The sequence below is a fragment of the Flavobacterium urumqiense genome, from assembly GCF_900108015.1.
GTDB classification, from domain to species: domain Bacteria; phylum Bacteroidota; class Bacteroidia; order Flavobacteriales; family Flavobacteriaceae; genus Flavobacterium; species Flavobacterium urumqiense.
Window position 1 is genome coordinate 6162 of record NZ_FNVP01000003.1, and the last position, 115343, is coordinate 121504.

Below are 115343 nucleotides of genomic sequence, written 5' to 3' on the forward strand. Positions count from 1 at the left end.
AATTGTACCACTACTTCAATATCCTTGAGCGGTTCCTCTACAACAACAGGAGGTACATTCTCTTGGCTTGCAAGTAATGGCGGAAACATCGTTTCGGGTGCTACAACTTCTGCACCAACGGTGAACGCAGCGGGTACGTATACCTTAACTGTTACTAATCCAGTGAATGGATGTACTGCTACCGATATAGTTTTGGTAACTTTAAATAATACACCGCCGAATGTAAGTGCGGGGAATGATGCTCAGATATTATGCGGTACCGTCACAGTACTATTATCAGGATCATCCTCAACAGCAGGTGCAACTTTGTTTTGGGTCGCCAGTAATGGAGGAAACATTGTTTCCGGTGCCACTACAGCTACACCAACCGTAAATGCAGCCGGTACATATACATTAACTATTACTAATCCAATCAATGGATGTACCGCTTCTGATGTAGTTTTGGTGACAAATCAAATTTGTGCCTTTGAGGGCTGTACTTTAGGATATTGGAAAAATCATAGTGATAGATGGTGTTCAAGTTATAGTCCTTCCATGTTGTTTGGTGATGTTTTTGTAAATGCACCATCAAACCTTGCTAATCAAACTTTATTGGAGGCTTTAAATTTAGGTGGTGGAGGAATTTATAATTTAGCTCGTCAAGGAGTTGCCGCTTTATTGAATGCTTGTAGTGACGAAGTTGATTTCCCAGCACCTTATTCTGATAATACACAATCTGTAATAAATGCTATTAATGCGGCTTATTTAGCTGGCGGAACAGCACCTGGACAATTAGCAACTCAATTAGATATTCTTAATAATTCAGGTTGTCCTTTAGGAGGAACCAGAGCTACTAATAAAGGAAGTAATTTGGATGTTAAACCTGTGGGTTTTGATGCCTATCCAGTTCCTTTCAAAGATGTACTTACTATTAAATACAAATTTGATTATGTGTCCGATGTAAAAATTGAAGTATTTAATTCTCTTGGAACAGCTGTATTATCAAAAACAGATACTAATAGTTATTTAAACAAAGAAGTTGTCCTAAACCTTAAAATGAATCGAGGGCAAGAACAAGTTTATGTTGTGAAAGTAACTACTAATCAAAGAACATTTACTAAAAAAGTAATGTCTTCCAAATAATTAAAAAAATTAATTTTAACTTAAAAGCATCCGTTTTAAGCGGATGCTTTTTTATTGCTGTATTTTATCAATCGGTTATTTTATTTAATTTCAAAAACCCAATATGCAATTCATCTTCTTTTAAATCAATTTCAGATTTGGTAATTTTTACGCGATAATGTTCTTTAAATCCCGCAGGCAAGATATCAAATACCTTGTAAATATTGTCCACATCAATCCCGTATTTGTCGTCGATGTGTGAAGGGGTGCCCTGGAAACCATAATGTTTGTAGAAAGTGGATTTTTTGGATTTTTTGGAAGCCAATCCCATACTTTTAGCAACAGTTAGGATTTTATAATGGTATTCTTCAAACTCATTTTCTTTATAACCGCCTAAATTGATGAAAAATAAATGATCCGAAGTAGAATTTAGAGCGGAACTTTTTGCAATAATTTCAATCGAAAAATTTTCGACTGCGGCAACTTCTCTCCATGCATCAATATGAATACGTCCTTTGGCTTCGGGCCAAAATTCTTTGATCTGTGGGATCAAATTCTTCAAGGAATTACCAATTCCAAAAAAAATATCATGCTGTTCTGTAAATCGGCCTTTCGGGATACAGCCTAGCATGACCATGTATAATTTTAGATTCTCTTCCATATTTCAAAGCTACATTTTTTTTGAAAATAAACTTTGGCACAGTTCATGAATCTAATAAAAAAAACCATTAAAATATTTAAATCATGAAAAAGATAATTACCTTATTAGCCATTGCAGGATTACTTACTTTGCAATCTTGCACTACCTCCGGGAGTTTTGAAAATGATCTAATTCCAGTAGCTAAAAGCGAAGTATTTGAAGTAACTACTTCATTTAATTACACTAATAATTACAGTAGATTGATAACCTTAAATCCGCCAATATATTCTTCGGATATTGTTTTAGTATATCGATTGACTGGTATAACACCACAAGGAAGTGATATTTGGAAATTATTACCGGAAACGCATTATTTTGCAGATGGAACATTAGATTTTGGTTATGACTATGATTATTCTTCCACTGACGTAAGTGTTTTTATGGTGGGGAATAATTTACAAACGGTTTCTACGAATTATAGATTGAATCAGGTTTTGAGGATTGTAATTACTCCAGCTAGTTTTTCTAAAGCGATAGATAAAAATAATATAAACGCAGTAATGTCTGCTTTGAATGTTGATAAAAACCAAATTCAAAAAATTGATTTGTAGTTTATACTTTTAATAAAAAAAAGGGAATCTTTCGATTCCCTTTTTTTTGGTTTTTTAATTATTGGATTTTAAAAATTTTAGAATTCATCGCTTTCCTCAACAATTTCCTTTTTATTCATTTTCAAGGAGACTACGATTCCTGTTAATAGCGAAACCGCAATAAAAGCAAGCGAAACCCATTCTGGCAATTCGATAAAATCATGAAGTAACATTTTAAGACCTACAAAACTTAAAATAGCAATAAGGCTGTATTCTAAATAACTGAATCGTTCCAGCATGTTGGCTAAAAAGAAATACATGGAACGCAAACCTAGTATCGCAAAAATATTAGAGCTAAAAACTAAAAAAGGATCACTTGTTATTGCTAAAATTGCAGGAACACTATCGAGTGCAAAAACAACATCCATTACTTCAATAACGACTAGTGCTACAAAAAGAGGTGTTGCCGCAGTAATATGGCGTCTTTTTACAAAGAAATTTTCTTTGTCCATATGATTTGAAACAGCAACAATTTTCTTTAGACTTTTATAAACGAATGATTTTTTAGGTTCAAATTTTTCGTCCTCATTGTCAAATAGCATTCTAATTGCGGTGTAAATTAAAAATGCACCAAAAATATACGTGGTCCATGCAAATTTATTGATCAACAAAACACCAAAATAAATCATGGCACCTCTAAAAATGATGGCTCCCAATATCCCCCAAAACAAAACTCTATGTTGGTATTTTTTTGGTATTTTAAAAGCGGAGAATATAACGGCGATAACAAATATGTTGTCTACACTGAGTGATAATTCAATCAAATAGCCAGTAATAAATTTTATAGATGCCGTTGCCGGTTTTAATTGATCTGGATTTGCAATGAAATCCGTACCGTAAAGCCAGTAAATAACGCCAGAAAACATAAAAGATAGTGCTACCCATACGGCAGTCCATTTTCCGGCTTCCTTTGAACTGATGATATGTGGTGTTTTATTGAAAACGCCTAAATCGAGTGCAAGAAATAGCAAAATAGCAATTAAGAATAAAATCCAGACAATCATAAATTAAGTTATTTATTATAGGTTGAACAAAGATACTTTTTGATTTCTAAGTTCGAACCTTATTTGGAATAAAGTTGTGAATACAATATTATCTAGTTCTAAAAAAAAAGTGCCTTCATCACGAAGGCACTTTTAAAGTATAAACAAATCAATTGTATATAGAATTTTATGCTAAAACAGAATCTTCAATTAAAACTGAGTTTACAGTTTTTACAATTCTGGCAGCAATTTTGTATGGATCACCATTAGAAGCTGGTCTTCTGTCTTCTAACCATCCTTTCCATCCTTTTTGAACGGTAATTAATGGGATTCTGATTGAAGCTCCTCTGTCTGAAATACCGTAAGAGAAATCATGGATAGAAGCAGTTTCATGCTTACCAGTTAAACGTTGATCATTATAAGCTCCGTATACCGCAATGTGTTCTGCAGTTACAGGTCTGAATGCCTCGCATATTTTTTCGTAAATTTCTTGAGAACCACATGTTCTTAATACTTCGTTAGAAAAGTTAGCATGCATTCCAGATCCATTCCAATCAGTATCTCCTAATGGTTTTGGATGGTAATCAATATAATAACCATATTTTTCAGTCAAACGATCCAGTAAATATCTGGCAATCCATATTTCGTCACCTGCTTTTTTAGCGCCTTGTGCGAATAATTGAAATTCCCATTGTCCACAAGCAACTTCTTGGTTAATTCCTTCAAAGTTAATTCCTGCAGCAATACATAAATCGGCATGTTCTTCCACTAAACTTCTACCGTGTGTGTTTTTACCACCTACTGAACAGTAGTACATCCCTTGTGGAGCAGGGTAACCACCTATTGGAAATCCTAAAGGCAATAAAGTTTTAGTATCCATAATGAAATATTCTTGTTCAAAACCAAACCAGAAATCACCATCATCATCAATGGTAGCTCTTCCATTAGAAGCGTGTGCGGTACCGTCAGCATTCATAACTTCAGTCATGACTAGGTAGCCATTGATACGAGTTGGGTCAGGGTAAATAGCAACAGGGATCAAAAGACAATCAGACGAACCACCTTCTGCTTGTTTTGTTGAGGAACCGTCAAAAGACCAGTTACCTATTTCTTCTATTGTTCCTTTAAAATTTTCGTGTTCTTCAACTTTGGTTTTACTTCTTAAGTTTTGAGTTGGTTCATATCCGTCTAACCAAATGTACTCTAATTTTATTTTAGCCATAATAGTATAAATTATTTCGTTTTCCTTATTTGTTTGCAAATATAAAATAAATTAGTTAGTAGTAAAAATTAGGGGGTATTTTTCATTATAGTATGTGTTATTTTTCACATAAGTGTATTTTATCGGGGGTAAAAATTCAAAATGATAATTTTAAATAGCGATAAAAACTAATTTCACAATTACAATGGAGGGAATTTTCATTTAATATTGATTATATTTGTCTCTTATATTAAATCTATTATAATTAATTTAAAATTGTAAACATGTCAACATTACGTTTTCAAGCTTTGAGAGAAGCATCGAACAGAAAACCTGTTCATTTTGAAGAAACTGATAGAAAATCAACTCTTTTTGGTTCTAATGTTTTTAATGATAAAGCAATGAAGCAATTTCTAACTTCAGATGCTTTCAAAGGAGTGCAAGGTGCTGTTCAGTATGGAACTAAAATAGATAGAAAATTAGCAGATTATATCGCAATGGGGATGAAAGAGTGGGCCTTGTCTAAAGGTGTAACTCATTATACACACTGGTTTCAGCCACTTACAGGAACAACCGCTGAAAAACATGATGCTTTCTTTGAAACATCTTATGACGGTAGCGATCCGGTAGAAAAATTTGGTGGCGCGCAATTAGTTCAACAAGAACCAGATGCCTCTAGTTTTCCAAATGGTGGAATCAGAAATACATTTGAAGCAAGAGGGTATACCGCTTGGGATCCAACATCTCCGGCATTCATATATGGAACTACTTTATGTATTCCAACCGTTTTTATCTCGTATACAGGAGAAGCATTAGATAACAAAATTCCATTATTAAGAGCATTATCTGCAATGGATACCGCGGCAACTGAAGTGTGTAAATATTTTGACAAAAATGTTAAGAAAGTAACGGCAACTTTAGGATGGGAACAAGAATATTTCTTAATCGATAAATCATTAGCGGACTCTCGTCCTGATCTTACCATGACAGGAAGAACTTTGCTGGGACATACCTCTGCAAAAGGACAACAATTAGATGACCATTATTTTGGGTCTATTCCAACTCGTGCTTTAACATACATGAGAGATTTAGAGCAAGAATGCATGTTACTGGGAATTCCGGTAAAAACGCGTCATAATGAAGTAGCTCCAAATCAATTTGAGTTGGCACCTATTTTTGAAGAAACAAATTTAGCAGTAGATCACAACTGCTTATTGATGGACGTGATGCAAAAAGTGGGGGAACGTCATGATTTGAAAGTATTGTTCCATGAAAAACCTTTCAAAGGAGTAAATGGTTCAGGAAAGCACAACAACTGGTCATTGGCAACTGATACTGGAGTTAACTTGTTAAGTCCAAGCAAAACGCCAATGAGTAATTTGCAATTTTTAACTTTCTTTATTAATACTATTAAAGCGGTTAACGATTATGAAGCGTTGCTCAGAGGTGCAATTGCAACTGCAAGTAATGATCATAGATTAGGAGCTAACGAAGCGCCACCAGCAATTATCTCTGTGTTTATTGGAGAGCAATTGACTAAAGTATTGGCTGAATTAGAAGGTGTAACTGCGGGAAAATTATCTCCGGAAGAAAAAACCGATTTAAAATTAAACGTAGTCGGAAAAATTCCAGATGTTCTTTTAGATAATACAGATAGAAACAGAACTTCACCATTTGCTTTTACAGGAAATAAATTTGAATTCAGAGCGGTAGGTTCTTCTGCTAACTGTTCCAATTCAATGACTACGTTGAATACTATTGTTGCAAAACAATTGAAAGATTTCAAAATTGAAGTGGATGCATTAATTGAATCTAAAGACATGAAGAAAGATGATGCCATCTTCAATGTGCTGAGAGAATATATTAAAGTTTCTAAAAATATCCTTTTCGAAGGAGACGGTTACAGTGAAGCATGGGAAATTGAAGCAGGAAAAAGAGGATTAAGTAACTTCAAAACAACTCCTGAAGCATTAAAAGCCAGAGCTTCTAAACAAGCATTAGATTTGTTTTCTGAAATGGGTATCATGAACCACATTGAAGTTCAAGCACGTTACGAAATTGAATTGGAAGAGTATACTAAGAAAATTCAAATTGAAGGTAGAGTTTTAGGTGATATTTCTAAAAATCATGTTATTCCTACCGCTATTCGTTATCAAAATACTTTGATTGAAAACGTTAAAGGATTGAAAGATATTTTTGGTGCTGAATTTGAATCAATTGCAAAAGAGCAAATTTTTTTAATCAAAGAAATTTCCGGACATATTGCAGGAATCAATTCTAAAGTGGAAGAAATGACCAACGAAAGAAAGAAAGCAAACGTTCTTACTGATGCACAAGAAATGGCAGAAGCCTATTGTAATGCAGTAAAACCTTATTTTGAAGTAATACGTGAGCACTGCGATAAACTAGAATTATTAGTTGATAACGAACTTTGGACCTTAACTAAATACAGAGAATTGTTGTTTACAAAATAACAATAAAATAGCTAAAATTTTACACCCGATAGCTTTAGAAACTTATCGGGTTTTTTTTAAGTAAGACATTTTTTTTGCGTTGTTTCACAATAAATTATAGCTTTTGTGAAAAAATTTATTTTTTGTAATCTTAGCGATAGATTACTAGAAGAATCTGAACCTGAGATGTTAAAGTTGCTTTCTGTTTTGATAAAGAATAAAAGTTTAGTAATCAAAATTCAAGGTCATATTTATTTTACAATAGAGAAAGTTAAATATGATGTTTCTGCTGCTCTAGCTAAAAAAGGTTACAATATTTTAGTTCAAAATGGAATTGAAAAAGAACGGCTTTCTTATAAAGGATTGTGCAGCTTCAGGCCAATATATCCGTTACCCGAAAAAAATGAAGCAGAACGAATTGCAAACAGAAGAGTAGAGATTTTCATTGTCAAAAAATAGTGTAATAAATCCTAATTCCTAATTCTGAAATCCTAAATCAAATTAGTATCTTTGCCCCACAAACCCGTTGCTTAAAAGCAGCTTACACAACTAGAATACATGAGTTCAGATACTTCAAAAAGATATGCACAACGTGGTGTTTCGGCATCCAAAGAAGATGTTCATATCGCCATAAAAAATATTGATAAAGGATTGTTTCCTCAAGCATTTTGCAAAATTGTTCCTGATTATTTAACCCAAGACGAAGATTATTGTTTGATAATGCATGCCGATGGAGCAGGGACTAAATCCTCTCTGGCCTATATGTATTGGAAAGAAACAGGCGATATTTCAGTATGGAAAGGTATTGCTCAAGATGCTTTGATCATGAATATTGACGATTTATTATGTGTAGGAGCAACCGATAATATTATGCTTTCCTCCACCATTGGGAGAAATAAAAACCTGATTCCGGGCGAAGTTTTATCAGCTATCATCAATGGGACCGAAGAATTAATTAAAGAACTGGATTCTTTTGGCGTTACCATACATTCTACTGGCGGGGAAACTGCTGATGTGGGCGATATTGTGCGTACCATAATTGTAGATTCTACCGTTACGGCTCGTATGAAACGTTCTGATGTAATTGATAATGCTAATATAAAAGCTGGGGATGTAATTGTGGGAATGGCTTCTTTTGGTCAGGCTACTTACGAAAAAAGCTATAATGGCGGAATGGGAAGCAACGGATTAACATCAGCGCGTCATGATGTTTTCGGGAAATATTTGGCAACCAAATATCCAGAGAGTTTTGATGCAGCAGTTCCCGAAGAATTAATTTATTCCGGTCAGGTAAAATTGACTGATGCAGTTGAAAATTCACCAATCAACGCTGGACAATTAGTGCTTTCGCCAACCAGAACCTATGCGCCAATTATTAAGAAAATTGTAGATAAATATTCGTCTGATGAGATACACGGTATGGTGCATTGCAGCGGAGGTGCACAAACTAAGATTTTACATTTTGTAAAAAACTTACATATCATAAAAGATAATTTATTTCCTGTACCGCCACTTTTTCAATTGATACAAGAGCAGTCAAAAACAGATTGGAAAGAAATGTACCAGGTTTTCAATTGCGGACATCGTATGGAAGTTTATGTTCCGGAAGCTATCGCTCAAGATATTATTGCGATTTCAAAATCGTTTAATGTTGATGCCCAAATCGTGGGTAGAGTAGTAGCAGCCGATACTAAAAGACTGACTATTACTAGCGAATACGGAACTTTCGAATATTAAAAAGTAGTAATTGACACGAGTTTTTCAATCTTTTAATTTTTCAATCTTTTAATTTTTTTTAAAATGTACGAACTAGTTTTTTGGAGATATTTGGAAGGCTTTTATCTAAACCATCAAGAGGTTTATGAAGCCATTATAGAGCAACAAGAAGTGGCTGGTTTGGAGCAACTTCCTACTATTGTTATTCTCAATAGAATCAATTCAGTGTTTTCAAAATGGGACAAAGTAGACGAAAATAGTTGGAAAAACCCAAATGGTAAAGGCGCTTTTCAAGTAGAAGCTACACCGCAAAGCATCCAAATTGACTGCTACGGTACCGAAGGAAAAACCATGAATCTTCTCGTTGATACTCTGGCCGAATTCAAATGTCCGCTTTATGATCCGCAAGTTCCGGAGCGTTATGACGAAATGAGTGAGTAGTATTTTTAGGAGCTAATCCAGCTATACATTACAAGGCCACAGTATAAAAAAAATATTTTTCTAAGTCCTAAAAGGAGCTTCCGCTGGTCGCTCTTTTACAACAAGAAAAATTGTTTTTTTATACTGTGGGCTTTTCATTTCCATCTGGGCTAAAAAATCGGTGGAAATCAATAAAATGGGTGTCAATCTTGATCTATTTTTTATAAATTAGCTGCCAAAAAAACGATGGCTGCAATTTTAGATTTTCCTCAAAATACAATTCTTGAAAACGAATCTGTTTTGATGCGTCCTTTACAAGAAAGTGATGTTGAAAACCTATTGGAAATTTCTATCAATGAACCTGAAACTTGGGAATATTCTTTGGTAAAAGCCAACGGAAAAAAGAATTTAAAAAACTACATCCAAATTGCTTTAAAAGTAAAAGAAAATAAAACCGAATTCCCCTTTATCGTTTTTGATAAAAAATCAGGAAAATATGCCGGAAGTACCCGTTTTTATGATATTAGTTTGTCATTCAAAACCTTGCAGTTGGGCTATACATGGTACGGTAAAAATTTTAGAGGAACCGGACTCAACAAACACTGTAAGTTTTTGCTTTTGCAATTCGCCTTTGAAACTTTAGAGATGGAACGAGTAGAATTCCGCGCGGATAATAATAACCAGCGGAGCATTGCCGCTATGAAAAGCATAGGTTGCAAAGTAGAAGGTATACTGCGAAATCACATGCCAACTTTGGACAGCGATGTGCGCCGGGACAGTATTATTCTAAGTATCCTCAGAAACGAATGGTTTGAAAGTGTTAAAGAAAATCTAAAAGCCAAGTTATTATAAAGCTTTGAAGTCCTGATTTGAGATACTGGCATCATTATTTTGCTCATTCGAATAGTAATAATTAGAATTTTTATTGGTTGGATATCTAATTTCATCCATAATTACCAATACAGATACACCAATAAAAAAAGAAAAGAAGCTCCAAACAGAGACGATATAATTTTCATAATAAATCGTAGTGATACTATAAGAAATTATGGTTGTTATGCTCAATAACCAAACTTTTTTGATGTTTAAAAATAAGGGAGGAGCAACCGTTGCAATAATATAAAGTAAGTCGCAAATAATACTATATTTCATTGGATAGTTTTGTGAAAAGGAAATGGCATATCCAGTAATACTTGCTTCAACTGAATAGGTAATTAAACAATATCCCAAATAAAAAGCAGTGATAATACCAATGGCAAACAACGCTCGCTGAAAAATTATATTTTCGTATTCTTTTTCAAGCTTTAAGGCGGCATAAGGAATCCATAATGGCCATACAATCTGGCCGATAAATAGTAATAGGTACGTCGTAATTTGTTGCAGTGGGGCGAAAAAAGGTTTGGTTAATGCTAACCATAGAAAGCCTTCAACAAATTGTTGCGCACAAAAAATAATTGGAATGCAGGCGAAATAAATCTGAGATGGTTTTCGTACTTCCTTAATTGAAATAACGCTTACTACTGCAAGAATAACACCCGCCCCAAAACTGGCACTAGCTGAAAAACACATAAATTGTAGTTTAAGTGAATAAAAATTATTGTATTTAAAGTAGGTTGGTATGAATGGTTTATTGAAAATGTTTATGCCAAAAAAGATTAATTACGTGCTTGAAAAAGCATGTAACCATCATTTTTTTGACATTTCAATTAACCTAAAAGTTAGTACAGTTTTAAATACTTTCTAACTTGCAAATAATAAAAAGATATTGGGGATAGTGGGATTCTCTAAATTAGTCCTCCTCAGCTAAAGCTAATATATAAATAAATGTTGAAGATAGCAACTGAAAATCAGTATATTATAAAAAATTATCTTGTTATATTCCAGAAACTGATTTTTCTTCTGACGTTAAAACCCAGTTTTTCATATAATGCAATAGTGAATTCTATTCAATGGGGTTTTCAAAGCGCAATAATTTAATCACTTCAGCATCTTCCACCTGATTGAAGTCTTCATAAAATCCACCGACGCCCTTAAAATATTTTGAAGCAATCAAATAGATAATCTCATCTGTATTTTTTTTAAATATGCTTACAGCAACATAAGGTGTAAATGATATGGCGACAATAACGATCTGTCATTTTACGTAAAGAGGAGCCCGTTTACCCATGTAGATTTCGTATTTTTATTGCATCAATTTTCGGAGCCTCATAAATTTTTTTTTATATATTCTTACGGAATGTCGGGATGTTCATTAATAATCATGGAATCCATTTATATGGCCCTAGAGCAAATTCTTTATTGTAAGGATGTCCAATTTTCTTGGAACGTACATGATCCCGCGGAAGGTGCAAACTTTTGGCAATTATAGACGCCAAAGGTACCCCGCCTCCGGGAACAGCTAGAACAACGCTATAGTTATTCTGATATTTTTTTTAATTTTTCAGAAAACTTTAAACCTTCTTTAATCCTATCTTTTACCATCTCATTATACCTATTTGTTTTTTAAATAAATTCATAAAAAGTACATATATAGGTATTGATTTTCAGTTATTTTGATTTTTTTCTTTTTATATTGAAATTAAATGTTGAAATTTTTTTTCAATTGTACTTGTTTTGTTTGCCAATAAAAAAATGGATTATTTTTTCAGTTAGAATTTTATTTAAGTAGAAAATGCAACTTTTTTTTTAATGAGATTTTAACTAAGTTTACGATCAAATAATTATAAAAAAATCTTTTATTGAATACTGTAAATGCCAAAGCAAAAGCCGACAAGAATACGGGTTTTGGAACTAACGCCAGTAGTTATGGCGGACGTTTCGTTAATAAAAATGGGACGGCTAATGTAGAGAAACGAGGAATGCATCTTTTGCAACGGATTAGCTGGTATCACACTATGATTGATATGCCAGGATGGAAATTTATATTTATCATTCTCTCTTTTTACATGGCAATAAATTTTTTATTTGCCTCTATTTATTATGGAATAGGAATCGAGCATTTGAATGGGATATCAAATTCAGGCAACGAATGGGTCAAATTTGGACAGGCTTATTTTTTCAGTGCCCAAACCTTCACAACAGTAGGGTACGGACATATAAGTCCGTCTGGTTTTTTAACTAGTGCACTTTCGGCTGCCGAAGCACTAATAGGTTTACTTAGTTTTGCCATTGCCACAGGTTTATTTTTTGGTCGATTTAGTAAGCCTACTGCATTTTTGAAGTTTTCTCACAATGCAGTAATTGCCCCATATGGAGACATTACTGGTTTGATGATCAGAACTACGCCTTTTAAAAACACTAATTTTACGGATGCTGAAGCCAAAATGACACTAGGGATGAGCGTCGAGGAAAATGGCAAGAGAATCAATAAATTCTACTCCTTAGAACTAGAATTGGACAAGATAAATGCATTAACATTAAGCTGGACCTTAGTTCATCCTATTACTGAAGACAGTCCGCTTTATAAATTTACAAAGTTGGATTTTAAAAACACCAATGGAGAGATCCTCGTTTTTATTAAAACCTTCGACGACATGTTTAGTAATACTGTTGCCGCTCGCACCTCTTATACTTTTGATGAGGTGGTTTACGGTGCTAAATTTGAACCTATGTATACGCGAAGTCATGATAATTCACGAACAATTCTGAATTTGGATAAATTAAATGAATTTAATAGCTTCACTTTAGAATAAATTAATAGTTTTCAGATTATTTCAAATTTTCTGAAAAAAATATTTTACATTTGTTTATTAAATTTATATAAATGATAAACAATGTAAAAAGCGTTTTCAGTATAAAAGATCTTGAAAATCTTTCTGGAATAAAAGCGCATACCATCCGTATTTGGGAAAAAAGATATGACATACTTCAACCAATGCGCACGGATACTAACATTCGGTTATATGATTTGGCCAGTTTGCAAAAATTGTTGAATATTACGCTATTACATGATTACGGATACAAAATATCTAAAATTGCTACGTACCCACAAGACAAAATACCATCACTAGTTCGAGAAATAATTTCTAGTAAAACTGCCAAAAGTCATGCCATTAGTGCCTTTAAGATGGCAATGATGAATTTTGATCAAGAGCTTTTTTTTAACACCTATAATTGGTTAATTGCAGAGAAATCTTTTAAAGAAATATTTCATCAGGTTTTTATTCCTTTAATGAATGAGCTTGGATTGTTGTGGCAGTCTGATACGATTACTCCTGCACACGAACATTTTGTTAGCTATCTAATTAAACAAAAATTACTGGTAAATACTGAAAAACTGCAAGTTTTAAAACAAACTAAATTCGATAAAGTCTTTGTTCTTTCTCTTCCAATGAATGAAATACATGAGTTGGGTTTGATGTATTTGAATTATGAAATCCTTTTAAATGGATACAAAACCATTTATTTAGGAGAAAGTATGCCAATTGAAAATTTGAAAGATTTAAAGAAACATTTTGATTCCATAGTTTTCGTTTCTTATATGACGGTTCAGCCCGAAAGAGATTATGTGCATGAATACGTCACCAAAATGAGCGATGAATTGTTAGACGATACTACTGAGCTATGGTTTACCGGTCGACTGGTTGAATTTATTAAAAAAGAAGAACTTTCGGATAAAATATCCATTTTTAATTCTATTTCAGAATTAGTAGATAAAATTTAATAATTTTGTTTAATCTTTTTGTATATTTGCTAAACAAATGAAGAAAAAAATTACAATTATAGGTTCAGGATTTTCAGCTTTAGCTGCTTCTTGTTATTTGGCAAAAAGCGGACATCAAGTTGAGGTTTTTGAGAAAAATGCAACCATTGGCGGAAGAGCACGACAATTAAAAAGAGATGGATTCACTTTTGATATGGGGCCAAGCTGGTATTGGATGCCAGATGTGTTCGATCGTTTCTTTGCTGATTTTGGAAAAAAGACAACAGATTATTATGAGCTCATAAAATTATCGCCAGCTTACAGAGTCTATTATGGAGTGGATGATTTTATAACCATAGCAGATAATTTAGCGGATATTATATTTGCTTTTGAAGCTATAGAAAAAGGTAGTGGTAAAATATTAAATAAATTTATGGCTGAAGCCAAAAGTAATTATGATATTGCCATTAAGGATTTAGTATATCGTCCAGGAGTTTCACCTTTGGAATTAGTAACAGTTGAAACGGCCAAAAAAGTGGGTCAGTTTTTTAGCAATATCAGTAAAGATGTTCGCAAGAAATTCAAGAACGAACGTTTAATCCAAATTCTAGAATTTCCAGTATTATTTCTTGGGGCAAAACCATCTGATACACCCTCATTTTATAGTTTTATGAATTATGCCGATTTTGGTCTAGGAACCTGGCATCCAAAAACAGGAATGTTTGATGTAGTTCGTGGAATGGAAAGCCTTGCAAGAGAGTTGGGAGTTACTTTTTATACTAATTCAAATATTGAAAAGATAATTGTTGAGAACAAAATCGCAAAAGCTTTAGTCGTAAATGGGGAAACTATTCAATCCGATTTAATTTTAAGCGGAGCAGATTACCACCACACGGAAACATTGTTAGACCAAGAACATCGCGCCTATTCAGAAAAATATTGGGACAGTCGCGTTTTTGCGCCTTCATCATTATTGTTCTATGTAGGCTTCAATAAAAAAATAGAAAATATTTCGCATCACGCCTTGTTTTTTGATGTTGATTTCTATCAGCATGCAAAGGATATTTATGATGAACCACGGTGGCCAGCAGAGCCCTTGTTTTATGCAAATTTCCCATCTCTGACTGATAAAACAGCTGCCCCTGATGGAATGGAATCTGGCTTTTTCTTAGTGCCTTTGGCCCCGGGAATAAATGACACTGAAGAATTAAGAGAAGAATATTTCGAAAAAATTATCGACCGTTTTGAAACTTTAACACAGCAAAGTGTCAAAAATAATATTATATTTAAACAATCATTCTGTAAAAATGATTTTGTATCTGAATATAACTCCTATAAAGGGAATGCGTACGGAATGGCAAATACGTTATTGCAAACGGCGTTTTTGAGACCAAAGTTAAAAAGTAAAAAAGTGAAGAATTTATATTTCACCGGTCAATTGACTGTTCCGGGACCTGGAGTTCCACCAGCATTAATTTCTGGGAAATTAGTGTCTGATTTAATTAATAAGCAATTTTCAGAGCAATAACTATGAAGCAATTATTTGACGATGTATCTTTCAAGTGCAGTAAATTAGTAACAAAAAACTATAGTACTTCATTTTCATTGGCGGTCTATATGCTATCGCCAACAATCAGGGATGCAATATACAGCATTTATGGTTTTGTTCGTTTTGCCGATGAAATTGTGGATTCATTTCACGGTTTTGATAAGGATGAATTGATAAACGATTTCGAAAAAGAATATTATAAATCATATAATTCTGGAATAAGTCTTAATCCCATTTTGAATTGTTTTCAGCATACGGTTAAAAAATATAATATTACTGATGACATGATTCAGGCTTTTTTAAAAAGTATGAAACTAGATTTGGTAAAATCTGATTATAATAGTAAAGCGGAATATGAAGCATATATCTATGGCTCAGCAGATGTGGTTGGATTAATGTGTCTTAAAGTTTTTGTAGCCGGAAAAGACCACAGATATGAGCAGTTGAAAGACGAAGCGATGCGATTGGGTTCTGCTTTTCAAAAAGTTAATTTTCTGAGAGATTTAAAAGACGACAACCTGGTTTTGAACCGAAATTATTTTCCTGGTGTAGATTTGAATTCTTTTGATGAGAAAGCAAAGAAAATGATTATTAAGGAAATACAAGATGATTTTGATGTGGCCTATCAGGGAATTTTGAAATTGCCTATAGAAGCTAAATTTGGGGTATATACTGCATTTGTCTATTATAAAAAACTCTTGAAAAAATTAGAAAATACGCCTTGTCATGAAATAGGAAATGCAAGAATTCGGGTTTCTAATTATACCAAAGCCGGATTACTGGCACAATCTTTCGTAACGTATAAGTTGCGCTTAGTATAAAAATACTACTGATTTTTTAAATGAATATTCTAAATAAATAAAATAATGATTTCTTTTTTAATCTTTTTAGGCGTTTTCCTTTTTATGGAATGCGTGACTTGGATGACGCATAAATACATTATGCACGGTCTGATGTGGTATTTTCATGCAGATCATCACCAACCTAAATATGCCAATATTTTTGAACGAAATGATATATTCTTTGTGATTTTTGCCGTACCCAGCATCGTTCTTTTTTACTTTGGCGTGCAAGGCGGGATGAACTACCTGTTCTTCATTGGACTCGGAATCACATTCTACGGATTGTGTTATTTCACGATTCATGATGTCTTAATACATCAACGATTTAAGTGGTTCAAAAACACGAACAACAAGTATTTAATAGGTTTGCGTAAAGCACACAAAATTCATCACAAACACTTAGGCAAGCAACATGGCGAGTGCTTCGGAATGTTATTTGTGCCTTTCAAATACTATAATATGTAAAGTCTAATTGGTGCGTGACCCGCTGAAAAAGCGGGTCGGGCTATCCGTTCCCGCTTTTTTATACCTGGCAAAAGAGCCAGTTATAAAAAGAGCTCCACTTTTATCCCTCACGCGAATCTAGTGTTCCACGACGGTATTTATCCCTAAAAGACAACCATGAAAATATACAAACAAGAAACCGTTCAGCACGTCAATGCAACGGTAGAAGAATGCTGGAATTTTTTTTCAAATCCAAAAAATCTTCAGAAAATCACACCGGAAGGAATGGGTTTTCAAATCACTGATTTCGACCATAAATCCATGTATCCCGGGCAAATTATTCAATATAAAGTAACGCCACTTTTTGGGATTACTTTGTCGTGGATGACTGTAATAACCCAAGTAAAGGAAAATAGTTATTTTATAGACGAACAGCGTTTTGGTCCATACAGTTTCTGGCACCACAAACATTTCTTTGAAGCGACAGCAAACGGAACCAAGATGACGGATGTGGTACATTACGGATTGCCACTTGGTTTTTTGGGCCAAATCATGAATACTTTAGTTGTTAAAAATAAGTTGAAATCCATTTTTGCTTATCGTGTAACTAAAGTGGACGAAATGTTTAATGCAAAGTAATGAGTAAACAAGAAATTACTTTTTTTTGGTACAGACGCGATTTACGTCTGGAAGATAATGTTGGATTATTCCATGCTTTAAAATCCAAATATTCAGTCATTCCACTATTTATTTTTGATGATTCCATTTTAGACTGTTTGCCAAAAAACGATGCTAGAGTAAGTTTCATTCACGAATCACTTTCTAAAATAAATTCGCAACTGCAAGAAATAGGAAGTTCTCTTTTGGTTAAAAAAGGAAAAACCCTTGACGTTTGGAAGGCACTTTTGGAAGAATTCGATGTCAAAGAAGTTTTCTTCAACAAGGATTACGAACCCTACGCGATAGCAAGAGATACAGCCATTTGTGATGTACTGGAAGCAAACAAAACAATCTCCTACACGTTCAAAGATCAGGTTATTTTCGAAGAAAAAGAAATTACAAAAGCCGATGGATTGCCGTACACGGTTTATACCCCGTTTAAAAATAAATGGTTAGAAAAATACAAATTAATGTTTCCAGTTGCAGAATATGATGCCACGGATATGTTTTCTAATTTCTATAAATACAGTTTTACTTTTCCGTCTTTGGCACAAATAGGTTTTGAAGAAAGTACTATAAAAGTGAAGTCTCACAACCTGAAATTCATTGCAAATTATCAAGATATAAGGGATTTTCCAGCCTTGGACAAAACTTCTCATCTCTCACCACATTTGCGTTTTGGAACCTTAAGTATTCGGAAATTAGTCAATTGGGCATTCCTTAAAAATGATGTCTTTTTGAGTGAATTGATTTGGAGAGAATTCTTCATGCAAATCTTATTCAGTTTTCCAAAAGTCGTAACTCAAAACTTCAAATCGGCTTATGATGGAATTCAATGGCGCAATGACGAAGAGGATTTTAAGCGCTGGTGTACAGGAACAACGGGCTATCCTATGGTTGATGCCGGAATGCGTCAACTTAATGAAACCGGATATATGCACAATAGAGTTCGAATGGTCGTGGCAAGTTTTCTCTGCAAACATTTATTGATTCAATGGCAATGGGGAGAAGCCTATTTTGCCGAAAAATTATTGGATTACGATTTGTCAGCTAATGTAGGAAATTGGCAATGGGCTGCAGGAACTGGTTGCGATGCTGCACCTTATTTCCGTGTTTTCAATCCGGAAATTCAACAAAAAAAATTCGACGAAAAAGGTATTTATATCCGAAAATGGATAAAAGAATTCGATTTGGGATACGGAAAACCAATGGTAGAGCACGCTATGGCAAGGGATAGAGCAATCGCCACGTACAAAGCAGGAATTTTGAAATAAAAGAATTGTAATATATAAGTCAGATAAGTTTTTAAAACAGAACTTTAAAGATTATTTGACTTATATGTTAAAAAAAGATTATTTAATCAATTTGTTCAGCATTCCCTCGAAAATAAAACCATGAAATGGCAAAACAGAATACCAATATAGTTTCCCCCATATTCCCTCAGGTCTGAACGTTGCGGATTGGTATAAAGTGTTTCCTATAATTTTAAATTCCAGCCAAGCTTCACCTGGGAGTTTCATTTCGGCGAATAAAATTAATTTTCCTTCTTCTTTATTGGCATACAAAACGCGCCAAAAATCCAAAGCATCACCAGAATGAATATCATGTCGGTTCGTTCTCCCTCTTCGCGAACCTACACCGCCGTATAATTTGTCAATAAAGCCACGTAAATTCCATAACCAATCACCGTAATACCAACCTGTATCACCACCGATGGACCAAATTCTTCTGATGGTAAAATCTCGGTCTATGATTTCCATTTTACGTCTGTCGATGTAGCAATCCTTTTTTGGAACCTTTAAATATTCCGACATATTGCTGCTAAATCGTCCGCTGACTAAGGAATCTTTCCAGCTCGAAGCTACTTTGTCTTCATCTACTTTTATCAAAGCACGGGAAAGTGCTTGTTTGTATGACATAGGAGTAACATTCAATAAAGTATTGATCGTGGTATCGCTGCAAACGACCTCGACTTTCATGCTGCTAACAAGCGCTGAAGCAAGTCTATAGGATGTTGAGGTTACAAAATATAACCAATACGACGATAATTTTGGTGTCATTATTGGAACTGTAAATATCCATCGCTTCAGTTTTTTAGCCTCCGCAAAACCTAACAACATTTCTTTATATGTTAAAATATCCGGTCCGCCAATGTCAAAACTCTGGTTGTAGGTAAGCGGATTTAATAATGATTTGGATAAAAAATCAAGAACGTCCGGAATTCCAATTGGTTGGCATTTGGTATCAAGCCACTTTGGAGTAATCATGATAGGAAGTTTATTCACTAAATCCCGAATGATTTCAAAGGAAGCACTTCCGGAACCTACAATAATTCCAGCTCTTAAAGTGGTCGTAGCAAAAGTTCCAGTATTTAAAATTTCTTCTACTTTCTTTCTGGATGATAGATGCTTGGATAGTGATTTATCATTGACAATTCCACTCAGATAGATAACTTGTTTTGCTTTGCTTTCATTCAATCGTTGTGCAAAATTTAGCGCCGATAAGCTTTCTAATTTGTCAAAATTATCTGAAGAACTAGACATAGAGTGCATTAGGTAATAAGCCGCATCAATATCATTTGGAATTGATAGTAATGTTTCTTCCTTCAGAAAGTCAACTTCAACTACCGTGACATTTTTTTGAAATTCTACAGGACAATAAAACCTGTTTTTGTCTCTTACACAACAGATTATGTCGTGACCTTGTGCGGCCAAAATAGGTAAAAGTCGTTTCCCAATATAACCTGTTGCGCCTGTTAAGAGAATTTTCATGGTTCTATTTTTAAATAATTATACTTTTCCTAAATAATATTTATAATTTTTTTTCCACGAATTCAATTGATTAGTTCTAATTTTAAATTAATTAACCAAAAAATCTGTTTCAATGTGTTTAATTTATATTATAAGTGTTCAATTGTAACTGATAAGAAACATTTTGAACGAACATAAAAACAATTAAAATTAACTCAATTTGTTTGAAACTAAGCTGATAAACTCTTTTCTGGTTTTGTCTTTTTCGAAAGCCCCCGTAAAAGAAGAAGTCGTGGTAACTGAATTTTGTTTTTGAATGCCTCGCATTTGCATACACATGTGTTGTGCTTCAATTACTACCGCTACACCAAATGGATTCAAAGCTTCCTGAATACAATTTTTAATTTGGTCTGTCAATCGTTCCTGTACTTGCATTCTTCGGGCAAAAGCATCCACTACTCTTGGGATTTTGCTTAAACCTACAATTTTACCATTCGGAATATAAGCCACATGTGCTTTACCAAAAAACGGTAACATATGGTGCTCACACATTGAATACACTTCGATATCTTTTACCACAATCATTTGTTTATGATCTTCGGTAAACATAGCCGATTTTAGTATTTCTAAAGGATCTAGACCGTAACCGTGTGTTAAATATTGCATCGCTTTCGCTGCTCTTTCCGGAGTTTTTTGAAGACCTTCGCGAGTAACATCTTCTCCTAAATTTTCAATAATTACTTTATAATTATCCGCTAATGCTTCCGTTATTTCAGTATCGTATTGTTCAATTTTTTCGTAACTTTTTATTTCTTTTATCATTGTATTCTGTCTTTCAATTTATATTTGGATATTTTTTGTGATATTGAATATTTTCTAACGTACTTTTTTACAAAACCATTGCGTACTTAAGAAGAAGTAATCTCAGCACACTTAATTTCTTGATAATAAAATAAATTCAATTTTTATAATGTCGAAAATAACTGACTTAAATTTTAAATGTCACAATTCCGTAATCCATTTCAAATACTTGGCCTGAAATTGATTTCGCATTTTCGGAAATTAAGAAGTTAGCCATATTAGCTACTTCTTTTGGTTTTAGATATCCTTTCATCGGGTGGCGTTCCACCATATTTTCTTTCATACGGTCATTTCTTAAAATATTTGCCGAAAGTGATGTTTCGGTAATCGTGGGAGCAATGGCATTGATGCGTACTACCGATGCCAGTTCTGCTCCCAGCGATTTAACTAATCCTTCCACTCCAGCTTTTGCAGTAGCAATACTCGCATGAAAAGGCATTCCTAATTTTGCAGCTACTGTGCTAAACAAAACAATCGATGGATCAGTTCCCTTTTTTAAAACAGGTAAATATTTCTGGATTGTTTTCACAGCTCCAATGACATTGATTTCAAAATCGTTTCTAAAATCATCTATACTAAGACTTCCTATTGGTTTCAAATTGATGGAACCTGGACAATAAATCAAAGTGTCTATAGCTTCTATTTCCGGAAGTGTATCTTGTAAAACATCTAAGGAAAAATGTTTCAGGTTAGGGTGTGTGATTTCTGGTGCATTTCTGCTAATGTTATAAACCAGGTTTGTCTCTAATTGTTGCAATAAAATAGCACTGCCAATTCCTTTGCTACCACCAATGATTACTATGTTTTTCATATGTATTATTCAATCAGTTATTTAAAATTTGTTTTGGTTTTCTGTTGCTTTCTAAAATTTATCGCTTTGAAATTTTATTATTATTAATCTGTCTTTGCATTGTACATTTAAAACGGCCTTCACGAAAATCTCTTAATTTTTCATGTTTCGTTTTCCGACCCTGAACTCTTTCGCGCCACATTCTAAAACTCGATGGTTTCATTTCGGTCCGCATTAGGTCAATTACTTCTTGTTCTTTTAAACCAAATTGCATTAAAATTGAGTCAAAAGTGGTACGGTCTTCCCAAGCCATTTCAATAATTCGGTCTTTATCTATATCTGTAAGCTCTTTTTTTGTTGTCATCGTGTTCTTTTTTTAATGAAAATACGTGTTGTTAAATGAAGCTATGGAATTTCTATTCGCTATCTCCAATATCTGCCATAGTGTGTAATTTTAATATTCGTGAACTTTCTTCTTTTACCAATGGATTTTTTTTCATTTGCCATAAAAATTCACTTGCAAATTTTCGAGTTCTTTCCATATTGATGATTGGTTTTGGATAATGAACTCCCAACTCAAAATCATTAAACCGTTGGTCTAAATAGGTCATTTTGAATGGCTCGTGCACAAAAGCTCTGGGTAATTTACTTAGTTCGGGCACCCATTTTTTTATAAATTCACCTTCTGGATCGTGTTCGTGGCTATTCTTTATCGGATTGTATATACGTAACATATTGATTCCGGTTTCGCCCGCTTGCATTTGCAACTGGGGAAAATGTATGCCAGGCTCAAAATCTAAAAACATTTGTGATAAATGATGGGTTGCTTCTTGCCAAGGTTGCCATAAATTATGTGTAAAAAACGAGACTAACATGGCTCTCATCCTAAAATTTAAATAACCCGTTTCATTCAAACATCGCATAGAGGCGTCGATTAAAGGAAATCCGGTTTGTCCGATTTTCCATGCGTCTATGTATTGCTCATTTATTTTCTTCTTCAACGAATGGAATCCTTTATTGACACTTTCAAACTCCATTATTTCTTCCATTTCAAATTTTTGAATAAAATGAGCCTGCCAAGTCAGTCTGGAAACAAAAGAATCAATTTGTTTCTTATCTGTACAGCTCAGCCTGAAAGTAGCCGCTTTTTGTAAAACTTCTCTGGAAGAAATATTTCCCCAAGCAATATAAGGCGATAATCTACTGCAACTTTTTCTAGCTAATAAAGGTTTTGAAATATTGGAACTGTAGGTGTGGTAACGCTCTTCAAAAAATGTTTGTAGGTACTTACCCGCCATAGTCGTTCCGCCTTTTTGAAAAATGGTATCTGGAACAGTTTCTAAATTTGTTTTCTCTAATGTTTTTTCAAGTTCGAATATAGTCGCTGTATTTAGGTAATTCTTTGCTGCTGAATCAAAAGTAAATTGCGGTTCATTCATATATTCTTCCCATTTTGAAACCCAGTTCGTTCTGTTTCTCAATGCCCTGAAAATGCCATTATTAATATTTTCAACCCAATTAATCTGATTGTTTTTGCAAAATCTTTTGAATGTCTTATCTCTTTCGTAAGTGATTTTCAAACCAGTTTCCTGATGCGAAAAAACAGTGTCAATTTTGTATATCTCTTGGATGGTATTGAAAACGGGAAGTACTTCTGATGAGACAGTTAAGACATGAGTATCCGATTTTTCGAGCTGTTTATTGATATCTACAAGCGATTGTTTGATGAAATTCCAGTGTCTTGGGCTGTAATGCGAATCATTTACTAAAGATTTTTCGAACACATAAAGTAACAATGTGGGTATGTTAGTTTTTGTTGCATTAAAAATCGCTTCGTTATCCTGCAAACGAAGGTTTCTTTTGAGCCAAACTACATTGATAAGTTTTTTATTGGTATTCATGATTTTTTAAAATAATTTTTGTTGTAACCACAATTTTTGAAAATTTGATTCACCATCATAATTTTTTGCTTGTAACGGAATGTTGAATTTGCGATCTCTAGGATCATTGCCCACTCCTGAAACATACATCCAATTGCCGTAATTGCTGTGCACATCGTAATCAATAAGCATTGCTTCAAAATATGCAGCACCGATGCGCCAATCTAAATATAAATTTTTCGCAAAAAAGGAAGCGACATTTTGTCTCCCTCTATTACTCATCCATCCGGTCTGCTGTAATTCAATCATATTAGCATTTACAAAAGGCTCCACAGTAGTGCCGTTAATCCAATTTTTTATGCTTGATTGATTGGTTTTCCAATCGTAATTTTTTTCTAAAATCCCTCCAATTTTGAAAATCGAATTGCCATTTTTGATCGAAATATATTTAAAATAATCTCTCCAAATTAATTCGAAAATCAACCAATAGGTCGAGTCATTTTTCTCGACTTTTTGCTCATATTTAACAATCTCCCAATAAATAGTTTTTGCCGAAATAGAACCATTAGACAGCCAGGGTGAAAATTTTGAACTAAAGTCGGCTCCAATTAATCCGTTACGGGTCAATTTATAAACACTTAGTTTTTTGGTTTCCCAAAAATAATTTTGCAATCGCTTAACCGCTTCTTTTTCACCACCACGAAAAGGAAACGCCGTTCGGGAATCCATTTCAAAATCAGTAAATCCCATTGTTTGGATTGTGGGTATTATAGTTTCGTTTGCTATTAAATTTTCTTTAAACAATGGTTTAACTGTAAATTCCGGTCTGATTTTTGTTAATTTTTCACACTGGTTTCTGAATTTTGTGAAAACATTTGGAATCAATTGGATAACATATGGAATATCTTCAGGATGAAATAAGAACTGATTGTAAGAAGCTTTGAACAATACTGAATCTGGAACTTTTAATTTTATATTTTCTAAAACTTCCATTTCCTCACTCGTCCATTCTTCTTGAAAGTAAACTGAATTAATTCCATTTTGAGCAATAATTTCCGGAATAGAACCTTCTGGTTTTTGATGATATACCAAAAGTGTAATATTTAATTTTTCCAGATTTTCTTTCAAAGTGGTTACAGATTCAATTAGGAACTTAGCTCGAAATTTCTCTGTCTTTTTAAAACCAAATTTTGTTTCTTCAAAATGTCTTGGATCAAAACAATACACCGCAATTACGGTCTCATTTTCATCGATAGCATTTGTCAAAGATTCATTATCGTTGACTCTTAAATCATTTCTAAACCAAACTAACCCTTTTTGTTTCTTTTGCATTTTTCGCTACAGTATTTAACTTCGTCCCAAACTTTTTCCCATTTTTTCCGCCAGTTAAAAGGTCGGTTACAAACCAAGCACATTTTTGAAGGCAGATTTCCCTTTTTCACTAGTTGTATTTTTGATATGCATTGACAACGATTGTCGCTTTCAAATCAAACATTAAATTATACAATCCAAAAAAAGTTCTGTTCATATAAATGAAATGTTTAGATCCTCGATTACCGTTCATTTTACGTAAATTGGTATCTTTTGAAAATCGTTCTCCTAATTTTGCTATGCTGTCAAAAAACGTTTCATCTGAAAAATCGAACGTTTCCCCTTGAAAAGGTTTAGTAAACAAGGACAACAAATCATGGAACATTTCGGTAAAATAAACCACTTCTTCGTTTGAATCATCTTTTCGAAGAATTTCTAATTCAAATAATTTGGTATTAAATATTTTGGGTTTATTAATTACTTTTTTGTCAATCAATTCAAAATAAGGTGTGTAAAAATCATTTGGAATTTGCTTCATACAGCCAAAATCCAATGCTACCAATTCCTCTTTTTTATTGACCAAAAAATTGCCGGGATGTGGATCAGCATGTACTTTTTTCAAAATATGAATCTGATACATATAAAAATCCCATAACGCTTGACCAATTTTATTCGCTGTCTCTTGATTGGTATTGTTTTTTGTGAATTCTGAAAGATGAATCCCCGTCATCCAATCCATTGTGATAATCTTATCGGAGGAATACTCCGGATAATATTCTGGAAAAACTAAATTTTGTATTTTTTTGCAAGCTTGAACGACTTCTTGGCTTTGCTCCAATTCCAATAGATAATTGGTTTCCTCGATTAGTTTATCTTCTACTTCTTTGAAATATTTATCAGAATCTTTCCCTTGCAGATTAAACATTCTAATCGCGATAGGCTTTACCAAGGATAAATCAGAAGAAATACTATTGGCTACTCCGGGATACTGAATTTTTACAGCTAGCTTTTTACCATCTTTCACAGCCATATGAACTTGGCCAATGCTAGCCGCATTTACAGAATTAGCATTGAATTCATCAAAAATTTCATAAGGTGTTTTTCCAAAATTGGTTTTAAATGTTTTTAGAACTAATGGAGCAGAAAGGGGAGGAACTGAAAACTGTGATAATGAAAATTTATCTACATAAGCCTGAGGTAAAAAGCTTTTGTCCATACTGAGCATTTGGGCTACTTTTAGGGCACTTCCTTTTAGGCTTTTTAATCCGTCATAGATGTCTTCTGCATTATTTTCGTTGAGTTTATCTCTGGTCAAATCAGAATTAACTATTTTTTCGCTATAATATTTGAGGTAGTTAACACCAACTTTCGCACCTGTTTGTACTAGTTTTGTTGCTCTTTCAATTTTTGATGTTGGTATATAATCTATAGTTTTCATTACTTGTTGTATATTTTTTCTTTGAAAATAAATTTTCCAAAATCGATTAAACTTTCCAAGGGCGCTATATTCATTAATTCAAACGTTGCTTTCACAGATTTTTCGATGTAAATATCCGTTTTTTCAAAGGATGGGGAAGAATCGTCTAACCAAAATTTAAGAGTCAGTAAAAGTTGAATCCATGAAGTTTCCTGAATTGCTTTTTCCTGGAAATTTTGAAACTTTTCTAGTTGAACTCTGTAATCATCAGATATGATTTCACGGATATATTTTTTATAACTGCTTCTAAGGCCCGATAACTCCGTTAATTTCTTTAATTGATTGTTGTTTTGTTTCAAAATCATAACCACGTAGCTTCTGTTAGCGGTTAGTATTTCGAAAAAAGTAAAGTAAAAACTGAGCATTTTACTTTTCATATCGTAGTTCTCGTAATCAGGATTTTTATTTAGTAATTCTACCGTTTTGTCTAAAAACATTTTGAATATTTCTTTCTCTATACTTTCGATAGTTCCAAAAAAAGAATAAAATTCTGTTTCACTGAAGTTGTTTAATTTCGTGAAATTATAAACTGATTTTGGTTTTTCACTGTTTTCAAGTACATAATCCATGTACATAGAAACTATTTTGTCTTTTGTTACTATTGATTTTTTAGTAGCCATTTTTTTTGAATTTGTAATTAGAGTATAAAGATACAAAATGTTTAACTATATAATTATAATGTTAAACAAAATTTAATATATATTTTAGATTCCATATAAATGACTAGCTTTACAGTATGATAAAAAAAAATGTATTAATAAGCGGTGGTTCTGGGTTTATAGGTAAACATTTAACTGATTTACTTATTCAAAAGGGATATAGTGTTTCTATTTTAAGCAGAAGCGAAAAACAAAATACAGAAGAAATTTCTTATTACAAATGGGATGTTGCCAATCAATTTATAGAAGAGGATGCTGTTCTTAAAGCAGATTATATAGTACATCTGGCAGGGGAGAATATTGCGGAGAAAAGATGGACTAAAAAAAGGAAAAGTGAAATTATTGACAGTCGAGAACAATCTACACAACTCATCTATTCCGTTCTTAAGAAAAACAACAAAGTCCTCGAAGCTTTTGTATCTGCATCTGCGATTGGGATTTACGGAGCAATAAACGGAAAGGAAATTTGTACGGAAGAAACGCCCCATGCTAATGATTTTCTTGGTTTTACCTGTTATAAATGGGAAGAATCTATCGATTTTATTGAATACCTGCGCATCCGGACCGTAAAAATCCGTACTGGTTTAGTATTGGGTAAAGAGGATGGTTTTCTAAAAAAATTGTTACCTGTTTTTAAGTGTAGATTGGGCGCTGCTTTAGGCTCAGGACAGCAATATATGCCTTGGATACATGTGGATGACTTATGCAACATGTATTATCATGCTATTGTTACTCCAACTATGGTAGGACCTTATAATGCAGCTATCAATGATAATACGAATAATTTAATTTTCTCTAAAACCCTTGCAAAAGTTCTTGGATATTCGATTTGGTTACCTAATGTTCCTGCTTTTTTATTAAGATTAGCAATGGGAGAGATGGCAAAAATTGTTTTGACAGGAAAAAGAGTTTCATCGGATAAAATCGAAAATACAGGCTTTCACTTTAAATTCAAAAATTTGGAAGAAGCACTTAAGGATTGTTTAGCAAAATAGAATTATTGTAAAACACAAGCGATTTGAGTGTTCACATTTTTCGCTATTTTGCTGCGGACTATATAAGGAATTTTAATTCCGAAATCGTCTGTGTTTAATGGAAAATTAGAAATGAATTCAATTCCTTCGCCTAGTTTTTTGATGGTTCCGTAAATCATAATTTTTTTTGATTTACCATGAATGGTAATATTTCCTTTTATCAAATATTCTTTTTGGTTTGAATCAATATTTTTTAAGTCAAATTTTTCAATGATGCCTTTGAAAATAGCTTTAGGATAGCGATCACTTTCTAAATAATTTTTATTGAAGTGCTCTTGCATCAAACTTCTTTCGAATAGAAATTTTTTGATGTAAACCAAACAAGTAATTTCTCCTGTCTTTATAACCAAAACACAGATAGTTTTTTCATTTGTAGCTTTTACTTCTTCAAAAAATGGTACCGATGCTTCGAAATTTATAATTCCTTTGTCTGTGATCATTTTTTCTTGTGCAGACGTCGTATAGCTAACAAAAATCAGAAAAAGCAGTGTAATTTTTTTCATAATCCTATATGAATTAAACTACCTAAATTTACGAAAAAACGAATTAAAAAGGCGCCAAATTTATAGAAATTCTTGATTTTTTTTAAATAAAAGACGTTAGATTACCTCTATTAATTCTTTTTTAATTCCAACAAAACATTATATTTTTCTAAACTAGCCAAGCTTTTTTCAGAGCTATAATCAAATATTTCTTCATGGTAATCTTTTTCTTTTTTTAAAGCTATTTGCTTTAAGCAATTATGAAAACGGCGTACTTCATTTAAGTTAGAGAGGAGCAAACCGGGAACGGGAACAATTTTGCCGTCCTTGTCTTTGGCAACCATAGTAAAATAGGAGGAATTGCAATGTTTTATTTTTCCTGTTTGAATATTTTCGGCCTCGACCCGAATGCCTATAATCATAGAACTATTACCAACATAATTCACACAGGCTTTCAACGTAACCAGTTCGCCAACGTCGATTGGTTTAAGGAAATTTACTGTATCAACAGATGCTGTCACACAATAATTCCCTGAAAATTTTGAAGCACAAGCAAATGCAATTTGATCTAAAAGAGATAAAATATAACCACCATGAATCTTTCCGCTAAAATTGGTATGAGACGGAAGCATCAATTCTGAAATACTGATGTTTGACGAAGCGACAGTTTTAAAAGTAGTGTTCACGGAAATTATTTTTGGTTAAAAGGGGAAATTTCTTTTTGAACGGATGTAACAAAATATCTCGTTTCTCCCCACCAAGCAAATGTTCTGTATCTTTCTACGTAAGTTAATTTCACATAATTTCCTTGTAACCCATTCAAATCTTCAATCACTTTTTTATCACTGTCCAAAACAGAAAAACTGAAAATCTGAGCTCCAGAAATTCCCTGACTCAATTCGCCTTCCCATGTTTTTATGGCCATTCCTTTATGACTTAATTTTATAAGTTCACCGGAGCGAATCCCTTCACTGTAAGGAATGTAATAGAGAAATGCAAAATAGCAAATCAAGACCAGCGTGCCAATTCCTAAAATAATTCCTAAAATTCGTTTCATTCTATTTAGTTTAATAATTGATTTTCGTCTTTTTCAGCTCTGTTCAATATGCTTTCCGGAAGTGCTTTTTTCGCTTTAGCTCCCATTTTTTTCAATTTCTCGACACTCACGATTAAGTTTCCTTTTCCTTCCACCAGTTTGTTCATGGCGCCGCTATACTCAATTTTGCTTTCGTCTATCTTCTTTCCAATTTTGATTAAATCAGCTACAAAACCTTCAAATTTGTCATACAATGCACCAGCCTGACGTGCAATTTCGAGTGCATTTTCCTGTTGCTTTTGGTTGGTCCACATGCTGTCAATTGTTCGCAAAGTAGCTAGTAATGTGGCAGGTGTAACAATGACAATGTTTTTCTCGAATGCCTTATTATATAAACTGGTATCCTCGTTCAGCGCCATAGCAAAAGCAGGCTCTATTGGAATAAATAGCAATACGAAATCAGGGCTTTCTATTTGATATAAATCCTGATAATTTTTATTGCCTAATTGTTCTACGTGGCGTTTGATGGAGTTAACGTGTTCTTTTAAAAATCCAACTTTTACATCGTCATCTTCTTCATTGATGTATTTTTCATAAGCGGTCAAAGAAACTTTAGAATCGACAATCATCTTTTTGCCGTCAGGCAGATTTATCACAACGTCAGGGAAAACGCGATTTCCATCTTCAGTAACGAACGCTTGCTGCACTTCGTATTCGCGGCCTTTCTCTAATCCTGATTTTTCAAGAACGCGTTCCAAAACTAATTCGCCCCAATTTCCCTGCATTTTGCTGTCGCCTTTCAAAGCTTTCGTCAGGTTAAGGGTTTCCTTGCTCATTTGGATATTCATTTCTCTTAAGCCCAGAATTTGTTGGCGTAAAGCCGCATGATAATCAATGCTTTCTTTGTGGGTGTCTTCGACTTTCTTTTCGAACAAATGAATTTTATCCTGCAAAGGCGTCAAGATGTTTTTCATGTTCTGATTATTTTGTTCCGTAAATTTATTGGATTTTTCTTCTAATATTTTGTTAGCGAGATTCTCAAATTCCTTGGTGAATTTTTCTTGCAGTTTCTCGACTTCTTCTTTTTGCTCTTTGTTGCGTTCCCAAAGATTCTCAAAATCAACTTCTTTCTTAGAGAACTGAATCGCTAAACTGTCTTTTTCACTTCGAATGCTTTCTTTTTCAGCATTGGCGTTTTCTAATTGTTTTTCAAAAGTTGTTTTGTCAACAATAATCTGCTCTTTCAGTTGATTGAATTGCGAGGAAAATGCAATTAATTTTTCTTCTAAACTAATTTTTTCCGATTGGAATCGGGCGGAGAAAATGAGTTTACCAATGAAAATACCAGTGGCGAGAGCAATAATAAAAATCAATAAAAACGGAAACATATTTGACATAGACGTATTTTTGTTTGAAAGGTAAAAGTAAGCAAAAGTTTCCTTTTTTTGTTTCGGAAATAAAAATACTATATCAAGTTTTTGTATTTATAGATTTGGTCTTTTTAGGTAATTAAGTGCTTTTTTATTTTCTGCTTTGTTGGTTTAAGATTATGAAAAGCCAATAAGAATTTAAATCCTTATTGGCTTTTCATAAACAAAATAAATGCTTATTCATCCAGTTTTATGTTTCCTCTGTCTTCATGATTATCAGGGTGTGAATTTGGATAACGGTGTGCTGTAATATCAGAGTTATGATCTTCGTTTTCAATGGTTCTCATCACTTCTTTTTCAGTAGAAACACCTCGACTTAAACTCTCATTTTCGTTCCAACTTCTCTCTTCCTTGTCCGGGATAGAAGCAATAGATCCATCTACATTACGTGCTCTTTGAACAATTTTTTGATCTCCGTTAGCATCAGTTTCCACTTCTTCTTTAAGTATTGATGCTGCAGGATTATAATCTTCAGGTAAGTTTTCACCACTGAAGCCTTCATTCGTATTTTGTTTGTTATTTGTCTTTTTTGAACCTAAATCGTTGCTTTCCATAATCTTTAGTTTTAATGTTAATACTCTTAACTTATATAATGTTACGCTATTTATTTCTAGTAATTGAATCATTTAACATAGCTTTTGGTTTACACCAATAAATGTATGGCGTGACTATTTTAAATCTAGCGAAAACAAAACTATCTTTGCACGCACAACTAATACACTAAAATGTCTCATTCTCATTTCATCATTCATAAGCCTTACGGGTATCTGAGTCAGTTTATTTATGAATTAAAAAGAAAAAAGAAACTGCTGGGCGAATTGCACGATTTCCCCAAAGGAACGATGGCAATAGGACGTCTTGACGAAGATTCCGAAGGATTGCTGCTGTTGACTACGGATGGTATGATGAGCGAAATCATTCGAAGTAAAAAAGTGGACAAGGAATATTATGTACAAGTCGATGGCATTATGCATCAGGAAGCGATTGAACAATTGCAAAAAGGAGTTGAAATAGGTTTCAATGGGACTAAATACATCACTAAACGGTGTAAAGCTTTTTTAATTGATGAAATTCCTGCTTTTGGAACTAGAGGAAAAAAAATTCGTGATGAACGTCACGGTCCTACTTCTTGGGCTTCGATAACGGTGAATGAAGGGAAGTTTCGTCAAGTTCGTAAAATGACTGCCGCTGTTGGTTTTCCAACGTTACGATTAGTTCGTGTTCGAATAGGAAACCTACATCTCAATAATTTACAGGCAGGAGAGGTTTTGGAAGTAGTAGATTTTCAAATAGAAATTTAAAGAATTTGATCTGAATTTTCAACCTTTTAATTTTTTAATCTTTTAATAAAGTATAATATGTTAAACATCGTTTTAGTAGAACCTGAAATCCCAAATAATACCGGGAATATTGGCCGATTGTGCGTGGGTACCGAAAGCCGTTTGCACTTAATTCATCCTTTTGGATTTGTTATTAATGATAAAAACTTAAAACGTTCCGGCTTGGATTATTGGGTGCATCTTGATGTTACTGAATATCAAAATGTAGCCGAATGGAAAGCACAGATTCCTGATTTGTCCCGAGTTTTCCTGATGAGTTCCCATTCCGAAAAATCGTATTTAGAGAATGATTTTCAGAATGGTGACTGGTTGGTTTTTGGGAAAGAAAGTAAGGGTTTAAGCGAAACTGTTTTAAACGAATTCCCAAATCATTTGACAATTCCTATGTCACCATTAATCCGAAGTTTTAATATCGCAAATTCTGTTGCGTTTGTCATTGGTGAAGCAAAGCGGCAAATGGCTGTTAAATTGTAAATTACGAATTTATAATTGTAAAAAGCAAGGCAATTTTTTGGATGGAATTTCATCTATTTGAGTAGATTATTCTTGATTGAATTGTGTTTTTCCTTCTTTAACACGTACTTTTTATGATTGATAAAATTACTCTTAGAAGTACCATTTTCAAACATTTGGATGGTTTGGTTACCGCCCCGGTTGCGTATGTTTTGCATGAAAAAGGAGTATTATCCCATATTCTTGACAAAAAAGAAGTCACACTTACGGAACTTACAAAACATTTCAAAGCCAACGAAGGTTATCTCAATGTGGGTTTACGCGTTTTGTGTTCGCAAGGATTCTTGAATTACCATATTGATCACATTGCAGACCAAATCAAATTTAGCATAAACGATAAAAGCGCCATTGCATTTTCGATGTTCTATTTGTATGAAGATGTGGTGGATTTACTGCATTTCACGATGCAATTTCGCACGCGATTATCATATGATATTCCATTTGTCAGATTGGGTTTAATTTTCGATTTATATGCAACTAATTATGGAATTTCGTTTTCGAGTGATAAACTGACCAATGAAATTCAGCATCAGATTTTAACGCATATTGAAGGTTGTTTGGTGGGACCAATATTGGTGCAATTGGGTATGAATGGCATGTTCCATAAATATTTTATGGAGATTTCTTTTCGTCCCGAAGAATTTCATAAATCTCCGGAAAATTTCAAAATTCTACTGGATTTTTTTGTTGATTTAGGCTGGTTTACCCAAAATAAAGGCAATTACCAATTTACTGAAAAGGGGTTGTTTTTTGCCAAAAGGGCTTCTGCTTATGGAGTGACAGTCTCTTATTTACCCACTTTTAGTAAAATAGAGCAGTTGATTTTTGGGAATCCAAATATACTGCGAATGGTGGCCGAAGGGGAAGATGAAATTCATGTCGATAGAGAAATGAATGTTTGGGGAAGCGGAGGTGCACACGATACTTATTTTAAAGTCGTAGATGAGATTATCATTAAATTATTCAATTTACCAATATAAGACCAGCCGAAAGGAATTCTCGATATGGGTTGCGGTAATGGAGCATTTATTGAACATATTTATACTGTAATCGAAAGACAAACACTGCGCGGAAAAATGCTGGATGATTATCCTTTATTCCTTGTTGGTGCCGATTACAATCAGGCAGCATTGAAAGTGACCCGAGCCAATTTAATCAAAGCCGATATTTGGGCCAAAATAATTTGGGGCGATATTGGGCAGCCCGATTTGTTAGCCAATGACTTATTGGAAAATTATAACATTGATTTGAAAGATTTGCTGAATGTAAGAACCTTCTTGGATCATAACCGAATTTGGGAAATGCCAAAAGAGATCACCAAAAACAGAGTAAGCCATTCAATAGGAGCATTTGCACATAGAGGAGAGCGTATCAGTAATAGTGTAGTCGAAGATAATTTATTGGAACATTTGATTAAATGGTCGCCTTACGTTCAGAAATTCGGATTATTAATGATTGAATTGCATACGATTGCTCCAAATTTGACTGCTGCTAATTTAGGTAAAACGGCCGCTACGGCTTATGATGCCACGCATGGTTTCTCAGATCAATATATAGTTGAAATTCCCGTTTTGCATAAAATCGCTGCTGAAGCAGGATTGTATCCTGATGCTAATTTTTTCAGGAGATTTCCTGATTCTAATATAGCAACGGTAAGTATAAATTTATTGAAAGGGGTTTGATGTGCCTAGGTGGAAAAAAAATGGTTTCTTCAAACAAGCAGACTAATTAAACAATCATAAACTTCCCTTTTTCAGCATCAAAAACAATGTGTTCATCTTTAAATAGGGTATTGAAACTTCCTTTTGCAATAAAAGTACAAGGTTCGTCTTGCAACACGGTTTCCGGTGTCATAATAATCATTTCGTCACTCAATTGTATCGCCATATCAATATCATGAGTAGAAAATAAAATGCATTTACCAGTTTCATGAGTAAGCTTTTTCAAAAGTTTGAATAAGGCCACCTTATGTAATAAATCCAGATGGGTCGTAGGTTCGTCTAAGATTATTAAAGGAGTATCCTGTGCTAAAGCGCGGGCTACTAAAACTTTTTGCAACTGTCCATCACTGATTTCGTAATGTTTTTCAGCAGCTAAGTGACTGATTTGTGTGAGTTCCATTGCTTCAAGAACTTTGGCGACATCAAGATCAGATAAAGTCCCCATCCAGTTGGTGTAAGGTTGTCTGCCTAAAGCAATGAGTTCAAAAACGGTTAAATTACTGGGGGGTAATTTTTCTGTTAAAACAATACTTAAGTTTTGGGCTAAGTCTAAAGGTTCATAAGAAGTAATTTTTCTTTCATTTAAAAAAACAGCACCGAAAAGCGGTTTCTGGATTCCCGTTATCGTTTTTAAAAGGGTTGATTTCCCAATACCATTGGCACCAATTAAAGCAATCAGTTTTCCTTTTTTTAAAGAAATCGAGATATTCGAAGCCACTACGATTTTCTCTTTTTTATGAGAATAACCAATGCTAATTTGAGACGCTTGTAAGATGATTTCGTTTTCCATTAGGCAATCATTTTTCGTTTACTAACCAATAACCAGATGACCACAGGAGCACCAATTATTGAAGTTACCGCATTGATGGGCAAAGTGATTTCCAATCCTGGCAATTCTGAAATTACATCACAAAAAAGCATAATCGAGGCTCCTAAAAGTAACGTACTCCAATACAAAACAGAATGATTACTAGTTTGAAATACTAATTTTGCTATATGAGGAACTGCTAGTCCTATAAAGGCAATTGGACCTGCATACGCTGTGATACTTCCTGCTAAAATGCTTGTTGCAAAAATAATAATTAATCGTGTTTTTTTGAAATTCAAACCTAAACTTCGAGCGTAATTTTCACCCAATAACAATGCATTAAGTGGCTTTATGCTAAACAGACTTAGTAATAAGCCAATGCCAACACAAATGGTTAGAATTACTACAGAAGACCATGACAAGTTGCCTAAATTTCCCATGGACCAAAACGTGAATTTCTGCAATTGTTCAGCCGAACTAAAATACGTAAGAACGCCTACTATTGCACTGGTAAAACTACCAAACATTAGTCCTACAATTAAAATGGCCATCGTATCGCGAAGTCTTTGGGAAACCATCAAAACGGCAAGTAATACAACGGAGCTTCCAATAGTTGAGGCTAGAACCACGCCATAAGAAGATAACAAAATGGTACTCAAAAAAGGAGGAAGTAAGCCAGCTCCTAATATTACAAAAGCAACACCTAAACTGGCACCTGAACTCAGTCCTAAAACGTAAGGCCCTGCCAATGGATTTCGAAACAAAGTTTGCATTAGTAAACCACTTATGGATAACCCCATTCCGACAAGAATTGCTGTAATAGCTTTGGGTAACCGATAATTGATTATGATGTATTCCCAAGTAGACTTACTCGCTTGACCACCAGTCAAACTAGTAAAAATTTCTCTAAAAGGTATCGTTATAGAGCCAAAACTAATGTTTGTAAAAAACAAAAGTACAAGCCCAAAAGTAAGCAAGAAAAATAAAATAATATTTCGTTTTTGATTGTTCAATTTAATTTAATTTTTGAGCAAAAGTAAACGTATAAGTTGGAAGCAATTCAGGATGAAAGATTTTGATGTAATCTTTTAACACTAAATCCGGTCGGCTTGGAGCTAATTCATAGTAAATGGTTCCTCCCGTTGAACCCAATTTACTTTCAAAAGTAAAGACATTTTTAGATTTTGAAGCGTCAAACTGACTATAATGCGGATTGCTATTTTCGAATTCAGCACTACTTTTAAACGAACCTGTTGCAATCCAATATTGCGCTTTTTTCGCTTTCTCTAATACCTTTTCGAAAGGTACACTAAGACTTCCCGTTCCTCCAACATTTGCCCACAAATAATTTGCTTTAGCGTCTTTCATAAATTGGGCTACCCAGCTATTTCCTCGCGCTACATACCATGTGTCTTGATACATAGATCCGTAAAGAACTGTAGCTGTTGGTTTTTTGGTTGCAACCAATTGTTTTGCGTCATTGTAATTTTTAACGATTTCATCAAAAAGCGTTTTGGCTTCTTTTTGTTTTTTAAACAAAGCACCGTAAAGCTTAATCCATTCTGCTTTTCCCAGTGGTGTTTGTTCCATCCAGTCGGCTTGAATGAGTACACTAAGACCACTTTTTTGTAAATTGTCAATCATTGGATTGTTGTTGTCAATTCCAAAGGTTACGATTAAATTAGGCGCCAATTCAATGAGCTGCTCCACGTTTAATTTTTCGTTTTGTCCTATGTTTTTAACAGCGCCTGCGTCAATAAGTTTTCTTGTTTTTTCAGAAGAAACATAATCAGTATTAGGGAAACCCACTAGTGATTTTTCAACTCCCAGCATTTCCAAAAAAGGAAGATTGGTCGTTGAGGTAACGACGATCGATTCTAAAGGCACTGAAATTGTGGTGTATTTTTGTAGACTATCAGGAATGCTGCCGTTTTTTTCTTTTAATATGTACGTGAAGTTTTTATTGGCTTTAGGCCAAGGATTTGAAACCGTGACTACTGAATATCCTTCGTAGGTATTAATAGAAAGTCCCAAGGCATATTCGATTGTGTTTTTTGAAGTTGTACTTTCTTTTACGTTCCGGTTTTCGCTTTTTTTACATCCAACAAAAGTTGAAAATGAGAAAACAAAAAGGATTAATTTAAAGGTGAATTTCATGGTTTAATTTTGCGATGGCCACAAAGGTATACCAAATTTATAAAATTTCTTGTTTATTTTTAGCAGTAAAAAATTGAACAAATACTATCTTTACGAAATGAATAGCATTAAAGTCAAAAACTGTTCTACTTGCGGAACTCTTTTTAATTGTGGGGACATATCTGAAGGAAGTAAATGCTGGTGCAACAATTTTCCGCCTATTTTTACACCGTCAGAAGTGGTGGATTGTTTGTGTTCCAATTGTTTTACAACTGCTTGCTCCACTAAAATTGACAAATATGTTGCAACACTCGTTTCTCAAACTGCAACGGATAATAAAGCCAAAGATTTACCCAAAACAACTGATCTTATAGAAGGAATCGACTATTATTTAGAAAATGGAAATTATGTTTTCAAGGCTTGGTTTCATCTAAAAAGAGGTCATTGTTGTGGCAATGGATGTCGACATTGTCCGTATAAATAATTATTAATTATAGATTATAAATTATAAATGAATGAAAGATAATATTGTTAAAACCAAGAGTTTTGATTTGAAAAAGAATATGAAAATATAAATAGCGATGCAAAATCAATATTAAAATGTTATTACATTTTACAATTAATAATTTACAATTAGCATGATATATTTAATAACTGGGGGTGAACGCTCCGGTAAAAGCGGTTATGCCGAAAATTTAGCACAAGGATTGTCGGATAAACCAATGTATGTTGCTACAGCCCGAAAATGGGATAATAATTTCCAAGAGAGAATCGATCGCCATCAAAAAGATCGGGACGAACGATGGATTAATATCGAAAAAGAAAAACACTTAAGCGAAATTGATTTTTCGGGAAAAGTAGCGGTCGTTGATTGCGTTACGCTTTGGTTAACGAACTTTTTTGTAGATACCAAAAATGATGTTTCCTTGTGTTTAGAGCAAGCTAAAACCGAATTTGATGCCATTGCCAATCAAGAAAATGCAACTATTATTATTGTAACAAATGAAATAGGTATGGGCGTTCATGCCGAAACGCACATTGGCAGAAAATTCACCGAACTTCAAGGTTGGATGAATCAATACATTGCTAAAAATGCCGATACCGTTGTGCTAATGGTTTCTGGAATTCCCGTAACGATAAAAGAGAAAAAATGAATTTTGTAACTTCTTGGAGCGGTGGAAAAGACAGTTGTTATGCTGGGATTCAAGCAATTCAGCAAGGATTTAATACGCTCTCTTATTGTTTTAAATTGCCATTGCCATTGACTTTTAACATTGAAATTAAAAAATATTGAATTTAAAAAGATGACTTATTTAGATGAAATTTTAAAATCCCGTCGCGACACCCGTCATTTTACGGATGTTCAAGTGCCGGATGCTGTTCTTGAAAAAGCACTGCAAGCGGGGCATTGGGCGCCTTCTGTGGGTTTAACTGATGCTACAAAATACTATTTGATTAGGTCGGCTAAAATAAAGAAAACCATTAAAAATTTGTTTTTAGATTATGATGAAAAAGCAGTTGCGCTCACTGATAATGAACAACAAAAACTTGCATACAAAGCTCTTAAGCTGGAAGCTATTGAAGAAGCGCCATTGGGATTAGTGATTTGTTATGATCGTTCCGTTTTGAATAATTTTACGATTGGAACCGTTGGGAGTAATGAAGCGGTAAAGTTCAGTTCGGTTTGTGCGGCGCAAAATATTTGGCTATCCTTAACGGAACAAGGGTATTCCATGGGTTGGGTTTCTATATTGAATTACTATCAGTTCAAGCAATTATTGGGTTTGCCTGAAAACATGGAACCGTTGGGCTATTTCTGCGTGGGAAAACCAGCCACTGATTATAATAATCAACCCATGTTGCAACAATTGAATTGGAAACAAAAACAAAAAATTCCATTAATGGAGGAAATCACTGTTTTGCAAGAAAGTAGGGTGGAGAAAGTGTTTTTTAGTGCTAAAGAGGAAATGGATGCTGCTGCTTTCGCAAATGCGTTGCAACATAAGATCGACCAAAAAACCAAACCAACAAATTCATTAGGAATTTTAGAAGTGCTTGCCAAACAAATAGGAATGGTGTTTCAAACTTTAGAACCTAAAATTACAAAGCCTAATCTGGTTGTTTTTGCTGCGGATCACGGAATTGCAAATCATGGAGTAAGCGCCTATCCGCAAGACGTAACCAGACAGATGGTGAGTAACTTTTTGACAGGAGGAGCAGCAATCAATGTGTTTTGTAAACAAAATAAGATTGAATTAGCTATTGTGGATGCAGGTGTGAATTATGATTTCCCTATGAATACGGATTTGATTTCGGCTAAAATAGGGAAGGGAACGCATTCTTTTTTACAAGGACCAGCAATGAGTAAAACAGAAATTGAATTGTGTTTTATAAAAGGAAGCGAGATTGTTACCAATATTGCAAAGACGGGCAGCAATTGCATTGGTTTTGGCGAAATGGGCATTGGCAACACGGCTACGGCCTCGGTTTTAATGAGTATTATTTTAGAATTGCCAGTTGAAGATTGCGTGGGAAAAGGCACTGGTGTGAATGAGGAACAATTGATTCAAAAAATTAAAATCCTTAAAAAATGCCTTAATAATTATCAAGGTTCAGAGGATTTAGACAGCAAGTTAGCTTATTTCGGGGGATTCGAAATCATGCAAATGGTAGGTGGAATGCTTCAGGCAAAAGAAGCCAATATGTTGATTCTCGTAGATGGTTTTATCTGTAGTGTCGCTTTTTTAATAGCCTTTAAAAAGAATCCGTCGATTATTAAAAATGCTATTTTTTGCCATTCATCTGCGGAGCAAGGACACCAAAAAATATTAGACTACCTCGGAGTTCGCTCTTTATTGCAACTTGATTTGCGATTGGGCGAAGGCACGGGTTGCGCCATTGCGTTACCTATAATTGAGTCTGCTGTAGCGTTCTTGAATGAAATGGCCAGTTTTGAATCATCAGGGGTTAGTGGTCGATAAACGGTAGGTACATATTATTGTAGCGCCGTAATATTTTATCTTTTTACGACAAAATCAAAATAAAATCAACAAAATTTAATTCCAAAAATGAAAAAAGAACTTCATATATTTTTTACTGCTTTAATGTTTTACACTAGAATTCCATGTCCAAAAAATATCGATCACAATCCAGATTATTTAAATAAAGCGTCCCGTTATTTTCCATTAATTGGTTTGATTGTAGGAAGTATGGCTTTTGGAGTATATTGTGTTTTTAATTATTTAGTTGCTCCTGAAATTGCGGTTCTATTTTCGATGATTGCTTCCGTTTTAGTGACAGGAGCTTTTCATGAAGATGGTTTTGCTGATGTTTGCGATGGTTTTGGTGGCGGTTGGACTAAAGAAAAAATTTTAACAATTATGAAAGATAGCGCCATAGGTGCTTATGGAGCGATTGGTTTAGTGTTGTTGCTAGTGCTTAGATTTCAGGCGTTGACTCAATTAATTGATGTCTCAAACACTAAATTTTTAATTTTTAATTCACAATTCACAATTTTATTATTGTTTGTTTCAGCGCATTCCATCAGTCGATTAGCAGCGATTTCAATTGTTTTTACCCATCAATATTCTCGTGACGATGCTTCAAGTAAAAGCAAACCTATCGCACAAACCTATTCTTGGAAAGAAGTAGTGGGAGCTTTCTTTTTTGGGTTACTTCCATTAGTTATTTTATCTTATTTTCAGTGGCAAATGCTGTTGGTTTTAATCCCTGTTTTTCTGACTCGATTCTTTTTGGCGCGTTATTTTCAGAAATGGATTGACGGATATACCGGGGATTGTTTGGGAGCGACCCAACAGATTTGTGAAGTGGTTTTTTATATATCAGTGATTGCATTATGGAAGTTTATTTAGTACGGCATACGGAAACGGTTTGCGAAAAAGGAATTTGTTACGGACAGTCAGATGTAAATATCATGGAGCCTTATGATGGAGTTTTTCAGTCTGTTTTGAGTCAATTGCCCCAAGATGCAAGGCTGTATTCCAGCCCTTTACTTCGCTGCGTGCTTTTGGCAAATTATATCAAAGAAAATTCAGAAATTACCGATATAAATAAAGATTCTCGTTTAATGGAAATGAATTTTGGCGATTGGGAAATGAAAAATTGGGAGGTAATTCCTCCTGATGATTTTACACCTTGGATGACTGATTTTGTAAATGTTCGTGTACCCAATGGAGAATCATTTACGGATTTGCATGATCGAGTAATTGATTTTATAACTAATGAACTTCAAGTAGTCAATTCAAAACCAGTAATTATTGTGGCGCATGCAGGAATAATACGAAGTTTTTTATGTAAAATTTCGGATTTGCCTCTCAAAGACGCTTTTCAGAATAAAGTAGATTTTGGAGCTGTAATTAAAATTGAATTATAAAATCCGAAATTATTTAGGTTATTAACTTAATATAATTTTATCTTTGCCGCCGTATTGAGGTTGAGGTTTGTTTTTTCAAACCACATTAAAAGGGAAGAGAGTGATTGAAAATTAACAATTTTTGATTTTAGATTTAAAAATCCGATATCATTATTCAAAATTCAAAAATCTCACGCTGTACCCGCAACTGTAAGCTAACAAGCTTGTTGTTATCTACAAAACCACTGAGCTAGCTGAATTTATTTCAGTTTCTTGGGAAGGTAAACAACAAGACGCAAGCCAGGAGACCTGCCTATTACATCGAGTATCAAACTTTCGGGAAAAAAGGTTTGGGTATGGGTCATTCTGTGCTTTTCTCCCAATTTATTAAATTTTTACATTTTTAAAATGAACAAAAAATTCATTCGCTTTAGTGCGATTGCATTGTTATTTGCAATGAACACGTATGCACAAGATCAAGATCCAAAACAACTAGATGAGGTCGTTGTTTCCGATTCGAAATTTGCTTTGCCAAAAGAGAAATCAGGAAAAGTTATTGTGAAAATTACTGCTGAAGATTTGAAGAAAAAAGCAGGACAATCAGTAGCTTCGATTTTAAGTACCGTAGCCGGTGTTGAAATCAACGGAAACCAAAGCCGTAATGGTAAAGATTTGGGACTTTACATTCGTGGAGGAAGAAATCATCAGGTTTTAATTTTGATTGATGGCGTTCCGGTAACGGATGCTTCCGGTATTAGCTTATCGTATGATTTGAGATTACTTCCGGTGGAACAAATTGAAAGTATTGAGATTATGAAAGGCGCTTCGAGTACTTTATACGGCTCGGGAGCTGCGACTGGTGTAATTAATATTACATTAAAAAAAGCAGGTAAAAAAGCAATCGCTGGAAATGCATATCTGAATATTGGTACACAAACAGTTGCTAAAAACGCAAATTATAGTGTGCAAGATTACAATCAGGGCTTTGCGGTAAACGGTGGTTTTGAAAAAGTAAATTATTTTGCCTCGTTGAATAGTACGGAGACCACAGGAATTTCTGAAGCAAAACCATTAAATTCAAATACTAAATTTGAAAATGATGCTTTTTCAAGAGTTAATTCTTTAGTGAAAATTGGCTTTACGCCAAATAAGAAATTGTCATTTGATTTCTTCGCTAATTATGACCGAATGAAAAGCAATTTTGATGCAGGTTCATTTGCAGATGATCTTAAAAATTTTAGTTTATCAGAGCAATTCAGAGTTGGTTTTACTCCAAAGTATAAATACAACAAAGGAGAATTAGTGATCAATACCAGTGCAAATGTAATCAACCGTGACATCTTTAGCTATGGCTCTTTATTCTTGGCAAAGTCAAGAAGTGTTAATGTTGATGTCTTCAATAAATATGAAATTTCATCTCAGTTATTTGTGGTTACAGGGGCACAATTTCAGTTCCACGAAATGTCAAACAGTAGCGAGTATGATGCAATTACAACTGATATAGCAAAATTTAATATGATTGATCCGTATGCAACGGTGGTTTATAATTCAGACTTTGGATTAAACTTAAATGCAGGAGCTCGGTACAATATCCATAGTAAATACGGAAATAATTTTGTGTACAATATTAACCCTTCGTTCACTTTTTCTGAAAATTTAAAAGTATTAGCGTCCTATAGTACTGCTTTTATTACTCCAAGTTTGTACCAATTGTACTCTCCTTATGGTGATTTGAATTTGTCTCCAGAGAAAGATGCGACTGCGGAAGTTGGTTTTGAAGTAAGTGCAGTAAACAAGAAATTAGTTTTAAATGCTGTAGCTTTTCAAAGAGAAGAGGAAGATGCAATAGGATTTGATTTGATGACTTATAAATACTTTAATGTGGATGGGAAAAACAAAGCCAAAGGTCTTGAAACAATGATTTCTTATGCTTTTAATGATAAAGTAAAATTCAATGCCAATTATACTTTTACAGAATTAGAAAGACAATCGCGTATTCTAAATCCAAAACACAAAGTAAATGCTGCTGTGGATCTTCAAGCAACAGCGCGTCTAGCCTTTAATCTGGCGTATCAGTTTGTGTCAGACCGATATTTAGAATACACAACGTATCCTGCACCAACTTACGATCCCGTATTAAATTCAGAAATTTTGAAAGATTATCAAATAGTTAATGCTAATGTTCGTTATGATTTAATCAAAAACAGATTGAATGTTTTTGGTACAGTTGATAATATTTTAGATAAAGATTTTGTTGAAAGTCGCGGATATAGTACGAGAGGAAGAAATTTTAAATTAGGTTTGAATTTGGTATTCTAAAAAATAGATATTTAAGTTAGTTCTTAATTCTCGCTCCATCATTAGGAGCGGGTTTTTTGTTAAAATAAATTTAATCTTTTGCCAGAGACATTGTAAAAGAAAAAGGCTTTCATCACTGAAAGCCTTTTTTTGTGTATCAATTATTTTACTATTTCATTTCTGAAATGAATTCTGAGATTGATAGTGCTATTTTGTTTTGCTCCTGATCATCAATTAAATATTTTTTATCATTTTCATTGGTCAAATACCCAAGTTCCACAATTACTGCCGGGACCTCTGATTTTTTAAGAATATAAAAAGGACCAGTTTTTACATTGGATACTTTTAAATTTTTATTTGCTGCGAATTTGTTTATTAGTTTTCCTGCAATTTCACTTGACTTTTCAAAAAATTCAGTCTCTTTTGCCACATAAAACTCCAAGCCTGATGTTTTATTATTTAAACTGGTATTAACATGTAGGGACAAAACTAAATCTGGTTTAAGTTTGTTTATAAACGCAGTTCTATCGTTCAATGATAAAAAACTGTCTTCGTTTCTAGTGAAGTGAATTACCACATTACTATTTAAAGATTTTATTTTTTTAGTAACTTGTTCCACAATTTTCTTTTCAGTGATGGTATCTGAGGTCGCGCCAAAATCAGTTCCACCATGGCCAGCATCAATGACAATGTTTATTTTTTTTGGTTCCGAATGCTTTGGCTTTATAAATGCAAACGAAGCCATTACGGTCAAAGTCAAAACTAATTTGGTTGTGTTTTTCATTTTGTTTGGGTGTAAAATCCAGATTGTAAATGTAATAACTTACAAAATTGGATTTTAGTATGTTTTTCTTAAAGTTATTTCAATGCTTTCAAAAGCCCTTCCGGAGCTTTGTCAATATACATTTGATTTTGCAACCCATCTATTGATTTGGAATCGTTAAAATATTTGAAGTCTTTTTCAGGACTCAGTTTTAACATTTTTGCTGTTCCGGTAATTTTACCTATTGCGGTGCTTAGCAAAGGCTCCGTGGTATTACCAAGAACATTTAAATTAGCCAGGTTTTCTTTTAACTCATAAGTAGGAACTAATCCGCTGAAATAATCTCCAAAACCAACTGCATTTACAATTTTTAGAACAATTGGTTGCATCGCATAGCGATGGTTCGGGTTTCTATTGTCTTTACCAAAAGTAGGCGAGTCATATAATGTAACGGAACCAACATTTTTCCCAGTAGTCACATCGCCAATTTGAACAACCTCCATATATGGTTTCAATCCATTAATTACCAATTCACTTGCCGAAGCCGTACTTTTGGTGGTTAAAATGTAAATTTTAGACAAATTCAAACTATTGATTGGCATAGTTCCAATTTTATCTGTAAAGTTATTCTTTAATGCCTCTGGATTATTCGTTTCAAAATAACTGTTGATTTTGTTATTCCATTGTTGCTTCGCAAATATCTGACCAGTATATTGCCCCGTAATCATACTTGCTAAACGCGTAGCTGTTAGAACAGAACCTCCTGAATTATAACGTAAATCAAGTACGAAATCTGTTATGCCTTGCGTTTTTAGCGTGCCAAAAGCTTCGTTCAATTTGTTGTCATAATCAGCATAAAAACCGTTGTAGATTAAATACCCTATTTTGTGAGTGCCCGATGTGATTACGGTATTTAATAGAATTGGATTTTCTGATAGTATTGTTTTCGTCAAAGAAACCGTTTTTCCGTTTGGGGTAATGGTTCCATTATTATAATCCGCTAGATTTAGCGTGTAGCTTTCTGCTGCGAGCAAAGTTTGATAGTTACTGACGGTTAATTGAGTTCCATTTACTCCGTAAAAAATGGCTCCACGCTTAATGTCCTTTGTTGATGCATCAGAACCAGGGATAACATATCGAACCCAGCCAAATATTTCAGTAGTACTTCCGGATTTATATCGTAAACCGTAGTCAACTCCGTCATTTTTTGTTGTTCCTTGAAGTGCTCCCTCAAGTTCTAAATAATCACTTACAATCCAACTGAATCTATCGATGGACTTATCCACTCTTAAAGCATCAAATAAACTTTCAGGAGTAGAATAGCCTGACAAAAAAGTATTCAATTCTGCCTGAGAAGCAAAACGGTCGTCTGACAAATTAGGGACGTCAGCTTGCCATAAATAGTATTGATTTAGACCTTTCCAGATAAAATCTTTGATTTCCAGATCCATTGGCGCAGCAACATCGTCCATATCCTGACAGCCTTGGAAAGTAAAAAGGGATATAATCAATAAAAGCGTAAATTGGAATGTTTTTTTCATGTTATTAGTTTCAATATCTATTATAAACGTAAAAATAGTAACTTTAGTTTTTATTTTCTATTATTTGTAACAAAAAGAAATATGGATCGTCTTGATTGTATAACCTATTTAATAACTACTCTTTATGAACCAAAATGAGTTTGTGCAGCTAATCACTCCATTCAAAGACAAAGTCTTTCGGCTGTCAAAGCGATTGCTGACAAGCACGGAGGAAGCCGAAGATGCTACACAAGAAGTTTTGGTTAAGCTTTGGAATAAAAATGGAATTTTGCATGGGTTTAATAGTGTAGAAGCTTTTGCGATGATTCTGACAAAAAACTATTGTTTGGATCAATTAAAATCAAAAAGAGCGGGGAATCTAAAAATAGTCCACACTAATTTTACTGATAGAGAGCCATGCGTAGATGTAAAAATAGAAGACATTGATAGTTTGAATTGGGTGGAAAGAATAATTAATCAGTTACCCGAACAACAACGAGTACTAATTCACCTGCGGGATATAGAACAGTATGAATTTGCAGAAATCGCTAAAATAACAGAAATGAATCAAACGGCCATTCGCGTAGCGCTTTCAAGAGCAAGAAAAACGATAAGAGAAAGCATGACAAAAACACATAATTATGGAATTAAATAAAATAGAATTGTTAATAGAAAAATACTTTCAAGGGGAAACCAATATTGTAGAAGAAAATGAATTACGTACTTATTTTTCTTCATTAAATGTTGCGCAGCATTTAGAACAGTATAAGCCTTTCTTCGGTTATTTTTCTCTCGCAGCAGACCAAAAGTTTGCGCCAGAAATTCCACTACAGTCTATCCCGAAGTTTCGCGAAAAGGATAAAAAACGTAATTTAGCATGGTTATCTATAGCCGCTTCGGTCGTTGTTTTGATCGGAATAGGAACCTACATTTATTACAATTACGAGGATGCAAACGGGAAACAAGATTTAGGAACGTATGATGATCCTGAAGTTGCCTTCAGACAAACTCAAAAAGCATTAGCATTATTATCGAATCATGTAAATGTTGGCATAGAAAGTGTACATTATGTTAAGGAATACCAAAAATCAAAAGAATTAATTTTTAAACAATAAAATAATCAATCAAAAAATGAAAAAGTTTATATTAACATTAGTAGTAGTATTAGTTTCAAGTCCATTTTTCGCTCAAGCTGCCTTCGATAAATTCGATGGTCAAGACGATGTTACATCAATAATAGTCAACAAAAAAATGTTTGACTTAATGAGCAAAGTAAAAGTTGATGCTTCTGATAAGGAGACACAACAGTATTTGAACCTGATAAAAAAGTTAGACAATTTAAAAGTTTTTACCACTAAAAGTACCAGAGTAGAAAACGAAATGAGAGCTTCGGCTGATAAATACATAAAATCAGCAGGTCTTGAAGAGTTGATGCGTGTAAATGACGGTGGGAAAAACATCAAAATTTTAGTAAAATCTGGAGCGAAAGATTCACAGATAAGAGAGTTACTTATGTTTATTGAAGGTGCTAAAAATGATGACACGGTTTTAATGTCATTAACGGGTGATTTCGACTTGAGTGAGATTTCTATTCTAACCGACAAAATGCGAATTCCTGGTGGTGACGATTTGAAGAAAGTAACAAAAGGTAAAAAGTAAAATGAAAGTTGTTTATGGTATTGCACTACTCTTTAGCTTGTTTTTAATTAGTTGCAAATCAGAACCCACACTGCAGAAATACTTTGTAGAAAATACAGAAAACAAGAATTTTATTGCCTTAGATATTTCTCCAAGTATACTAAATGTGGATAAAGCCAAATTATCATCGGCACAAAATGAAGCTTTACAATCCTTTGAGAAGATGAATGTTTTAGCTTTCAAGCTTAATGGAACAAACAAAGCTCAATTTGAAACGGAACGAGCTAAGGTTAATTTGATTCTAAAGGACAAAAAGTACCAACAGCTCATGAAGGTTGGTTCGGGCAAAGAAGGGGCTTCTGTAAGTTATGTGGGTTCAGATGAGCATATTGACGAGTTTGTTCTTTTCGCCAATAAAAAAGAAAATGGTTTTGCGGTAATCCGAATTCTGGGAAAAGATATGAATCCAAATAATATTATGACGATCCTTACGGTTTTGAAAGAATCTAAAGTCGATTTAAAACAGTTAAAACCTTTGCAGGAAATGTTTAAAAAATAGAATGACTTACTTTTAATCATAAGCGTCTTGGTAGTTTACCAAGGCGCTTTTTTTATAGCATATTCTTAAAGATATTTAATTTTGCATTGCCAAAAAAATAACACGTTGCAAGCAAAGTTTCGACTGGCTGGAAATCTTTAACAATTTGGAAATGTGGTAAATAAAATTACGTAGAATCAGGAAAACCTCAATTTTTTTTTAGTTGAAACCGGTATTTTTGCACAATAATAGAAGAAATAATGTAAATATCACTAAAAGTTGGTATTGTGTAAACTGCATTAAACCTGTTCCTTTACATTAAGATAGATTTCTATTGTTGGATGATTTTTAAATTTAATATTATAGAAAAAAATGACTGAAATTAAATTTAGAACAGGAGATACGGAGCTAATAAGAAAATCACATAAAAACAGGCTGTTTTTATATTTAGGAACTTTTTTTATTACAGCTGCGGGTTTGTCAGTTGGTATTTTAATTTTAATGTTTTTTATAGGAAGGCTTGAAGGAGCTTATTGATGGTTATCAGGGATCATAAAATGATATAGTGGGTTTTTTGCTATTTCCCAAGAAAAGCTACAGAAACATGGGGATTAAAAATAAAAATGCTTCAAAAATAATTTCAAGTGAACTTGATTATTTTTGAAGCATTTTTATTTATTCGTGACCACGGTGGGGACATTACCCACATATTTAGATATTTTTAAATACACTTAAAAGCACTGTAAATCAAATGATTGTATTTTTTTAGATGTATCTAAATATGACTAAATATGATTAAATATGAAATCGGTTGACTAACGGTTGACTAGATTTAAATTATTTCTTACATTTGATTGGACTAAAAAAATCAAAAAATGGCTACTGTAAAATTCCTGCTTCAGAGCAAAAAAGAAAACTCCAATATCTATGTTCGGTATTCCATTAACCGAAATATTGTGTTGAAACGCAAAACGGGTTTTATGATCGATGCTAAAGATTGGAGCGAGGACAAATCACTGCCCAAAACCAGCAATGAAGATTTGAAAGGGTTAAAATCAAAATTGGAAAAATTAGCCCTTTTTATCAATGAAGCACACAATAAAACTATTAGTGCCGGAATCGAATTTGATGGCGAGTGGCTGCAACTTCAAATTGATTTGTACAACAATAAAATTCCCGTGGTCGATTTGGACGTTTTGACGGCCTACATTCAAAAATACATAGACCAGGCGCCGTTCAAACAAAACGCTAAAAAAGGACTTGGTTTAAGTAATGGACGCGTCCAGAATTTAAAACTTTTTAAGAAGACTATTTTGCGGTATGAAGCAGATGCTTTAAATAAGAAAAGCATATTGATTAAAGAGATTGATTTAAAGTGGGTGGAAAAATACAAAATGTGGTTGTTTAATCTGGGCTATTCCCCTAACTACGTCGGCAAAAATATTGCCAATGTCAGAACGATTTGCTTGGATGCTTCCAAAAATGATTTAGAAACCTCCCCACAGATTAAAAACATCAAAGGAATATCAGAAAGTAAAGAACCGGAGGACATCGTTTTTTTAAGCGAAGAAGAACAAGAAGCCATCAAAAAAGCACCCCTTGTCAGGGAAGCGTTAATTAATGCCCGTAAATGGCTTTTGTTGGGTTGCTTAATCGGTCAGCGGGGCGGTGATTTGCTGAACATTACCCAAAAAAATATCAAAGAAATCAATGGTATAAAAATTATTGAATTAAAACAACAGAAAACCGGCAAAATAGTTGCGATACCCTTGCTGCCCGAAGCCATTGCAATTATTGAAAGCGGGATGCCTTATAGAACATCGCTAGTTCATTTTAATGAATACATTAAAGATGTCTGCGAGGCGGCTAAACTCGATGCGCCAACCAAAGGGCGTAAAAAAATAAAGCAAGGAAAACCAGCGGTAAAAGATATTTATCCCAAACACGAAATGGTCAGCAGTCATATCTGCAGACGCTCGTTTGCAACCAATTTTTACGGACGTATTCCAACCCCAATTTTAAAGGATATCACCGGTCATGGCTCCGAACGAATGTTCTTAGCCTATATCGGCAAGACTACTTATGATAGTGCGTATCATATGTTGGAATATTTCAGTAAATTAACCCCTAAAACCCAATCGCCTCCCGTGATGGAAGTGATTCGAAATACAGCCAAATTATAATAAACAATTTTTATGGTAAAAAATAAACCAACCTATATTACCGATTTAACCACGGAGATAGTAAACAATAGCGTGTTGTTGTCTGCGTGGGCAGAGCACAGTGCAGATATGAAATTTTTAGAATTGTCTGTGGCTATATTATCCGATATTGACCTCTTATTCAGCTGGGATTGTAACAATGTTTTAAATCTAAAACTCGCCGGTATCCTATCTGGAAATCAGGATTTTAAACTCAAAAGCGGAATGCTAATTACAATAGATGAATCCTATAAATTTCCATTTGAAACTTCTTCTGATTATGTGTTTTGTATCAGAGAAATGTTGGATATCAAGTCATTGTCAGGCCTGTTTAAGAAAGATTTGATTATCCAAGGGCATAGTTTAGAAGCAATAGAACAAGCGGAACGATATAGCAAAATAAGCAGTTTTGTTCAATTAATGAAGGAAACAGAAGGCTATGAATCAGAAGATTTTAAGTATTTGAATGAAATTGTGGTTCCAGGACTAATTGAACGTAAAAATGAAGTAAAAAGAATATTCATAGATAAAAAAGTAGGTGGGTTGTTATTTTCCAATACTGAGAACTATGTAAAAATAGAAGCTGGTGCTACCGAATTAAAAGAAATAAATTACGAACTTGATTTCAATAGAAATCATTGGAATAAAAAATGTTTTGAACTTTTTAATTATTTAATTGATAACTATGAAAAAAAAGGTAATGTAAAATTTATAAATGTTTTTTATTTTCTTAAAAGAAAGGTTGATAAAGGGATCTATACATTTGCATTTACAATTGATCAATATAAAACTTTTATTGAATCTCAATACGGTGTGAAATTAACAACTTTTAGGACAGCTGAGTTTGATTTTGAAGACAATGAAATTCCAATTTTAAATGCTTTTGTAGCTGATTTTCGTACAGAGGTTTAAGTAAATATTTTTTGCCTGATTTTTGCCTAATTTTTGCCTTTTACATGTTTTTTTAATACCCTAATGGCTGAATATCATTGTGATTCACTTTAAATGAATTACAATGAAGCAAATTTTTTTACAAGGCATTTCACTACAAGAGTTAGTTGATGCTCTCTATCCATTAATGCAACTTAAACAAGTTGACAGTCCACAACCCCTAAATGATTTGATGACCCGTAAGGAAGTTTGTGCTCTTCTGAGCATTAATTTTTCAACATTGTGGAAACATACCAAAAGCGGGAAATTAAAGAGTCTGGGCATCGGCAACCGAGTATTTTACTCAAGGGAACAGGTATTGCAGGCTGTTAAACCGTTAAACTTTTAACGGTTATGGCAGCGGCTTCAAACAATACAGGACCCCACAAGTACACTCCTGAATGGTGCAAATTAGACTTTTTTAATAGTTCTAATTTAAAAACGGATATTCAAAATCGGGTCTCCGGTCACACAGCGACCAATTTTATTAATGCCTTACATGATATTAAAGGTGATAATAGAAATGGAAACGGTATTCAATTTGCTGAAATAGTACGTTTGGCAATGGCCTATTTTTACTCTGAGATATACACGGGTAAATTTACAGATCACATTTACACCCTGGAAATGGTCAAGGGTTTTTTAGATGCGGATAATTTGACGGATTACACAGCAATTCACGAAATTGACGTTACCTTTTACAAGTTAAAAAATGCGCCATACTTTAGACATTGCTGGCTAATCATCCAAAGTGCTTGGTTCTTTAATTCGGAGCATTTCGGACACCACCAACATATTGATTTTGTTAACCATTATATAAAAACGGGAGACAAACTTCCAATTGATAGTTATGATTTCGACAGAGTTTATTTAGAAAAAAAATACAATGATATTGACCAGGCAGAAATAATGCAAATTCCAATAAATGGATTTACCCTAGTGAGTCAGTGGTATTATGGGATTTTATTTCTGGTGTGTAAAGAGTTGGACCTTCCTACAACTCATTTTAAAATTAAAATTAAAGATAACCGAGAGTACAATCCCTTGACCAAGATGTCCAGACAGGTAAGACCCTTGGCGCCTTTTAAAATTATTGAATGTGATATTAAAAGTGCCTTTCCAACATTTTTGGATACATTAACTGGAGCAAAATTAAAAGAGCATGTCTATGATAATTTGAAAAATTCCAAAAACATTTCTCGAAGTGAAGCGAAAATATTGTTTAATAAAGTGTGTAACAGTAAAAAATATAAAACTAAAGATTTTACGGCCGAGTTTTTTATAGCATGCGGGTATGCAGAGGAAAACATTAAAATGCTATTATACTTTACTCACAATGACCATTTAACTTTTTTTCGGTTTATGACAAGACGTGAGGAAAATGCTATCAATACTTTTGTTAAACAAAATAATTTGGGGCTAGGAACAAGGTTGCACGATGCTTTACTATTTTTAGATACAAAGTTAAAAGCGGATTCCTATAATTTAAAAGTAAATCAAAATTGTGATTTTGGCTTCAAGGAGCTAAATCGGCCTGTTTACAAAGAAAGTTTTAAGTTGTCTAATAAACGGCTGCCTCATGCCTATATGAATAGTATTCCGAAAGGCTTAAATTTAATTGCAAGACATGATTATTCAAAACCGAACATGATTGGGGCGGCAAATGGATTTCGGTTTTATGATGCAAAATACGAATATATTAGTGCCGCATTTAATACGAATGACTTTTATATTGATGGTGCTATATTTAATACTAATTGTAAAGTTATGTTTTCAACTTTACAATATTTAAATAAACAAACTACAAATCATAGGCACATCTATTTAATATTGAAGCATATCAGAGAGTCTAGCAATATTGTCTTTAATTTAAGAGCAATGTATTTCAAGGTAAAGCAGCATCAATATGATGCTTCACATATTTTAATAAAAGCGAGAGATTATGAATTAATTGAAGAATTAAAATTTAAAGTTAAAAGTGATTTTGTTAAGGTGTTAAATACCTCTAGAGGAATTGTGAATTACAACTATAATTTGAAGGAATTGTTATTTTTAATAGAAGAACGAATTTCAAATAATGATTATGGATTTCTAAATGAATTATCTGTAAAAGGACATAAAAGAAACAATCTATTGGTGTATGTTATTGTTAGAAAGTTTAATTCGCTGTGTAATGGAATTAAGCGAAGCCCACGAAAAACAGTTAAAAGGGAAGCTCTTTATAATACTGCAATAAAGAGCTTACCTCTTAACTCGATTACGTCAACAAAGAGAACTTCGAAAGCCACTTTGGCCAGACAGAATAAAAAACAGGAGCGCGAATTAACAGCGCGCAACGGATTTATAAGCAACAGGCCAATCGCTCAACAATTGCTTTTAATTATGGAACAGATAGTGGATCAAAAAACGGATTTAAAGATCACTGAAGACATGGAGATACAAAACCAACTCAAATTAGAATTACTAAATACAATTGACAAGTGTATTTATTTAGATTGTGAAGTGGCAATAAAAGAGTTTGATAAAAGATTTATAATGGTCAAAAGGGTAGTTCCGTTCCTTTCAAATTCAGAAAATATCTATGATACTGATATAACAAAAAGTGTTTTTAATCAGATAACCATTGAAGAAGCAAGTATCAGGGGAGAACCATTTTTTTCAGAATACTTGAAATTTCATAATGAGAATGAAATAAATGCACATAACACGGTTTCACAACAAAGTAGTGAAACCTATAAATTTTCAGAAATTGATTTTGATTGATATTGTCCTAAGATAGTAATTGTTGGTTAGGACAAGTTTAATAATTTACCTAAAAAATGTTTTTGACATATACATTTTTTAGGTAACTATTCCTGATCCTAAAGTTTTTTGTAATTTTATAAAAAATATCAAGATGATACAAGATGCTGTAATGTTTTCTTTAATTATTGATGCACCTGCCGTTACTTTACCAAACGAACTTCCGGAAGATCAATTGTTTTCTCATTTTCAAAATGAAATCATTGAGTTGCTGGAGAACGATATCGAAGCAATAAACTATTTTGGTTTAGTTCCTGATAATGGCGCTGATGGAATTGATGAAGTCTTGTTTAATGGTGTTTTATTCCGTTTTGATGTTCCACAAGCCATTTTAGGAATTAATTTGGAGGCGGAACCGCATTTAGTGAGAAAAGCTTTTTTGAATGTTGTAGAGAATCATAGCCCTTCTGGGAATTCTGTCCTTGAAGAGCGTGGTAAAACCAAATTAGAAACTACAGTCGTTTTTGAATATTATCACTTATAATTTAATAGCAATTAAATCTGGGGAATAAGGGAATGCAAATTGGTCTATTGGTTCATGGTTTAACCATTTGGATTCATCTTCGCGTTTTAAAACTACCGGCATTCTTTTTTTGTGATTGTGGATTTCAGCCAAGAGTGGGTTGGCTTCGGTGGTGAGTATGGTGTAAGTGTTTTTGATTTCTCCGGTTTCTTTATCTACCCAATTAGAATACAATCCGGCAAAGGCGAACAGTTCTTCGTTAGGTAAGCGCAATTCGTATTTTTGTTTTACTTTCCCTTTTGGATCCAACCACTGCCATTCGTAATAGCCATTTGCAATAATCAGACACCTTTTGTCTACCGAATTTTTGAAGGACGGTTTTTCGTTAACTGTTTCTATTTTGGCATTTAAGGTGTATTTCTGTATTTCCTCATCCTTGGCCCATGCTGGAATTAAACCCCAATTGTAATGGGTAATGATGTTCGGTTTTTCATCAATGATTACAGGAGTGCTAGGATATTCAAAACCATTGATGTGAGCACTTGGTTTGAATTCCACCGGATTATCAATAGTCGCGTTGAACCTACTTTGTACCTCTAACGCTAATTTGGTTTGTTTGGAATGAAAACACATACTATGGGCTTTATTTATTAATTCTCAAGTTCTTTCAAAATTGAATTGACATCCTCTTCGGTTGTGGTTAATTTTAATTTACAAAATTTAATTAGTGTTGTTGCTCTTTTTACTTTTGCAGAGAGTTCATCAACAGAGATTTCTCCTTGCTCTATTTCGGTAACAATTTCTTGTAATTCCTCAAAAGCATTCGTATAATTCAATTTTTCTTCCATTTTATTCTTTTATTTTTGCGATTGTACTGTCAATTGTACCGTTAAAAAGCACTGTATTTATTGCAACCCCTACTTCCAATTGAGCAACATCTTTGACAGCTTTTCCATTTAAATACGTTATACTGAAACCTCTTTTTAAAACATTTATAGGATCCATGATTTGGATGTTTTTTTCAATATTTTCCAATGCAAGTTCGGAATTTTTGAGATATAGTATCGGTTGGATTTCTAATTTATTTTGCAATTGAATTACAGCTGCTTCTAATTGATTCAGATTGAATTTAGTGGTAATGCGTGTTTTGGCTTGTAGTACATTTAACTTTTCGTGGTTGTTTTTTACTATAAATTGTGATTGCTGCTGAATTGCGTAGCTGGCATTTTTGATATGGTTTTCATTGGTGTTCAAAATAGAAACTGTTATGGACCGAAACAATTTAAGTTCTGATTCTAATTTTGTATTTTCCTCGCTTAGCAATCGTTTGGATTTGTCCACTATTTTATCTTTGGCTTTTTGAATTGGAACCGAAAAATTATGGAATTTTTGAATGAGGAACTCGGCAAGTTTTGTTGGTGTTATTGCATTGTTATGTGCAATCATTTCGCATACCGTTTCATTTGTGACATGGCCGATACCGGTGATTACCGGGATAGGGAATAGGGCAATAGCTTTGGCCAATTCGTAATTATTGTAACACGATAGACCCACATCACCACCGCCACCCCTTATTATGGCCACTGCATCGAAATGATGGATTACTTTTTTAATTCTTTCTAATTGGGCCATGATGCCGGGAACTGCTTTGTCTCCTTGCAGTATGGATGGAAATAAAAGATAGAAGAACTTGTAATTCCATGAATTTTTATCAATTACATCTTTAAAATCCCCAAAGCCTTTGCTGGTTTCTACCGAAATTATTGCAATTCGCTGGGGTAAAAAGGCGAGTTGTAATTTTTTGTTTTGATCATAAATACCCTCTAGCTTTAGTTTTTGTATCGTTTCTCGCTTTTCATTTTCTAAATCTCCTAAGGTGTATTGGGGATCAATATCTATTATTTGAAGTGAAAGACCAAAAGCGGAATCGAAGGATATTTTAGCTAGGAATAGAATTTTGATGCCATCTTTGAGCGGCTCCTTTAGTATTCGTAGAAAATTGCGATTGATATTTTGGTAATCGTCACGCCAGATTGTAGATTTAATTTGCGCGATTATTTTCCCATCCCTTTTTTCTACCAATTCCGGAAAGCAATGACCGGATTGAGTGTAATGATTCAGTTTGTTCATTTCAGCTTTAATCCAAAACGCACTTTTATACCTTTTTTCTAACGTTTTTTTAATACTGTTCGTTACCTCCAGCAGCGAAAAAATAGTCTTATCATTGATTTTTTCAGGCATTCCGTTCTTGAATTGTGGATTGATGCATAATAAAATGAGGCCGCCTTTTATTATACATCAAATATAAAGCAGTTTTATTAGATTACTTCAATTGGATGGAGATAATTTCCGTTGATTTTAGTGGGCCAGGAAAGGTAAATTTTTTCCTACTTCATTTTCTTTTTTGGAGGAACAATTAAGATTATCGTTTTTTACCTTGGGTTTATAAATACGAAATCTTAATTCGTCAGACTTCGGAAAGCTGGGACTATTAAGCAGCATTGTTTCTAAGCAATCTAACCACCCTATTTAGAAAAAAAATCCTGAGTGAGGACATAGTGTCAAGTTTGGGGAACTCCGTTATTTTTCATTGCGCACACGAGCGGGTTGAGGGCGTAGTTGTCTCCCAGTAGTTGCTAATAGGAATGGACACGGAATGCAATTCCGCGTGAACGGGCTAGTTAGCTCAAAGAAAAATATTCCATAAAATAACCAAGTCAGAAACAGAATTAAAAGAAGAAGTTTTGCATATTGGGTATTTAAAAATATCTGGAATTAAGTAAATTATTCCATTAAAGGACTTCTTCTATCAAAACAGCTTGAACAAAATTATGTTTATTTTAATACCTATTTGTGAATTATCCCCTACTATAATTTGTAATTTTATACTGTTAACAGAAATTAAAATTACAAAATTATGGAAAAGAGAATAGCTATTTTAGCCACAAATGGATTTGAAGAAGTTGAATTACGCTCACCTAAAGAATATTTAGAAAAACAAGGTTGGAAAGCCGAAATTGTGAGTCCAGAAAGCGGAAGCATAAGATCATGGGCTTCTACTGAATGGGGGAAAGATTATAAAGTTGATCAAGAATTAAAAAATGTTAAAGCTACTGATTATGATGCTTTAGTGCTACCTGGGGGCGTTATCAATCCAGATAAATTGCGAACAGATGAAAATGCTTTAGCTTTTATAAAAGATTTTTTTAAAGCTGGAAAGCCTGTTGCAGCAATTTGCCATGGACCACAAATTTTAATTAGCGCCGATCTAGTTAAAGGACGAAAAATGACTTCCTATCCTTCTATAAAAATTGATTTAATGAATGCTGGAGCCGAATGGCATGATCAAGAAGTTGTTGTAGACAAAGGATTAGTTACAAGTAGAAATCCTGATGACTTACCAGCTTTCAATAAAAAATTAGTAGAAGAAATTAAAGAAGGGAAATACCAGCAAATAGTTTAATTTTTACAAAGTATCTTTTTTTTAAAGAAATCAGCTCTTTTGCTTAAAATAATCCAGAGAAAGAACTAGTCACTATTTCTGCGCTGTAGCATAACCTTTTTTTAAATATTGAATCTATTTTAACTTAATAATAGAAATGAAAAAACCTTCCATAAACTAGACTGCCCCCAAAAAGTTAGACACTATTTGGGGGCAGTCCATTCGGAGAGCGGGTTTTTTTTTCTTAAGGGAACAATTTTCTATCAAAAATCACTTGAAATGACTAAAAATTATCAGAAAAAAATAAGTACACCCAAAGGCAACTTCGTTTTATCAATTTTGCAATAGCAAGCTTAAATCAAAAAGAGCAATAAATGACTAAAGAAAATACAGCTGTTGATTCAATTCTGGTTCAGGATTTTAACGGCAACCAAATCGATCTTATAAAAGAGTACCAAGGGAAAGCTATTTTAGCCATAATATATAACAACCAATGTTTGGGGTGTACAGGACGTGCGATTCCTTTGGCATACCAATTACAGAAAGAAAATTTAGGAATACAAGTAGTGGGTATTCACAGCAACTTCACGCATACAAAAGTTACCGAAAATGATATTAAGAGCATTTTTACAATAGAGGAACTTCCTTTTCCTATTTTTTTGGATGAAGGGCATTTGGTTTATGACCAATTTGATTCAGAAGGAACTCCGCAATGGCTTTTAATTACAAAAGAAGGAAGATTATCTCGCTCCATATTTGGCTCTCAAGAAGGGGCACAAAATCGATTGTTCTATGCACTTGAGCAACTGGATTAAAAACACTTTCAGAAATAGTGCCCTTTGTCCTGGAACGACCTGTTCATTTTAAGCTGGAATCGGTACAAGCTATTTAAGAGTCACTCCAGAAAACTTAAGTAGAGTTAGGAAAACATTTAAATCTATCATAATTGATATAGGTCAATGATATTTGCGTTTCGGTAATGTATATTTGCGGATATTAATAATTTTTTTAAAACAAAATTTCAAACAAGATCTATTAACACCATATAACAAAAATATTAACCTCAAGAACAGAGTTGTTATGGCGCCTATGACACGAGGTAGAGTAGATAATGAAGGCAACGTTCCAACGGATGAGCTACATGGCTTGTATTACGAGCAACGGGCGTCAGCAGGTTTAATTATTACAGAAGGCTCGCAAGTGTCTCGTGATGCTGTAGGTTATATCAATACGGCTGGTATCTACACAGATGAGCAAGTAGAAGGTTGGAAAAAAGTAACCAAACGTGTACATGATAAAGGAGGGAAAATTTTTATTCAATTGTGGCATGTAGGACGTATGTCTCATCCCGATTTTCATAATGGAGCATTACTAACGATAAATCATTTACTCCAGAAGGATTTAAAGATACTGTTACGCCTAAGGAAATGACCATTGAAGATATTAAAACTACGGTACAAGATTTTAAAAATTCAGCTGCAAATGCAGTAAAAGCTGGTTTTGATGGAGTAGAAATTCATTCGTCTAATGGCTATTTGTTTCAGCAGTTCTTTAACGGAACGTCTAATCACAGAACGGATGAGTATGGTGGAAGTATTGAAAACAAAGCCCGTATATTTTTTGAAGTTCTAGACGCGATTAAAGAAGTCATTCCGCAGGAAAAAATTGGAGCTCGTTTTAATCCATCACTACAGGGCCCATTTGGAACGACTATGGATGAAGAAACAATCCCAACGTTTGAATACATCATTAAAAAATTGAATGATTATAATTTAGCATACGTGCATCTTTCTGAGCCATTTACAGATGTTTCAGCAATACCATACGCTGTTACTGAGATAGCTAAACATTTCCGTCCTCTATATAATGGAACATTGATGATTAACTCGGCAGTTGATCAAGAAAAAGGAAATAAAGTAATTGAAGAAGGGTATGCAGATTTAGTAGCTTACGGTAAGCCATACATCTCTAATCCAGATTTAGTAGAACGTTTTGAAAATAACCTAGATTTAGCAGAGTGGGATCAAAGTACGTTCTACGCAGGAGGAGCAGAAGGGTATACAGATTATCCAAAAGCTTCTAAATAAAATAATACACAAATCGAATAAATAACAACTTAAAAACAACGTAATTATGGCGACTACAACAGTAAAAGCATATGGTTCAACAGCACCAACAGAAGATTTAAAACCTTTAGATATTGAAAGAAGAGCTGTAGGTGCAGATGACGTAAAAATCGATATCACTTATAGCGGTGTTTGTCACAGTGACATACATACCGCAAGAAACGAATGGAACGGATCAACCTATCCTGTGGTGCCTGGACATGAGATCATTGGTCGAGTAGTAGAGGTAGGAAATGGTGTTAGTCGCCATAAAGTAGGTGATCTAGTAGGAGTAGGATGTATGGTAGATTCTTGCCAGACATGTTCTTCTTGTCAGAAAGATTTAGAACAATTTTGCGAAAATGGAGCAACATTTACGTACAACAGTCCAGATAAACATCTTGAAGGCAAACAAACTTACGGAGGTTATTCAACGTCAGTAGTTGTTGATGAAAAATTTGTACTACGCATTCCAGAAAATTTAGACGAGGCAGCAACTGCACCGTTATTATGTGCAGGAGTTACTACATGGTCACCATTACGTCATTGGAACGTAAAAAAAGGAGATAAAGTAGGAGTAGTAGGTTTAGGAGGATTAGGTCATATGGGCGTTAAATTTGCCAATGCATTAGGTGCATATGTGGTTATGATTACAACATCGCCAGAAAAAGGAAAAGATGCTAAACGTTTAGGTGCTCAGGAAGTTTTAATTTCCAAAGATGAAGACGCCATGAAAAAACACCAAAATAGTTTCGATTTTATTTTAAATACCATTCCTGTAGGTCATGAAATGGATCCATATTTAGGATTACTTAAAATTGATTCAACAATGGTTTTAGTTGGTGCAGTAGAACCGTTAAAGCCATTTCATGGAGGAAATATCATTGGCGGACGTAAGCGTATTGCCGGCTCTTTAATAGGAGGTATTAAAGAAACACAAGAGATGTTAGATTTCTGTGGCGAACATAATATTACTAGTGATATTGAGCTTATCAATATGCAAGATATTAACACAGCTTATGATCGTGTCACAAGCAATGATGTTAAATACAGATTTGTAATTGACATGAAATCGCTTAAATAAAAACAATTTTTTTTACAGCGCATTAAATAAAAACAGCATCTAAAGTAATTTTAGATGCTGTTTTTATTTTTAGTAAACTACCGAGTTAAATTAAGTTCTGTTTCTTTTACCAAAAATGGCTCAGATTTACAGCCTATAAATTTTGATTATGATATAGGTCTAACGCTTCAGCCATTTTGACCCTTATTTGCTTTATGGCAAGGGTACGGCCATCATGGCTCCAACTAAGACGGCCAAGAACTTGTAATTCCACGAATTTTTATCAATTACATCGAGAAAATCACCAAAGCCTTTGCTGGTTTCTACCGAAATTATTGCAATTCGTTGGGGTAAAAAAGAGAGTGCTAACTTTTTATTTTTTCATAAATACCCTCCAACTTAAGTTTTTTAATCGTTTCCCGCTTTTCATTTTCTAAATCTCCTAAAGTGTATTGCGAATCAATATCACTGGAATTTGCACATTACAGGCTAAACAAATCCTCTTTTTTGAGATGAATATTCTGTTTTACAAATCCGCGCCTTTCAAGGTAAACACCCGAAAGGATTCGGGCGTGAGCGGGGGAGATTATAAGATCGCACAGCGGGATTATTGATGAGAAATCATTGTTTCGCTATCTGTAAATTGAAAAAAGATGGTATTTGATCTACTTTTCATACTAAATTCTTTTGTTTTGTTGCTTATTAAATCTTGTATATTTTCTATATAAGCATCTTGAATGTATTTGTGAAAATAGCCAATTGTAAAATCAATACCATGTAAATTATAAATTGATTTTTGCTTTTCACTTATTATCAAGGCCTTATCCTTGCCGGGTTCTTCAGTTAAATAGTCAAATTCTTTTTTATTTTTGTTTTCAAAAGTCATTCCATTAAATTCTTCGTCTAAAATTATTTTATCGATATATGCCATTATGAATTTCATTCTTTTTTCACTTATTTCATCTAGGTCTATATCTAAAAATCTAACATCAAAATGTTTTTCTAATTTTTTAAGTTTATTAAAATAATTGAATAGATATCTTGCATCGAAGGCATCTTCATCAAATACTATTTTCTCTTTATAATTGAAAATCAATTTATTTTCCTGAAAGAATTTGAATCTTTGATTCGAAGTAATTCTAGAGAGGATACTATAAAAATTTAGTCCGCTTTTAACTGATTTTATCGCTTTGCTAGGAACTATTTCGATATGAAATTTACAATTTTTTAAATTTTTAGGAAACACAATTCTTATTAGAATTTGAAAATCATTTGCCATTATTTTCATCTTGGCTTCTGATTCATTTGGATTTGCAATAAATATTTCTAAATGATAGTTATCTAATTCAAAACCATCTTCGCAAACAATATCAAATAATCCAAAAAGGGAAGGTACCTTTTTGATATAAACACTTTTGATATCATTTTGAGAATTTATTCTAATCCCATTAAAAAAGTGATTGTACTCTTTTAATATATCCCCACTTAAACAAATGTCTTCAAAATCTTTTCCTCTTAAAGAATCAATAATTTTTTTTGTATTTTCATCTTCTCCTGCAATATTAAATTTTACTTCAGTTTTACCAATACCTTCTATAGATGAAACATTGTTAATGATGTAAGCATCGTTTGATTTACTTAAATCTAATTTAATATTATTACCTATTGCAAAATTTAGTGCTGCATCTGCGGAGCCAATGCCTCTACTCAAACCCGGAAAGTAATTATATTTTAAATCTTCGTCTAATTCTTTGATTAAATCTTCACTAGTAAGTTGAACATACTCAATACCTTTTTGCTGTAAAAATTTTAATTTAGCGGGCGCTATCGTTGGAGCGATAAAAAACATTTCTTTACGATTGTCCCCTAATTCAATAAGTATTTTTTCAATAATTACCATAATGTTACTGTCTTCTAAGGCATAACCACTGAAAACGATATGGTTTTCCACTAATTTAGTTTTAATCGTATTCCAGAAAATAGAATTTTCATTATCCTTGACAAAGTAATTATTGTAATCTGAATTCGTTAGAATAATATTTGAAGTATCTGATAAATCGCCATGAATTTTGAATAACCATTGTTTTTTTGGGTTGGCAGTAGCACAATCTGCACTTTTACGAATTACTTCTAAATTTTTATTGGTTCTTTCAAAAAGCGTATCATAATTGGTTGTAATTATCGTTTTTATTTGAGGAAATTTTGCTAAAAGCTGATGTATTTCTGTTGTTGTTGGTGGTTTTTGAAACTCTTTTTTTAAGATTTCAATTAAGTAGTTTTTATTTCCTCCTTTTAGATAATAAATATCTTCTGCTAATTTTGGTAAGTTAGTTGTGAAGTCTAGTTCTTTTTGTAAATCGCTAGTAAGATTTTTGTAAAGTGTTTCTGCAAGTTTTGCACCTGATGGATATCCGGCATATAAAGACATACCTGCACCCACAAACAGGGTAGCTTCTTCTTTTCTAATTAATTCAAAAATTCTTTCTTTACTCATTTTTACTTTGTATTAGAATGAAAATCTATATTACACAATCTGTCTTATTAGCAGTTATGCGTTTTGTAATTATGCTTTGTTTTATGTTGCTCCGAAGTCGTGAGACTTGGGAGAGATGGTTCCGAGATTTGAAAAGGAATACGAAGTCAGGAGACATCGATGAGCTGGTATTTGAAAATTTATTTTCTACTCTATGGATTTCCAATTTCATCCTCAATATTTACAAATTTTGAAAGACCATGCTCTATAATCATCTGCACATCTTCTAAGGATTTAATGTTTTGAATCTGTTCATATTTTGGATATATTTTTTTTAGAATATTTTTAAATTGATTTATATTTATATTTTTATTATCCATCTCTAAAGACATAGTTATTTCATCTTTAGGAGATAAATAAGGTTCATATAATTTATGATAAGAGTTTCCAATTGCTCCAGAAAAAGGAAATAAAATAGGTTTAATACGGCCACCATGAAGTATTTGATCAACCGCAATTCCCGGATAAGGGTCAATGTAAAAAATAATTCTAATACCTAATTGATAAGCTTTTTTTGAACATAGTTCGCAAGGGCTGGCAGTAGTAAAAAGAATACCATTTTCGACTCCTAATCCACCAGATTTAGTAAGTTGTAACATAGCATTTTCTTCAGCATGTAACGATCTTGTATGGACTTGATTTGATTCTCCTTCATAATAATTATGTATAGATTTGAAACAAAATGAACAGTTTTTACCGTTTAGCTCCTCTTTTTTAAGATCATAATCTTCTTTGAAGTAATCAATTATTGCATCTTTAAAATTTGAAACGGAACTATCTTTGTACTTGTAATCAGATGTACCAGTGATATTTCCTTTCTCAAATTCACTATAATGAACACTATTGTCAATATTACCATTAAAATAATCCTCAACATTTCTGAGATTACATGGTGTATGCCCTTTTGCTACGTCATTCCAACCTATGGACTTTGCAATAAAATTTTTATCTGTAATCACGGCACCTACTTGTCTTGAAATACATCCAGAATTTAATTTTGCAGTGTAAGCTATCTGCATATTCCTTTCACTAGCGCTAGGTGTAATTAATCCAGGCTGATAAATAAGAGCAATGAGCTTCATTAACTGTTCTTCTCTTGTTAAAAAAGTATTAGAAATTTTTTCTTTTTCATTAATGGATACTCCATGATCTTTTTCAAAAAATTGTAAAAAAGAATCTATTTGATCAACTTTAAGATTAAAAATATGATAATCACTTTTTTGGATACAGTTTTCTACGTTTGGTGAGGTAAATATTCCTTTTGAAAAATCTTTATTTTTATATTCTGTTTCATCTAAATTAATTAACTTTTCTATTAATTCTAAGCGTTCTGATTTGTTGGGTATTTTTTTTAAAAATCTTTCATTTAACCGATCCTTTGAATTCTCAAGAATATCTTTAGTTGCAACCATATAAAATGCAGAATAACGTTCTTTGAAAAAAGTAATTTCTAATGAGTTTCTAAGTGAATCAATAACAATTTTTGTTGATTTAGATTCCGAAATATTAAATTTCTTTCTTGCTTTTATAATTTTATTTATTAACTCAGCAATTGTGTAAACATTATTAGGATCAGTATTGTTTTCAATACCAGATTTTTTAGATTTTCTAATGTTACATGAAACAAAATGAAACAAACGGGTTCTTCTAAAATAGTTGCCGTCGTTTTCTAAAACATGCATAAAATCATTTGTGAATTCTATAAATTCTTTACCAAAAAAAATCTTATTTAATGACAATAAACTTTCAGTGTTCTTTATGTTTTCAAAGCTTACTAACTGATTAATTTTTTCTAATAAAGTCTTATGTTTTTCAAAAGTTTCTTCTAAGTCGATAAACTTTTTTTTAACCAATTCTTTATTGTCTTCAGTTTTACTTTCTCTGTAATGTTTATCTAAAAGATTTTTAATTTTCACGAAATTACTTCCGGTTTTTTTAACAATGTATAATAATAAAACTTTTTTATACTCAATAATATCGTACTGTTGCCAATTGTTTCCATGGGATAAATAATTCTTAGTAATCTCAAATTTTCTTTTAAATACTGGGTCTGAAAAACTACCAGTTTCTCTTAGTCCACTATTCAAATTATTAAAATCTTTACTCAATAAATCTGAAATTTGTGAGCATCCCGAACCAGTTCTACCAGTAAGTCCTATTATTGTAAATTCGGTTCTATGTTTATAAAGTTCCTTTAATTTCATATTTATTTTCTAATTATTTTCAATTATACTAATCTCTTCCTCACTCAAACCATATAACTCATACACCATTTTATCAATGGCTTTTTCGGTGGTTTCTATTTGTGATTTCAGGGTTTGAGCTTTGGTTTTGTTTTCTTCAAATAGATCTAGCCATTCGAACTCGTCTTTTTTGGAGAGCGGTGTTTGTCCTGATGTTTTAATGGCTTTATTAAGTTCCGTAATGAAATCAGCAAAGGTTAATTCGTTCCAGTTTTCAAGTTTTTTAGGCAGTTTTTCAAGTTTGTATTGTCCTGAAAAGTAATTTCCAAATTTTCTGTTTACTGCTTGCAAATCTTTATATAAAGTCAATATTTTATCGGTGTTTTCAATAAACGGAATTTGAGAATCCGGATTTATTTTTTTGATGGGAAACTTTCTCAAATCATTTAGAATGATTTTTGGAAATAATTTCCTAACCGATTTTGCTGTATTCTTCACAAAGTAATAGGACAACAATTTGCTGTTCAAAACTGCTAAGATATATTTCAAAGAAATGTTTGAGTTTGCTTTTTCTACGATAGCTATGTTACTTCTATTGTATAAATAAACAACTTCATCGTAGGTTGCGATTAAACATTTGGGATAATTTCCTGTAATTTCTCTTACGATAATTTTTTTACCATCAAACAAGTTAAATGTTCTAGGTGCAGCAAGGTGTTTGCCATATCTCAAATATGAACCTGCCCAACTTGTGAAATACCTTCCAACGTCTTTTCCGTCTAAATATTTATGTGTGTTATCATCAAATTTATAATCATAATCATAAGGTCTATTTATAACGTCTTCAGCTGATTGCTTAGGTTCACCTTTGTCTTTTTCGTATGCTTGCAGTCCTGCCTTAATCTTCACAAGACTATCCAATATTTCTGAATCCTTTATGATTTTTAGATTCAAATCATCGCTTTCTTCATCCAAAAAAACTTTAAATTCGAATCCTTCATTTTTAGAAAATTCCGTTTGTTTTTTGGTATGAGACAAATAGAATTCATTCCCATTGTTCAGCAATATTTGAACAGTATTTTCCTTTTTTGAACTTTCTTTTTCTGCCAATAAAATTACCGTTTCAACATTTGCTGTTTCAAATGAAAATCCTGCCAAATTGATTATTTGGTTTATTTTATTAGTTTCTAACAAAAACTTTCTCAATCCTTCGCCAGAATACATCATTAGCCAAGAATTTGGAATGATCAAACCATAAATTCCATTGTTTTTTATAAGATGAACTGATTTTTCAATGAATAACAAGTAAGTATTAATTTGGTATTTTGCCGAAACATATTTAGAAACAAAAAAATCCTTTTCTTCTTGACGAAAATTATCTCTTGCAAAAACATAAGGCGGATTTCCAATAATCACATCAAAACCTCCTTTGGCAAATACTTCCGGGAATTCATCTTTCCAGTTAAAGGCCTTGTCGTTGGCAATGGCTTTGCTGTCAATGAGCGAGTTGCCGCATTTGATGTTGTTGTTTAAACTTGTCAGTTTCCGTTTGGGTTGGGCCGTGCGCAGCCATAAAGAGAGTTTTGCAATCTCAATACTTTCTTCGTTAAGGTCCACACCATAGATGTTGTGTTCGAGGATTTGGTTTTCGATATCCGGGAAAGCAAAGCCCCCTCCAAACAATTGTTTGGTGAGTTCGTCTATATAGGCGTGTTCTCTAATCAGGAAATCCAATGCCTGGTTTAAGAAAGCACCCGAACCACAAGCGGGGTCACAAATGGTCAGTTCCAAGAGCCATTCGCGGTATTCTTTCAGTTGCTGTTCGAGTTTGATAATTGTTGTGGCCTGACGGTTCTTGCGGCCTTTGGCGTAATCTTCGTCAAGGATGCCTAATTCCTGTTTTTTCTCGGTGCAGAGTTTACCAACGGTATTGTCGACAATGTATTTGGTGATATATTTTGGGGTATAGAAAACGCCGTCTTTCTTACGTTTGGTTTTTTGCTTGTCGAAGTCGGTTCCCTCAATTTCGGCATTGACACTTTCGATTTCGTTTAACGAATGTTCGAAAATATGTCCTAAAATATTCACATCTACCTGACTTTCGAAATCATAGGTCGATAGTTTTTTGGTATGACGGTACAGCAATTCGCTATCAATCACAACCGCATCCAGAATGGTATCTGGCTGGAAGAGCCCACCATTATAGGCGAAAATTTCTTCTTTTTTGTCGGTACCTTTGCGCCCGGTATCGAGATAACGGAAGTATTGTTTGTAACGATCGTATAACGGCACATCCATATCCAAGTCAGCCAATGCTTTCCATTCTTTGAGAATGGTGTTGATGGAGTTGGGCGCCAATAAGCCACGGTCTTCAGCAAAAAGAATAAACAGAAAACGGTCGATCAGTTTTTGTGACTTTTTGAAAAGTGTGAGCTTGGAGGTTTTTTCGCTTAACTCCGTAAGCATTATATTATTCCTGTTTTGCTTGACCAAATCCCGGTATAACTCCCGTTTGAAAAGCGAATAATCGGCATAGAATTTTTTGGTGATATTTTCTTCTTCCACCACGGAAGCTTCTTTTATGCTGAGTGGTTTATTGGTCAGTATATTGTCTTTGGCCAGACAGAGGTAGAAGATCTCGAATTCACTGTGGGATAAGGTAAAGAGGTTGAATTCCTCGAAATCGACCGCATTGTTGATGTAGAACCTCAACTTCTCGAAGTTGGACGTAATCACATAAATACATCCGGTTTGATTGGCTTTGTAATCAAAGGCTTGTTGGCGGATGCTTTCCATGTCTTTGGTATTGGTGCCTTTGAGTTCGATAACGGCTAATGCGTTGCCGTCTTTCAAGATGGCACCATCGACTTTTTTAGAACCTTTTATATTTTTGAGTTCGGTGGTCAAGTTGAATTTTGGCGTTGGATTCAGCGTGTAGCCTAATATATCTACAAATAGCTCCCGTAGAAATCCTTCCTGGAATTGTTCTTCTTTGCTGTTGCGTATGTTTTCCTGAATGGCGGCATTATGAAAATACTTGCTGTATTTTTTATAAGCTTTCTGGACTTGGTCTGTATCTTGTTGGCTCAAATATTTTTTGAGCACGGAAGGCTGAAATAATGACATTGGTAACGCTTTTTTTTTTGAGAATCTAAAAATACACAATTTGAAAGTAGTGTAAGATTTTTGTTATTAACAAATTAGGTTGATAAAAACACAAACCATACAGTTCAAATTTGTATGATTTCTTCAAAACTAAGTTGATTAAATTAATTTGTCTTACGGTTTCCCACATTTTGAGAAAACAAATATCTAATTTGAAGTTAGTATTCATTTCGTTTGAATCAAGTTATAGTGTTTTGATTGTTCAAATGTAAATGAACGGCATTTTGTTGGATTTTACTATACCCACTTTTAGTGATATTGCTTTGCTATGTGGTATAAAAAAACTAGTGTTTTATCCAAATCACGTTAACGTGAAATTTTTATCACTTTAACGTGATTTTTTTGTTACGTTAACGCACTTTAACGTAATAAAGACGATGTATTCTTACAAAAATGATCTTTATTAGTGTGAAAAGCTAATCACGTCAACGTGTTTTTTTTTCACGTCAACGTGATTTTTAATATTTCGTCATAAAAATGCAGGGATGAATGCTCTACAATTTTTATACAAATTTCTGTATCATTAATGAAAATTATTTCTTTTGATTAACGCTTTCAAAACATCACTTTTTTTGTAACGAACCAAATTGCCTATGCGGTACGATTGAATGATATTTTTCTTTTCCCATACTCCTAATGTAACAAGTGAGACGGAAAGCATTTTCGAAGTTTCCTGCCTGGTTAGCAGTTTGTCTTCGTCAATATTTTGAATAGAAAGTAGTAGATCTTTTAATGCAAAAACAACTCCTTTAATTATTTCATCTTTGAAATCATCTGCATTAATGTTTTCAATTTGTAAAATTTCTCTTTTCATAATGTCTAGATTTTTAAATTCAGATTGATTAGCACGTAAAAATGATGATACTGATAAAAAGAATAAACAAGTATTTATAAGGAATTAAAAATCTAGTTGTTTTTAACTATTGTAATTTTTCAATTTGTATAAAGCAATTGAATAAAGCTGTTTCCAGTTTAATTTGAAGTAAATATTTTATTGTAGTTTTATAGAAGACTTTTAAATTGTATTGACGATAAATAGGCAAATAAAAAGTCTTTCGTTCGTCTAATTTTGATCGAATAACAAAGGTTTTAATCATCATTTCTTCAACTTGGTTGACTAAATGTTGACTAAAACCTTTGTTAAGTCCTGTAAACAGGCTTTAAAAGTGACCACGGTGGGATTTGAACCCACACGCCCTTGCGAGCACCAGCCCCTCAAGCTGGCAAGTCTACCGTTTCTCCACGTGGCCTTAAAAAAGAAAAGGTCAAGTAATAAATTACTCGACCTTTTGTGACCCGACTGGGGCTCGAACCCAGGACCCCATCATTAAAAGTGATGTGCTCTACCAACTGAGCTATCGAGTCAATGCTTCAAGGAAATTATGTGTTGATCACAAATTTGTGACCCGACTGGGGCTCGAACCCAGGACCCCATCATTAAAAGTGATGTGCTCTACCAACTGAGCTATCGAGTCATATTCTTTCCTTGAATGCGGGTGCAAATATAAGGACTTATTTTGGAGTTTTCCAAGCAATTTTATTATAAATTTGTCTTTTTTTAACAATAAATCTTAATGCCTTAATTTATAAGGTTTTATTCCATGAGAAAAATTATATTATTAGGCTATATGGGTTGTGGGAAGTCCACTATTGCTAAAACACTATCAAGAATCATCAGAACGCCGTTCGTAGATTTGGATGAATATATCGAAGAAAAAACAAATTTGTCTATAAGTGCCATTTTTGAAAAGCACGGTGAAATTTATTTTCGCAAAGTTGAACATGAGTCTTTTCTTGAATTACTAAATTCTTCGAAGGACATGATCATTGGTCTAGGTGGTGGAACACCTTGTTACGCTAACAATCACGAGTTACTAAAAGGAGAAAATGTACTATCGATATATTTGAGCGCATCAATAGCCACTTTATTTAATAGATTGTCTGCTAATAAAAGCAAAAGACCCCTTATCGCCAACAAAAATGATGAGGAGATGAAGGAGTTTATTGCGATGCACCTTTTCGAAAGAAGTTTTTATTACAATCAGGCGCAGTATAAAGTAAATGTAGATAATAAAACCGTTGATCAGGTTGTTCTTGACATTGTTAGTTTTTTAGCTTAAATACGCGTAGCTAGTGCCATCTTCGTCAAAAACGACTTGGACATGCTCCAATAAGGATGTAGAAAGGGATATTCCTTTGAAATCGGCTTTTACCGGATATTTTTTGTGGTTTCTGTCGACAAGAACTGCAGTTTTGAATTTTTTCAACGGCACGTCTATAAAATGTCTTACAGCGTAGATCAAAGTAGTGCCGGAGTTTAACACATCATCAACCAGAACCAATCCTTTATTTGAATAGTTTTCTTTTGACAAAGAGGTGTGAATAGGTAATTCTGGATTTTGTTTGTTGATTTGAACTTCGCAAAGCGATACTTTAAGCGAAGAAATGGTTTCTAAGGCTTGGGCAATTTTTTTGGCAAAAGTAAAACCGTTAGTAGCAATTCCAGCAATCACAATTTCTTCTTCATCTACAAATGTTTCGTAAATTTGGTAAGCAATTCTTTTTATTTTATGCTCAATTTCCTGATCAGTTAAGATAATATTTTTGTTCATTATGATATTTTTTTAAATAAAAAGACATTTGTTCTTTTCGCTGGATTTTATAATTTTAGTTTCTCTTCCTTTCGCTATTTCAAGGAGCAAGGAATCTCTTGTTTGATACTAATCATTTTCTTCGTCCTCATTCACGATTTCGTTCCCAAATTCGTCGATGTCTCTTCGATCTTTTTTGGTCGGTCTACCCGTACCATTTTTTCGGTAATGTTCTTTAGACAGTTTCAAAAGTTCTAAATGTTGATAGGTTTCGGCAGGAGTGTCATTTCTTCGATAAATATCAACGAGTTTAGCCCCGACACGATTTTCTGGAATATCTAGTACGGTAATTATTTGTGTGATTTGGTCTTTCCGGAATGTGATTTTATCTGTAGGAAAAACTTCCTTTGAAGGCTTGGCAACCAGCCCATTTACGGTTATATGGTTCTTTTTACAAGCTTCAGTAACCATATTTCTTGCCTTATAATATCGTACACACCATAAATATTTATCTATTCTCATAAATTTTCTAAAATCGGAGTTAAATAGTTTACAAAAATCAATCAATATTGTATCTTGCGCACTTAAAAAATTAGCTATAATGAACAAATTTAAGTATTATTTTATTTTAATGATTGGTGTTGTCTCTTTATTTTCATGTTCGAAGAATAATGATACACCGGAACTCACACCACCTAGAGATTATGCAGTACAATATGCTACTGATAATACCGACATTGAAGAATATTTAAAAACAAATTATATAACGGTTGTTAGTCACCCTGGATTTATAGACGATCAAGATATTTCGATTGTAAAAATTCCTGCAGGAGGCGCTCAAAAATCAATCTGGGATCAAACTAAATACGAGCTAAAAAGCAGAAATGTAAGTTTACACGATATTACTTATAAAATGTATTATTTAGTATTAAGAACAGGGACGGGAATTGCACCCTGTAATGCAGATGGTGTATTGACGTCATACAAAGGGGAGTATCTCCAACGTGTAACTACAGCAGGAGTTACTTCATTAATAGCAACTCCATTTGAAGAAGTTAAATATCCACAACAATTTTTTAGTTTATTTGGGGTTATCACAGGATGGAGCGAAATTTTCCCGCAATTCAAAACAGGTACTTATGCAGCAAATGTTGATGGAACAGTTGCTTACAATGATTTTGGCGCAGGTGTGATGTTTATTCCTTCAGGATTAGCCTACTATTCTGGTGGAAAGGGAACAATTCCCGCTTATGCTCCACTTGTATTTAATTTTAAATTGTACGAAATTCAACGATTGGATCAAGATAGTGATGGTATTCTGTCTTATCTAGAGGATGTGAATGGAGACGGTTACATGAGAGTTCTAGCAACAGGTGTTGTCAATCCTGATGATACGGATGGAGACGGTATCCCTAATTTTGCTGATGTTGATGACGATGGCGATGGCTATGGTACAAAAATTGAAATCAAAAACCCTGCTACTGGATTGTCTTACCCATTTGCAGATATTCCAAGCTGCAGTGGAAATACAACGGATGCTGCAAGAGTCAAAAAGCATTTAGATAAAAACTGTCACTAGTAAAAACTGACAATGCATAAAAAATCCAGTTCAGTCTATAGTTGAACTGGATTTTTTTGTAGTTTGAGATTATATTTAAAAGATATGAAATTGTTTGACTCAAGCTTTGTAAATTTAATTGCTTTGTTCCTCGCAAAGACTGGAAACTTGTATTGCGAGGAACAAAGCAATCACACTAAAAAAATCCCATTCGTTGGTACGAATGGGATTTCATATTTATTTATAAAGAAAAACTACTTTCTTTTAATAACTCTTTCTACTGCTTCAACAATTGCTTGATTGTTTAGTTTGTATTTTTCCATTAATTGTTCCGGTGTTCCTGATTCTCCAAAGCTATCATTTACAGCCACAAATTCTTGTGGAGCAGGTGTGTTCAATGCTAATACTCTAGAAACGCTTTCTCCAAGACCACCAAGAATGTTATGCTCTTCAGCAGTAACAATACATTTTGTTTTTGCCAATGATTTTAAAATCGCTTCTTCGTCAAGAGGTTTGATAGTATGAATATTGATTACTTCAGCCGAAATACCTTTTGCTTCTAATGCTTCAGCAGCAATCAAAGCTTCCCAAACCAAATGTCCTGTAGCAACAATGGTTACATCTGTACCTTCGCTTAAAAGTATTGCTTTTCCTATTACGAAAGGCTCGTCAGCTGGCATAAAGTTAGGAACAACCGGACGACCAAAACGCAAGTAAGCAGGACCATGATGATCCGCTAATGCTAGTGTAGCCGCTTTAGTTTGATTGTAATCACACGTATTGATTACTGTCATTCCAGGTAGCATTTTCATTAGTCCTATGTCTTCAAGGATTTGGTGTGTTGCACCATCTTCACCAAGAGTTAATCCTGCATGTGATGCACAAATTTTCACATTTTTCTCAGAATAAGCAACTGATTGACGAATTTGATCGTAAACTCTTCCAGTAGAAAAGTTAGCGAAAGTTCCAGTGAAAGGAATTTTTCCTCCAATAGTTAAACCTGCTGCGATTCCAATCATGTTTGCTTCAGCAATACCAATTTGGAAAAAACGCTCCGGATGATTTTTCTTGAAATCATCAAATTTCAATGAACCAATTAAATCCGCACAAAGTGCCACAACATTTTCATTGGTTTGACCTAGTTCAGTCATTCCCGCTCCAAAACCCGAACGAGTATCTTTACTTCCTGTATTTGTATATTTTTTCATTTTTCAATTTAAAGATTGAAATGATTTAAGAATTTAAAAATTATGCGTTTGACCACTCATAATTTATAATTCAAAATTCATAATTATTTTTAGTAGTCTGAATTGCTTCCAGTATTATAATTTTGTCCTAAAGCATTGTCAAGTTGCGCATCATTTGGTGCTTTACCGTGCCAAGCGTGAGTGTTCATCATAAAATCTACTCCGTTACCCATTTCAGTATGCAATAATACACAAACCGGTTTTCCTTTTCCAGTTCTTGATTTTGCATCTGTCATACCTGCAATAATGGCTTCAAGGTCATTTCCTTTTACAATTTCTAAAACATCCCAATCAAATGCTTCAAATTTTGCACGAATGCTCCCCATTGCTAAAACTTCATCAGTAGTTCCATCAATTTGTTTTCCGTTTAAATCGATTGTAGCAATAATATTGTCCACTTTTTTTGCAGAAGCATACATGATTGCTTCCCAGTTTTGACCTTCTTGTAATTCACCATCACCGTGAAGCGTATAAATAATATGGTTGTCACCATTTAATTTTTTTGCTTGAGCAGCTCCAATTCCTACTGATAATCCTTGTCCAAGAGAACCAGACGCAATTCTTACTCCGGGTAAACTGTCGTGAGTAGTTGGGTGTCCCTGTAATCTTGAATTAATCAAACGGAAAGTCGCTAATTCCGATACAGGAAAATAACCACTTCTCGCTAAAACGCTATAGAAAACTGGAGAAATATGTCCGTTTGAAAGGAAGAAAAGATCTTCTCCAATACCATCCATATCAAATCCTTCTTTGCGTTCCATCAAATTTTGGTACAAGGTTACAAGAAATTCAGTACAACCTAGAGAACCTCCGGGATGACCTGAATTGACAGCGTGAACCATTCGAAGAATGTCTCTTCTGACTTGGATAGTTAAATCGTTTAATTGTTGTGTGTTAGGCTTCATTTTGTGTGTAAAAGTTAAACTGCTGCAAATGTAATTTTTATTTAGGGTTACCGCAAACGTTTTTTCAATATTTAATGCACAATACGTTACAGCTTTGGATTGGTTGAATTAAGAATTTGAATGGTAAGTATCCAAAAAAAAGCCTGCGTAAGCAGGCTTTTTAGCAAATAGAGAAGTAGTAATAAATTACGGTTCTCCAGTTAAATTTTATTTTAAGTATTTGAAATTGTATCCGGTTTAAAAGCCTGCTTTTTGATAGCAGATAAAGCGATTCCAGAAAATCCAACATCCGTTTTTTTTCTTCATTAAGATTCATAGCGAGCACTTCTGTCACTTTATTTTCGCCCATAGTTTTTGCAAAAGCATGTAAAGTGCTATCGGTTGTAATTTCGTAAGGTTTTACCTTTTAATCCGCTGCAATAATCCCTGAGTCACGCACCATTCCAATATCCGTTTCTTTAAACAGATTATTAGTCTGTTTTAATATACGTTGCATGGCATAGGTCTCACTTTATTGGTTTTTTAAAGAGTTAACTAATTCTGGAGATGAATCATTTTTTACCATCTTTGTTATCGTTTTAGTCAATACTTTTTCTGCCCAATGAATGTCTTTTAATCCCACCTCAAATAAATCTATCAACCCATGTGCTGTATTCGATTTTGCTTATGCAACTCCTTTCAAAGGTTTGTTTTTACTAGTTTCAATTCTCATGATTGTTTCTTTTAGCGATTAATTTTCGTCAGTAATTTTAATGCTTCACCTTATAAACACATCATTTACTTTTCTACTACTACTATAGAAATAGATAAGGTATGTTTTAATCAATTGTAAATACGAATAGTATGATTTTTTTTAACCAACTCCCTTTATTGTTAGCAACTTTTACTTGGAAATTTTATTTTGAAGGCTGCTCCAGCCTCCACCGTTATAGACTTGAGAATAACCATTTGATTTCAAAATACTTTTAGCCGAAGCACTTCTCATTCCAGAAGCACAACAAGTAATGATCGTTTTATTTTTATCTTTTAATTGGGCTAAGTTGTTGCTTAAAATGTCTACCGGAATGTTTAAGCTACCTTTAATATGTCCGCCAGCATATTCGCCTTTGCTACGTACATCCAGAATAATAGCACCTTGTTTTACTAAATCGGTATAATCTGTTTTTGGTGCGAAACCAAATAATTGTTTAAGTATGTTAATCATTTTATTTAACTTGTTTTTGATTGATAATAATTTACATCCAGCCAGGAACCACCATTATAACATTCGATTCCGTGTTCTGTTAGAAAAAGTTGTGCCTGTCCACTTCTATTTCCTGATGCGCAACATAGTACGAGTGGTAATTTTAGATTTCGTAATTCTTCTACTCTTTGCGGAATCTCATTCAAAGGAATATTAATGGAATCTGCAACATGACCGCCCATAAATTCATCATGACTGCGCACATCTACAATGGTACCTAGTTTCTCTTGTATTATTTTTTCTATTTTCATTTGTTTTTTTTTTTAATTTAATAATTTTTGAGTAAAAAAATAAATTCTTTTGTTGAAATATATCTTTTGTAAAATTAAGGGATTTAATTTGTACAACGCAAAAGTAATACAATCAGAAGTGCGGTACAGTAACTTTTGTTACACAGCATATTTTTATTTAAAAGCTATCAATTTCAAAGTTTTTTTAAGGAGTTCCTTTTCTGCATAGGCGGATTCAAGTCATAAATGCAACTTGACCATAATTATTTAATCAATGTATAAATATTTCGTTTGGTTCATACTTTTCACTTTTTTGCTACTTGAGCAGCAACGGGGCAGATAGGAAGATATTGAAATTTTTAACGAAAAACAATAAAATTTTAGCAAATAGAAACTGTAGTGACTTGATGTCAATCGATGAAAAAACAACCAAATTACTGCTAATTAACTTTTCATTAATCAATTGTTTCGACATTATTTAGTACATTGCCACGAGTTAGAGGGTTTTAAAATTATGAAAACTTTTATGAATTCTAAGTAATTTTAAGGATTTTAGCTTTATTTATAACGAAAAATTTATTCTTTCATAGTAGGCTTTTCGAAAATTTGATAACAATAGTATTAATAAAATAAATATAAAATAATGTCAGAAAAAAACAAAAAACAATTTGGTGTTTGGATGGATTCACATCATGCAACGATTGTAGGTAGAGAAAATGTAGATTCAGGTGAGTTTGTAATATTGGGGCACGAAAAAGTTGATGCGCAAGGCAGTAATTCTAGCGAAAAAGCAGCTAATAATGCAGAAAGAGATTTACTTCACAAATTATTCAAAAATATCACCGCTCATATGCAAAATGTTGATGAATTACATGTGACTGGGACAGGTACTGCTCAGGAGCAATTTATTAAATATTTGAATGAGACTTCACAGTATAAAAATGTTGAGGCGAAAGAGAGTACTGCTAATAAAATGAGTGATGAAAGTTTAATTGAATATGTGGCTGCACAGTTTAACTAGTCGTTTATAACAAATGAAAAAAGCTGCTTTATTAGTGTAAAGCAGCTTTTTTTATATTTATTTTCGAAGTGAACGTTTATGCAAATTTCTAATTTTCGGAACACAGGTTGTATCACCCAACAAGTGGATCAAATTGGATCCGTAAAGTATTAGACTTGAATCGGTTTTGATTTTTTTGGCACGCTTCCAGCTTCTCGTTTCTTGATCAGAGGAACGGTAATATCAGCATCACTTTTATTGCTAGGATTTATAAATTCATTTTTTAAATCACGCCCTAACTTAATATGTTGCAATACATCGTCTTTCCGGTAATCATAAAATAGATTAAACGCTTTCTCAAAATCGGAATTTTCAGATAGATTGGTAGCTAGTATTTTGGCATCCAGAATAGCATTTGTTGTTCCCGCACTTGTAAATGGCAAGGCCTGATGTGCAGCATCACCTATTAAGACAACATTTTTTTTATGAAACGAGGGCAATAAATCAAAGTCGCGTGTTTTCCAGATATAACTCGTTTCAAAATTATTAGAATCTAAAATAGCTTTTGCTTCCGAAGAAAAGTCAGCTAACAAATGTTTTGAAAATAATTTTAATCCATCAGGATTTGTACCGTTATAATCCGTAATCGAAATGTCATATTGAATGAACCATACATACTCATTTTCCTCACAAGTGGGGATGAAACCAAAAGCCAGTCCTTTACCTTTATGTTGAAATTTATTAAAAGTATTAAAATAATTGGTTTCAATATCTGTGCATTTACAAACCCCTACAATTTCTAAAACTTCAACGGGTGTCGTTTCGACAGTACCAAAAACAGCTCGTCTAACCATTGAATTTCCACCATCGGCACCCACAAATATGTCACCATATTCAATCTCTCCATTCTTGAAAACAGCAGCGGTAACGTTATCATTTTCATAAATAAAATGTGAAAAATCTCTTCCGAGTTTAATATTTTTTTTTGGGAATAAATGGTAGAGATAGTTTATGAGGTCGACTCTTTTTATACAATTCCAATTGCTTAATTTTAAATGTTTTATTTCGTCCCCATCAGGTCTTTTTAAACTAAAGGAATTAATAGATTTATGTTTTACTTCTGGATCGGAGGCTATTTTTAGTTCATTTAAAACAACGATCGCGTCACTGTGCATTAAAAACGCATGCCCGTTGGTGGGTATCAATGTTCTTTCGGAAATTACGACTTCAATATTTTTTTTATTTAAAAAAATACCAAGGGTTAATCCCGCAATTCCTCCCCCAATAACAACTACTTTCATATCGCGTGGATTGTGTTTTTAATTCTAAAAAAAGCTTCTTTTAGTATCTCCTCAGAAGTGGCAAAACTCATTCTAATATGACCGTTTGCACCTTCGCCAAACCATTCTTTAAGACCGGGAACTATTGCAACTTTAGCATTGTTTAATAATAAATCATGAATTTCCTGGCTTGATTTCTGAGTACCTTTAATGTCTGCAAAAGCAACATAGCAACCGTCAGGAGCAGTACATTTAAAACCAGGAGTTGTATTTATTTCAGCAACAACCAGATCTCGCATACGGTGTAAATGAGAAATAAAATTTTGAAGCCAGTAATCACATTCATTCAAGGCAGTTGCCACTGCAACTTGCGAAATTATATTTGCACCGTGAATCGTTGCATTGTGGAGCGAGCTATCCATTAATTTTTTGAAATGTAATGCATTAGAAGCCATTACAGTGCCTATTCTTAGTCCCGCTAAACCATAAGATTTACTATATCCCGTTACGGTAATTGTCCGGTCTCTGATTTCCTCGTTGATGGAAGCCATACTGATAAATACTTTTGGTGCATAAACGATGTCACTCCAGATTTCATCGGACAAAATGATAAGGTTGTATTTACAGGCTAATTGCCCAATATGATATAATTCTTCTTTGGTGAAAACTTTTCCGGTAGGGTTTAAAGGATTGCACAAACAAATCATTCGGGTTTTTGGATTAATCAATTTTTCGAATAATTCAAAATCCATATTATTAATAGTAGTTCCAATAGGAAAAGGAACCGCAACGCCACCAATCGCTTCAATTGAATACCGAAAAAGGAAATCTACTGGATCAAAAATAATGGCTTCATCACCGGTTTTAAGGAACGTTTTGCAGATTAGATAGATCCCATAAGCAGCACTATCCACTGGAATTATAAAGGCAGGATTTGCCGGTATATTTCTTTTTTTTTGAAAAAAAGCAGCGACACTTTCTTTGAATTCTGGCATTCCTTCAGGATGACCGTAACTAAAATAGCGCTCTTTCGCAAAACGAGCTATAGATTCTGCGATTTCTGGAGCGCACGGGAAATCGGGGTCAGCAGCGGTCAAGGGAATTACGCCGTCAGGCACTGATGCCCAACGCAGGTTATGCGCTCTTTTTTTTAAAATTTCAGAATTTATAGAACTATGATTGAACATAGATGGTTTTTTTAGGTTAATATAGTTGCTTATAAATTGGGGTTATAAGCATAATTGAAAGTTTTATTTAAAATATAGTCGATTGCTTTTAATTGTCGATTATGTCAATTATTTTGTTTAATTTATATTATATAAAATTACAATATTTCCTACAAATTAAATATCAAAGTAAATATAAGATTTATTGTATAGAAATGAATACTGTAAAAATAAATTTGCTTGATTTTATATTTTTTTTAATAACGACTGTATTATTGCAGTTTTTTATTACAGTTAAAAGAATTACGGCGTAACCTACTAATGATGGGGCTAGTCATTTTAATTTAATTTTATTGATTAATAATTGGATTTAAAAAAAATGAAAAATACAATTGTCCATACATAAATGTCATTTGACTATATATAAACGACAATTGTTTAAAAGTTGATTTTTTATTGGTCGCTGTACTTTAAATTTACAGTTCATAATTGATTATTTATTGTTATTAAAAGTATTATAAGTCCGTTAAAGGAGTGTATCTGCATGGAAAAATTATTAACAACACTGCAATTAAATTGTAGAGCTGACTTATTTTTAGATTAAATTGTTATGGGTTATTTCATACTTTGACCTAGAATAAAGCAGTTTTGACTTTCTAAAGTTGAGGCTGTTTTTAGTTAAGTTTAATTTCTTTCTGCTAGTTTTCTACAAAATGAACGAGAATGTACAATTACCCCATTTTAGAATCATATGAGGCGAAAAGTCTACCAGATTTGATTAGACTCTCATAAACAACTACCGAACTTTAAATAAAAAAAACTGCATAAAAAAACCACGTAAATAAAGAGTATCGTCGTGGTTTTTTATTTGTATTATTTGTTCTCATTGTTTACGCAAAGTTGAGAAGTTTTCGAACATTTCGCAGGTTGAATTATTCCCCCATCAATCTGTTTAATTCTTATAGAAAGAGCTAATTTGCTGTAAATGTTGTTCAGTTTGGTATTTGTTAAAGTTGTCCCATTTAGGAGGAAGACTTGTTTTTTCTCCATACATAGAATCAATGCAAACGTTGTTGTCTTTGTACTTTTCATGTAAAACTTCCAAAATTTTAAAGAAAAATTCGTCTAACAATACTATCGCTTGAAATTCGGTTTTTAACGTGTTATATTTACTGTCAGATGGATTAAGTAATTGTAACAAATCTAAAACTTCATCCTTTTCAACTTCGTTTAGTTCCGTTAAATAACCGTATTTTAAAGTTTTAAAAACTAAATTATTCCAAGCTACGCTATCATGTCCCCATTTGACATCTGGTAATTTTAGCGCATGTTCACAAATTAGAATAATGGAAAAAAGAACATCATTTAAATACTTTGCCGGGAATTCATCAAAGCTTCTAAATTCAAAACCACTTTGATACATTTTTTCCTGATTGAAATCAAGACCCACTTCCGAAAGCAATTCATATTCCATCTCTGACTGAATTTGATCTCTCCACCAAATATTTTCTTCTTTTTCAAACTTTAACAGCTTTCTAAAATCATCGACATTGTATGTTAGAATCTTTCCTTTAGGCATCGATTTGTTATAAGTGCCTACGCCAATATAACGAGACATAGCATTTCTCATAGAACCCAAAGTGAATTTTTTGTCTAAATCATACTTAGTACTTATCACTCCCATAATATCGGGGCTTCCTAAAGTTGCTATAAAAAAAGGTTCAAACCATTGCAGCAAATAGATGGCGTTGGCGTGTGTTTTATCAAAATCTTTATAATCTACGATCCTGCTATTTTCTGTCAGTGTAGGTAAAGTAATGTGAAAATGGTACGTCCCATTGTTAAACAAAACAAGGTTTTCCTGATTGGTCATAAACATATTAAGACCATTGTTGTAATCTGGAAAATTTAATTTTTCTTTAATAACCTTTGATTCGTTTATAGTATCTAGGAATAACTTTTTAGTCGCTTTTAACTCTTTACAAGAATCGACGATAGTTCGGTTTTCAAAGTATTTTGTTACAAATTCGATCGAATCACCATCAAAATGTACGGAACCCATCGTTTTATTTCTTTGAGTAATCATACTTTGAATATTATAGGGTTGGTCCTCAAGAAAAAGTTCCATGATGGACTTTCCTAAATATTCCGGATTTTCAATTGGCGGGAGAGTCTCAGCTGTAGTATCTGTGTTCTCAAATAATGGCTTTACAGCTGATAAAGTTTTGTGCTGATAGTTTATATCTAATTTTTCTAAGGAATGACTGTTCATCATTCTGCTCACTTTATAATTTTCATTCAGGCAAAAAGCTTTTTTTAATACAGGAGCTATGCTTTCCGGTTTATAGCATTTTCTGTAATCAATACTATATTTCTCAAAACCAATTTTTTCTTGTATAAATTCACCAGATACTATTAAGGATTCTTCAAATTGCATGTAGGTTTCGTTTTCTAATCCAATTCCCCAATAATATTTTTTTGTCTGATTTTCTTTCATTTATACTAATTCTTTTTTTTTAATGGTTAAGTAACTTTATTTTTATTTTTTTATTTGTAAACAGGATTTAATCCGTTGTAAGCCGCTTAAAAACAATGTTTTAGTATTTTAAGCGTAATTGTTTGCAATCCTTAATTTTTTTTCTATCTTTTAAACGAAAGGAGTTAAATTTCGGTTTCAGAAATCGTGCATTAGTGTCAACTGAACTATTGATAAAAAGTCAAATTTTATAATGTAGTTATAAATCAGGGTTGATTTTAATTACTTTTATATCAATAATTTAAGTAGATGAATAACTTAATTCCGGTTTTTGCTATTCTCATATTTTTCAAGTTGCAAAAGTACTTAATTATTATGTCATTTCCAAGAGGTTAATGGCACTATAATTACCGAGAAAGAAGGAAGTCAATTTTAGGATTATTTGAAGTGGTACTGCATTTATAAGACAGTTGTTATTTATATTAAAAACCTATTTTTGTCCTTTCAAATGCGTTAGTGTTAGTATAGCTCAAGAAAATGTGGTGTGTTCGATCAATCGGATTTACTGCGACCCCATTTAGTCATGATAGTAAAACACGTAGGAGGAATATAGCTCATCATTCCACCAGTCTTTCTTAATTTCCGAAAAGTAGTTGTAATTTGATTTTCCTGCTTGTGATTGTAAAGGATATACCACAACACCATTTTCTCTATAGGCACGATTCAAATCCGTTTCAGGAACAACAGGAACAATATGGCCGGAGAGTCCTTTTTCTTTCCTTTTGGCACAAATTATTCCAACTCCTCCATTGAAGTTTACTTTATTTTGAATTTCATCAACATCAAACATCCTTTTCCAACCAAAACTAGCTCCCCATTTCAAAAACCAATCGTGTATGGCACTAGAATAAATATGATCTACGGTTTCCCCATAAATAGCTTCCACTTCTTGTCCGTCTAATACTTTTTGCAGCGCGTCATCTGTCCACCAAACAGTAGGAACATAAACTCTAGAGAAATAGCAATAATCGAAAGTGTACACATTACAATACGTATCTTCTATTGTTCTTTGGTATCGAATATTTGTAGCAACATCGAGCTTCTTTATAAGTCGAGCAATACTCTCTCGCTTGGTCATTGGGTTAGTCAAATCTCTATATGGAATGCTGGAATCACTAATGGGTTTGCACCTCATTAGCATAGAATCTAACCGTGATGCGGGATCCGGTAAAAGATTGGCAATCTTCATTTTGGAATTCGGTATTGAATCGTCAACTATTGGCTCAAAGGGAGCCGAAACGGTATCTTTCTTCATTTTGACTGATTTGATTTATTAGTTTAGCGCTTTGTAACCTGAATATTTTTATCAAGAAGCTGTTAAACTAAGTATTTTTGTAAAAAAAAGAGCTGTTGCATAGAGAAACCCTCAAAGCATCTTTATTTATTATTATCTTTTTTAAAAAATAAATGTAATAAAAAAAACTAAAAGAGGAAATATAATTCGGTTATAAATTTAAAATATTGATAGGTGTCAATTGCTGTCATGATTAGATTATGAAGTAAAAAAAGAAAAAAAACGAGCTGAAATGAGGCTTATTGTTGTGATTCTTGGTGGTGGATTTGTTTGCGTACAATCAAAATAATATTAGTTCCATCTGTACGTCAAATAATTAGTCTTGTTAAAAATGTTTTTATTCCTTTTCGCTTTCAACTGCTTCTTTCACTTTATGTAATACCATTTGCCAATTTTCTGTTGAATGTTCCTTTTCTTTTTCTGTCGAAATATTATCTTAGGTAACAGCTGTGACAGTTTTGTCGTCTCGATCCGTTATTTTATATGTCACTAAATTATAATTCTTTGGCTTAACTTTTTTTCACGACATAGAACTCAAATAAGTACTTTGCAATATTTTTTGCGGTTTTAGTTTTTTGATTATTCCTTTGTCCTAGTGCTTTTTTTCTCACATTCATCACTAATGGTTTCGGACTTTGCTTTCGGGCGGGTTGGGAACAAGCTTCAATTTTTCACGAAAGTTTAGTAGTAACATCTCCAAGTCTCTGTGTCAGGCTGCCATATGTAAAACCCATGGTAGCGGTTCGTTGTTTTCTCAAACCGTTTCTCTGATTATTTTTTTTCAAAATTTAGTAAGGGCAGAACCCTTATGAGCTGCAATATGATCCGTCTTGTTGCTTTTTATTTCATATTGAGGCTCTTCTTCCGTAGCGTGGTGTGTATACCCTTTGTAATCGAAGTCTTTTGTATGTATTTTAATGATAGTTCCAGAAACTCTACCCGCTTCGGAGTTCCAGCTTACTTTGTCGCTTATTTTAAATTTTGTTTCCATAAACTGATTTTTTAATTGCAAATCTAAATTTCATCAGAATAAAATACATTGCCATCAACTATTCTTGCTGGGGAAGTGTATTTATGTTCCTGAACTTTTCCTTTTGCCATAATATGTAATACCGCCCAACCTTTTGCTTTTAAATAGTCGGACACCATCGAACGGTGACACCTCCACCAAACCGCCTCCGAGCACATATAAGCCGTGGGCTGTTCTAAAGCTATTTGTTCCAGTTTCACAATGGCATTTGCGAATTCTATGGTTTCCATATAATCAGCATAACCTCTGAAAGAATCATTGTTCCAGCGGTTGTTTTTTGAGTCTTTTTTCATTTTCCTTCTTCCTCCCAAATCGACCAAATGTATATATTGTATTCCAGTTTTAGCTAAGGATATTTTTATGTTTTCCAAGTCAAATTGTGGGAACCTGCGTGAGCCTGGGAACCTGCGTATGTCGACAAGAATTTTAATGTCAAAAGAACAAAGCATATTTAAAAATTCATCCAGACTATGAGTCGAATGTCCTATGGAATAAATGGTATATGTTGCTAATTTATTCATTTGGGATTGTTTAAGGCCAAAATATATTTGTCGATATACAGTTGTTTTTCTTTAGATTTATATTGCTGGATATATCTTGGATGTTCAAGGATTATTAAACCTTCAAACAACTTTGCTTCTTTGTTTAGCTTTTGGATAAATGCTGCATTTTTTTTCCCCAGCACAAAAACCTCGGAAGTATCTAATCCCAAACTGATGTGTTTTTTCAAAGACAAAATCATAAAATCTTTCACCATTTCAAAAAGAATAGAATCGTCATAATAATTGGCATTAATCCATTTGCCGGTTTTTGTTTGCCGGATAATTGCTAAAGGAAAGGGAGAGTTGATATAGAAATCTTGGTAGAAATTTTTTGCTCCGCCATATTCGGCAATCATCTCATACATAAAAACAGAAGAAACTTCGTGCGTATTAGCCGATTGCATTTTGAAACCGCAAGCACTTTCCAGTCGTTTTGTATCCGTAAATGGCACACCCGTTACCCCAGCGCCGTGACGGCTCGGGTTGATACCAACAATAAATCTTCTCTGTTTTGAATCGTTATAATATTTGTGATAAAACTGTTGCATCACTTCCATTGTTTCAGGATTATCCAAGTAAGGATTCAGCACCTGAAAACCCTCTGGTAATTTGCCTAAATAGTGTAAATGGCGGTTGAAATCAATCACTTTATCTGCAAAGGTTTTTGGCATTATGATTTATTTTATTTTTGTATCCTGCAAACTCTTTCAATATATTTATCGAAGTACAAAGATGCAAAGTTTCTATTGTAGCCTATCGGTTTTTGCTATTTGATTCCATCTTTTTAGGCTTGTCGATTGGCTACATTCAAGTATGTTGACTTACAGTGACCAATATATTATTTTGCTGCAAGAGGTTTTTGACTAAGTTAAGATTTTCTTCTGGTTAAACACTATTAATTCAAGTACAAAACCAATTTAGTATTATTCCGAAAACCTAAATCCGGCAAAACCGCTGCTGTGCGTGCGTTTTTATTTTGCTCTCAAAATTCCATTTAGAATTCCATAATATAATGAGTTGTAATATTCTCTTACTCCAGAGTAAGTTATGTATACCGCTTTACATTTTTAACATAGTAATTTGTCAAAAACTGGGAATCCACCGTCTATAAATTTATTAAATAATCCTATATTGTAGAATTTTTTTAATTCTTCATATAATTCATTTTCTATTTTATTAGAATGTCCAGTCCAGCAATTATCTATTTGGTTTTGATAATTTATTTTCAATATATCATCACATTTTTTGCAATGGAATAAATAATTTTTTGAATTATTTTTCATTTCAGATGTGAAATCTGCTTTCTTTCCGATATGAGCCTTTTCAATTTCTTCAAAAATCATCTCTTGTATAATAAAATTTTCGTTTTTTGTTTTGGTCACTCAAAATGACGCATAACTTTCTGGTACCAAAGCGGGTTTGGGATTAAATTAAGCCCATTCTTCTGATTTGCCAAATCATCCCAAATACAAAACCATTTTCCCATTAAGCCAATTGCCCAAATCCGTTATAGTAGCTTTTAGCGGTTCGGGCTTTTGCTCTTAATATGCTTTGCTTTCTTGTTGTAAATGTTATTGTGCCAAAGTGAAAATATTTACGTTAGGGTTTTCTTTGTCCCTTTCTAATGATTTTACAAAATTGAATTTTAACAGAAGATAGGTTGAATTCTGATTCTCATAGTGTGTAAAGGCGAGTATTTTTTTAAACTTTAAAGTCTGAAACACGTAGTCAATTACTACTTGAGCCGCTTCTTTCATTATTCCTTGTCCTTGAAATTTTGTCATAAGTTCATATCCGATTTCGCAACTATTTTTTTCGTTTGAAAAGTCAAAAAGACAAATTATTCCAACAAATTTTTTTGTCCTTGTCAAGCTAATTACCCAATAAATTGAGCTGTTATTTTTAATGTTATCATTAACGTTCTTAATAAATTTTATTGCATCATCAATTGCCTTGCTTGGTTCTCTGTCAAGATATTTGTTTATTTTTATGTCTGAACGCAAAGCAAAAATATTTTGAGTGTCATCAATTGATAATTGTCTAAGAGTTAACCTTTCAGTTGTCAAAATTGGAAAAGGGGTGAAATTTCTGTTTACCATTCTGTCATATTTACTTTGTCTACGTAGTGGTGTCGTAGCCTGACCGCTAACGTCAGTTCGTCTAAAAACCTTCAAACGAACTGTATTAAGTTAATTATTAAGTAAATATATATGATTTAAGCTACAATAAAAATTCTTTCTGAGAAAAGTCGGTTGATAATTCGTAAAATAAAACAATCCATAAAAAGCGGTGTTAGAACCCCAAAATACTAAAACAATACTTTTAGATATTGTTTTAGTAGGTTTTGGTTAATTAGGTAATTTACATCGAATAGCAGTTTTTGACCAGCGTGGTCCGCCAGCTTCGTATATTGGCGGGAGTCAAAACGTAAATGCCTATCAAAGTTAATTTATCGGTCAGGGAATTTGTGTTTAAAAGTGAAGGAAAACGCCTCTGATGCGCAAAGTCAGAGACATTCGCGCAGCATTAACGAGAAATATATTTATTAGAAGAACACTTTGCGGAGCGGTTTTTTTTAGCGCTATAATATATTTATTGATTCTCGAGTATTTAGTATCTTGCAACCATGTTTCAACAATTATTTAAAAGCATTCAGGAAAAAGTACTACTGACTCAGGAAGAAATGGAGCTGTGTAAAACGTTTTTTATTCCTAAAAAGTTACGTAAAAAACAAACACTGTTGCAAGAAGGAGACATTTGTATCTACAATGCATTTATTGAAAAAGGAATTCTACGATCTTTTACAATGGATGAAAAAGGAAATGAACACATTGTGCAATTTGCAATTGAAGGCTGGTGGATTACGGATTTGTCCAGTTTCCTAACTAACAGCGCTTCAGTTTACACGATTGAAGCGCTCGAAGATTCTGAATTACTTTTGTTGACAACATCGGCTAGAGAAGCGCTGATGGATAAAATTCCAATGTTTGAAAGGTACCAACGCTTGTTGTTACAAAATGCCTATATCGCCAATCAAGCCAGAATAAATTCAGCTTTAACAGAAACTGCTGAAGAAAAATACATCAATTTAGCAAACGCCTATCCCGGAATTGTGAAACGTGTTCCCCAACACATGATTGCTTCTTATCTTGGACTTACACCAGAAACATTGAGTCGTGTCCGAAAGCAAATTAACAATCGCAAATAATTTTAATTGATTTAGATCAATAGCATTTCTTGTTTTGCATCAACAGAAACTTTTGGTTTATAGCCTTAAATTTGCCAAGTAAATAAAAGTCAATGTCAAATAAAAAAACATTTGCAGTCATTAATGTTTCAGAACCCAAGAGCCTATTTTTAGCCAAGCAAATTGCCAAAGCGAATCCGGTTTTGCTATTTGATCAAAATCCGACGACACTTTTGGAGGTTCATACCCAAATACTTATAGAGAATCCAGAGGCAAAAGTGGAAATGATGATTTGTCCAACCAATGCAAGTTGGGAAGCAGATATCATTATACTTTCAAATTATGCTGCAACAGATATTATTCTCGCTGAAAAAATCAGAAAAGTGGCAACAGGTAAAATTGTACTTATTTTGGAAAACGAAAAGAATCCCATGCACTTCGAAAATCCTGTAGATAAGCTTCAACAGTTATTTCCTTTTTCAAAAGTCATTCAGAGTATTGAAATACCGGAGGATTTAACGAGCTCCCTTTTTTTAAAAGGAAAGGATGCAGATGCCTTGAAAACTATCTTGACCCTTTACACAAATATTGGATTTAAAACCAATATTTTAATTTAAAACACAATTAATTTAAAACTATTACAAATGAGTGAATCAATTTTATTACAATCGTACCAACTGGGAGATAATACCCTAAGCAACCGAATGGTTATGGCACCCATGACACGAAGTCGTTCTAATAATAAAGGAAATGTTGCCACGAGACTTACAGCACAATATTATGCACAGAGAGCCACGGCTGGTTTGATAATCACTGAAGGTACTTTTGTGAGTACAAAAGCTGTTGGATTTATAAATGTGCCCGGAATTTATAGCGAAGAACAAACGGAAGGTTGGAAACTCGTTACACAAGCAGTACACGAAAAAGGAGGAACCATATTTACACAATTGTGGCATACCGGACGATTGTCACATCCTGATTTGCATAATGGCGATTTACCGCATGCACCATCAGCACTGAATCCTCTTGCTAAAGCCTACACAAACGACGGTTTTGTGGATACGGTGACACCAAAAGAAATGACAATTGAAGATATTAAACAAACGGTTTTGGATTTTAAAAACGGAGCTAAAAATGCTGTTATAGCCGGTTTTGATGGAATCGAATTGCATGCTGCCAATGGCTATTTATTGCAACAATTTTTTAACGGCTATTCCAATCATCGTACCGATGAATATGGTGGTAAAATAGAAAATAAAGCCCGAATTTTATTTGATATTTTGGATGCATTAGAAGGTGTTATTGATTATGCTAAAGTGGGTGTTCGATTGAACCCAACCTTGCACAATTCACAAGGAATGATGCTGGATGAAGATACAATTCCTACGCATGAATATATTGTAAACCGTTTGAATGATTATGGTTTAGCGTATGTGCATTTGACAGAGCCTTTTACGCCAGTTGATGATGTGCCATTCGCTGTTACTGAAGTGGCCAAACATTTCAGACCATTTTACAAAGGAACATTAATCATTAATAAAAGTTTTACTAAAGAATCAGGTGTAAATATTATTGAAAATGGGTATGCAGATCTTGTTGCTTATGGAGTTCCATTTATTGCTAATCCAGATTTAGTAGCTCGTTTTGAAGCAGATGCGCCGTTAAACACACCAGATCAAAGCACGTTTTATACCGATACCGAAAAGGGTTATATTGATTACCCGGAAATGGTTGGGTAAGTTGAAACCCACCAATACTATAAAGAATCTAAAAATTATATGTTGCGGTTATATTTTATAATTCACCAAAAAGCCCGCATTTTTCGGGCTTTTTAAGTATTGGAAAACAGCTTGTAACGTTGTCTAAATGGGAATTAAGCTTTAATATTTGTGATCGTATCTGTTTTGCAAGCTTGTTTGTTGATAGTTGACATTGCAATTCCAGTTAATGTTGCATCCGTTTTTTTCTTTTTATCGACGGTCATTGCCAACAGATTGGCTGCTTTGTTTTCTCCCAATGTTTTGGCAAAAGCATGCAAAGTACCATAGGTTGCAATTTCATAATGTTTTACTTTTTGTTCTGCAGCAATAATTCCGGCATTTCGCACGACACCGATATCTGTTTCCTTAATTAAACCATCCACCTCTTTTAATATACCCTGCAGTTGCGCAACCGACTGCGCTACAGCATTTGGACGGACTAGAAAAAGCCCGAACGCAAAAGGAAAAAGCTGATGCGACCAAGGATTGACAAAGACCATGCTTATGCTTGGGAGCAGAACCAGTAATGCTCTGCATTCACGAATACCAAAAAGAAAACTAAAAAGCGCGAGTAAAAGGAGGCTGGCGAATCGCTCAAAGTCCAATTCTAACCACTACAATTAGCGTACTACGGCTCAAGAAAAAAGGCTATCAATGCATGTTGGGGATTTACATGGAACTCAACCCATCACTTTGTGAACCGCAGTAAACGAGACCCGCAAGTACGGCGGTGTGAGAGGCGCACTCCGTCGGTTTCTGGCGGAGCCGTCTACTCGATTAGGGGTAGTTTTTTTTATTTCTGTTTAAACCTATTGTCAAATTGTAATTTTTGTGTGGAAATTACTTTGATTTTTGCTGAGTCAGGATGATTTGGATTGATTAAATAATTAAATTCAGGAGGAACTATACTACTAGGAACTTTTAATACAGCAGCATCTTTTTGTGAAACAAAATCATCGCCAATGTATTGTGTTTCAAGAATTGGGGGTTTGGAATTCCAATTCTCAGGTAATTCGTCTATAGATAATTCTAATATTTCGATATCGTCTGGTATATCAATTTCGACGTAGAATCTATCTTTTGGTAAATCTTCTGAAAAGTCTAAATGTACAGAAATTTCAAGAGTTGCAAGAGCACGAGATTCAGCTGTATAAACGAGAGATGTATTTAAACTATTCCATCTATATCCTTCAGTTGAAGCAGCTCCAACCCCTTGTAATGCAGTATCTAAATATTTTTCTCTTTCAATTCTATATACTATCATTAAGCTAGATTTCCATATTCAATTCTATTTAAACAATTTTTTACTTCTTGTATTCCTGTAATAGAATCCAATAGACTTTCTGGTGAATTACCCCCTAAAGAAATGTTTTGTTTTTTCATCCAGCGTTGAAATTTTTCTTCTTCATTATTAAAAACTTCTATTCCAAAATCAACTAGTTCAGTAAGAAGTAATATAATTTCACTGTCCCTACCATTTAACAATGATTTTTCTCTTCTTTTTTTATTATATGTTGTCTGTGGTAACCCGAAAATGTGTAAAACATCTTTTACGGGAACATTAATTCTTTTACTTATAACGTCAATCGTGGCATAAGGAATACCTGCTCTTATAATACCTACTCTTTCAAGTTTTGATGCCCAACTGTATTCATGCCCTTCTGATTCTAATCTCCATTTTGATGACGATATTCTAGCAGTTTTAGCTCGTTCAATACTTTCTTTTGGATCAAATGTTTTCCGTGTTCTAATTCCTTTTTTCATATTTACAGCATAATTGTTGTAAATATACAACAATTATGCTGTAAAATACAAATGCTGTCTAAAATAAGTGCTAATGTCTTGATACTACAGCGGGTTTGGTATTAAATTAAGCCCATTATTCGGATTTGCCAAATCTCCTTGATACAAAACCAACTTCAAATTAGGCCTAAAACCCAAATTGCTTGTAGCGTGTGTGTGTGCCTTGCATGCACTTCCAATTTCTCAAAAGTAGGAATTTTATCTAGAGGGTGCAAGTCCCTTATCGGCAAGTTGTTGATTTATATTGAGCCGATTAGCACGTGGCAAGCTGGTTTGGGGCGACCCATGCAGTGAAGGAAGCCAAACGGCAAAAGTCTGTACCGAGGAACACAAAGCGCATAAAAGGCTAACTAAATTGGGTAAGCATGCACAGCAATGCGAAGCCTTGAGACAACAGGTTTAGTTAGTAGATGCGTCGGGGATAGACGGAAAGAGGAAGTGCTTACCGAGGGAGGTCTTCATAACCACGAGTGGTTGGGTGAAGAAGTCAGCAGAAGTCATAGTACTTGGGGCAACGAGTTACCAATAGAAAGGTATAGGACTCACAAACAAGGAAGGACTGAACGCAAGTGGTTCTTAATTTCTAACGGAATGGCGTAAGTCATAGCCCTAGAAAAGCGGAACAGGAAGAATTTAATGTAAAACACCAAGCATGATTGCACAAGTAACACATCCTTACAATCTCCAAAAGGCGCTACGCCAAGTAGTGGTCAATAAAGGCAGTGCGGGTGTTGATGGCTTAAAAACCACTCAACTGGCGGATTATTTCCGTGAACACAAGCCTGTATTACTGGAAGATATAAAGAATGATCGTTACTTGCCGCAACCCATTCTTGGAGTGGAGATTCCAAAAGGAAATGGTAAAACAAGACTTTTAGGAATCCCAACAGTGGTTGACCGGCTACTTCAACAAGCCGTATCGCAAGCGATGATGCCAAGATTCGAAAAGGATTTTAGTGTGAACAGCTTCAAATTTCGACCCAACAAAAATGCCCGCCAAGCGGTAGGCAAAGCCCTGGGAAACATCCACGAAGGCTACAGTTATATTGTAGATATTGACCTAAAGACCTTCTTTGACCAAGTGGATCATTGCTTGCTGATGAACCTAATTTACCAAAAGGTAAAATGCCCAACGACTTTGCGATTAATCCGCAAATGGTTGCGAGTGCCAATACTCATCAAAGGAAAACTGGTCAAACGACGAAAAGGTGTTCCTCAGGGAAGCCCGATAAGTCCGCTTTTGTCAAATATTTTACTCCACGAATTGGATAAAGAACTGACACGAAAAGGCTTGAAGTTTGTCCGTTATGCCGATGACTTTAGTATCTACACCAAATCGAAAACCCAAGCCAAAACGGTTGGTAACGCGATCTTTCTGTTTTTGAGAGATAAGTTGAAACTGACCATAAATCTGGAAAAAAGCGGGATTAGAAAACCGATTCAGTTCACAATATTGGGATTTTCGTTTGCATCGACTTATCAAAAACGAGTAAAAGGCAGGTATCAGTTAACCGTAGGGGACAAAGCTTGGGCAAAACTCAAGCAGAGTTTAAAAGAAGTGACACGCAAAACCGCACCGAGAAGTTTCGAGGAACGCATCCGTAAAATCAATGAAATCCAGCGAGGATGGTTAAACTATTTTCGGGGGACGAGTATTCAAGGGAAGTTACGAGATATTGATGGATGGTTGCGAAACCGACTGCGTTATTGCATTTGGACGGACTGGAAAAAGCCCGAACGCAAAAGGAAAAACCTGATGCGACTAGGAATTGACAAAGACCATGCTTACGCTTGGAGCAGAACCAGAAAAGGAGGCTGGCGAATCGCTCAGAGTCCAATTCTTACCACTACAATTACCCTACTGCGGCTCAATAAGAAAGGCTATCAATCAATGTTGGAAATTTACATGAAACTCAACCCATCACTTTGCGAACCGCCGTATACGAGACCCTTACGTACGGTGGTGTGAGAGGCGCACTCCGTCAGTTTCTGGCGGAGCCGTCTACTCGATTGGGCAATCGGCAATTTTAGTGTATTGCTACATTCTGATTTAATAATTCTACATTAAAATTAATTTTCGCATTTAAAGCTCTAAAAACTTTAATAACCGTATCGAATCTTGCGTCAGTTAAGCTATTTTCAATTTTTGAAATTTGAGCTTTTTTCACGCCAACTAACTCTCCTAATTGTTCTTGTGTCAAATTTCGTTCTTTACGAATTTGTTTAATTGTTTGACCAATCAAATCAATTTTCAATTCATTTTCAAAATTTTCTCTATTTATTGTTCCTTTTTCTCCAACGAATTTATCTGTTACTTCTTCTAAACTATATGTTTTCATAATCTTATTTCTTTTCGTTAAAATATTTCACTCTTAATGATTCTGCTCTTTCAATTTCTACTTTCGGGGTTTTGTCTGTTTTCTTTATAATGCCGTGAGTAGAAATCACTACTGTATCTTTTTTATCTGATTTATCCCAAAAAGCAAAAAGTCTCAAATATTGTTTGTTGTATAAAGTTCTAAATTCCCAAATCTCGCCATCGAGTTTTTTGAATAGTTCATTATCGTTTATGCTTCTCGATTTCCAAATATTATAAAGTATTTTTTCTCTAGATTTCGGGTCTAGATTTTCTAAAAACTCTATAACTGGTTCAAGAAATTCAACTTTAAATTTATAATCCATTTTTCAGTAATCTTAATTTTCTGTAAAGATATAAGTTTCCTTTTTAAGAAACAAATGTTGTTGATTTTTCGGATTTTCGTTGCTGTTGCCCAACTTGTATATAGGTCTGATAAAATCAGACCTATCACCCCAAATTTAGAGAGATAGGTCTGACAGCGGTCAGACTTTATTTCAAATCAAATGTATAAATATTTTTTTACAAATCATCAAATGGACTTTTTATTTGTTGAATACTTTTCGTACTTACGTGGGTATAAATTTCAGTAGTTTTACTGCTACTATGCCCTAATAATTCTTGTATATATCTAAGATCGGTGCCGCTTTCTAGAAAATGAGTAGCGAAACTGTGTCTCAACCAATGTAAAGTTACGGGCTTATTTATACCTGTTTTTTGTAGTGCTTGTTTTAAAATACTTTGCAGACTTTTTTCAGAATAAGGCATGCCAGCAAATTGTCCTTCAAAAAGCCAAGTTTTAGGTTTGTAACCGCTATAATATTCTTTAAGCATGACTAATATTTTTGATGATAAAGGTGTAATTCTGTCTTTCTTACCTTTACTTTATCTAATGATAACAATCCCTCTCTTTAAATCGATATCATTAGCCTTTAATTTTAAAAGTTCGCTCCGCCATAAGCCACAACTATAAATCAGACTTAACATCATTTTATGTTTAATATTAATGTGGGCTTAACTTCAATTTTTGTTTCTCTGACTGTCATAAAATACAGTTTTATCGCATTAACGGTTTGATTCTGGTACGAAGCCGAAAGATTATTCTTTAGAATATACTCGTTGTTATAGATAATCACGTCCTCATTATTGATTTCTACAACTGATTTTTCTCGATAGAAAATCAGGAAAGATTTTAAGGCTTCGCTATAAGTACTAATGGTGCTTTCGCTATAGCGTTTAGAACGAAGCCATTGTTTGAATTTCTCTATTTGAAGAATTCCCTCAGCGGAAGGGAGCGAATTTGCCAAGGGCTCTATCTTGAAACGTTCTCTATTTTCGATTGTATCTGGTATGTGCCATACCGTTTTTTGCTGGCTCCATCGTGCTCCTGCTATTTGTTTGATACGTGCGATCAGGTCTTGATTTTTTTCAAAATAGATGGCAATTCTATTTTCGCTATTGTTTTTTATCAATCTTGCTGACCAAGCCATATTGTGTTGATTTTGTGAGTGAAAGATACTGATTTTTTTTACAAATGCTGTTTTATTCCAGTAAATGGTTCTTACGGCACGGATGCTTTTTTTTGCGTAAGGGATAGCAGTGAAAATCCTTTTGTGAAGCGAAGCAGAATAAAAGATTGCAACGGATAGCCCGACCTTGTTGCTGTAAAAAATAGGATTTGTAGACATACTTTCTGCAACAAGGTCACGCCCAAATTATCAAGATTCGGAAGCTGATTGATGTTGGTTTCGAAATAATTTTAAACAAAAAAGGTAGTGTATTTTGCGAAAAACTTTGCGAACTTTGCGACAAAAGTAAAGAATATGAAAATCAACTTAAAAAACGGAATCGATAAGCTCCTTTTCGGAATGAAACAGAATGATGTTACCGCTGTTTACGGTAAGCCGGACCGGAATTATAAAGACGAAGACAACAATGTGATTTTTGCATATAATGCATTGAAAGTGCGTTTGACGTTCTATGTTGAAGAAGAATTGAAATTAGGTTATATTGTAGCTTCGAGTCCGGACTTGGAATTATTTGGGACTAAAATTATCAATAAAAAAATCAGTGAAGTCAAAAAAGAATTGGCTCCAAAAGGACTGATTAAATTCACACAAGAAGAATTTGATACTTTTGAAAACTATTTTAACGAAGACAACTGGATTATTTTTCAGACGGAATTTGATGAGGTGGTAAAGTTTGAGATTGGTGCGATTATCAATCAAAAAGATGAATTCGACTGGAAATTTGGGAAGAAGTAATAGTACTGATTTATGCCTTACAGCGAACAGTTCCTGCAAAAAAAACGAATTTTTAAAATGTTTTTTTAATCTGTCTTATCTATGTGTTGAATTTTTGATTAATTAAGTTTTACTGAAATAGATTGAAATGATAAACCCGACAATTTTCACCAAAGTGAATTGTCGGGTTTATTTATTTTATACTTTTTGAAATTTACTGTTTTGCTACAGGTTGTTTTTCAAACATTTCCAACTCAAAAACAAGGTTAGTATTTGGTGGGATAACTCCTCCAGCGCCTCTTTCTCCATACGCTAATTTAGAGGGGATAAAAATCACCGCTTTGTCTCCATATGACATTAGTGCTAATGCTTCCATAAATCCTGGAATCATACCTTCTTTTTTACCTGCTACAAAAGGAAAAGCCTGGTATCCGTTTTGCGCGGCTCTGTTGGCATCGTATTTTCCATAGACTTTAGAAACGTCTTCATAACTGCTGTCAAATAAGGTTCCGTCTTCAAAATATCCTGCATAATGAAAGTAGAAAGTCGATCCATCAACAGGTTTTACTCCATTTCCTTTTTGAACTATTTTATACGCTAAACCAGAAGCTGTTGTAGTTGCGCCTGCTTTTGCAGTTGCTAGGGAAGCTACTTTTGCAGCAATAACGGGAGCATATTGTTGCGTGTATGCTTTTTTGCTTTCTGCTTGAATCTCAGTTTGCTTTTTTTGATTTTCAGCGTCAATCAATGCTTGTTTTTTAGCGTCTTCGGCTTTGTTGCCATAGTAGTCTGCGAATACTTTTGGAGCATCAAATTTTTTAGCCAAAAGTCCTTTTCTGATGATTGTGATTTTAGTGATTATATCATTTTGAGCAATCCCGTTCACAATTTTCATTCCTTGGGTAACATGACCAAAAATAGTGTGTTTTCCGTTTAACCAAGGCGTTTCTTTATGGGTAATAAAAAATTGGCTGCCATTAGTTAAAGGTCCAGAATTAGCCATTGCCAAAATTCCACCCTTATCAAATTTCAAATCTGTAAATTCATCTTTGAACGCATAACCGGGTCCACCAGATCCATTTCCTGAAGGATCACCACCCTGAATCATAAAATCCTTGATGACTCTCTGAAATTTTAAACCGTCAAAAAAAGGTTTGCCTTTTAATTTATCGTCTAAAATAAAAGTGTTTGTTCCTTCAGCAAGAGCAATAAAGTTCGCTACGGTTACCGGTGTTTTTGCATACTCCAATTGAACTACAATATCTCCTTTTGTAGTTGAAATTGTTGCAAAAATCCCTTCGGTTGAGACAGGAATTTTTGGAGTTACCTTAACTGCAGTTATTGGTTTTTTACCTGTAACTGGTTTCTTTTTAACTTGGGCTTGCATGTTGAGTACGCCCAAAAATAATAAAAGTAGAATTTTAGATTTCATTTTCTTAATAATTTAAGTCTGACAAATTTTTGAATTTTTATAAAATGCTATTGGGGCATCGATTCTAATAATTCGATTTCGAAAATAATATTGGCGTTTGGAGGAATTACTCCGCCAGCGCCTGCTGCTCCATAACCTAATCTTGAAGGGATAAAAAGTACTGCTTTATCTCCAAAAGACAATTGCTCCAATCCCTCAATGAAACCAGGAATCATGCCATCTTTTTTCCCTGCCTGAAAAGGGATTGGTTGGTATCCGTTTTGTGCCGCTCTATTTTCGTCGTATTTTCCAAAAGTTTTAGCTACGTCTGCAATACTTGCGTCAAATAATTCTCCATCTTCCAGAAAACCTGCATAATGAATAAATACATTGGCGCCATTAGCTGGTTTTTTTCCACCGCCTTTTTTTATTATAACGTATTTTAAACCAGTGGGAGTTATTGTTGCTTTTGCTTTTAAATCAGCAAAATAAGCTATTTTTTGATTGCGTACATCTTTGTATTTTGTGTCATACACTCTTTTGTTTTCGGCATCAATAGCCAATTTTTTCTTTTGGTTTTCTGATTCTACGGCAAAATAATCATGAAATGTTTTTACGGCATCAAACTTTTTTGCCGCTTCGCCATTTCTGATAATGGTTACTTTATTCATGTAGTCATTTTGTTCGATTTTGTTGACTACTTCCATTCCTTTATCGACAACATGGCCAAAAATAGTGTGTTTGCCATCTAACCAAGGAGTTGCAACGTGAGTAATGAAAAACTGACTGCTGTTAGTCGTTGGACCATTATTGGCCATAGCCAAAACACCAGCTTTGTCAAATCTCAAATCAGAAAATTCATCTTTAAATTTATATCCTGTATCACCAGATCCCGTTCCTAATGGATCTCCACCTTGAACCATAAAATCTTTTATTACTCTGTGGAATTTTAATCCGTCAAAAAATGGTCTGTTTTTAAGATTTTCATTGGTGACAAATTCATTTTTTCCTTCGGCCAAAGTCACAAAGTTTGCCACTGTGATAGGCGCTTTTTCAAAATCTAATTGTACAATAATTTCTCCTTTATTGGTTTCAATTTTTGCATACAAACCATCAGGAAGATTGTTGTGTTCTTCTTTACAAGAATAAAATGAGGCAATTACGAGGAATACGAGAAGGATGCTTTTTTTCATATTAAGTTATATTTGTTTTTTTATTGTGTTAAAGTATCTTTTATTGGGGTTTCAGTTAGAACTTCTGGTTTTACAGCAGGAGCAGGAGTCGGAGCTGTTCTTTTAATTTCATTTTTTTTATTATAGACTGCTTCCGGCATAAAATCACGCAAAGTTACGATACAAAGTAAAGGTTGATTAACGCCAATTTTCTTGTTGTCACCATGATAACCAAAGCCCATGTGAGAAGTGAAAAGGAAATTTACTTTCTCTTTTTTATGCATTAGTTTTATCCCATCTCTCAAACCCATCATGATATTTTGTTTGTCAACATAATATATTTGAGGTCTCAATTCTACTTCAGAATAAATGACATTTCCTTTTAAATCTTTTATTTCATAATCAAAGAATGCTACATCTCCTTTTTTTGGAGTTAGTGTATCCAATTCGTTTTTTGTAATATAGGAGTACCAATATCCTTTTGTCGAAGCGATAAATTTTACGTTTGAATTTCTTTTGATTACAGCATCAATTTGTGCTTCTTCGCCTGAAATTAATTTTTTATTTCGCTCGATCGACTTCTTCATAAAACTTCCCGAAGCTTGTGAAATAGGTCTTCTGGCTTCCTGGTGTTGTTTGCAACTGGAAACTAATAGAGCTAAAAACAATACAATTGCAAGTGCATGGCTATTTTTCATGATGTATTATAGGGTTAGTTTTTGTACTAAATCTTCAAATTTATTTACTGTTTCCTCCATGGAAAGTTCTGATTTTCCACCTGCAGCATTGCGGTGTCCGCCACCGTTGAAATAATCTCTTGCAAATTGATTGACATCAAAATCACCTTGCGAACGAAACGAAATTTTGATTATTTTTTCTTCTCTATTTTCGATAAAAATAGCGGTAAAATTAATTCCTTTTATACTCAATCCGTAATTTACAATTCCTTCCGTATCCCCTTTTAGATAATCAAAAGAGTGCAATTCGTCTTGTGTCAGTGTTGTATACGCCGTTTTGTGTTCCGGGATCACTTTCATGTTTTGTAGTGCTCTACCCAATAATTGTAAACGCCCATAAGAACTGTTGTCAAAAAGCAAAGTTGGGATCTCCGTATTTTCGACACCTAAATCTATTAATTCTGCAATAATTCGATGCGTAGTTCCAGTTGTTTTTGGAAACCGAAAAGACCCTGAATCCGTCAGAATTCCGGTATAAATGCAAGTTCCAATAGTTTTGTCAATGTCTGCTTTTTTGCCAAGAAGACAAATGAAGTTGTACAACATTTCGCAAGTGGATCCAAAAGAGGTGTCAGAATACGTAAATGCGGCGTAATCATCTGGTTTTTGATGATGATCAATCATTATGAACGTTGATTTTAGGGTGTTCAAAACGTTTTCCATTTCACCTACGCGGTGCAAAGCATTGAAATCTAATGTGAAAATAAGCTCTGCTTCCTTAAGAATTTTGGTGCAGTTTTCTTTGTCTTTTTCGTATATTTTAACAGTTTCTGATCCTGGCATCCAAGCCAAGAAATCAGGAAATTCATTTGGTGAAACTACAACTGGATGGTGGTGATTTTTTAATAAAAAATGATACAATCCTAAAGTAGAACCCATAGCATCGCCATCAGGACCTCGGTGTGGGATTATGGCAATTTTTTTTGGAGTTGATAACAACAACTGTAGCGCTTGAATGTCTTGTATTTTCATAGAGTGCGAAATTACATTTTTTTAATGTAAAGTTGAAATCATTAACATGATTTTCACCTATTATAGGAGTTCAAGATCTTTATTTTTCATTTTTTGATATAAACGGTATTTTGGGCCTTTTACAATCTGGGCTTGATAAATCCCGACAGATCCTGAAGAAAAATAAGCGATTAAACAGGCGGTGCCAATGAAAATCCCACTTTCTACTCCAAAAAGTTCCATTCCCATGACCGTGCAGGCAATAGGAGTATGGGTGGCTCCCGAAAATACAGCAACAAATCCCATTCCAGCCAAAAGAGCGATAGGCAAAGGAACAACAACGGATAAAGCACTCCCTAAAGTGGCTCCAACAAAGAATAAAGGTGTTACTTCTCCGCCTTTAAAACCGGCCCCAAGTGTAAAACCGGTAAATAGTATTTTGATTAGAAAATCATAAGAATTATTTGGAGTCGAAAAAGCATCAACAATTGTAGGAATTCCTATACCGATATATTTTGTAGTTCCAATAAAATAGATGGTAATCGCAAGTATAATTCCGCCAATAAAAGGGCGAAGCGGAGGAAATGGTATCGTTTTCAAAAATAAAGTTTGCCAAAAATGGGTGCTTCGAGAAAATAACATGGCTGCTAAGCCAAATAACAAACTTACTAGAATTGTCCAAAGTAAGTTGATCAAAGTAATTTCTGGAACAATGGGAATAATGTAATGAGTATGTTTTACTCGACAAAGTTCCACTGTAAAGTACGCTGCATAGGCTGTAAAAAAAGATAATACAGTACTTTTAAAATTAATTTTACTGAAATATAAAACTTCCAAAGCAAATAAGGCTCCCGCCAATGGTGTTCCGAAAATGGAGGCAAAACCAGCACTGATTCCTAAAATTAAGATTGTCTTTCTTTCTGAATTGTCAAGTTTAAAAAGGTTGGTAAATTGATCTGCAATAGCACCTCCCATTTGAACTGCAGTTCCTTCTCGTCCTGCTGAACCTCCAAAAAGATGGGTGATTAATGTTCCTATAAGCACTAAAGGCGCCATTTTTAGTGGAATGGTATGTTGCGGGTTTTCGTATTCTTCTAATAACAGATTATTGCCTTTTACCACTTCTTGTCCTAAATAGTAATAGCCTAGTCCTATTATAAGACCGCCTATTGGCAAAAGCCAAATAATCCAATTATTGTGTTCTCGAATTAGTGTAACCCATTCTAAAGCAACCAGAAAAAATGCTGAAGCTGTGCCAGAAAAAAGCCCGATCAATGTGCAAATGATAATCCATTTGACGGCAAGAAACATGATTTTTTTTATTTTTTCTAAATTCATTAAATTCAAAACTAGAATTGACTCGGCGTTTTTTTTGCTAAAGTATTACAATCCTTCTTGAATTAATGGTTTTTCGGTGGCTATGGCTGTAAATTCTATTTCTACCAGATATTCAGGGCCCACCAATTTGCTGATTTCATAAAAGCCAGTTGTTGGTTTTATGTCTTTAAAAAATTTGGAATGAGCAGAAGCTACAGCTTCAAAGTTGTTAATGTCAGTAGTAAAGATCCGAGTCCGAATAACATCTTTCATTCCTACATTAAGGTCCTCAAGTACTTTTTCTACTCTTGTAAGAATGTTTAGTGTTTGAGCATATGCATCATGTGCTTTTACCACTTCGCCATCAACAATTGCAACTGTTCCGGAAACTTCAATTATATTTCCGATGCGGACTGCCCGACAATAGCCCATTTTATCTTCCCATGGAGAACCCGTCAATATATTTTCTCTTTTCATTTTTACTTATTTAGAAGGTTAATAGTGTATGCTTTTTAAGTTTTAAAATTGAATTTCAATTTTTGGTATATTTTTTGCAATTTATAAAAAATAATAAAATAAAAAATACTGGTTTTTAATTAAAAAGTTCAATTTTTAGAAAGGAATTTTAGAAAATTAAATGATCATAAATGTAATAAAATTGAAAATTGAATGTTATAAATGAAAGTTAAATTACACCCCGTTTGTGATTTAATGGCCTCAGTTTTTTTATTTTTAAAAAAATATAAGCAGTAAATAAATTAATATATAAGTTATGAAGAGGATTCTATTTTTAATAATGATAGTTGGTATGTCTTTGCATGGATATGCGCAAAATGAGTTTAACACTAAGTTTAAGGCTATTCCGCCTATAAATAAAAGTCCAAAAATAAAAAAAATAATTCCACCAGAATCGGCTTTACCTCCTATAACGACACCAAATGTTTTCAAAAGTCCGGATCTTATTAAGCCAAAGCCCAGTCCTGTCCTTTCCGGTACGCCGAGCAATTTCTCAATGTTAACTAAAAATGATTTTATTAATCCTGGAGATATTTACAGAGATAAATTAAATAAAAAAGATGATAAAGAAGAGGGTGCATTTTATAGAAAAAATCAAAATTTAGGTGATTTCAAAACTGCTTCGGTTACGGCTAAAGTACTTTATCGAGATGCAGCTTATGTTGATGGCGATGAGATCCGAGTATATCTGAATGATAAAGTGATTCAATACCAAGTGAATTTGGATAGTGATTATAAAGGTTTCGAAATAGTATTGGAAAAAGGATTTAATAAAATAGATTTTGAAGCATTAAATCAAGGGAGTTCTGGGCCCAATACTGCACAATTTCAAGTATTTGATGATAAAGGGACGCTGATTTCTTCGAGTCAGTGGAATCTTGGAACTGGTTTCAAAGCGACAATTATCCTTGTGAAGGAATAAAAATGTCCTTGTAAAGAATAAAAAAAACCGTTGGATGTTATATCCAACGGTTTATTATTGTAAAAACAGTTTTTTCTAAAACGGATCGGCCGTAACTCTAAATTTCATTTCAGCTTTTACTGTTATATCTTTGGTTAGGGTTTCTTTAATTACTGCTTTCGTTCGTATCTTATAACTGGAAGCTTTTATGTATTTATCTAATTTTGAATCTGTTACAGTTAAATTTAAAACGTTCGTGGTAGAATTAATGTTATCTAAATAAGCTAATTCGATCTCATCAGTTGCATCCGTAGAGATGTATAAATGGATTGATTTTAAGAAGCTGAATGTTTTGTCAGTCGGGTTAGTTATGGATACTTTTAATTCTTTCAATTTTGCATCCTTTACTAAATTTGCATTAGTGTTGTTATTCTGAAATTCGGCACTCGAATTTGTTGTGACATCTGGCGTAATTATTTCAGAAGCGGTGTTAAGTGGAAATCCGCTTGCAATAGTAAAAGAAGTTTCATTAGAAACAGTGAAGGTTAGAAGTTGATCTACCACGCTGCAGGAAGCTAGAAATAGAATTACTAGTGTAATTAGGGCGTACGTTTTTGTTTTCATTTAAATTATTTTATAGGTGTAAAAATTAGTCTTTACTGTAATTATGTCACAAAGGTATTATTATATACGTTATAATAACTCATTGGGTTTTTATATATTGTCCTGTTAAAAGGATTAAAAACAATTAAAATGACCAAAGAGTAAAATAAATTAAAGATTTTCAAAATTCAATTTTTCAATTCAAAATATAAAAAGTATTTTTGCGCATGCAACACAACGTACTTATTTTAGATTTTGGATCGCAATATACTCAGCTTATTGCGCGTAGAGTTCGCGAATTAAATATATTCTGCGAAATTTTCCCATACAATCATTTTCCGAGTGATTTATCATCTTATAAAGCAGTAATTCTTGGCGGAAGCCCATTTTCTGTTAGAGGAGAAGATGCGCCACATCCTGATTTATCTCAAATTAGAGGAAAGCTTCCAATATTGGCTGTTTGTTACGGCGCACAATATTTATCCCATTTTAGTGGTGGTGAAGTTGCGGCTTCAAACACTAGAGAATATGGTAGAGCTAATTTATCTTATATAAAGGAAGATGAAATTTTCTTTGAAGGAGTTTCTGAAAACAGTCAGGTTTGGATGAGTCATAGTGATAGTATTAAAGCTTTGCCAACTAACGGAATAAAGCTGGCAAGTACTCATGATGTAGAATTTGCAGCTTATAAAATTGAGGGTGAAACTACCTATGCTATTCAATATCACCCAGAGGTTTTTCACTCAACAGATGGGTCAAAAATGCTGGAAAATTTTTTAGTAAAAATAGCAGAAGTTCCTCAGAATTTTACACCAAATGCTTTCGTTGAAGAAATGGTAGCAGAGTTAAAAGAGAAATTACAGGACGATAAAGTGGTTCTTGGACTTTCTGGCGGAGTAGATTCTACCGTAGCGGCAGTTTTATTGCATCAGGCAATTGGAAAAAACTTATATTGTATTTTTGTAAATAATGGACTGCTTCGTAAGAACGAATTCCAAAATGTATTAGACCAATATAAAGGGATGGGTTTAAACGTGAAAGGAGTAGACTCAGGGGATCGTTTTTTATCTGAATTAGCAGGTGTAAGTGACCCGGAAACCAAACGTAAAATTATCGGACGTGTATTTATCGAAGTTTTTGATGATGAATCACACCTTATAAAAGATGTAAAATGGTTGGCACAGGGAACCATTTATCCCGATGTTATTGAGTCGGTTTCTGTAAAAGGACCATCGGCAACGATCAAATCGCATCATAATGTTGGTGGTTTGCCGGATTACATGAAATTAAAAATTGTAGAACCGTTACGTATGCTTTTTAAAGATGAAGTGCGTAGAGTAGGAGCTTCATTAGGAATAGATCCAGAATTATTAGGAAGACACCCTTTTCCAGGACCAGGATTGTCAATTAGAATTTTAGGAGATATTACTCCGGAAAAAGTAAGGATTCTACAAGAAGTAGATGCAGTTTTTATAGATGGTTTAAAATCTTGGGGATTGTATGACAAGGTATGGCAAGCAGGAGCGATTTTGCTTCCAGTAAACAGCGTAGGAGTTATGGGTGATGAACGTACCTATGAAAAAGTAATTGCGCTTCGTGCTGTTGAGTCAACGGATGGTATGACTGCTGATTGGGTTCATTTACCGTATGATTTCTTGATGAAAGTGTCTAATGACATTATTAATAAGGTAAAAGGCGTAAATAGAGTGGTTTATGATATTAGTTCAAAACCACCAGCAACAATTGAATGGGAATAAACGTTGAAATATAATTTATTTTCTTCTGAGAGTAATTATTTTTTAATGTGATTTAGATAAACGGTATCAGATTTTGGAATAAAATTTGATACCGTTCTGTTATTAATTAGTGAATAATTTTTATAAATAAAAAGAATGAAGTATTTTATTACAGTTTGTTTGGCTTGTTTGTTTTTTACGTTCAGTGTTTCCTCACAAGAAAAAAACAGTACACATAAGGTCGAAAAAGGAGAAACAATCACTCAGATTGCACAAAAATATAAAGTTACTCCATATGATATTTATCAATTAAATCCTGATGCACAAAGTGGTTTAAAACCAAACAGTGTTTTGTTGATTCCAAAAAGTTCAACAAAGAAAACTACAACTGCTCCAGCTAAAACGAATTTACAAGCCAAAACTCATTTGGTAATAGCTAAAGAGACACTCTATGGAATTGAGAAAAAATATGGAGTCTCTGATGAGGCATTGAAAAAAGCGAACCCTTTTCTTGAAAATGATGGATTGCAAATAGGTCAGATGCTGATAATTCCTTCAAATACTCCTACAAAGACTTCAATTGCAACTGTAAAATCTTCTATTACAACGGTAAAACCTTCAGTTGTAAAAAAAGAATTAATTGTTTATCACGAAGTTCTTGCTAAGGAAACGAAATATTCCATTGCTAAAAAATATGGAATTACCATTGCAGAACTTGAGAAAAAAAATCCTGAAGTTGTTTCCAATTTGCCTGTTGGATATAAATTGATAATTAAAGGGAATGCTCCAAAAGCAGATAAAATGGTTGCTGTGATTGAATCGAAAAAAGAAACGGCAAAACCTAATCCGGTAAAAGTAGCTGCGCCAATCAATTATTTGAATTATGAAGTAAAATCTAAAGAGACACTTTATAGTTTGTCAAAAATGTTTGGGATAAGTCAAGAGGAATTGATTACTTTAAATCCTGCTTTAGCTTATGGAGCCACTGAAGGAATGGTTCTGAAAATACCATCAACAATTGCAATACCGCAAGAAAGTAAAAAAGTATACAGTAGTTTGTCTAAAAAAAGCGGGGATAACGATCGAAAAAAAATAGTGCTGTTGATGCCTTTTAATATGAATACTATTGAAGGTGATACGATCAATACCACTGCTATGCGCTTGAAAAAAGATAAATTTTTAAACATGACTTTGGATTTTTATGCGGGAGCAATGTCAGCTATAGATTCTGTTAAACAACTAGGGCTTAATATTGATGTAAGTGTTTTCGATTCTCAAGAAACAAAAAACGCATCAAACGTCGCTGCTATTATTAAAGAAAATAATCTAGAAAATGCAGATGCAATAATTGGTCCTTTTTATCAAAATAATGTGGAAAAAACGGCGGAGTTACTGACTCTTAATCAAGTTCCTGTTATTTCACCTTTGTCAAAAGACATGGCAAAATCATATACCAATTTATACCAAACAATCCCAACGGCCACAGCTATAAAAAATGCAATGTTTGATTTCATGAGATTAAAAAATGGCAATATTATAGCTGTAGTTGATAAGAAAAAAGAATCAGTTATTCAGTATATCAAAGAAAATCAGAAAGACGTACGATTCTCAATACTTAATGCAAATGGAACTTTATCAGCTGAAAATTTGAAGAGTTTGTTTGTTAAAGACAAAATAAATTACGTAGTAATGGAAACTGGAAATACCAGTATGATAAAATCAATTATTACGACCATGATGAGTGCTATGGCAACTTACAAAGTACAATTGGTTATTTTAGAGCCAAATGAAACATTGGACACGGATGAAATTAATTTTGTGAATCTGACAAAATTAAAAATGATGTATCCATCAATGACGCGTGACAATGAATCAGCAGAAGCTCTTCAATTTGAAAATAGTTTTAAAAAAATAAATAAGATTTTCCCCAGCACCTTTGCAACGCGTGGTTTTGATATAACTTTTGATACCATAATGCGATTAGCACAAGGTAAAACATATCAGGAAACGGCCGATGCTGTAGCAACGGAGCAAGTAGATAATAAATTTGAATATTATAGAAATCCAGATGGAGGATACACGAATAAAGGCGTTTACATCTTGTATTACGACACTGATTTAACCATAAAAGAAGCTAAATAAAAAGTGTTCAGTAATTAGTCTGGCTGTAGAGTAAAATATTAAATTATGACATCAAAAGTAACTTACTTAGGCGATTTAAGAACGTCATCAATACATATGCAATCCCAAAATGAAATCATATCAGATGCTCCTTTGGATAATAATGGAAAAGGCGAGGCTTTCTCTCCCACTGATACTGTTGCAAATGCTTTGGCAAGTTGTATGATGACAGTTATGGGAATAAAAGCTCGTGATCTGAATGTTGATTTGAAAGGATCTACCGCAGCCGTAACAAAAATCATGAATGCCGAACCAAGACGAATTGGAGTAATCGAAATCACTTTTGAAATGGCAGGGACAGAGGATCAAAAGAATATTACTATTCTAGAGAGGACTGCAATGACCTGCCCTGTTTTCTTGAGCTTGAACACAGAAATAGAAAAAAAAATTACTTTCAACTGGAAATAAATAGAGCTTGGAAACAAGAGGCAATAACAAGAAAGAGTATTCTCTCTAATTCTGGTCTCTCGCTTCTTTTTTATTAAAAAAATGGATCAAAACCAAAAAAAGCTCATTAAACTCGCTCATACTAAAATGCCTTTTGGTAAATATGAAGGCAAGTTTCTCATCGATTTACCAGAATATTACGTAGTTTGGTATAGCAATAAAGGATTTCCAAAAGGGGAGTTAGGCGAGCAGCTACAATTAATTTATGAATTAAAACTCAATGGACTTGAAGAGTTAATTCGAAATATTAAAAAACGGTACCCAAAACCGATTTAATTTTTAAATTGATAATTTATAATTGTACTTTTGCCAAGTTTTTTACATAACTACAATACAAACAACAACAATAACAACAGAATGAATCAAACGAAATATATTTTTGTTACAGGTGGTGTGACTTCTTCTTTAGGAAAAGGAATTATTGCGGCATCTTTGGCAAAATTGTTACAAGCAAGAGGGTATCGTACAACTATCCAAAAGTTTGACCCGTATATTAATGTCGATCCCGGTACTTTAAATCCATATGAACATGGAGAATGTTACGTAACTGATGATGGCGCAGAAACGGATTTAGATCTGGGACATTACGAACGTTTCTTGAATGTTCCTACATCTCAAGCCAATAATGTTACTACTGGAAGAATTTATCTTTCAGTTATTGAAAAAGAAAGAAGAGGGGAGTTTCTTGGTAAAACGGTACAAGTTGTGCCTCATATTACCAATGAAATTAAAGATAGAATGCAATTACTTGGTAAATCAGGTGATTATGATATTGTTATTACAGAGATAGGCGGGACTGTGGGAGATATTGAATCCTTGCCTTATATTGAATCGGTTCGTCAATTAGTTTGGGAATTAGGAGAGCATAACGGTATTGTTATTCACCTTACATTAGTGCCTTATTTGGCTGCTGCTGGTGAGCTGAAAACAAAACCAACACAGCATTCTGTGAAAACGCTGATGGAAAGTGGTATCAAAGCTGATATTCTGGTTTGTAGAACAGAACATGAAATTTCAGAAGAATTACGTAATAAATTGGCTTTGTTTTGTAATGTAAAAAGAGAGGCAGTTATACAATCTATAGATGCTTCAACAATTTACGAGGTGCCTAATTTAATGCTTGAAGAAGGACTTGATATTGTAGCTTTAAAGAAGTTGGATTTACCTAAAAAAGCCGCTCCGGATTTAAAAAACTGGAATACTTTTTTACGCAGATTAAAACATCCTAAACATGTCGTCAATATTGGTTTGATTGGGAAATATGTTGAAATGCAAGATTGTTATAAATCTATTTTAGAAGCTTTTATTCATGCAGGTGCTGCTAATGAAACCAAAGTAAATGTGATTTCAATCCATTCGGAACATATTGATGCTACTAACATTCAAGAGAAATTAGCTGGTTTAGATGCGATTCTTGTTGCGCCAGGTTTTGGTGAAAGAGGAATTGAAGGAAAAATAGAAGCAGTTCGTTATGCAAGAGAGAATAAAGTTCCATTTTTTGGTATTTGTTTGGGTATGCAAATGGCAATTATTGAATATGCAAGAAATGTAGTAGGTCTTGCTGATGCCAATTCGACTGAAATGAACGAACAAACAACACATCCTGTCGTTAATTTAATGGAAGAGCAAAAAACCATTACTGATAAAGGAGGAACAATGCGTCTTGGAGCATGGAAATGTGATTTAAAACAAGATTCGTTGGCTTATAAAATATACGGTAAAGAATCTATTTCTGAGCGTCACCGTCATCGTTATGAGTACAACAGTAACTACGTTGCTCAATTACAAAATGCGGGATTGATTGCTTCAGGAGTAAATCCAGATACAGGATTGGTTGAAGTGGTTGAAATTGAAAATCATCCATTTTTTATCGGGGTTCAATACCATCCGGAATATAAAAGTACCGTTGCAAACCCACATCCTATATTTGTGAGTTTTGTAGCAGCTGCCGTTCAAGCAAAGAAAAAATAGTTATTGTTTTTCGAAACAATTTATCAAACTTTATACTAATAGATTAAACTTTTTTAAATATAATAATGAAAGAAAAAAAATTAGACCTCAATTCAATTATTGGTTTTGTATTGATTTTTGGAATTTTGCTTTGGATAATGTACCAAAACAAACCAGATGAAAAAGCTATTGCTGCAGAAAAAGCGCAAAAAGAATTAGTAATCAAAGAGGCTAAAGCCAAAGAATTATCTGATAAAACTGTAGCAACAGCGACTGTTGCCGTTGCAGCTACCGGGGATTCTACTCAACTGGCTCAATTGCAAAAATCATTAGGAAATTTTGCTTATTCCGCTACACTTCCTTCTGCTAAAGCTACTTACACTACTATCGAAAATGAATTTGTAAAATTAAAAATTGCAAATAAAGGAGGTTATATTGTTGAAGCAACTTTGAAAAATTTCGAAAAATTTAAAAAGGGCTCCCATCAATTAGTAGAATTAATTAAAGAAAACAATGCAGATTTAAATGTTCAATTGTTGACAAGTGATAACCGTACTTTAAATACCAAAGATTTGTATTTTGAACCGACACTTACAAAAGTAGGAGCGGATCAAATACTTTCTATGAAGTTGAAGGCGGGTGCAAATGAATTTCTGGAATACAAATACATTTTGAAACCAAACGATTATATGGTTGGTTTTGATATTCGTTCACAAGGATTGAATAAAGTTTTGAATACTGCTAAACCTTTGGATTTAGAATGGAATTTGAAAACTTTCAGAACGGAAAAAAGTATTGCTTACGAAGATCGTTACACTTTATTAAATTATGAATATGGTGACGAGAAATTCAACTATGTAGGAGATGGAAAAGATAAAGAAGAAACACCTGAAAATGTAAAATTTATTGCTTTCAAACAGCATTTTTTCAGTACTATACTATTGACTGATAAACCGTTTGCAAAATCTACGATGAAATCGCACAAATTAGTTGTTGATGAGAAAGTAGATACTACATTTATTAAACAATTTAATGCAAAAGTGCCTTTAGCATTTACAAATGGTGAGATAGATTATAAAATGAGTTGGTATTTTGGACCATCAGATTATAAAACATTAAAGGCATACGATAAAAATTTAGAGAAAATTATTCCTTTGGGTTGGGGTATTTTCGGATGGATTAACAAATTTGTGTTTATTCCATTATTCGGATTTTTAAGTTCTTACATTGCTTATGGTATTGCGATAATTATTTTTACAATTATCATCAAAATTGCGATGTCGCCTATTACTTATAAATCATTTTTGTCTCAGGCCAAAATGAAAGTTTTGCGACCTGAAATTACGGAGTTGGGAGACAAATTCAAAAAAGACCCAATGAAAAAGCAACAGGAAACAATGAAATTGTACAATAAAGCTGGGGTGAACCCAATGGCAGGATGTATTCCGGCTTTGATTCAGCTTCCTTTTATGTATGCTTCGTTTCAGTTTTTCCCATCTGCTTTCGAGTTAAGACAAAAAAGCTTCCTTTGGGCAGACGATTTATCTTCTTTTGATCAAGTTGCAAAATTACCTTTTACTATTCCTATGTATGGGAGCCATATTAGTTTGTTTCCAATTCTTGCAGCAATAGCCATTTTCTTTTACATGAAAATGACTTCTGGAGATCAACAAATGGCTGCTCCACAACAGGAAGGAATGCCGGATATGGCAAAAATGATGAAGTATATGATTTATATTTCGCCAATTATGATGTTGATTTTCTTCAATAGTTACGGTGCCGGATTAAGTTTGTATAACTTTATTTCCAATTTGATTACAATAGGAATCATGTTTGTGATTAAAAACTACATTGTTGATAGTGACAGAATACATGCGCAAATTCAACAAAATAAATTGAAAGAGCCCAAAAAACAAGGTAAGTTCCAACAAAAACTTCAACAAGTTATGGAGCAAGCTGAAGCTCAAAAAGCAAAAGACAAAAAGAAATAAAAATATAAAAAAATCTCGATATGTTTCGAGATTTTTTTATTTAAATGTAATTTAAGCCATCCAAATTCGTTAAGATAAAAAGGTAATTATGAAATGATCATCATCGTAATTAAGTTGCAAACACTAATGATGATATGCGAATTACATAATATGATCGATAAAAACAATAAATGTCAACACATGAAAACATTTTGTAAAAAAGGAATATTTGTTTTGTTTTTTTTAAATATGTTTTGTCTTCAGGCACAAACAGATTTCAATAAATTAGATGAAAAAGGAAAAAAACACGGATTGTGGAAAGGGTTTTATGAAGAATCAAAAAGACCAAAATATGAAGGGACTTTTGTGCATGGTAAAGAGGTTGGAGTTTTTAATTTTTATGATGATACCAAAGCAAAATCCATAATTGCCACGAGAGAATTCAATGCCAAAGATAATTCTGCTTCTACTATATTCTATGATCAGGATAAAAATAAAGTAAGCGAGGGCAAAGTGATAAATAAACTATTCGATGGTCCTTGGAAATATTACCATCAGGCTTCTAAGAAAATTATGGCAACCGAGAACTATAAACTAGGAAAGCTGGAAGGTCTGAGAAGTGTTTATTATCCTAATGCTAAGATTGCAGAACAAATCAATTATAAAAACAATTTGAAAGAAGGGGTTTATAAAAAATATACTGAAAATGGAATTGTCCTTGAAGAATCTATTTATAAGAATAACGAGTACAATGGATTGGCAGTTTTCAAAGATACAGATGGGAATATTGTTTCAAAAGGTAAATTTGTAAATGGAAAAAAATCAGGTGCTTGGCAGTTTTTCGAAAAAGGAAAACCAGTCAAAACAATCAATATGAGCAACCCCGAAAATGCAACAAAATCCAAAAACAATTAACTTTAAACTTAATAAATCTTTTGTAACTTTGCACCCTTATAAAATTATAATTTTTTGAAGATGAAGCGTGTTGTTGTAGGACTTTCCGGAGGAGTAGATTCAAGTGTTGCTGCTTATTTGTTGCAACAACAAGGATTTGAGGTTATAGGTCTTTTTATGAAAAATTGGCACGATGACTCAGTGACTATTTCTAATGAATGTCCATGGCTGGAAGATAGTAATGATGCACTTTTAGTAGCGGAAAAATTAGGAATTCCTTTTCAAACGGTAGATTTAAGTGAACAATACCAAGAGAAAATCGTTGATTATATGTTCAGCGAATATGAAAAAGGGCGAACTCCAAATCCGGATGTACTTTGTAATCGCGAAATAAAATTTGAAGTTTTTATGAAAATTGCAATGAGTCTTGGTGCTGATTATGTGGCAACAGGTCATTATTGCAAGAAAAGTGAAATTGAAGTTCACGGAGAACCCGTTTATCAATTGTTAGCCGGAGCAGATAATAACAAAGATCAATCTTATTTCCTTTGTCAGTTATCACAAGAGCAATTGGCAAAATCGTTGTTTCCAATTGGTGAGTTAACGAAACCAGAAGTCCGTAAAATTGCGGCTCAAATGGATTTAGTTACTGCCGAAAAGAAAGATTCTCAAGGATTATGTTTTATCGGGAAAGTACGTTTACCAGAATTTTTACAACAGAAATTGCAACCCAAAGAAGGATTAATTATTCAAATCGATAAAAATAGTCCTGTTTACAATTTAGATATTCCACAAGGATTGACTATTGAAGATGAATTAGTGCTTGAGGCAAAAAAGATAGATTATATTCCAGAAATGGGAAAAGTTGTAGGAAAGCACCAAGGTGCTCATTATTTTACAACAGGTCAGCGAAAAGGATTGAATGTAGGAGGGACAACAGATCCTTTATTTATAATTTCCACAAATGTTGCCACCAATACTATTTATACTGGATTGAGCAATCAGCATCCAGGATTGTTTAAAAAAGCATTGTTTGTTGAA

The 115343-nt window shown here is 33.6% G+C and carries 116 protein-coding genes, 3 tRNA genes, 2 pseudogenes and 1 riboswitch (1 of these 122 only partly in view); of the genes and pseudogenes, 57 read left to right on the plus strand and 64 right to left on the minus strand.

Going from position 1 to position 115343, the window contains the following annotated elements:
* The coding region (locus C4S35_RS04910) for a T9SS type A sorting domain-containing protein (RefSeq protein WP_146059514.1) at nucleotides 1–1122 on the plus strand (1122 nt) is incomplete at its 5' end.
* Nucleotides 1123–1189: 67 nt separating this feature from the next.
* On the opposite strand, the gene C4S35_RS04915 is transcribed toward C4S35_RS04910, so the two are convergent.
* Nucleotides 1190–1762: a DUF1543 domain-containing protein gene (locus tag C4S35_RS04915; protein ID WP_103999113.1), complete on the minus strand. Its 573-nt coding sequence runs from the start codon at nucleotides 1760–1762 to the stop codon at nucleotides 1190–1192.
* A gap of 83 nt (nucleotides 1763–1845) precedes the next feature.
* Here C4S35_RS04915 and C4S35_RS04920 point away from each other — a divergent pair, with 83 nt between their 5' ends.
* A complete protein-coding gene (locus tag C4S35_RS04920; protein WP_103999114.1) occupies nucleotides 1846–2352 on the plus strand; it encodes a hypothetical protein in 507 nt (168 codons plus the stop codon).
* Between the two features lie 77 nt (nucleotides 2353–2429).
* Here the strand turns inward: C4S35_RS04920 and C4S35_RS04925 are convergent, their stop codons facing one another.
* Nucleotides 2430–3395 (minus strand): TerC family protein, encoded by a 966-nt coding sequence (locus C4S35_RS04925; RefSeq protein WP_103999115.1) that lies wholly within the window; start codon nucleotides 3393–3395, stop codon nucleotides 2430–2432.
* Nucleotides 3396–3561: 166 nt separating this feature from the next.
* Complete coding sequence (locus C4S35_RS04930; RefSeq protein WP_103999116.1) at nucleotides 3562–4596, minus strand: glutamine synthetase beta-grasp domain-containing protein; 1035 nt, start codon at nucleotides 4594–4596, stop codon at nucleotides 3562–3564.
* Between the two features lie 263 nt (nucleotides 4597–4859).
* Between C4S35_RS04930 and C4S35_RS04935 the strand changes: the two genes are divergently transcribed.
* The 5 genes from C4S35_RS04935 (at nucleotide 4860) to C4S35_RS04955 (ending at nucleotide 10016) form a co-directional block, all read left to right on the plus strand.
* Nucleotides 4860–7049, plus strand: a complete 2190-nt coding sequence (locus C4S35_RS04935; protein WP_103999117.1) for a glutamine synthetase III family protein — start codon at nucleotides 4860–4862, stop codon at nucleotides 7047–7049.
* Nucleotides 7050–7154: 105 nt separating this feature from the next.
* The gene (locus C4S35_RS04940; RefSeq protein ID WP_103999118.1) at nucleotides 7155–7487 is read left to right on the plus strand and encodes an OmpA family protein; all 333 of its coding nucleotides are present in this window, start codon (nucleotides 7155–7157) and stop codon (nucleotides 7485–7487) included.
* 99 nt (nucleotides 7488–7586) lie between these two features.
* Complete coding sequence (locus C4S35_RS04945) at nucleotides 7587–8765, plus strand: AIR synthase related protein (RefSeq protein ID WP_103999119.1); 1179 nt, start codon at nucleotides 7587–7589, stop codon at nucleotides 8763–8765.
* A 63-nt stretch (nucleotides 8766–8828) separates the two neighbouring features.
* Nucleotides 8829–9185: a hypothetical protein gene (locus C4S35_RS04950; protein ID WP_103999120.1), complete on the plus strand. Its 357-nt coding sequence runs from the start codon at nucleotides 8829–8831 to the stop codon at nucleotides 9183–9185.
* Nucleotides 9186–9410: 225 nt separating this feature from the next.
* A complete protein-coding gene (locus C4S35_RS04955; protein WP_103999121.1) occupies nucleotides 9411–10016 on the plus strand; it encodes a GNAT family N-acetyltransferase in 606 nt (201 codons plus the stop codon).
* Here C4S35_RS04955 and C4S35_RS04960 read toward each other — a convergent pair.
* Nucleotides 10011–10733: a DUF6629 family protein gene (locus C4S35_RS04960; RefSeq protein WP_103999122.1), complete on the minus strand. Its 723-nt coding sequence runs from the start codon at nucleotides 10731–10733 to the stop codon at nucleotides 10011–10013. The genes C4S35_RS04955 and C4S35_RS04960 overlap by 6 nt on opposite strands.
* 1169 nt (nucleotides 10734–11902) lie before the next feature.
* Between C4S35_RS04960 and C4S35_RS04965 the strand changes: the two genes are divergently transcribed.
* The 7 genes from C4S35_RS04965 (at nucleotide 11903) to C4S35_RS04995 (ending at nucleotide 18575) form a co-directional block, all read left to right on the plus strand.
* The gene (locus C4S35_RS04965; protein ID WP_103999123.1) at nucleotides 11903–12856 is read left to right on the plus strand and encodes an ion channel; all 954 of its coding nucleotides are present in this window, start codon (nucleotides 11903–11905) and stop codon (nucleotides 12854–12856) included.
* Nucleotides 12857–12927: 71 nt separating this feature from the next.
* On the plus strand, nucleotides 12928–13827 hold the full coding sequence (locus tag C4S35_RS04970; RefSeq protein WP_167386511.1) for a MerR family transcriptional regulator: 900 nt from the start codon (nucleotides 12928–12930) through the stop codon (nucleotides 13825–13827).
* Between the two features lie 37 nt (nucleotides 13828–13864).
* On the plus strand, nucleotides 13865–15334 hold the full coding sequence (locus C4S35_RS04975; protein ID WP_103999124.1) for a phytoene desaturase family protein: 1470 nt from the start codon (nucleotides 13865–13867) through the stop codon (nucleotides 15332–15334).
* A gap of 2 nt (nucleotides 15335–15336) precedes the next feature.
* On the plus strand, nucleotides 15337–16176 hold the full coding sequence (locus C4S35_RS04980; RefSeq protein WP_103999125.1) for a phytoene/squalene synthase family protein: 840 nt from the start codon (nucleotides 15337–15339) through the stop codon (nucleotides 16174–16176).
* A 45-nt stretch (nucleotides 16177–16221) separates the two neighbouring features.
* Nucleotides 16222–16662 carry a sterol desaturase family protein gene (locus C4S35_RS04985; protein ID WP_103999126.1) on the plus strand — a complete coding sequence of 147 codons (441 nt, stop codon included), beginning with the start codon at nucleotides 16222–16224 and terminating at the stop codon, nucleotides 16660–16662.
* 156 nt (nucleotides 16663–16818) lie between these two features.
* Nucleotides 16819–17280 (plus strand): SRPBCC family protein, encoded by a 462-nt coding sequence (locus C4S35_RS04990; protein WP_103999127.1) that lies wholly within the window; start codon nucleotides 16819–16821, stop codon nucleotides 17278–17280.
* A complete protein-coding gene (locus C4S35_RS04995) occupies nucleotides 17280–18575 on the plus strand; it encodes a cryptochrome/photolyase family protein (protein WP_103999128.1) in 1296 nt (431 codons plus the stop codon). Before C4S35_RS04990 ends, C4S35_RS04995 begins: the two co-directional genes overlap by 1 nt.
* 78 nt (nucleotides 18576–18653) lie before the next feature.
* Here the strand turns inward: C4S35_RS04995 and C4S35_RS05000 are convergent, their stop codons facing one another.
* The 9 genes from C4S35_RS05000 to C4S35_RS05040 all read right to left on the minus strand — a co-directional run bounded on the left by C4S35_RS05000 (nucleotide 18654) and on the right by C4S35_RS05040 (nucleotide 26990).
* Nucleotides 18654–20072 (minus strand): SDR family oxidoreductase, encoded by a 1419-nt coding sequence (locus C4S35_RS05000; RefSeq protein ID WP_103999129.1) that lies wholly within the window; start codon nucleotides 20070–20072, stop codon nucleotides 18654–18656.
* 189 nt (nucleotides 20073–20261) lie between these two features.
* On the minus strand, nucleotides 20262–20873 hold the full coding sequence (folE, locus tag C4S35_RS05005) for a GTP cyclohydrolase I FolE (protein WP_103999130.1): 612 nt from the start codon (nucleotides 20871–20873) through the stop codon (nucleotides 20262–20264).
* 166 nt (nucleotides 20874–21039) lie between these two features.
* Entirely contained in the window at nucleotides 21040–21723 is a 684-nt protein-coding gene (locus C4S35_RS05010; protein WP_103999131.1) for an SDR family NAD(P)-dependent oxidoreductase, read from the minus strand.
* 58 nt (nucleotides 21724–21781) lie between these two features.
* Nucleotides 21782–22066 carry a TIGR03643 family protein gene (locus C4S35_RS05015; RefSeq protein ID WP_103999132.1) on the minus strand — a complete coding sequence of 95 codons (285 nt, stop codon included), beginning with the start codon at nucleotides 22064–22066 and terminating at the stop codon, nucleotides 21782–21784.
* A 52-nt stretch (nucleotides 22067–22118) separates the two neighbouring features.
* On the minus strand, nucleotides 22119–23603 hold the full coding sequence (locus C4S35_RS05020; protein WP_103999133.1) for a cryptochrome/deoxyribodipyrimidine photo-lyase family protein: 1485 nt from the start codon (nucleotides 23601–23603) through the stop codon (nucleotides 22119–22121).
* A gap of 6 nt (nucleotides 23604–23609) precedes the next feature.
* Nucleotides 23610–24914, minus strand: a complete 1305-nt coding sequence (locus tag C4S35_RS05025) for a DASH family cryptochrome (protein ID WP_103999134.1) — start codon at nucleotides 24912–24914, stop codon at nucleotides 23610–23612.
* The gene (locus C4S35_RS05030) at nucleotides 24890–25024 is read right to left on the minus strand and encodes a DUF2256 domain-containing protein (protein WP_103999135.1); all 135 of its coding nucleotides are present in this window, start codon (nucleotides 25022–25024) and stop codon (nucleotides 24890–24892) included. Before C4S35_RS05030 ends, C4S35_RS05025 begins: the two co-directional genes overlap by 25 nt.
* Nucleotides 25024–26331 (minus strand): ABC1 kinase family protein, encoded by a 1308-nt coding sequence (locus C4S35_RS05035; protein ID WP_103999136.1) that lies wholly within the window; start codon nucleotides 26329–26331, stop codon nucleotides 25024–25026. The genes C4S35_RS05030 and C4S35_RS05035 overlap by 1 nt, the downstream gene beginning before the upstream one ends.
* Nucleotides 26331–26990, minus strand: a complete 660-nt coding sequence (locus C4S35_RS05040; RefSeq protein ID WP_103999137.1) for a TetR family transcriptional regulator C-terminal domain-containing protein — start codon at nucleotides 26988–26990, stop codon at nucleotides 26331–26333. The genes C4S35_RS05035 and C4S35_RS05040 overlap by 1 nt, the downstream gene beginning before the upstream one ends.
* A gap of 116 nt (nucleotides 26991–27106) precedes the next feature.
* Here C4S35_RS05040 and C4S35_RS05045 point away from each other — a divergent pair, with 116 nt between their 5' ends.
* A complete protein-coding gene (locus tag C4S35_RS05045) occupies nucleotides 27107–28024 on the plus strand; it encodes a TIGR01777 family oxidoreductase (protein WP_244175196.1) in 918 nt (305 codons plus the stop codon).
* 2 nt (nucleotides 28025–28026) lie between these two features.
* Here C4S35_RS05045 and C4S35_RS05050 read toward each other — a convergent pair whose 3' ends face one another.
* The 5 genes from C4S35_RS05050 to C4S35_RS05070 form a co-directional block, all read right to left on the minus strand.
* Nucleotides 28027–28566, minus strand: a complete 540-nt coding sequence (locus tag C4S35_RS05050; protein ID WP_103999138.1) for a YceI family protein — start codon at nucleotides 28564–28566, stop codon at nucleotides 28027–28029.
* Between the two features lie 110 nt (nucleotides 28567–28676).
* Nucleotides 28677–29231 (minus strand): acyl-CoA thioesterase, encoded by a 555-nt coding sequence (locus C4S35_RS05055; RefSeq protein WP_103999139.1) that lies wholly within the window; start codon nucleotides 29229–29231, stop codon nucleotides 28677–28679.
* Between the two features lie 5 nt (nucleotides 29232–29236).
* On the minus strand, nucleotides 29237–29602 hold the full coding sequence (locus C4S35_RS05060; RefSeq protein WP_103999140.1) for a 6-phosphogluconate dehydrogenase: 366 nt from the start codon (nucleotides 29600–29602) through the stop codon (nucleotides 29237–29239).
* A 5-nt stretch (nucleotides 29603–29607) separates the two neighbouring features.
* A complete protein-coding gene (locus tag C4S35_RS05065) occupies nucleotides 29608–30978 on the minus strand; it encodes a DNA recombination protein RmuC (protein WP_103999141.1) in 1371 nt (456 codons plus the stop codon).
* A 209-nt stretch (nucleotides 30979–31187) separates the two neighbouring features.
* Nucleotides 31188–31637 (minus strand): hypothetical protein, encoded by a 450-nt coding sequence (locus C4S35_RS05070; protein WP_244175197.1) that lies wholly within the window; start codon nucleotides 31635–31637, stop codon nucleotides 31188–31190.
* Between the two features lie 99 nt (nucleotides 31638–31736).
* On the opposite strand from C4S35_RS05070, the gene C4S35_RS05075 reads away from it, so the two are divergent.
* The 3 genes and pseudogenes from C4S35_RS05075 to C4S35_RS05085 all read left to right on the plus strand — a co-directional run bounded on the left by C4S35_RS05075 (nucleotide 31737) and on the right by C4S35_RS05085 (nucleotide 34546).
* Nucleotides 31737–32312, plus strand: a complete 576-nt coding sequence (locus C4S35_RS05075; RefSeq protein WP_103999143.1) for a pseudouridine synthase — start codon at nucleotides 31737–31739, stop codon at nucleotides 32310–32312.
* Between the two features lie 57 nt (nucleotides 32313–32369).
* Nucleotides 32370–32825, plus strand: a complete 456-nt coding sequence (locus C4S35_RS05080; RefSeq protein ID WP_103999144.1) for a tRNA (cytidine(34)-2'-O)-methyltransferase — start codon at nucleotides 32370–32372, stop codon at nucleotides 32823–32825.
* A 113-nt stretch (nucleotides 32826–32938) separates the two neighbouring features.
* Nucleotides 32939–34546, plus strand: a pseudogene (locus tag C4S35_RS05085) (class I SAM-dependent methyltransferase).
* Nucleotides 34547–34592: 46 nt separating this feature from the next.
* Here C4S35_RS05085 and C4S35_RS05090 read toward each other — a convergent pair.
* The 3 genes from C4S35_RS05090 to C4S35_RS05100 are packed head-to-tail and all read right to left on the minus strand — an operon-like array spanning nucleotide 34593 to nucleotide 37550.
* Complete coding sequence (locus C4S35_RS05090) at nucleotides 34593–35375, minus strand: ABC transporter ATP-binding protein (RefSeq protein ID WP_103999145.1); 783 nt, start codon at nucleotides 35373–35375, stop codon at nucleotides 34593–34595.
* Complete coding sequence (locus tag C4S35_RS05095) at nucleotides 35375–36406, minus strand: iron ABC transporter permease (RefSeq protein ID WP_103999146.1); 1032 nt, start codon at nucleotides 36404–36406, stop codon at nucleotides 35375–35377. Before C4S35_RS05095 ends, C4S35_RS05090 begins: the two co-directional genes overlap by 1 nt.
* A 1-nt stretch (nucleotide 36407) precedes the next feature.
* Nucleotides 36408–37550 (minus strand): ABC transporter substrate-binding protein, encoded by a 1143-nt coding sequence (locus C4S35_RS05100; RefSeq protein WP_103999147.1) that lies wholly within the window; start codon nucleotides 37548–37550, stop codon nucleotides 36408–36410.
* 97 nt (nucleotides 37551–37647) lie between these two features.
* Here C4S35_RS05100 and C4S35_RS05105 point away from each other — a divergent pair, with 97 nt between their 5' ends.
* The 7 genes from C4S35_RS05105 (at nucleotide 37648) to C4S35_RS05130 (ending at nucleotide 44220) form a co-directional block, all read left to right on the plus strand.
* Complete coding sequence (locus C4S35_RS05105; RefSeq protein ID WP_103999148.1) at nucleotides 37648–38013, plus strand: C1orf53 family protein; 366 nt, start codon at nucleotides 37648–37650, stop codon at nucleotides 38011–38013.
* Nucleotides 38014–38167: 154 nt separating this feature from the next.
* Entirely contained in the window at nucleotides 38168–38683 is a 516-nt protein-coding gene (gene cobU / locus C4S35_RS05110) for a bifunctional adenosylcobinamide kinase/adenosylcobinamide-phosphate guanylyltransferase (RefSeq protein ID WP_103999149.1), read from the plus strand.
* A complete protein-coding gene (locus C4S35_RS15580; protein ID WP_159916653.1) occupies nucleotides 38680–38823 on the plus strand; it encodes a hypothetical protein in 144 nt (47 codons plus the stop codon). The genes cobU and C4S35_RS15580 overlap by 4 nt, the downstream gene beginning before the upstream one ends.
* A 10-nt stretch (nucleotides 38824–38833) precedes the next feature.
* On the plus strand, nucleotides 38834–40510 hold the full coding sequence (cobT, locus tag C4S35_RS05115; protein ID WP_103999391.1) for a nicotinate-nucleotide--dimethylbenzimidazole phosphoribosyltransferase: 1677 nt from the start codon (nucleotides 38834–38836) through the stop codon (nucleotides 40508–40510).
* Nucleotides 40511–40597: 87 nt separating this feature from the next.
* A complete protein-coding gene (locus C4S35_RS05120) occupies nucleotides 40598–41401 on the plus strand; it encodes an adenosylcobinamide-GDP ribazoletransferase (protein WP_103999150.1) in 804 nt (267 codons plus the stop codon).
* Nucleotides 41386–41922, plus strand: coding sequence for an alpha-ribazole phosphatase (cobC, locus tag C4S35_RS05125; RefSeq protein WP_103999151.1), 537 nt, complete (start codon nucleotides 41386–41388; stop codon nucleotides 41920–41922). The genes C4S35_RS05120 and cobC overlap by 16 nt, the downstream gene beginning before the upstream one ends.
* A gap of 46 nt (nucleotides 41923–41968) precedes the next feature.
* Nucleotides 41969–42233, plus strand: a riboswitch (cobalamin riboswitch).
* A 76-nt stretch (nucleotides 42234–42309) separates the two neighbouring features.
* Complete coding sequence (locus C4S35_RS05130) at nucleotides 42310–44220, plus strand: TonB-dependent receptor plug domain-containing protein (RefSeq protein ID WP_103999152.1); 1911 nt, start codon at nucleotides 42310–42312, stop codon at nucleotides 44218–44220.
* 148 nt (nucleotides 44221–44368) lie between these two features.
* Here the strand turns inward: C4S35_RS05130 and C4S35_RS05135 are convergent, their stop codons facing one another.
* The gene (locus tag C4S35_RS05135; RefSeq protein ID WP_103999153.1) at nucleotides 44369–44983 is read right to left on the minus strand and encodes an N-acetylmuramoyl-L-alanine amidase family protein; all 615 of its coding nucleotides are present in this window, start codon (nucleotides 44981–44983) and stop codon (nucleotides 44369–44371) included.
* A 74-nt stretch (nucleotides 44984–45057) separates the two neighbouring features.
* The gene (locus tag C4S35_RS05140; protein WP_103999154.1) at nucleotides 45058–46503 is read right to left on the minus strand and encodes a S41 family peptidase; all 1446 of its coding nucleotides are present in this window, start codon (nucleotides 46501–46503) and stop codon (nucleotides 45058–45060) included.
* A gap of 124 nt (nucleotides 46504–46627) precedes the next feature.
* Here C4S35_RS05140 and C4S35_RS05145 point away from each other — a divergent pair, with 124 nt between their 5' ends.
* The 10 genes from C4S35_RS05145 (at nucleotide 46628) to C4S35_RS05185 (ending at nucleotide 55075) form a co-directional block, all read left to right on the plus strand.
* Nucleotides 46628–47137, plus strand: coding sequence for an RNA polymerase sigma factor (locus C4S35_RS05145; RefSeq protein ID WP_103999155.1), 510 nt, complete (start codon nucleotides 46628–46630; stop codon nucleotides 47135–47137).
* Nucleotides 47124–47597 (plus strand): hypothetical protein, encoded by a 474-nt coding sequence (locus C4S35_RS05150; protein ID WP_103999156.1) that lies wholly within the window; start codon nucleotides 47124–47126, stop codon nucleotides 47595–47597. The genes C4S35_RS05145 and C4S35_RS05150 overlap by 14 nt, the downstream gene beginning before the upstream one ends.
* Before the next feature lie 16 nt (nucleotides 47598–47613).
* Nucleotides 47614–48141, plus strand: a complete 528-nt coding sequence (locus C4S35_RS05155) for a DUF4252 domain-containing protein (protein WP_103999157.1) — start codon at nucleotides 47614–47616, stop codon at nucleotides 48139–48141.
* Nucleotide 48142: 1 nt separating this feature from the next.
* Nucleotides 48143–48679, plus strand: a complete 537-nt coding sequence (locus C4S35_RS05160) for a DUF4252 domain-containing protein (protein WP_103999158.1) — start codon at nucleotides 48143–48145, stop codon at nucleotides 48677–48679.
* Nucleotides 48680–49030: 351 nt separating this feature from the next.
* Nucleotides 49031–49195, plus strand: a complete 165-nt coding sequence (locus C4S35_RS15585) for a hypothetical protein (protein WP_159916656.1) — start codon at nucleotides 49031–49033, stop codon at nucleotides 49193–49195.
* A gap of 338 nt (nucleotides 49196–49533) precedes the next feature.
* Nucleotides 49534–50841, plus strand: coding sequence for a phage integrase SAM-like domain-containing protein (locus tag C4S35_RS05165; RefSeq protein WP_103999159.1), 1308 nt, complete (start codon nucleotides 49534–49536; stop codon nucleotides 50839–50841).
* A 12-nt stretch (nucleotides 50842–50853) separates the two neighbouring features.
* On the plus strand, nucleotides 50854–51771 hold the full coding sequence (locus C4S35_RS05170) for a hypothetical protein (protein ID WP_103999160.1): 918 nt from the start codon (nucleotides 50854–50856) through the stop codon (nucleotides 51769–51771).
* Nucleotides 51772–51874: 103 nt separating this feature from the next.
* A complete protein-coding gene (locus tag C4S35_RS05175; RefSeq protein ID WP_103999161.1) occupies nucleotides 51875–52138 on the plus strand; it encodes a helix-turn-helix domain-containing protein in 264 nt (87 codons plus the stop codon).
* Between the two features lie 5 nt (nucleotides 52139–52143).
* Entirely contained in the window at nucleotides 52144–54552 is a 2409-nt protein-coding gene (locus C4S35_RS05180; protein WP_103999162.1) for a hypothetical protein, read from the plus strand.
* A gap of 133 nt (nucleotides 54553–54685) precedes the next feature.
* Nucleotides 54686–55075 carry a hypothetical protein gene (locus tag C4S35_RS05185; RefSeq protein ID WP_103999163.1) on the plus strand — a complete coding sequence of 130 codons (390 nt, stop codon included), beginning with the start codon at nucleotides 54686–54688 and terminating at the stop codon, nucleotides 55073–55075.
* Here C4S35_RS05185 and C4S35_RS05190 read toward each other — a convergent pair.
* Genes C4S35_RS05190 through xseA form a run of 3 tightly spaced genes read right to left on the minus strand, consistent with a single transcriptional unit; the run spans nucleotide 55070 to nucleotide 57295 of the window.
* Entirely contained in the window at nucleotides 55070–55687 is a 618-nt protein-coding gene (locus C4S35_RS05190; protein WP_103999164.1) for an SOS response-associated peptidase, read from the minus strand. The genes C4S35_RS05185 and C4S35_RS05190 overlap by 6 nt on opposite strands.
* A gap of 17 nt (nucleotides 55688–55704) precedes the next feature.
* Entirely contained in the window at nucleotides 55705–55902 is a 198-nt protein-coding gene (xseB, locus tag C4S35_RS05195; protein WP_103999165.1) for an exodeoxyribonuclease VII small subunit, read from the minus strand.
* Nucleotide 55903: 1 nt separating this feature from the next.
* Nucleotides 55904–57295 carry an exodeoxyribonuclease VII large subunit gene (gene xseA / locus C4S35_RS05200; protein WP_103999166.1) on the minus strand — a complete coding sequence of 464 codons (1392 nt, stop codon included), beginning with the start codon at nucleotides 57293–57295 and terminating at the stop codon, nucleotides 55904–55906.
* A 676-nt stretch (nucleotides 57296–57971) separates the two neighbouring features.
* Between xseA and C4S35_RS05210 the strand changes: the two genes are divergently transcribed.
* From C4S35_RS05210 to C4S35_RS05225, 4 genes and pseudogenes are all read left to right on the plus strand, one after another.
* Nucleotides 57972–58517, plus strand: a complete 546-nt coding sequence (locus C4S35_RS05210) for a type 1 glutamine amidotransferase domain-containing protein (protein WP_103999167.1) — start codon at nucleotides 57972–57974, stop codon at nucleotides 58515–58517.
* A 353-nt stretch (nucleotides 58518–58870) separates the two neighbouring features.
* A complete protein-coding gene (locus C4S35_RS05215) occupies nucleotides 58871–59311 on the plus strand; it encodes a TlpA family protein disulfide reductase (RefSeq protein WP_103999168.1) in 441 nt (146 codons plus the stop codon).
* A gap of 187 nt (nucleotides 59312–59498) precedes the next feature.
* A pseudogene (locus tag C4S35_RS05220) lies at nucleotides 59499–60583 on the plus strand (alkene reductase).
* 46 nt (nucleotides 60584–60629) lie between these two features.
* Nucleotides 60630–61685, plus strand: coding sequence for an NAD(P)-dependent alcohol dehydrogenase (locus C4S35_RS05225; RefSeq protein WP_103999169.1), 1056 nt, complete (start codon nucleotides 60630–60632; stop codon nucleotides 61683–61685).
* A 586-nt stretch (nucleotides 61686–62271) separates the two neighbouring features.
* Here C4S35_RS05225 and C4S35_RS05230 read toward each other — a convergent pair.
* The 7 genes from C4S35_RS05230 to C4S35_RS05265 all read right to left on the minus strand — a co-directional run bounded on the left by C4S35_RS05230 (nucleotide 62272) and on the right by C4S35_RS05265 (nucleotide 71020).
* Nucleotides 62272–64158 (minus strand): SIR2 family protein, encoded by a 1887-nt coding sequence (locus tag C4S35_RS05230; RefSeq protein WP_103999170.1) that lies wholly within the window; start codon nucleotides 64156–64158, stop codon nucleotides 62272–62274.
* 191 nt (nucleotides 64159–64349) lie between these two features.
* Nucleotides 64350–66401 carry a cytidine/deoxycytidylate deaminase family protein gene (locus C4S35_RS15955; protein ID WP_103999171.1) on the minus strand — a complete coding sequence of 684 codons (2052 nt, stop codon included), beginning with the start codon at nucleotides 66399–66401 and terminating at the stop codon, nucleotides 64350–64352.
* A gap of 9 nt (nucleotides 66402–66410) precedes the next feature.
* The gene (locus tag C4S35_RS05240) at nucleotides 66411–69506 is read right to left on the minus strand and encodes an Eco57I restriction-modification methylase domain-containing protein (RefSeq protein ID WP_103999172.1); all 3096 of its coding nucleotides are present in this window, start codon (nucleotides 69504–69506) and stop codon (nucleotides 66411–66413) included.
* Nucleotides 69507–70068: 562 nt separating this feature from the next.
* Nucleotides 70069–70359, minus strand: a complete 291-nt coding sequence (locus C4S35_RS05245; RefSeq protein WP_103999173.1) for a helix-turn-helix domain-containing protein — start codon at nucleotides 70357–70359, stop codon at nucleotides 70069–70071.
* Nucleotides 70360–70712: 353 nt separating this feature from the next.
* A tRNA-Leu gene (locus C4S35_RS05255) sits at nucleotides 70713–70795 on the minus strand.
* 42 nt (nucleotides 70796–70837) lie between these two features.
* A tRNA-Lys gene (locus C4S35_RS05260) sits at nucleotides 70838–70910 on the minus strand.
* A 37-nt stretch (nucleotides 70911–70947) separates the two neighbouring features.
* Nucleotides 70948–71020: transfer RNA gene (locus tag C4S35_RS05265), tRNA-Lys, on the minus strand.
* Nucleotides 71021–71146: 126 nt separating this feature from the next.
* Between C4S35_RS05265 and C4S35_RS05270 the strand changes: the two genes are divergently transcribed.
* Nucleotides 71147–71665, plus strand: a complete 519-nt coding sequence (locus C4S35_RS05270; RefSeq protein ID WP_103999175.1) for a shikimate kinase — start codon at nucleotides 71147–71149, stop codon at nucleotides 71663–71665.
* Here the strand turns inward: C4S35_RS05270 and C4S35_RS05275 are convergent.
* Together C4S35_RS05275 and C4S35_RS05280 are read right to left on the minus strand one after the other, a co-directional pair.
* Nucleotides 71657–72157, minus strand: coding sequence for a phosphoribosyltransferase family protein (locus C4S35_RS05275; protein WP_103999176.1), 501 nt, complete (start codon nucleotides 72155–72157; stop codon nucleotides 71657–71659). The genes C4S35_RS05270 and C4S35_RS05275 overlap by 9 nt on opposite strands.
* A 108-nt stretch (nucleotides 72158–72265) precedes the next feature.
* Nucleotides 72266–72658 carry an RNA-binding S4 domain-containing protein gene (locus C4S35_RS05280; protein WP_103999177.1) on the minus strand — a complete coding sequence of 131 codons (393 nt, stop codon included), beginning with the start codon at nucleotides 72656–72658 and terminating at the stop codon, nucleotides 72266–72268.
* Between the two features lie 79 nt (nucleotides 72659–72737).
* Here C4S35_RS05280 and bamM point away from each other — a divergent pair, with 79 nt between their 5' ends.
* A complete protein-coding gene (bamM, locus tag C4S35_RS05285; RefSeq protein ID WP_103999178.1) occupies nucleotides 72738–73715 on the plus strand; it encodes a BamM family beta-barrel-assembly machinery protein in 978 nt (325 codons plus the stop codon).
* Nucleotides 73716–73948: 233 nt separating this feature from the next.
* Here bamM and C4S35_RS05290 read toward each other — a convergent pair whose 3' ends face one another.
* From C4S35_RS05290 to C4S35_RS05310, 6 genes are all read right to left on the minus strand, one after another.
* Nucleotides 73949–74902: a transketolase family protein gene (locus C4S35_RS05290; protein WP_073211002.1), complete on the minus strand. Its 954-nt coding sequence runs from the start codon at nucleotides 74900–74902 to the stop codon at nucleotides 73949–73951.
* A gap of 89 nt (nucleotides 74903–74991) precedes the next feature.
* Nucleotides 74992–75846 carry a transketolase gene (locus tag C4S35_RS05295; protein ID WP_103999179.1) on the minus strand — a complete coding sequence of 285 codons (855 nt, stop codon included), beginning with the start codon at nucleotides 75844–75846 and terminating at the stop codon, nucleotides 74992–74994.
* Between the two features lie 160 nt (nucleotides 75847–76006).
* Entirely contained in the window at nucleotides 76007–76195 is a 189-nt protein-coding gene (locus C4S35_RS16310) for a hypothetical protein (RefSeq protein ID WP_425269138.1), read from the minus strand.
* A 162-nt stretch (nucleotides 76196–76357) separates the two neighbouring features.
* Nucleotides 76358–76468, minus strand: a complete 111-nt coding sequence (locus C4S35_RS16315) for a hypothetical protein (RefSeq protein ID WP_425269140.1) — start codon at nucleotides 76466–76468, stop codon at nucleotides 76358–76360.
* A 261-nt stretch (nucleotides 76469–76729) separates the two neighbouring features.
* Nucleotides 76730–77050, minus strand: a complete 321-nt coding sequence (locus tag C4S35_RS05305) for a rhodanese-like domain-containing protein (protein WP_103999181.1) — start codon at nucleotides 77048–77050, stop codon at nucleotides 76730–76732.
* Between the two features lie 5 nt (nucleotides 77051–77055).
* Nucleotides 77056–77340 carry a rhodanese-like domain-containing protein gene (locus tag C4S35_RS05310; RefSeq protein WP_103999182.1) on the minus strand — a complete coding sequence of 95 codons (285 nt, stop codon included), beginning with the start codon at nucleotides 77338–77340 and terminating at the stop codon, nucleotides 77056–77058.
* Between the two features lie 622 nt (nucleotides 77341–77962).
* Between C4S35_RS05310 and C4S35_RS05315 the strand changes: the two genes are divergently transcribed.
* Nucleotides 77963–78340, plus strand: a complete 378-nt coding sequence (locus C4S35_RS05315) for a hypothetical protein (RefSeq protein WP_103999183.1) — start codon at nucleotides 77963–77965, stop codon at nucleotides 78338–78340.
* A gap of 149 nt (nucleotides 78341–78489) precedes the next feature.
* Here C4S35_RS05315 and C4S35_RS05320 read toward each other — a convergent pair whose 3' ends face one another.
* From C4S35_RS05320 to C4S35_RS05360, 9 genes are all read right to left on the minus strand, one after another.
* On the minus strand, nucleotides 78490–79620 hold the full coding sequence (locus C4S35_RS05320; RefSeq protein ID WP_103999184.1) for an FAD-dependent monooxygenase: 1131 nt from the start codon (nucleotides 79618–79620) through the stop codon (nucleotides 78490–78492).
* Entirely contained in the window at nucleotides 79617–80786 is a 1170-nt protein-coding gene (locus C4S35_RS05325; protein WP_103999185.1) for a pyridoxal phosphate-dependent aminotransferase, read from the minus strand. The genes C4S35_RS05320 and C4S35_RS05325 overlap by 4 nt, the downstream gene beginning before the upstream one ends.
* A 931-nt stretch (nucleotides 80787–81717) precedes the next feature.
* Nucleotides 81718–83262 (minus strand): hypothetical protein, encoded by a 1545-nt coding sequence (locus C4S35_RS05330; protein WP_103999186.1) that lies wholly within the window; start codon nucleotides 83260–83262, stop codon nucleotides 81718–81720.
* A 556-nt stretch (nucleotides 83263–83818) separates the two neighbouring features.
* Nucleotides 83819–84556, minus strand: a complete 738-nt coding sequence (locus tag C4S35_RS05335; RefSeq protein ID WP_103999187.1) for a hypothetical protein — start codon at nucleotides 84554–84556, stop codon at nucleotides 83819–83821.
* Between the two features lie 820 nt (nucleotides 84557–85376).
* Nucleotides 85377–85586: a hypervirulence associated TUDOR domain-containing protein gene (locus C4S35_RS05340; protein ID WP_103999188.1), complete on the minus strand. Its 210-nt coding sequence runs from the start codon at nucleotides 85584–85586 to the stop codon at nucleotides 85377–85379.
* A 23-nt stretch (nucleotides 85587–85609) separates the two neighbouring features.
* On the minus strand, nucleotides 85610–86146 hold the full coding sequence (locus C4S35_RS05345; protein WP_103999189.1) for a DUF488 domain-containing protein: 537 nt from the start codon (nucleotides 86144–86146) through the stop codon (nucleotides 85610–85612).
* Nucleotides 86143–86838, minus strand: coding sequence for an SMUG2 DNA glycosylase family protein (locus C4S35_RS05350; protein ID WP_103999190.1), 696 nt, complete (start codon nucleotides 86836–86838; stop codon nucleotides 86143–86145). The genes C4S35_RS05345 and C4S35_RS05350 overlap by 4 nt, the downstream gene beginning before the upstream one ends.
* Nucleotides 86839–87234: 396 nt before the next feature.
* A complete protein-coding gene (locus tag C4S35_RS05355; RefSeq protein ID WP_146059515.1) occupies nucleotides 87235–87510 on the minus strand; it encodes a hypothetical protein in 276 nt (91 codons plus the stop codon).
* Nucleotides 87511–87738: 228 nt separating this feature from the next.
* Nucleotides 87739–88341 carry a GNAT family N-acetyltransferase gene (locus C4S35_RS05360; RefSeq protein WP_244175198.1) on the minus strand — a complete coding sequence of 201 codons (603 nt, stop codon included), beginning with the start codon at nucleotides 88339–88341 and terminating at the stop codon, nucleotides 87739–87741.
* Between the two features lie 452 nt (nucleotides 88342–88793).
* Between C4S35_RS05360 and C4S35_RS05365 the strand changes: the two genes are divergently transcribed.
* The 3 genes from C4S35_RS05365 (at nucleotide 88794) to C4S35_RS05375 (ending at nucleotide 91093) form a co-directional block, all read left to right on the plus strand.
* Nucleotides 88794–89375 (plus strand): Crp/Fnr family transcriptional regulator, encoded by a 582-nt coding sequence (locus C4S35_RS05365; protein WP_103999193.1) that lies wholly within the window; start codon nucleotides 88794–88796, stop codon nucleotides 89373–89375.
* A gap of 92 nt (nucleotides 89376–89467) precedes the next feature.
* A complete protein-coding gene (locus C4S35_RS05370; RefSeq protein ID WP_103999194.1) occupies nucleotides 89468–89971 on the plus strand; it encodes a hypothetical protein in 504 nt (167 codons plus the stop codon).
* Between the two features lie 27 nt (nucleotides 89972–89998).
* Nucleotides 89999–91093 carry an alkene reductase gene (locus C4S35_RS05375; RefSeq protein WP_103999195.1) on the plus strand — a complete coding sequence of 365 codons (1095 nt, stop codon included), beginning with the start codon at nucleotides 89999–90001 and terminating at the stop codon, nucleotides 91091–91093.
* A gap of 134 nt (nucleotides 91094–91227) precedes the next feature.
* Here the strand turns inward: C4S35_RS05375 and C4S35_RS05380 are convergent, their stop codons facing one another.
* The 3 genes from C4S35_RS05380 to parS form a co-directional block, all read right to left on the minus strand.
* Nucleotides 91228–91614 carry a YciE/YciF ferroxidase family protein gene (locus C4S35_RS05380; RefSeq protein ID WP_103999196.1) on the minus strand — a complete coding sequence of 129 codons (387 nt, stop codon included), beginning with the start codon at nucleotides 91612–91614 and terminating at the stop codon, nucleotides 91228–91230.
* Nucleotides 91615–91907: 293 nt separating this feature from the next.
* The gene (locus C4S35_RS05385) at nucleotides 91908–92378 is read right to left on the minus strand and encodes an RES family NAD+ phosphorylase (protein ID WP_103999197.1); all 471 of its coding nucleotides are present in this window, start codon (nucleotides 92376–92378) and stop codon (nucleotides 91908–91910) included.
* Nucleotides 92378–92878: a type II RES/Xre toxin-antitoxin system antitoxin gene (gene parS / locus C4S35_RS05390; protein ID WP_103999198.1), complete on the minus strand. Its 501-nt coding sequence runs from the start codon at nucleotides 92876–92878 to the stop codon at nucleotides 92378–92380. Before parS ends, C4S35_RS05385 begins: the two co-directional genes overlap by 1 nt.
* 414 nt (nucleotides 92879–93292) lie before the next feature.
* Here parS and C4S35_RS05395 point away from each other — a divergent pair, with 414 nt between their 5' ends.
* Nucleotides 93293–93517, plus strand: a complete 225-nt coding sequence (locus tag C4S35_RS05395; RefSeq protein ID WP_103999199.1) for a hypothetical protein — start codon at nucleotides 93293–93295, stop codon at nucleotides 93515–93517.
* A gap of 52 nt (nucleotides 93518–93569) precedes the next feature.
* Nucleotides 93570–94886 carry a group II intron reverse transcriptase/maturase gene (gene ltrA / locus C4S35_RS05400; RefSeq protein ID WP_103999200.1) on the plus strand — a complete coding sequence of 439 codons (1317 nt, stop codon included), beginning with the start codon at nucleotides 93570–93572 and terminating at the stop codon, nucleotides 94884–94886.
* Nucleotides 94887–94944: 58 nt separating this feature from the next.
* On the opposite strand, the gene C4S35_RS05405 is transcribed toward ltrA, so the two are convergent.
* The 4 genes from C4S35_RS05405 to C4S35_RS15480 all read right to left on the minus strand — a co-directional run bounded on the left by C4S35_RS05405 (nucleotide 94945) and on the right by C4S35_RS15480 (nucleotide 96961).
* Complete coding sequence (locus C4S35_RS05405) at nucleotides 94945–95256, minus strand: helix-turn-helix domain-containing protein (RefSeq protein ID WP_103999201.1); 312 nt, start codon at nucleotides 95254–95256, stop codon at nucleotides 94945–94947.
* Nucleotides 95257–95260: 4 nt separating this feature from the next.
* Entirely contained in the window at nucleotides 95261–95599 is a 339-nt protein-coding gene (locus C4S35_RS05410; RefSeq protein WP_103999202.1) for a type II toxin-antitoxin system RelE/ParE family toxin, read from the minus strand.
* 196 nt (nucleotides 95600–95795) lie between these two features.
* The gene (locus C4S35_RS15470) at nucleotides 95796–96107 is read right to left on the minus strand and encodes a tyrosine-type recombinase/integrase (RefSeq protein WP_425269139.1); all 312 of its coding nucleotides are present in this window, start codon (nucleotides 96105–96107) and stop codon (nucleotides 95796–95798) included.
* A 152-nt stretch (nucleotides 96108–96259) separates the two neighbouring features.
* Complete coding sequence (locus tag C4S35_RS15480) at nucleotides 96260–96961, minus strand: site-specific integrase (protein ID WP_146059518.1); 702 nt, start codon at nucleotides 96959–96961, stop codon at nucleotides 96260–96262.
* A 135-nt stretch (nucleotides 96962–97096) separates the two neighbouring features.
* On the opposite strand from C4S35_RS15480, the gene C4S35_RS05420 reads away from it, so the two are divergent.
* A complete protein-coding gene (locus tag C4S35_RS05420) occupies nucleotides 97097–97537 on the plus strand; it encodes a hypothetical protein (RefSeq protein ID WP_103999203.1) in 441 nt (146 codons plus the stop codon).
* A 193-nt stretch (nucleotides 97538–97730) separates the two neighbouring features.
* On the opposite strand, the gene C4S35_RS05425 is transcribed toward C4S35_RS05420, so the two are convergent.
* The 6 genes from C4S35_RS05425 to C4S35_RS05450 are packed head-to-tail and all read right to left on the minus strand — an operon-like array spanning nucleotide 97731 to nucleotide 103581.
* Nucleotides 97731–98948 carry a peptidylprolyl isomerase gene (locus tag C4S35_RS05425; RefSeq protein WP_103999204.1) on the minus strand — a complete coding sequence of 406 codons (1218 nt, stop codon included), beginning with the start codon at nucleotides 98946–98948 and terminating at the stop codon, nucleotides 97731–97733.
* A gap of 47 nt (nucleotides 98949–98995) precedes the next feature.
* Nucleotides 98996–100120, minus strand: a complete 1125-nt coding sequence (locus C4S35_RS05430) for a peptidylprolyl isomerase (RefSeq protein ID WP_103999205.1) — start codon at nucleotides 100118–100120, stop codon at nucleotides 98996–98998.
* 20 nt (nucleotides 100121–100140) lie between these two features.
* Nucleotides 100141–100797: a gliding motility-associated peptidyl-prolyl isomerase GldI gene (gene gldI / locus C4S35_RS05435; protein ID WP_103999206.1), complete on the minus strand. Its 657-nt coding sequence runs from the start codon at nucleotides 100795–100797 to the stop codon at nucleotides 100141–100143.
* 6 nt (nucleotides 100798–100803) lie between these two features.
* Nucleotides 100804–101808 (minus strand): DHH family phosphoesterase, encoded by a 1005-nt coding sequence (locus C4S35_RS05440; RefSeq protein ID WP_103999207.1) that lies wholly within the window; start codon nucleotides 101806–101808, stop codon nucleotides 100804–100806.
* Between the two features lie 60 nt (nucleotides 101809–101868).
* On the minus strand, nucleotides 101869–103125 hold the full coding sequence (locus C4S35_RS05445) for a voltage-gated chloride channel family protein (protein ID WP_103999208.1): 1257 nt from the start codon (nucleotides 103123–103125) through the stop codon (nucleotides 101869–101871).
* Between the two features lie 45 nt (nucleotides 103126–103170).
* Nucleotides 103171–103581 carry a RidA family protein gene (locus tag C4S35_RS05450; protein WP_103999209.1) on the minus strand — a complete coding sequence of 137 codons (411 nt, stop codon included), beginning with the start codon at nucleotides 103579–103581 and terminating at the stop codon, nucleotides 103171–103173.
* A gap of 295 nt (nucleotides 103582–103876) precedes the next feature.
* On the opposite strand from C4S35_RS05450, the gene C4S35_RS05455 reads away from it, so the two are divergent.
* Nucleotides 103877–104542 (plus strand): hypothetical protein, encoded by a 666-nt coding sequence (locus C4S35_RS05455; RefSeq protein WP_103999210.1) that lies wholly within the window; start codon nucleotides 103877–103879, stop codon nucleotides 104540–104542.
* Nucleotides 104543–104617: 75 nt separating this feature from the next.
* Here C4S35_RS05455 and C4S35_RS05460 read toward each other — a convergent pair whose 3' ends face one another.
* A complete protein-coding gene (locus tag C4S35_RS05460) occupies nucleotides 104618–105145 on the minus strand; it encodes a hypothetical protein (protein WP_103999211.1) in 528 nt (175 codons plus the stop codon).
* A gap of 206 nt (nucleotides 105146–105351) precedes the next feature.
* Here C4S35_RS05460 and guaA point away from each other — a divergent pair, with 206 nt between their 5' ends.
* The 8 genes from guaA to mnmA all read left to right on the plus strand — a co-directional run.
* Nucleotides 105352–106881 (plus strand): glutamine-hydrolyzing GMP synthase, encoded by a 1530-nt coding sequence (guaA, locus tag C4S35_RS05465; protein ID WP_103999212.1) that lies wholly within the window; start codon nucleotides 105352–105354, stop codon nucleotides 106879–106881.
* Between the two features lie 135 nt (nucleotides 106882–107016).
* Entirely contained in the window at nucleotides 107017–109002 is a 1986-nt protein-coding gene (locus tag C4S35_RS05470) for a muramidase family protein (RefSeq protein WP_103999213.1), read from the plus strand.
* Between the two features lie 45 nt (nucleotides 109003–109047).
* Nucleotides 109048–109449 carry an OsmC family protein gene (locus C4S35_RS05475; RefSeq protein ID WP_103999214.1) on the plus strand — a complete coding sequence of 134 codons (402 nt, stop codon included), beginning with the start codon at nucleotides 109048–109050 and terminating at the stop codon, nucleotides 109447–109449.
* A gap of 81 nt (nucleotides 109450–109530) precedes the next feature.
* Nucleotides 109531–109764: a DUF3820 family protein gene (locus C4S35_RS05480; RefSeq protein ID WP_103999215.1), complete on the plus strand. Its 234-nt coding sequence runs from the start codon at nucleotides 109531–109533 to the stop codon at nucleotides 109762–109764.
* 81 nt (nucleotides 109765–109845) lie between these two features.
* Nucleotides 109846–111459, plus strand: a complete 1614-nt coding sequence (locus C4S35_RS05485) for a CTP synthase (protein WP_103999216.1) — start codon at nucleotides 109846–109848, stop codon at nucleotides 111457–111459.
* A gap of 65 nt (nucleotides 111460–111524) precedes the next feature.
* Nucleotides 111525–113429: a membrane protein insertase YidC gene (gene yidC, locus C4S35_RS05490; protein ID WP_103999217.1), complete on the plus strand. Its 1905-nt coding sequence runs from the start codon at nucleotides 111525–111527 to the stop codon at nucleotides 113427–113429.
* A 180-nt stretch (nucleotides 113430–113609) separates the two neighbouring features.
* Complete coding sequence (locus C4S35_RS05495) at nucleotides 113610–114323, plus strand: toxin-antitoxin system YwqK family antitoxin (protein ID WP_146059519.1); 714 nt, start codon at nucleotides 113610–113612, stop codon at nucleotides 114321–114323.
* A gap of 60 nt (nucleotides 114324–114383) precedes the next feature.
* Nucleotides 114384–115343: the 5' portion of a tRNA 2-thiouridine(34) synthase MnmA gene (gene mnmA, locus C4S35_RS05500; protein WP_103999218.1), read on the plus strand. Its footprint extends 228 nt past the window's final position; only the first 960 of its 1188 coding nucleotides appear in the window; its start codon is at nucleotides 114384–114386; its stop codon lies beyond the right edge, outside the window.

Bases quoted from the DNA above. Each gene is read 5' to 3' on its own strand.
- C4S35_RS04915 (WP_103999113.1), bottom strand. From the start codon at position 1,762: ATGGAAGAGAATCTAAAATTATACATGGTCATGCTAGGCTGTATCCCG.
- C4S35_RS04920 (WP_103999114.1), top strand. From the start codon at position 1,846: ATGAAAAAGATAATTACCTTATTAGCCATTGCAGGATTACTTACTTTG.
- C4S35_RS04925 (WP_103999115.1), bottom strand. From the start codon at position 3,395: ATGATTGTCTGGATTTTATTCTTAATTGCTATTTTGCTATTTCTTGCA.
- C4S35_RS04930 (WP_103999116.1), bottom strand. From the start codon at position 4,596: ATGGCTAAAATAAAATTAGAGTACATTTGGTTAGACGGATATGAACCA.
- C4S35_RS04935 (WP_103999117.1), top strand. From the start codon at position 4,860: ATGTCAACATTACGTTTTCAAGCTTTGAGAGAAGCATCGAACAGAAAA.
- C4S35_RS04945 (WP_103999119.1), top strand. From the start codon at position 7,587: ATGAGTTCAGATACTTCAAAAAGATATGCACAACGTGGTGTTTCGGCA.
- C4S35_RS04950 (WP_103999120.1), top strand. From the start codon at position 8,829: ATGTACGAACTAGTTTTTTGGAGATATTTGGAAGGCTTTTATCTAAAC.
- C4S35_RS04955 (WP_103999121.1), top strand. From the start codon at position 9,411: ATGGCTGCAATTTTAGATTTTCCTCAAAATACAATTCTTGAAAACGAA.
- C4S35_RS04960 (WP_103999122.1), bottom strand. From the start codon at position 10,733: ATGTGTTTTTCAGCTAGTGCCAGTTTTGGGGCGGGTGTTATTCTTGCA.
- C4S35_RS04970 (WP_167386511.1), top strand. From the start codon at position 12,928: ATGATAAACAATGTAAAAAGCGTTTTCAGTATAAAAGATCTTGAAAAT.
- C4S35_RS04975 (WP_103999124.1), top strand. From the start codon at position 13,865: ATGAAGAAAAAAATTACAATTATAGGTTCAGGATTTTCAGCTTTAGCT.
- C4S35_RS04980 (WP_103999125.1), top strand. From the start codon at position 15,337: ATGAAGCAATTATTTGACGATGTATCTTTCAAGTGCAGTAAATTAGTA.
- C4S35_RS04985 (WP_103999126.1), top strand. From the start codon at position 16,222: ATGATTTCTTTTTTAATCTTTTTAGGCGTTTTCCTTTTTATGGAATGC.
- C4S35_RS04990 (WP_103999127.1), top strand. From the start codon at position 16,819: ATGAAAATATACAAACAAGAAACCGTTCAGCACGTCAATGCAACGGTA.
- C4S35_RS04995 (WP_103999128.1), top strand. From the start codon at position 17,280: ATGAGTAAACAAGAAATTACTTTTTTTTGGTACAGACGCGATTTACGT.
- C4S35_RS05000 (WP_103999129.1), bottom strand. From the start codon at position 20,072: ATGAAAATTCTCTTAACAGGCGCAACAGGTTATATTGGGAAACGACTT.
- folE (WP_103999130.1), bottom strand. From the start codon at position 20,873: ATGATAAAAGAAATAAAAAGTTACGAAAAAATTGAACAATACGATACT.
- C4S35_RS05010 (WP_103999131.1), bottom strand. From the start codon at position 21,723: ATGAAAAACATAGTAATCATTGGTGGTAGCAAAGGAATTGGCAGTGCT.
- C4S35_RS05015 (WP_103999132.1), bottom strand. From the start codon at position 22,066: ATGACAACAAAAAAAGAGCTTACAGATATAGATAAAGACCGAATTATT.
- C4S35_RS05020 (WP_103999133.1), bottom strand. From the start codon at position 23,603: ATGAATACCAATAAAAAACTTATCAATGTAGTTTGGCTCAAAAGAAAC.
- C4S35_RS05025 (WP_103999134.1), bottom strand. From the start codon at position 24,914: ATGCAAAAGAAACAAAAAGGGTTAGTTTGGTTTAGAAATGATTTAAGA.
- C4S35_RS05035 (WP_103999136.1), bottom strand. From the start codon at position 26,331: ATGAAAACTATAGATTATATACCAACATCAAAAATTGAAAGAGCAACA.
- C4S35_RS05040 (WP_103999137.1), bottom strand. From the start codon at position 26,990: ATGGCTACTAAAAAATCAATAGTAACAAAAGACAAAATAGTTTCTATG.
- C4S35_RS05045 (WP_244175196.1), top strand. From the start codon at position 27,107: ATGATAAAAAAAAATGTATTAATAAGCGGTGGTTCTGGGTTTATAGGT.
- C4S35_RS05050 (WP_103999138.1), bottom strand. From the start codon at position 28,566: ATGAAAAAAATTACACTGCTTTTTCTGATTTTTGTTAGCTATACGACG.
- C4S35_RS05060 (WP_103999140.1), bottom strand. From the start codon at position 29,602: ATGAAACGAATTTTAGGAATTATTTTAGGAATTGGCACGCTGGTCTTG.
- C4S35_RS05065 (WP_103999141.1), bottom strand. From the start codon at position 30,978: ATGTCAAATATGTTTCCGTTTTTATTGATTTTTATTATTGCTCTCGCC.
- C4S35_RS05070 (WP_244175197.1), bottom strand. From the start codon at position 31,637: ATGATTCAATTACTAGAAATAAATAGCGTAACATTATATAAGTTAAGA.
- C4S35_RS05075 (WP_103999143.1), top strand. From the start codon at position 31,737: ATGTCTCATTCTCATTTCATCATTCATAAGCCTTACGGGTATCTGAGT.
- C4S35_RS05080 (WP_103999144.1), top strand. From the start codon at position 32,370: ATGTTAAACATCGTTTTAGTAGAACCTGAAATCCCAAATAATACCGGG.
- C4S35_RS05090 (WP_103999145.1), bottom strand. From the start codon at position 35,375: ATGGAAAACGAAATCATCTTACAAGCGTCTCAAATTAGCATTGGTTAT.
- C4S35_RS05100 (WP_103999147.1), bottom strand. From the start codon at position 37,550: ATGAAATTCACCTTTAAATTAATCCTTTTTGTTTTCTCATTTTCAACT.
- C4S35_RS05105 (WP_103999148.1), top strand. From the start codon at position 37,648: ATGAATAGCATTAAAGTCAAAAACTGTTCTACTTGCGGAACTCTTTTT.
- cobU (WP_103999149.1), top strand. From the start codon at position 38,168: ATGATATATTTAATAACTGGGGGTGAACGCTCCGGTAAAAGCGGTTAT.
- C4S35_RS15580 (WP_159916653.1), top strand. From the start codon at position 38,680: ATGAATTTTGTAACTTCTTGGAGCGGTGGAAAAGACAGTTGTTATGCT.
- cobT (WP_103999391.1), top strand. From the start codon at position 38,834: ATGACTTATTTAGATGAAATTTTAAAATCCCGTCGCGACACCCGTCAT.
- C4S35_RS05120 (WP_103999150.1), top strand. From the start codon at position 40,598: ATGAAAAAAGAACTTCATATATTTTTTACTGCTTTAATGTTTTACACT.
- cobC (WP_103999151.1), top strand. From the start codon at position 41,386: ATGGAAGTTTATTTAGTACGGCATACGGAAACGGTTTGCGAAAAAGGA.
- C4S35_RS05130 (WP_103999152.1), top strand. From the start codon at position 42,310: ATGAACAAAAAATTCATTCGCTTTAGTGCGATTGCATTGTTATTTGCA.
- C4S35_RS05135 (WP_103999153.1), bottom strand. From the start codon at position 44,983: ATGAAAAACACAACCAAATTAGTTTTGACTTTGACCGTAATGGCTTCG.
- C4S35_RS05140 (WP_103999154.1), bottom strand. From the start codon at position 46,503: ATGAAAAAAACATTCCAATTTACGCTTTTATTGATTATATCCCTTTTT.
- C4S35_RS05145 (WP_103999155.1), top strand. From the start codon at position 46,628: ATGAACCAAAATGAGTTTGTGCAGCTAATCACTCCATTCAAAGACAAA.
- C4S35_RS05150 (WP_103999156.1), top strand. From the start codon at position 47,124: ATGGAATTAAATAAAATAGAATTGTTAATAGAAAAATACTTTCAAGGG.
- C4S35_RS05155 (WP_103999157.1), top strand. From the start codon at position 47,614: ATGAAAAAGTTTATATTAACATTAGTAGTAGTATTAGTTTCAAGTCCA.
- C4S35_RS05160 (WP_103999158.1), top strand. From the start codon at position 48,143: ATGAAAGTTGTTTATGGTATTGCACTACTCTTTAGCTTGTTTTTAATT.
- C4S35_RS15585 (WP_159916656.1), top strand. From the start codon at position 49,031: ATGACTGAAATTAAATTTAGAACAGGAGATACGGAGCTAATAAGAAAA.
- C4S35_RS05165 (WP_103999159.1), top strand. From the start codon at position 49,534: ATGGCTACTGTAAAATTCCTGCTTCAGAGCAAAAAAGAAAACTCCAAT.
- C4S35_RS05170 (WP_103999160.1), top strand. From the start codon at position 50,854: ATGGTAAAAAATAAACCAACCTATATTACCGATTTAACCACGGAGATA.
- C4S35_RS05175 (WP_103999161.1), top strand. From the start codon at position 51,875: ATGAAGCAAATTTTTTTACAAGGCATTTCACTACAAGAGTTAGTTGAT.
- C4S35_RS05180 (WP_103999162.1), top strand. From the start codon at position 52,144: ATGGCAGCGGCTTCAAACAATACAGGACCCCACAAGTACACTCCTGAA.
- C4S35_RS05185 (WP_103999163.1), top strand. From the start codon at position 54,686: ATGATACAAGATGCTGTAATGTTTTCTTTAATTATTGATGCACCTGCC.
- C4S35_RS05190 (WP_103999164.1), bottom strand. From the start codon at position 55,687: ATGTGTTTTCATTCCAAACAAACCAAATTAGCGTTAGAGGTACAAAGT.
- xseB (WP_103999165.1), bottom strand. From the start codon at position 55,902: ATGGAAGAAAAATTGAATTATACGAATGCTTTTGAGGAATTACAAGAA.
- xseA (WP_103999166.1), bottom strand. From the start codon at position 57,295: ATGCCTGAAAAAATCAATGATAAGACTATTTTTTCGCTGCTGGAGGTA.
- C4S35_RS05210 (WP_103999167.1), top strand. From the start codon at position 57,972: ATGGAAAAGAGAATAGCTATTTTAGCCACAAATGGATTTGAAGAAGTT.
- C4S35_RS05215 (WP_103999168.1), top strand. From the start codon at position 58,871: ATGACTAAAGAAAATACAGCTGTTGATTCAATTCTGGTTCAGGATTTT.
- C4S35_RS05225 (WP_103999169.1), top strand. From the start codon at position 60,630: ATGGCGACTACAACAGTAAAAGCATATGGTTCAACAGCACCAACAGAA.
- C4S35_RS05230 (WP_103999170.1), bottom strand. From the start codon at position 64,158: ATGAGTAAAGAAAGAATTTTTGAATTAATTAGAAAAGAAGAAGCTACC.
- C4S35_RS15955 (WP_103999171.1), bottom strand. From the start codon at position 66,401: ATGAAATTAAAGGAACTTTATAAACATAGAACCGAATTTACAATAATA.
- C4S35_RS05240 (WP_103999172.1), bottom strand. From the start codon at position 69,506: ATGTCATTATTTCAGCCTTCCGTGCTCAAAAAATATTTGAGCCAACAA.
- C4S35_RS05245 (WP_103999173.1), bottom strand. From the start codon at position 70,359: ATGAAAAGAGAAATTTTACAAATTGAAAACATTAATGCAGATGATTTC.
- C4S35_RS05270 (WP_103999175.1), top strand. From the start codon at position 71,147: ATGAGAAAAATTATATTATTAGGCTATATGGGTTGTGGGAAGTCCACT.
- C4S35_RS05275 (WP_103999176.1), bottom strand. From the start codon at position 72,157: ATGAACAAAAATATTATCTTAACTGATCAGGAAATTGAGCATAAAATA.
- C4S35_RS05280 (WP_103999177.1), bottom strand. From the start codon at position 72,658: ATGAGAATAGATAAATATTTATGGTGTGTACGATATTATAAGGCAAGA.
- bamM (WP_103999178.1), top strand. From the start codon at position 72,738: ATGAACAAATTTAAGTATTATTTTATTTTAATGATTGGTGTTGTCTCT.
- C4S35_RS05290 (WP_073211002.1), bottom strand. From the start codon at position 74,902: ATGAAAAAATATACAAATACAGGAAGTAAAGATACTCGTTCGGGTTTT.
- C4S35_RS05295 (WP_103999179.1), bottom strand. From the start codon at position 75,846: ATGAAGCCTAACACACAACAATTAAACGATTTAACTATCCAAGTCAGA.
- C4S35_RS16310 (WP_425269138.1), bottom strand. From the start codon at position 76,195: ATGGGCGAAAATAAAGTGACAGAAGTGCTCGCTATGAATCTTAATGAA.
- C4S35_RS05305 (WP_103999181.1), bottom strand. From the start codon at position 77,050: ATGATTAACATACTTAAACAATTATTTGGTTTCGCACCAAAAACAGAT.
- C4S35_RS05310 (WP_103999182.1), bottom strand. From the start codon at position 77,340: ATGAAAATAGAAAAAATAATACAAGAGAAACTAGGTACCATTGTAGAT.
- C4S35_RS05315 (WP_103999183.1), top strand. From the start codon at position 77,963: ATGTCAGAAAAAAACAAAAAACAATTTGGTGTTTGGATGGATTCACAT.
- C4S35_RS05320 (WP_103999184.1), bottom strand. From the start codon at position 79,620: ATGAAAGTAGTTGTTATTGGGGGAGGAATTGCGGGATTAACCCTTGGT.
- C4S35_RS05325 (WP_103999185.1), bottom strand. From the start codon at position 80,786: ATGTTCAATCATAGTTCTATAAATTCTGAAATTTTAAAAAAAAGAGCG.
- C4S35_RS05330 (WP_103999186.1), bottom strand. From the start codon at position 83,262: ATGAAAGAAAATCAGACAAAAAAATATTATTGGGGAATTGGATTAGAA.
- C4S35_RS05335 (WP_103999187.1), bottom strand. From the start codon at position 84,556: ATGAAGAAAGATACCGTTTCGGCTCCCTTTGAGCCAATAGTTGACGAT.
- C4S35_RS05340 (WP_103999188.1), bottom strand. From the start codon at position 85,586: ATGGAAACAAAATTTAAAATAAGCGACAAAGTAAGCTGGAACTCCGAA.
- C4S35_RS05345 (WP_103999189.1), bottom strand. From the start codon at position 86,146: ATGAATAAATTAGCAACATATACCATTTATTCCATAGGACATTCGACT.
- C4S35_RS05350 (WP_103999190.1), bottom strand. From the start codon at position 86,838: ATGCCAAAAACCTTTGCAGATAAAGTGATTGATTTCAACCGCCATTTA.
- C4S35_RS05355 (WP_146059515.1), bottom strand. From the start codon at position 87,510: ATGATTTTTGAAGAAATTGAAAAGGCTCATATCGGAAAGAAAGCAGAT.
- C4S35_RS05365 (WP_103999193.1), top strand. From the start codon at position 88,794: ATGTTTCAACAATTATTTAAAAGCATTCAGGAAAAAGTACTACTGACT.
- C4S35_RS05370 (WP_103999194.1), top strand. From the start codon at position 89,468: ATGTCAAATAAAAAAACATTTGCAGTCATTAATGTTTCAGAACCCAAG.
- C4S35_RS05375 (WP_103999195.1), top strand. From the start codon at position 89,999: ATGAGTGAATCAATTTTATTACAATCGTACCAACTGGGAGATAATACC.
- C4S35_RS05380 (WP_103999196.1), bottom strand. From the start codon at position 91,614: ATGGTCTTTGTCAATCCTTGGTCGCATCAGCTTTTTCCTTTTGCGTTC.
- C4S35_RS05385 (WP_103999197.1), bottom strand. From the start codon at position 92,378: ATGATAGTATATAGAATTGAAAGAGAAAAATATTTAGATACTGCATTA.
- parS (WP_103999198.1), bottom strand. From the start codon at position 92,878: ATGAAAAAAGGAATTAGAACACGGAAAACATTTGATCCAAAAGAAAGT.
- C4S35_RS05395 (WP_103999199.1), top strand. From the start codon at position 93,293: ATGCGAAGCCTTGAGACAACAGGTTTAGTTAGTAGATGCGTCGGGGAT.
- ltrA (WP_103999200.1), top strand. From the start codon at position 93,570: ATGATTGCACAAGTAACACATCCTTACAATCTCCAAAAGGCGCTACGC.
- C4S35_RS05405 (WP_103999201.1), bottom strand. From the start codon at position 95,256: ATGAAAACATATAGTTTAGAAGAAGTAACAGATAAATTCGTTGGAGAA.
- C4S35_RS05410 (WP_103999202.1), bottom strand. From the start codon at position 95,599: ATGGATTATAAATTTAAAGTTGAATTTCTTGAACCAGTTATAGAGTTT.
- C4S35_RS15470 (WP_425269139.1), bottom strand. From the start codon at position 96,107: ATGCTTAAAGAATATTATAGCGGTTACAAACCTAAAACTTGGCTTTTT.
- C4S35_RS15480 (WP_146059518.1), bottom strand. From the start codon at position 96,961: ATGTCTACAAATCCTATTTTTTACAGCAACAAGGTCGGGCTATCCGTT.
- C4S35_RS05420 (WP_103999203.1), top strand. From the start codon at position 97,097: ATGAAAATCAACTTAAAAAACGGAATCGATAAGCTCCTTTTCGGAATG.
- C4S35_RS05425 (WP_103999204.1), bottom strand. From the start codon at position 98,948: ATGAAATCTAAAATTCTACTTTTATTATTTTTGGGCGTACTCAACATG.
- C4S35_RS05430 (WP_103999205.1), bottom strand. From the start codon at position 100,120: ATGAAAAAAAGCATCCTTCTCGTATTCCTCGTAATTGCCTCATTTTAT.
- gldI (WP_103999206.1), bottom strand. From the start codon at position 100,797: ATGAAAAATAGCCATGCACTTGCAATTGTATTGTTTTTAGCTCTATTA.
- C4S35_RS05440 (WP_103999207.1), bottom strand. From the start codon at position 101,808: ATGAAAATACAAGACATTCAAGCGCTACAGTTGTTGTTATCAACTCCA.
- C4S35_RS05445 (WP_103999208.1), bottom strand. From the start codon at position 103,125: ATGAATTTAGAAAAAATAAAAAAAATCATGTTTCTTGCCGTCAAATGG.
- C4S35_RS05450 (WP_103999209.1), bottom strand. From the start codon at position 103,581: ATGAAAAGAGAAAATATATTGACGGGTTCTCCATGGGAAGATAAAATG.
- C4S35_RS05455 (WP_103999210.1), top strand. From the start codon at position 103,877: ATGAAGAGGATTCTATTTTTAATAATGATAGTTGGTATGTCTTTGCAT.
- C4S35_RS05460 (WP_103999211.1), bottom strand. From the start codon at position 105,145: ATGAAAACAAAAACGTACGCCCTAATTACACTAGTAATTCTATTTCTA.
- guaA (WP_103999212.1), top strand. From the start codon at position 105,352: ATGCAACACAACGTACTTATTTTAGATTTTGGATCGCAATATACTCAG.
- C4S35_RS05470 (WP_103999213.1), top strand. From the start codon at position 107,017: ATGAAGTATTTTATTACAGTTTGTTTGGCTTGTTTGTTTTTTACGTTC.
- C4S35_RS05475 (WP_103999214.1), top strand. From the start codon at position 109,048: ATGACATCAAAAGTAACTTACTTAGGCGATTTAAGAACGTCATCAATA.
- C4S35_RS05480 (WP_103999215.1), top strand. From the start codon at position 109,531: ATGGATCAAAACCAAAAAAAGCTCATTAAACTCGCTCATACTAAAATG.
- C4S35_RS05485 (WP_103999216.1), top strand. From the start codon at position 109,846: ATGAATCAAACGAAATATATTTTTGTTACAGGTGGTGTGACTTCTTCT.
- yidC (WP_103999217.1), top strand. From the start codon at position 111,525: ATGAAAGAAAAAAAATTAGACCTCAATTCAATTATTGGTTTTGTATTG.
- C4S35_RS05495 (WP_146059519.1), top strand. From the start codon at position 113,610: ATGAAAACATTTTGTAAAAAAGGAATATTTGTTTTGTTTTTTTTAAAT.